The following is an 84727-nucleotide window of genomic DNA, read 5'->3' as shown; positions in this document are numbered from 1 at the left end:
GGCGCGCTGTCCAACAACGTGGGCGCGCTGGCGGGCTGGATCGCCGGCGGCCAGCACATCAAGCCCGGCAACCGCATGCCGGCCTTCGACCATTTGAGCGGGCCGGAACTGCGCGCCGTGGCCGGCTACCTGGACGGCCTGAAATGAGGCCGCCGCCCAATCCGCTGCCGCGCCCGGACGGCGAACTGCAGGGGCTGGAGCGCGCCTGGCGGCGTCCGACCGGCTGGCGCGCGCTGACGGTGGTGAACAACACTTCCATCGGCCTGTTGTATATCGCCACGGCGCTGCTGTTCTTCCTGCTGGCCGGCGTGCTGGCCTTGCTGATGCGCACCCAGCTCGCCGTGCCGGATAACGCGCTGATCGGACACGCGCTCTACAACCAGCTGTTCACCATGCACGGCACCGTGATGATGTTTCTGTTCGCGGTGCCGGCGGTCGAGGCCGTGGCGGTGCTGCTGCTGCCCAACATGCTGGGCGCGCGCGACCTGCCGTTCCCGCGCCTGTCGGCCTACGCGTACTGGGCCTACGCCATCGGCGGCCTGGTGTTCTTTTGCAGCATATTCGTGGGGCTGGCCCCGGACGGCGGCTGGTTCATGTATCCGCCCTTGACCAGCACGGCGTATTCGCCGGCGCTCAACGCCGACCTGTGGCTGCTGGGCATAGGCTTCATCGAGATCTCGGCGATCGCCGGCGCCATCGAGCTGGCGGTGGGCATTCTGCGCACCCGCGCGCCCGGCATGACGCTGGACAAGATGCCGGTGTACGCCTGGGTGATGCTGGTGTTCTGCGGCATGGTGATCGTCGCGTTCCCGGCCGTGATCGTGGCCACCGCGCTGCTGGAGCTGGAGCGCGCGTTCGACCTGCCGTTCTTCATCGCGCAGCGCGGCGGCGAGCCGTTGCTGTGGCAGCACCTGTTCTGGTTCTTCGGCCATCCCGAGGTCTACATCATTTTCCTGCCGGCTTCCGGCATGGTGTCGATGATCGTGCCCGCCATGACCGGCGCGCGGCTGGTGGGCTATCCGCTGGTGGTGGCGGCCGTGCTGGGCACGGGATTCCTCAGCTTCGGGCTGTGGGTGCACCATATGTACGCCACCGGCATTCCCGAGCTGCTGCTCGACGTCGCGTCGGCGGCCAGCATGGCGGTGTCGGTGCCGACCGCCATACAGGTGTTCGCCTGGATCGCCACCATAGCCGCCGCGGTGCACCTGCGCCCGCTCAGGACGCCCATGCTGTTCATCCTGGGCTTTTTCTTCACCTTCGTGCTGGGCGGGCTGACCGGAGTGATGGTGGCCGTGATCCCGTTCGACCTGCAGGTGCACGACACCTATTTCGTCGTCGCCCATCTGCACTACGTGCTGTTCGGCGGCATGGTGTTCCCGCTGTTCGCGGCGTTCTATTACTGGATGCCTTTCGTCAGCGTCCGGCCGTTGTCGGAACGCCTGGGGCGCTGGGCCTTCTGGCTCATGTTCGTCGGCTTCAACCTGGCGTTTTTCCCCATGCACTTCACCGGCCTGGCGGGCATGCCGCGGCGCGTCTACACCTATGCCCAGAGTCAGGGATGGGAGTTGCTGAACCTGGCCTCGACCGTGGGCGCCTACCTGATCGCCGCCGGCGTGCTGGTGTTCCTGGTCGACGTGGCGCGCAACTGCCGGCCCTCGCTGGGGGCGGCCGCCGGCAACGTATGGGGCGCGGGCACGCTGGAATGGCTGCCCAGCGCGGCCTACGGCATGCGCAGCGTGCCGCTGGTCAGCAGCCGCGAACCCTTGTGGGACCAGCCCGGCCTGGCGCGCGAGGTCGAAGCCGGCCACCACTTCCTGCCCAACGCGCCGGCCGGCCTGCGCTCGACCCTGGTGACCACCGCGCTGGACGCGCGGCCCGACTATGTGCTGGCGCTGCCCGGGCCAGCCTGGTCGCCGCTGCTGGCCGCGCTGGGCACGGCCGGTTTCTTCCTGTTGCTGACATTCAAGCTGTCGCTGCTGGCCACGGCCTTCGGCGTGCTGGCCGTGGCCGCGCTATGGCGCTGGCTGTGGGACGCCGACACCGGCGCGCCGCTGGAGGTGGACGTGGGCGCCGGCCTGCGGCTGCCGCTGGGCTGCCCCGGCAGCGCCTCGCATTCCTGGTGGGCCATGGTCATGCTGGTCATGGTCAGCGCCAGCATCTTCGCTTCACTGGTCTTCGCCTACCTGTTCCTGTGGGCGGCCGACCGCGAAGCGTGGGGGCCGGCAGGCAGGCCGCCCGAGGCCGCTTCGGCATGGCTGGCGGCCATGCTGCTGGCGGGCTCCGGCGCATTCGTGGCGCTGGCCCGGCGCGGACTGCGCAAGGGAAGGCTGGCGCAACTGGGCTGGAGCCTGCCGCTGGCCGGCCTCCTGCTGGCGGCCTCGGCCGGGCTGGACCTGTACGCGCATTGGGGCGCCGGCCAGCGGCCGCAGGCCTCGGCCTACGCCGCGTCGGTCTACGCGGTGGCCGGCCTGCAGGCGGCGTTCGCGATCGTTTCGCTGGCGATGGGCGCGTTTACGCTGGCGCGCGCGCGGGCCGGCCGGCTGAGCGCCGAACGGCCCGCCTGCCTGGACAACACGGCCATCATGTGGCTGTACACCGTGGCCCAGGGTTTGCTGGCCCTGGCGCTGGTGCATGCCTTTCCCCGGCTGGGAGGCTAGCGTCCAGGCGGCGTTGCGCAACCTCGCGACGACGGTCGCGCACGCGGGCACGCGGTTTGCTGGATGGGGCAGTCCGCAACCCGATCGCATCGCAAGGAGGACGTAATGACCAGTACCGATGTAGACATGGAGCAGTGCATCAGCCGCTGCCTGGAGTGCTATCGAAGTTGTCTGCAGACGGCCTCGCAGCACTGCCTGGAGGCCGGCGGCGCCCATGTCGAGCCGGATCACTTCCGGCTGATGATGGCCTGCGCGGAAATCTGCCGCGCGGCCGCCCACACCATGCTGATCGGCGTCGAGCAGCACGGCCGCGTCTGCGCGGCCTGCGCGCAGCTGTGCAAGGCCTGCGCCGAGAGCTGCGCCGGCCTGGACGGCATGGACGAATGCGAGCAGGCCTGCCGCCAGTGCGCGCAGGCCTGCGAAAAGATGACGTAGTGCAACCTGGGGATAGGCCCCGCATAGGAGAAAGGCAATGGAGCAACAAACCAATATCGTCGGCGGTCCCAAGCAATCGGCCACCGGACCCGGGCCGGAAATCATGGCGGCCGACACGCTGGAAGGCAATGACGTGTACAACGCCGCCGGCGAAGAGCTGGGCTCGATCAAGGACATCATGATCGACGTGCCGCGCGGCCGCGTCGCCTACGCGGTGCTGTCGCGCGGCGGGGTGCTGGGCATGGGCGACAAGCTGTACGCCATTCCATGGTCCGCCTTGACGCTGGATACGGACCGCAAGTGCTTCATCCTCAATGTCGACAAGGAAGTGCTGAAGAACGCGCCGGGTTTCGACAAGGACAACTGGCCCAGGATGGCCGACGAAAGCTGGGCGCGCGACCTGCACCAGTACTACAAGCAGGACCCCTATTGGTAGGCAGGCGGTTGCGGCGGGGCGGCGGGGCCGCCCTGCCTCGTTATGTGTACCAGGCGCTCGGGCAGCGCCAGCGCGATGTCCGCGGCCTCCAGCTCGCGCATGATGCCCAGGTTGATCTCCTGCTGGATATCCATGTAGCGGTTGTAGTCGGCCGTCATCACGTAATAGACGGCTTCGTACTCCAGCGCGTTGTCGCCGAAGCGCGCCAGGTGCGCGCGGTCGAAGCGGGTGTCCGGCTGGCGCTCGATCTGCGCGCGTATCAGGCCGGGCACCGCGGCCGCGCGCTCCACGTCCGTCTGGTAGGTGACGCGCACGGTAAAGACGATGCGCCGTTGCTGCATGCGTTTGTAATTCTGGATCGTCTGCTTGAGCAGCTCGGTGTTGGAGCAGACGATCTGCTCGCCGCCCAGGCTGCGGATGCGGGTGGTCTTCAGGCCGACGTGCTCGATGCTGCCGGCGACCTGGCCGAACACGATGAAGTCGCCCGCCTCGAAGGGCTTGTCCAGCCCGATCGAAATCGACGCGAACAGGTCGCTCAGTATGGTCTGCACGGCCAGTGCGACCGCCACGCCGCCTATGCCCAGGCTGGCCACCAGCGCCGTGATGTTGACCCCGAGGTTGTCCAGCATGGCCAGCAGGGCGACGATCCACACCAGCGTGCGCAGCAGAAAGCGGAACAGCGTGGCCGTGACGGTATTGACCTGTCCGCGCGAGGCCAGCGCCTGCTCCAGCCCCACGTCCACCGCCCGGTCCAGCCACAGCGCGAGCTGCAGGGCCAGCACCACGAACCACAGGTGCTGGGCGTTGCGGCCGCTCCAGGGCATGGGCGCGGCGGCGATTTCGGCGCTGATCAGTATCGCCATCACCAGCAGCACGAAATGGCTGGTGCGCTGCAGAACCTGGGCCACGGCGCGCATCAGCGGCCTGGCGGCGGGCCGCTGCAGGCGGGCGCGCAGCAGGCGCAGCGCCGCGCCGATCGCGAAGAACAGCGCCGCGCCCAGCGTGAGAGCGAAGGCCCAGCGCAACAGCGGATGATCGGAAAATGCCGGGATGCCGGAAAGCCAGTCTGCGTACATGCCCGTCGGCGCAGCAAGCGCCGTGCCGCCGGGGCGGGGCGCGGGCGGGCATGCGGCTTGCTGTTGCGCACGAAAGCGGCATTCCCGCCGTTCGGAGCATGGCCATGAACCCACTCGAGCACAATGCGACGGCCCCGCCCGCCGCCGACGCCGTCGACCTGAGCGAGGGCGAACGCAGGGCGCAGCGCACGCTCAAAGCCGCCCGCCGCCTGCTGGTCCCGGAGGAGCAGGCGGCTGAAGCGTCCTCGACCGAGGCGGAGCTGAGGCAATATGTGCAGCAGGCCTACCGCCGCAGGTTCTAGGCCGCGGTCAGCCGGGCGGTTCATCCCATACGGAGGTGCGCCGGTATTGTTCGGCGCGGGCCAGCGTGCGATAGAAGTCCGCGCCGGCCTGCACCAGGCTGTCCAGCTCCTCGGGCCGCAGCCTGGGGGCGAGCTGCGCCAGGCACTGGGCGTAATTGGCCAGCACCTCGGGCCATTCATGAAAGCTCCGATCGGCCGCTGGGGTGGCGATCATCTGTGCCAGTAGTTCCTCACGATCCATATACGTGTCCCGCGGCTAGCCCGTTGTCATTCACGCCCGCTGTCCGCGCGCCGGCGCTTCCCCATGGAAGCGGTCCGGCCGGACCGGCGCTTACTTCTTGGCGGCGTTGAAGCGCTGCTGCAGGGCTTGCGCGGCTTCGAGGTGCTGCTGGAGGACCGGCAGGGTCTGCGTGGCGAACTGCTTGACGTCCGGGTCCTTCGCCTCGTTGGAGGCCTCCTCGAACTCCTTGACCGCGTCCTGGTGCGCGGAGACGCCGATTTCATCGACGTAAGCCTTGTCGAAGCTGTCGTCGCGCAGGCCCAGCGCCTTGAGCTTGGCCTGCTGCACCAGCGAGGGATCGGTCGGGGCGTCGTAGCCCTTGCTCTTGGCCAGCGTGGCCAGTTCCTGGCCGGCCTTGCCATGCTCGTCGATCATCTTCTGGGCGAACGCCTTGACGTCCGGGTCCTGGGCTTTTTCGAGGGCAAGCTTGCTGCCGGCGATTTCCAGGTTGCCGGCCTGGGCCGCGTTTTCCAGGAAATCGCGGTCGGCGCTGTCCAGCCTGGCTTCCGGCGCCGTCGGCGGGGCCGTGGGCGCGGTCTGCGCCTGCGCCGCGTGGGCCGCGGCCAGCGTCAGCGAGGCGAGAAGGGTGGCTGTCAGGTGGCGGGTTTTCATGTGAACCTCCATATGAGGGCGCAGTGCGCCGTTGGGACAGGAGTGCCGCCGAAAGGCCAGCAATCGCTGTGCCTGGAGGCGTCCGCGCTTCAGCGCGGCGGGGCGGCTCCAACCAGTTCGGCGTAGTGCTCGGCCAGCCGGACCAGGGCGTAGCGGGCGCTGGCCTCGCGGATGGCGTTGCGGCTGCCGTCGAAGCGCCGGGTTTCGGTGCGCACGGCCGGCGCCGCATCGGCCCCGCCAGCCTTGAATACCCACGCGAAGCACTGCGTGCCGGCGGGGATCTCGCCATCTATGCCGTCGGTGACGCCGGTGTTCGAGATGGCCACCCGCGCCGGGCTGCGCTGCGCGGCGCCCAGCGCCATTTCCCTGGCCACCGCCTCGCTGGTCAGGTTGTGCCGCGCCAGCGTGCGCGCCGATACGCCCAGGCAGCGCATCTTGGCCTCGGGCGTATAGACCACGAACGCGCAATCGAGCAGCGAGCCGGCCCCGGGCACGTCGGCCAGCGTGGCCGCGATCAGCCCGGCGGTGCACGACTCGGCGGTAACCAGCGTCAGCGCGTGCTCGCGCATGAAGACGGCGACGCGTTCGATCGTATCCATGGCGGCCGCGCTAGCCGCCGTTGCGCACCGGATCGGGCGGGCGGCGCGACACGCCGGCGCGCTCCGCGTCGGTGACGTGGTCGGTCTCGATGTCCGCGCCTTCATGGCCGCGGTCGCGCGGATTGGCGCTTTCGCGATCGCCCGTGCCTTGCGCGTCGCTGTCGGTATGGACCAGCTCGCGCGGCAGGTCGCTGGCCGAGTCCGACGAATCGCTGGGCCCCAGGTCGGGCCGGCCGGATTCTTCGATCTCGGGGTCTGGCAGGGAGGGGGCGGGCGTTCGGGGCATGGCGGGTCTCCGGATAGGCTGGGTCCATCGCGCAGGCAGCAAGCGCCGTGCCGCGCTATTGGGGATTGCGTATCTGGATGTTGTTGCGGATCTCCTTCACGCCCGCCACGCCGCGCGCCGCGCCCACGGCGGAGGCCGCGCTGTCTTCGTTGTCGGCGAAGCCGCTGAGCTGGACCACGCCGCGGTAGGTTTCCACCTGGATGGTGTTCGACCTCAGGTTGGGCGTTTTCACCAGCGCCTCGCGCACGCGCGCGGTGGTGGCGACGTCGTCGGTGTACTGGCCGGTACTGCGCTGCCCGTCCTGGGCCGCGCAGCCGCCCAGCGCCAGGGCCAGCATTGCCGCGCCCAGGCCTTGGAGTAGGGATGGTCTGACCATGAGTGACGCTCCTTAGTGCAGGGACGGCCGTATTGCCGTCGCCCGCCTGGCGAGCAACTCGCATACCCGCAGCCGGGCGCCGCCTGGGAAAAACCCGGATTCCTCTGGTTTTGATATCGTATTACGATCTTTTCAGCTTGATTTAAGCGAATGAAGGAGCGGGGATGGAATTGCTAGAACACCTCATGCAGGGGTTCTCCGTGGCGTTCACGCCGGAGAACCTGCTGTATGCGCTGCTGGGCTGCGTGCTGGGCACGCTGGTGGGCGTGCTGCCCGGGCTGGGGCCGGTGCCCACGATCGCCATGCTGCTGCCGATCACTTACGTGCTGCCGCCGGTCGCCGGCCTGATCATGCTGGCCGGCATCTACTACGGCACGCAGTATGGCGGGTCCACCACCGCCATCCTGGTCAACCTGCCAGGCGAGACATCGGCCGTGGTCACCGTGCTGGACGGCCACCAGATGGCGCGCAACGGGCGTGGCGGGGCGGCGCTGTCGCTGGCCGCCGTCGGCTCCTTCTTCGCCGGCACCGTGGCCACCATGCTGATCGCGGCGTTCGCGCCGCCGCTGGCCGAGGTCGCGTTCAAGTTCGGCCCGGCCGAGTACTTCTCGCTGATGTGCCTGGGCCTGGTCGGCGCCGTGGTGCTGGCCTCCGGCGCGCTGATCAAGGCGATCTGCATGATCCTGCTGGGCCTGCTGCTGGGCCTGGTGGGCACGGACGTGAACTCCGGCGTCGCCCGCTACGATTTCGGCATCCCGGAACTGCAGGACGGCATCAACTTCGCCATCGTCGCCATGGGGGTGTTCGGTTTCGCCGAAATCATGAACAACCTGGAGCTCAAGGACAAGCGCGTCGAGATCACCGACAAGGTCGGCTCGCTGTATCCGAACAAGCAGGAAATGCGCGAAGCCGCGCCGGCCATCGTGCGCGGCACGGCGGTCGGCTCGATGCTGGGCATCCTGCCGGGCGGCGGCTCGGTGCTGTCGGCCTTCGCGTCCTACACGCTGGAGAAAAAGCTCTCGCGCGAGCCGGAACGCTTCGGCAAGGGCCATCCGGCCGGCCTGGCGGGACCGGAGTCGGCCAATAACGCGGGCGCCCAGACGTCCTTCATTCCGCTGCTGACGCTGGGCATTCCCGGCAATGCGGTCATGGCGCTGATGGTCGGGGCCATGACCATCCACAACATCCAGCCCGGTCCGCAGGTCATGACCAGCCATCCGGACCTGTTCTGGGGGCTGATCGCCTCGATGTGGATCGGCAACCTGATGCTGGTGGTGCTGAACCTGCCGCTGGTGGGGCTGTGGGTCAAGCTGCTGAAAGTGCCTTACCGCATTCTGTTTCCGGCCATCCTGGTGTTCTGCACCATCGGCGTGTATTCGCTGAACTACAACACCTTCGATCTCTACATGACGGCGGTCTTCGGCGTGGTGGGCTATGTCTGGAGCAAGCTGAAGTGCGAAGGCGCGCCGCTGCTGCTGGGCCTGGTGCTGGGGCCCATGATGGAAGAGAACTTCCGCCGCGCGCTGCTGCTGTCGCGCGGGGATTTCCTGACCTTCGTGGAACGGCCGCTTTCGGCCTCGCTGCTGGGAGCGGCGGTGGTGCTGGTGGTGCTGGTGGCGCTGCCCAACATCCGCAAGAAGCGCCAAGAGGCCTTCGTCGAAGAGGATTGACGCGCCGGCGGCGGGTCAGGGCGCGTCGTGGAACAACAGTTCCAGCCCGGCGCGCTCGCCGCTGCGAACGCGGCTGATGGCGTGCTTGAGGCTGACCCGGTAGTCGCCGCGCGCGCCGCTGACCGGCCGCTGCGCCGTGGCGATCAGCGCCGCGTCGCCCAGGCGCAGCGGCAGCACCATGGGCCGCGTCTGCATGCGCGGGCGCTGCTCCGTCATCACGAACTCGCCGCCGGTGAATTCCTCGTCCGGTTCGGACAGCAGCGCGATGCATTGCAGCGGAAACACGTGCGCGCCGGCGTCGTGCCGCTGCAGCGCCATGTAGCCGTCCGTGCGCAGCAGGTTCAGGCAGGACTGCGCGCGGCTCTGCCCCGCCCGCCGCCCGCGATGCAGGAATTGCGCCAGCTCGTCCGGGTAGCGCTGCGCGCAATCCATGCGCGCGTTCCAGCGGTTGGCGATGGGGACCAGGTGGCGGTACAGCGCCTCGCGCCACGCCGCCAGCGGCGCCGGCGGCTCCGCCGCGAATACGTAGCGTTCGCCCAGGCCCAGGTCCTCGCGGGCCAAGTCCGTGCGCCGCAGGCCGGCCGTCGCCGCGCGCAGTGCGCGCGCCTGCGGGGCCGCCAGCCATCCCGGCAGCAGGGCATAGCCTTGCGCGTCGAGCTGCGCGGCGATGGCGTCCCAGTCCAGCGCGTCGATGGCCGGCGCTGCGCCGGCCAGTTCGATCCGCGGGGCGGGGCCGTCCGCCGCATGCAGCGGCAGTTCGGCCTGCACGGCGTCAGCGCGCGTCATGGAAGATCACTCCCAGCGTATGCCGGCGTCCGTCCAGCAGCTGGCTGACGCCGTGGCGCATGGCGGCGCGGCGGGCGCCGCCGCGCCGGCCGGGCACGGGCCGCTGGTTGACCGTGAACACCAGCGCGTCGCCCTGGCGCAGCGGCACCACCTGCGCCACCTGGCGGCCGGCGCAGGTTTCCGTCATCACGAATTCGCCGCCGTTGAAGTCTGCGCCCGGCTCGGACAGCAGGATGGCGGCCTGCAGCGGAAACACGTGTTCGCCATACAGGTCCTGGTGCAGGCAGTTGTAGTCGCCGGCGCGGTACTGCAGGATCAGCGGCGTGGGCAGGCGCTGGCCGGCGTCGTGGCAGCGCGCCAGGAATTCATCGAGCGTGGGCGGATACTGCACGCCGATGCCCAGCTCGCGGTTCCAGCGGTTGGCGACGGGCGCCAGCCGCGCATAAAGCGCATGGCGCAAGGCCTCGACCAGCGGCGGCAGCGGATAGGAAAAGTATTTGTATTCGCCGCGGCCGAAGCCGTGGCGGGCCATGACGACGCGCGACCGGTAGCCGTCGGCGCGCGGATACAGCGCCGCCAGCGCCCGGCATTGTTCCGGGTCCAGCAGCCGCGGCAGCACCGCGTTGCCGTGGCGGTCGAGCGAGCAGGTGGCGGCCTGCCAATCCTGTTGCGCAAGCGCGCCGTGGAGGGCTTCCAGGCTGCCGGTCATGGTCTGTCGCGGGATGTCGGATACATGCGGCCAGTGTAGATCCGGCGCGCGCGCCTGGGACTCCGGATCTTGCCATGGGCGGCTACGCGGCGCCGGCGGGCGGCGCCATCACGATGCTGAAGCCTATGGTGGTGAGCCGCTGCGACGAGCTGGCGTAGCTGCGTCCGCCGTGCATGCGGGCGATGGCCGCGACGATGGCCAGGCCCAGGCCATGATGGTTGGCGTCGAACTCGCGCGCCGAGTCGCTGCGGTAGAAGCGGTAGAACAGCCGCGGCAGATGTTCCTGCGCGATGGGCTCGCCGGTGTTGCGCACGGCGATCAGCACTTCGCCGGGAGCGCCGTCGGCGGGCGCGCCGCGCGAGATCTCGACTTCGATGACGCTGCCGCGGTCGGCGTAGCGCACCGCGTTGGACACCAGGTTGGACACCGCCCGCTGGAACAGCTTGCGGTCGACCAGGGCCGAGGCGTCGCCCGTGACGGACAGCTCGACGCCGGCGTCCAGCGCCTCGGCTTCGTGGTACTGGGTCACTTCGCGCACGATCTCGGCCAGGCTGCGCTGCCACGCGCCCCGCGCCTGCGCGCCGCGGTCGGCCTGCGACAGGAACAGCATGTCGTTGACGATGCTGGCGATGCGCTGCAGTTCTTCGAGGTTGGACCCCAGCGTCTCGCGCAGGGCCTGCACGGAAGGCCGGGTGCTGAGCGCCAGCTCGGTCTCGCCGATCAGCGTCGCCAGCGGCGTGCGCATCTCGTGGGCGACGTCCGCGTTGAAGCCTTCCATCTGCACGTAGGCGCGCTCCAGGCGCTGCAGCACGGCGTTGAACTGGCGCACCAGCGGCTGGATCTCGCGGGGCTGCCCGCTTTCGTCCAGGCGCTCGCCGATGCGGTCGGGCGACAGTTGCGCGGCCTGCCGCGCCAGTTCGTCCAGCGGCGCCAGGCCCTTGCGCACCAGCAGCGTGCCCACCGCCGCCACCACGATCGCGCCGGCCAGCGCGCAGGCGAACAGCGTCCAGGCCAGGGCGTGGCGCAGGCGCAGGTCGGAACTGATGTCCAGCACCAGCTCCGCGTTCAGGGCGTCGCCGGGCGCGCCCGGGTGGGGCAGCGAGAACGCGATGCGGCGCTCGTGCGTGCCGTCGCCGTTGCCGGCTACCGGACTGCCGTAGTAGACCTTTTCGCCTTCGATCTCCAGCACCAGGGAAAAGTCCGGCCGGCCGTAGAAGAAGTCGCTCAGCTTGTGCCGCAGGCGGGTGGTGTCCTGGCTGGCGGCGTTTTCCTCGACCAGATGGCGCACGACCGCCACCTTCTGCTGGAGCAGCGCGTCCTGCCGGTTGATCAGATTGACGTTGGTCGCGTAGTAGACCGCCGCGCATACCAGCCCGAGCGCGACGAAGGTCTGGACCGCCAGCCAGCGCGACAGCCAGCGGCGCAGCGACTTGGGACGCCACCCGGGCATCAATCGCTCCGCGGTTCCAGCACGTACCCCATGCCGCGCACGGTATGGAGCAGCTTCTTGTCGAAGGGTTCGTCGACCTTGCCGCGCAGCCGCCGGATCGCGACTTCGACCACGTTGGTGTTGCTGTTGAAATTGATGTCCCACACCTGCTCGGCCAGTTCCAGGCGCGACAGGACTTCGCCCTGCTTGCGCATCAGCAGCGCCAGCAGCGTGAACTCTTTTGCGGTCAGGTCCAGCCGCACGCCGTCGCGCGTGGCGCGCCGGCGTAGCAGATCCAGCTCCAGGCCCTCGATGCGCAGCACGTTCTGGCCGACGGTCTCGGCCTGAGCGTGGCCGCTGCGCCGGCCCAGGGCCAGCACGCGGGCCAGCAGTTCCGACAGGGCGAAGGGCTTGGCCAGGTAGTCGTCGGCGCCGTCGCGCAGGCCCTTGACGCGGTCTTCGAGCTTGTCGCGGGCGGTCAGCATCAGGACCGGCACGCGGCAGGTCTTGCGGATCTCGGCGAGCACGGTGAAGCCGTCCATCGCCGGCAGCATCACGTCCAGCAACACCAGGTCGTATTGGCCTTCGCGGACCAGGTGCAGCCCGGTGACCCCGTCCTGGGCCACGTCGACCACATAGTTATGTTCGCTCAGCGCGCGCCGCAGGTACTCGGCGAGTTTTTTTTCGTCTTCGATTACGAGTACTTTCATATCGGCTGGAAAAAAGGTGCGTGGAAGTCCCCGAATGCTCTGCCCTTATTCTAGGGCCTGTCGACACTGAAAAGCGCGCCGCGCCCGCATCGGGCGCGGCGGCCGGAAAAAAGCGGGCGGCCATGCCGCCCGTCCCCGGGGATCAGCCGGGGGTGTAGATCTCGGCCAGGCGCGCGCGCTCGGCCGGCGTGACGGCGCGCAGTTCGGCCAATGCGTCCTCGCGGGTGCGGGAGGTGCCTTGCCTGGCCCAGCCCGGCTTGGCGGCGTTCAGGTTGGCCAGATACCACTGCGCCTTGTCGGCCTTGGCCGCGGCCAGTTCGCTCTGCACCTGCGCGCGGGTCTTGTCGCCCGCGGCGTGCTCGGGGGCGATGGCGTAGCCGATTTCGGTATCGGTCTGATGCCAGACGCCGGACGCGTTGGCGGCCAGCGGCAGGGCAAGCGCCGCACCCAGGGCGGCGATGGCGGACAGGGCGTGGATTCTCATGAGTAGCTCCTTGGTTGAGGCGGTGGCCTGCCCGGGTTCTGCCCGGCCGGCCTATACACGCGATTTGTTAATCGACGGTGACACTCTACGGAGTCCAGCCTGTCAATTGGCAGACGCCCTGATTACGTTTTCGTAAGGCGCGCGAAGCTGACAGAAATGTCATTTTTCTGTCGGTCGATTGACGAGGACGCTTGGATACATTGCCGGATCGTAATTTCCTCGTTCCGAAAGCTCTCTTCCTTGAATCCATGCGCTTATCCGTATTGCCGCTGACGTTGGCGGCGCTGATGATCACCGCCCCGGCGTCGGGGCAGGAAACGGGCGGCGCCCGAAACGCCATTGCTGCAACCGCGGCCGACGAAGGCGCCGCGCTGACGCTGGAGCGCGCCCTGGCCTATGCGCTGGAGCGCAATCCCGGCCTGTCCGCGGCCCGCAACGAGGCCGCCGCCAGCAGCGGCCTGCTGACCCAGGCCGGCGTGCTGCCCAACCCGTCCATCGACGTGAGCGTGGACGACACGCAAAAGGCCACGCGCACCACCACCGCCATGCTCAACCTGCCGGTCGAGACCGGCGGCAAGCGCGCCGCCCGGATCAAGGCGGCCGGCCTGTCCCGGGATATCGCGGAGCAGGACCTGGCGGACTCGCGCGCAAGCCTGCGGGCCGCGGTGATCGCGGCCTTCTTCGACGTGGCGGTGGCGCAGGAGTCCGTACGCGTCACGCGCGGCAGCGTGGACATCGCCAGCGACGCGCTGCGCCTGGCCGAAAGGCGCGTGGCGGCGGGCAAGGCGCCGCCGCTGGAGGGCTCCAAGGCGCAGGTGGCGCTGGCCAGCGCGCGGATCGAAGCGCGCGAGGCGCAGGCCGCCCTGCTGGGCGCGCGTCGCAAGCTGGCCCTGCTGTGGGGCGAAGCCGAACCGGCATTCGCCAGTGTGGGCGGGAACCTGGACACGCTGCCCGAGCGCGCGTCGCTGGACGAATTGCGCGCCGCGCTCGCGGCCTCGCCCAAGCTGGCCGGCGGCAAGCTGGCCGTGGACCTGGGCCGCGCCCAGCTCGAAGTCGAAAAAAGCAAGCGCTATCCCGACATCACGCTGAGCGCGGGCGTGGCGCGCGACAACGAGGCCGGCCGCAACAAGGCCCAGCTGGGCGTCTCCATTCCGCTGCCGCTGTTCGACCGCAACCAGGGCAACGTCTACGCCGCCACCATGCAGTCGTACAAGGCGCAGGACCTGTACCGCGAGCTGCAGGCCTCGCTGACCGCCGAACTGCTGCAGGCCGTGACGCGCTTCGACCTGGCGGTCGGCGCCGCGCGCGATTACCGCTCGGCGGTGCTGCCGGGCGCGGCGCAGGCGTATGACGCCGCGCGCAAAGGATTCGAGGCGGGCAAGTTCGGCTTTCTGGAGGTGCTGGACGCGCAGCGGACCTTGTCGGACGGAAACATCGCCTACCTGACGGTGCTGGCCTCCGTATATCAGGCCTCCGCGGACATCGACCGCATTCTGGGACGTTGAAACGAGTACTAAAGAGATGGCACAGCAGAAAAACAAACGAATCTTCCCGATGCGGGCCGCGGCGGCGGCGGCTAGCCTGTATGCGGCCCTGCTGCTGGCCCCGCTGGCGCAGGCCGCGGCGGAAGACGGCGAGGCCGGCCACGGACACGAAAAGGCCGAAGCCGGGCCGCAGGGCGGCGAGCTGACCCGCGACGGCGAGCGCAGCGTCGAGCTACTGCTGGAGGAACGGGGCGGGCGCGCGCGCCTGAAGCTGCGCGGCTACCAGAAGGACAATCCGGTTGCCGCGGCCGACCTCGCCGTCACGGCGGAACTGCGCCGTCCGTACGCCGCGCCCGAGCGGCTGAGCTTCACCCGGGAGGCGGACGCGCTGGTGAGCGAGCAGCCTATCGGGGAGCCGCATTTCTTTGAAATCGAAGCCACGGTGTCCTGGGCGGGCGGCGGCGCGGTGCGCGCGGTGCTCGACAAGGAAGAAGGAAAAATCCCGCTGTCGGCCGAGCAGATCGCGATCGCCGGCATCGGGACGGCGGTCGCCGAGCCGGCGGCCCTGGCCTCGTCGGTGCAGTTCCCGGGCGAGATCAAGTTCAACGCGGACCGCACCGCCCACGTCGTGCCGCGCATGGCCGGCGTGGTGCAAAGCGTGTCGGCCGACCTGGGCGAGCAGGTCGCCAAGGGCCAGCTGCTGGCGGTGCTGTCCAGCACGGCCCTGTCGGAGCTGCGCAGCGAATGGCTGGCGGCGGTCAAGCGCCGCGACCTGGCCGCGCAGACCCACAGGCGCGAGCAGCGCCTGTGGCAGGAGAAGGTGTCCGCCGAGCAGGACTACCAGGCCGCGCGCACCGCGCTGCAGGAGGCCGAGATCGCGGTGCAGAACGCCGAGCAGAAGCTGCGCACGGTGGGCGCGGCGACGCGCTCGAAGGACCTGGGCAGCCTGGAGATCCGTGCGCCGTTCGACGGCGTGGTGGTGGAAAAGCACATCGCGCTGGGCGAGGCCCTGCCGGAGAACGCCAATATCTTCACCTTGTCGGACCTGCGCACCGTGTGGGCCGAATTCGTGATCGCGCCCAAGGACCTGCACGACGTGCGCGTGGGAGAAGCGGCCACGGTATCGTCGGCCGCCTTCGACGGCAAGGCGGCCGGCACGGTGTCGTACATCGGCTCGCTGCTGGGACAGCAGACCCGCACCGCCACGGCGCGGGTCACGCTGGAAAACCCCGACATGGCCTGGCGGCCGGGGCTGTTCGTGTCCGTCGACGTGGTGACCAGGACCGCGGACGCCGCCGTCACGGTGGACGTCGACGCGGTGCAGACGGTAGACAACGATCCGGTCGTGTTCGTCGAAGTGCCGGGCGGCTTCCTGGTCCAGCCCGTGGCGCTGGGCAAGGCTTCCGACAAGCGCGTCGAGGTGCTGTCGGGCCTTGCGCCGGGCGCGCGCTACGCCGCCAGGAACACCTTCGTCCTCAAGTCGGAGCTGGGCAAGGCCAGCGCCGAGCACGCGCACTGAGGCGGGGGCGGAACATGTTCGAACGCCTGATCCGCTTCGCCATCGAACAGCGATGGCTGGTGCTCTTCGTCACCCTGGGCATGGCCGCCATCGGGGTGTACAACTACTCGCGGCTGGCCATCGACGCCGTGCCCGACATCACCAACGTGCAGGTGCAGATCAACGCCGGCGCGCCGGGCTACTCGCCGCTGGAGACCGAGCAGCGCGTGACCTATCCGATCGAGACCGTCATGGCGGGCCTGCCGGGCCTGCAGCAGACGCGCTCGCTGTCGCGCTACGGGCTGTCCCAGGTGACCGTCATTTTCGAGGACGGCACCGACATCTATTTCGCCCGCCAGCTGGTCAACCAGCGTCTGCAGGAGGCCAGGGAAAACCTGCCCGCAGGCATCACGCCCACCATGGGGCCGATCTCCTCCGGGCTGGGCGAGATCTACCTGTGGACGGTGGAGGCGGCCGACGACGCGCGCAAGCCCGACGGCACGCCCTACACCCCCATGGACCTGCGCGAGATCCAGGATTGGGTCATCAAGCCGCAGCTGCGCAACATTGCCGGCGTCACCGAGATCAACGCCATCGGCGGCTTCGCCAAGGAATACCAGGTCGCGCCCAGCACCGAAAAGCTCGCCTCCTACGGCCTGGCGCTGACCGACATCATGACCGCGCTGGACCGCAACAACGCCAACATCGGCGCCGGCTACATCGAACGCAAGGGCGAGCAGTACCTGATCCGCGCGCCGGGCCAGGTGCGCTCGATGCAGGACATCGAAGACGTGGTGCTCGCGACCGTGCAGGGCCAGGCCATCCGCATCCGCGACGTGGCCGAGGTATCCATCGGGCGCGAACTGCGCACCGGGGCGGCCACGAGCAACGGCGAGGAAGTGGTGCTGGGCACGGTCTTCATGCTGATCGGGGAGAACAGCCGCGCCGTGTCGCAGGCCGTCGCCGCCAAGCTCGAAGCCATCAACAAGTCGCTGCCGGCCGGCGTGCAGGCGGTGACGGTCTACGACCGCACCAACCTGATCGACAAGGCCATCGCCACGGTCAAGAAGAACCTGCTGGAAGGCGCGGCGCTGGTCATCGTCATCCTGTTCCTGTTCCTGGGCAACATCCGCGCGGCGCTGATCACGGCCATGATCATCCCGCTGTCCATGCTGTTCACCTTCACCGGCATGGTGAGCTACAAGGTCAGCGCCAACCTGATGAGCCTGGGCGCGCTGGACTTCGGCATCATCGTCGACGGCGCGGTGGTCATCGTGGAGAACTGCGTGCGGCGCCTGAGCCACGCGCAGGCGCACCACGGCAGGCCGCTGACGCGCGGCGAACGCTTCCACGAGGTCTTCGCCGCCGCGCGCGAGGCGCGCCGTCCGCTGCTTTTCGGCCAGCTGATCATCATGGTCGTGTATCTGCCGATCTTCGCCCTGAGCGGAGTGGAAGGGCGCATGTTCCATCCCATGGCGCTGACCGTGGTGCTGGCGCTGCTGGGCGCGATGATCCTGTCGGTCACCTTCGTGCCGGCGGCGGTGGCGCTGTTCATGGGCAGGCACGTCGCGGAAAAGGAAAACCGCCTGATGGCCTGGGCCAGGCGGCGCTACGAGCCGCTGCTCGAAGCCGCGCTGCGCCGCACCCCGGCCGTGCTGGCCGGCGCGACCGTGTTCGTGGCGCTTTGCGGCGTGCTGGCGGCCCGCATGGGCAGCGAGTTCGTGCCCAGCCTGAACGAGGGCGACATGGCCATCCAGGCGCTGCGCATCCCGGGCACCAGCCTGACGCAGTCGGTCGAAATGCAGAAGCAGCTGGAAAAGCGGCTCAAGGACCAGTTTCCCGAGATAGAACGCGTGTTCGCGCGCACCGGCACGGCCGAGATCGCCTCCGACGCCATGCCGCCCAACATCTCGGACGGCTACATCATGCTCAAGCCCATGGACCAGTGGCCCAGTCCCAAGAAGACCCGGGCCGAGCTGCTGGCGGCCATCCAGGAGGCGGCGGCCCAGGTGCCGGGCAACAACTACGAATTCTCCCAGCCCATCCAGCTGCGCTTCAACGAACTGATCTCGGGCGTGCGCAGCGACGTGGCGGTCAAGGTGTTCGGCGACGACAACGAGGTGCTGAACGCGACCGCCGCCGAGATCGCGGAAGTGCTGCAAGGCATTCCGGGCGCGTCCGAGGTCAAGGTCGAGCAGACCACCGGCCTGCCCATGCTGACGGTCAACATCGACCGCGCCCGCGCGGCGCGCTACGGGCTGAGCCTGGCTGACGTGCAGGACACCCTGGCCATCGCCGTGGGCGGGCGCGAGGCGGGCACCTACTTCCAGGGCGACCGGCGCTTCGACATCGTGGTGCGCCTGCCCGAATCGGTGCGCGAAAACCTGGCGGCGCTGCGCAAGCTGCCGGTGGCGCTGCCCAGGCAGGAAGGGCAGGCCCAGGCGAGCTACATCCCGCTGAGCGAGGTGGCCAGCTTCGATCTGGCGCCGGGGCCCAACCAGATCTCGCGCGAGGACGGCAAGCGCCGCATCGTGGTCAGCGCCAACGTGCGTGGCCGCGACCTGGGCTCGTTCGTGTCCGAGGCCACCGCGGCCATCGGCGAGCGGGTCAAGATCCCGGCCGGCTACTGGACCTCGTGGGGCGGCACCTTCGAGCAGCTGCAGTCCGCGGCCGAGCGCCTGCAGATCGTGGTGCCGGCGGCGCTGCTGCTGGTGTTCGCGCTGCTGTTCGCCATGTTCGGCAACGTCAAGGACGGCCTGCTGGTCTTCACCGGCATTCCGTTCGCCCTGACCGGCGGCGTGATCGCGCTGTGGCTGCGCGGCATCCCCCTGTCCATCACCGCGGCGGTGGGCTTCATCGCGCTGTGCGGCGTGGCGGTGCTCAATGGCCTGGTCATGCTGTCGTTCATCAGCGGCCTGCGCGAAGAAGGCAAATCCGTCGGCCAGGCCGTGCGCATCGGCGCCCTGACGCGTTTGCGCCCGGTGCTGATGACGGCGCTGGTGGCCTCGCTGGGCTTCGTGCCCATGGCCATCGCCACCGGCACCGGCGCCGAAGTCCAGCGCCCGCTGGCCACGGTGGTGATCGGCGGCATCATCTCCTCGACCATTCTGACGCTGCTGGTGCTGCCGGCGCTGTACCGCCTGGCGCACAGGAACGACGCCGAGGAGCTGGAACTGGCGGACGCGGCCCGCCGGGAATAGGCGCGGCCGGTCACCGGACAGCTTTTCCAGCCCCCGCGCCACCGGCGCATATCTCCGGGAGTAATATGACGCGGGCCGGCATCCGCCGGCCCAAGCCGCCTTGCGCGGGCGGCCATAAGAAGATGACGAGGAGACACACGTGGACAAGCAACAGCCGCGCGGCTGGTATTTTGGCTGGAACATCGTCGGCGCCGCTGCGGTACTCACCCTGCTGACCGTCGGGCTGCGCATGGCGATCGGGCCGTTCTTCCTGCCCATGGCCGAGAGCCTGGGATTCACGCGCAGCATGCTGTCCGGCATCGTGGCCGTCGGCATGCTCTGTTATGGACTGGGCATGCCGCTGGCCGGCTACCTGGTCAGCACGCGCGGCACGCGCTTCGTGCTGCTGACCGGAACCGCGATCGTGGTGGCCTCGTGCATCTGGACGGTGTTCGCCGGCGGGCCCATCGAATTCCTGCTGTCCTTCGGCGTGGCCCTGTCCATCGGCCTGGCCTTCACCAGCCCGGTGGCGCTGACGCCGGTGATCAGCCGCTGGTTCACGCGCCAGCGCGGCATGGCCCTGTTCTTCCTGTCCACCGGTTCGATGGCCGGCATCGCGCTGATGACGCCGGCCCTGACTTTCGCCATCTCCGCCGTGGGCTGGAAGGAAACCATGCTGGGCTTCGCGGTCCTGTTCGCGCTGATGACGGTGCCGATGACGCTTTTCATCATGCGCGATGAGGCGCCCGAGCACGCCGACCTGCTGCCTCACCAGATCGTCGACAAGGCGGCTGCCGCCAAGCCCGCGCCCGCACGCGCCGCGCCCGACGTGCGCGGCGCGCTGCGCACGCTGCCTTTCTGGCAGGTGGCGCTGGGCCTGTTCGCCTGTGGTTTCAGCATGAACCTGCTGGGCACGCACGGCGTGCCCATGCTGATGGACCACGGCTTCGACGCCACCACCAGCTCCCTGGGCATCGGCCTGATCGGCCTGGTGGCGATCTTCAGCACGCTGGTGCTGGGCCGGCTGTCGGACCAGGTGGAACGGCGCAACATTCTGGCCACCATCTACCTGGTGCGCGGGCTGGGCTTCTTCGCGCTGGTCATGGTGGGCGCGGACTGGGAACTGTACGGGGCGGCCACCATCGGCGGCATCGCGTGGGCCGGCAGCATCGCGCTGTCCTCGGCCATCCTGGCCGACGTCTACGGCATCCGCCTGGTGGGCGTGCTGTACGGGCTGACCTACCTGGGCCACCAGGTCGGCGGCATGATCAGTTCATGGCTGGGCGGCTGGGCCTATGAAACCTTCGGCACGCACTGGGTGGCCTTCGGCTCGGCCGGCGCGCTGCTGCTGGCGGCGGCGCTGATCTCGCTGCGCCTGCCCGCCCGCGGCCTGCTGGCCGGGCAGGCTGCCGCGGCCGGCGGGCGCTGAAGCGCGTCTAGCGGTCTTTCAGCAGCGAAACCAGTTCGGGCACGTAGCGCTCGCCGCCGCCTTGCGTCACGGCCTGGTCGAAGGTGTGCTGCACGGCCGCGCCGATCTCGCGCACCGCGCCCGTCTCGGCGGCCATGGTGTTGTAGTAGGACAGGTCTTTCTGCGCGTTCGACATGAAAAAGCGCAGCGAGGACGGGTCCTGCTCCAGCAGGTAGGGCTTGATGCGCTCCAGCGCCACGCCGCCGCCGCCGCCCTTGGCCAGCACGTCGGCGAACACGGCCGGATCGATGTCGGCGCGCAGCGCGCAGGCGGCCGCTTCCGACAGCAGCGCCACCACGCCCAGCGACACATAGTTGTGCAGCAGCTTCATGCGGTGGCCGGCCCCGACCGGGCCGGCGTGCGTGATGTTCTCGGCGAAGCAGGCCAGCAGCGGCCTGCACTCCTCGAACAGCGCGGCGTCGCCGCCCACCAGCAGGTTGAGCCGGCCTTCGGCGGCTTCCTTGGGGGTGCGGGTCATGGGCGCGTCCAGGAAGCGGCCGCCGGCCTGGACCACGGCCTGCGCCACTTTTTCGGTGGAGGAGGGGATGGCGGTGGAGCAGTCGATGATCACCGTGCCGGGCCGCAGGCCTTCGAGCACGCCGCCGGGCGACAGCAGCACGGCCTCGACCTGCGGGCTGCCGGTGACGCACAGGATGATCACGTCGGACTGCGCCGCCAGCGTGGCGCCGTCGGTGACGCTGGCGGCGCCGGCGGCCTTGAGCGCGTCCAGCGGCTGGTTGCCCGGGTGCTCCAGCACCGTCAGCGCATGACCGTGCTTGACCAGATTGCTCGCGATGCCATGGCCCATGAGGCCGATTCCAACCATGCCGACTTTCGCCATCTTTACTGCTCCTGCCTTGTTAGGGTGTTGGTTATCGTGTAAATCTTACTCCGACTCCCACTCAGACCCGGCCTTCACATGACAGCCCAAGTTCCTTCCGGTTTCGAGCCCTGGCGCCCGAGCAGTCCCTTCATGACCCACCTGGCCGAGCTCGGCGCGCTGTACAAGCGCGACGCCGACTGCGTGCTGGCCCTGCGGCTGGACGAGGCGCACACCAACATGCACAGCATCGCCCACGGCGGGCTGCTGGCCACCCTGGCCGACAGCGCGCTGGGCTACACCATCGCGCAGCAGGGGCAGGTGTCGGTGGTCACGGTGCAGATGTCGGTCGAGTACCTGAATCCGGTCAGGCCCGGCGATTGGCTCGAGGCCCACGTGCAGATCGACAAGCAGGGCAAGCGCCTGATCTACGCCACCTGCCGGCTGCAGGTCGAAGGCCGCGTCATGCTCAAGGCCAACGCGGTGTTCGCGGTGCGCGCCGCCAAGACGCCGGCCTCGGACGGCTGAGACGCCATACGAAAGATTCGAAGCCGGCGTTCGCGCCGGACCAAGGCGGCGCGCCGTCCCATAGGGCTAAACGCGCCGTTTGAACGCCGACGAACGCAGCGTTCGAAACATTCGACTCCTCGCCGCGCGAGCGGGCCAGCATAATTTTCCGGATCGTTTCAATCACGGAGACACTATGCTGCACACGGCCTTGCGGGGCGTGAAAGTCGTGGACCTCTCCCGCATACTCGCGGGCCCCTGGTGCACGCAGAACCTGGCGGATATGGGCGCCGAGGTCATCAAGGTGGAACACCCGGAGCGCGGCGACGATACCCGCGGCTGGGGCCCGCCCGACCTGCGCTCGGCCGACGGCCAGGCGTCGATGTCGGCCTATTTCATGGCCTGCAACCGCGGCAAGCAATCGGTGGCCATCGACTTCGCCACCGAAGCGGGCGCGGCCCGCGTGCGCGAACTGGCCGCCGGCGCCGACGTGCTGGTCGAGAACTACAAGGCGGGCGGGCTGCGCAAGTACGGCCTGGACTACGACTCGCTGGCGCGCATCAATCCGCGTCTCATCTACCTGTCCATCACCGGCTACGGCCAGTCCGGTCCGCTGGCCGGCAAGCCCGGCTACGACTACGTGTTCCAGGGCATGGGCGGCCTCATGAGCTACACCGGACAGCCCGACGGAACGCCGGGCGCCGGGCCGTTGCGCACCGGCGTGGCGGTGGTGGACCTGATGACCGGCATGTACGCCACCTCCGCCGTGCTGGCGGCGCTGCGCCAGCGCGACCGGACCGGCCGCGGCATGCCGCTGGACATCTGCCTGCTGGACGTGGCGGTGGCGCTCAACGCCAACCAGGGCGCCAACTACCTGGTGTCCGGCGTGGCCCCGCAGCGCAGCGGCAACGCCCATCCCAACTGCGCCCCGTACGAGGTGTTCGCCTGCGCCGACGGCCACCTCATCCTGGCCATCGGCAACGACGGCCAGTTCGCGCGCTTTTGCGGCGTGGCCGGCCATCCCGAATGGGCGGCCGATGCGCGCTACGCCACCAACAGCGCGCGCCTGGCGCACATGGACGGCCTGCGCCCGCTGATCGCGCAGACCCTGGCCGCCGCCCCGCGCAAGCGCTGGACCGACGCCTTCGACGCGGCCGGCGTGCCCTGGGGGCCGATCCACACGCTGGACGAAGTGTTCGCGCATCCGCAGGTGCAGCACCGCGGCCTGGTGCAGACCGCCGTGCATCCCAGGCTGGGCGAGCTGCGCCTGGTGCGCAATCCGCTGCTGGCCGGCTCCCCGCCCGAGGCCCTGGGCGCGGCGCCGCCGCTGCTGGGCGAGCACACCGCAAGCGTGCTGCCGGATTCCCCCAACAGATGATTCAACCGAGGAGACAACCATGAAATCCATAAAACTCCACGTGGCGGCGCTGTGCGCCTGCCTGGCCGCGCCCGCAATGGCCGCCGCCGAATACCCCGACCGGCCGATCCGGCTGGTCGTGCCCTACGCGGTGGGCGGCACCACCGACATCATCGCGCGGGTGGTCGGCAACAAGCTGGGCGAGCGGCTCGGCCAGTCCGTCATCATCGAGAACCGTCCGGGCGCCGGCGGCAACATCGGCTCGGCCTACGCGGCCAAGCAGCCGGCCGACGGCTACACCCTGGTGATGGCGGTGGAAAGCTCGCACGCCGTCAATCCCAACGTCTACGCCAGGAGTTCCTACGACCCCGTCAAGGATTTCGCCCCGATCAGCAACCTGGCCGACGTGCCCAACGTGCTGGTCGTGAACCCGACGCTGCCGGCCCGGGACCTGGCTTCCTTCCTGCAGCTGCTCAAGGCCAATCCGGACAAGTACGCCTTCGGCTCCTCGGGCAACGGCGGCCTGAGCCACATGAACGGCGAGCTTTTCCTCAAGACCACCGGCACCCGCATGCTGCACGTGCCCTACAAGGGCCTGGGTCCGGCGCTCAACGACCTGGTGGCTGGACAAGTGCAGGTCGTGTTCGACAATATTCCGTCGTCCTACCCGCTGATCCAGGGCGAGCGCCTGCGCCCGCTGGCCGTGGCCGCCAGGCAGCGGCTCAAGGTGCTGCCGGACGTGCCGACCTACGCCGAGGCCGGTTTGCCTGCCATGAACAACCCGTCCTGGTTCGGCCTGGCCGCGCCGGCGGGCGTGCCCGAGCCCGTGCTGGACAAGCTGAACCAGGCCGTGCGCGCGGCGCTGGCCGACCCCGACACGGTCGCCGCCATCGAACGCCAGGGCGCCGTGCCCAGCCCCATGTCGCGCGAGGAGTTCGGCGCGCTGATCGCCAAGTCCAACCAGCATTGGCAAAGCGTGGTGGCCGACATCAAATTCGAGAAAATGCAGTAAGAGGAGATCCCATGAACACCAGAACCTTTGAAGTCGCCCATGCCCGCGCCGAGATCGAGGCCGGCGGCATCGCCACCCTGACCATGCAGGACGCCGGCGTCCTGAACATCCTGAGCACCCCGGTCATCGACGGCCTGCGCGAAGCGCTGGCGCGGCTGCGCGAAGACGACTCGGTGCGCGTGCTGGTGCTGCGCGGCGCCAGCGACCGCGCCTTCGTGGCCGGCGCCGACATCGCCGAAATGGCGGCGCTGGACGAGGCGAAGGCGCGGCGCTTCATCTCGAACCTGCGCGACCTGTGCAACGCCGTGCGCCATTTCCCGGTTCCCGTCATCGCCCGCATTCCGGGCTGGTGCCTGGGCGGCGGCCTGGAATTCGCGCTGGCCTGCGACCTGCGCATCTGCGCCGACCACGCGCAGTTCGGCATGCCCGAAGTCAAGGTGGGCATCCCGTCCGTGATCCACGCCGCGCTCATGCCGCCGTTGATCGGCGCGGCCAACAGCGCCTGGATGCTGCTGACCGGCGAACTGATCGACGCCCGCCGCGCGCTCGACTGGGGCCTGGTCAACGCCGCCGTGCCGGAGGCCGAACTGGACGGCGCCGTGCGCAAGCTGGCCGAAGGCTTCGCCGCGCTCGGGCCGGCCGCGCTGCGCCAGCAGAAAAAGCTGCTGCGCCGCTGGGAGACGATGTCGGTGGACGAAGCGATCGAGGACAGCGTCGCGGAATTCGGCGCCGCCTTCAACACCGGCGAGCCCCAGAAATTCATGAACGAGTTCCTGGCAAGCAAGCGCCGCGCGAAATCCTGAGCTGGCGCGCGCCGGGCGCCGTCAGTCCTGCTCGCGCGTGGCCGCCACGATGGGATCGTCGAGCAGGTAGCCGGCCACCTGCTCGACGAAAGGCGAGGGCGGCGAGCCGGCCGCAGTGACCAGCGTCAGCTCGCGCCGCGCCCAGGGTTCGCGCAGCCCCACGGCCGCGATCCGGCCTTCGCGCAGCGCGCCGGCCGCGACGCTGCGCGGCACCAGCGACACCCCCACGCCGGCCTCCACCATGGACAGCGCCGCGTCGAAGGTATGCACGTGGATGCGCACCTTGGGCGTCTTGCCGGCCAGCTTGGCCATGTCGCGCAGGAACATGAAATTGCTGGTGCTGCGGTTCATGCACACGAAATCCAGGTCCAGCACCGCCGGAAAACGCACCGGCGAACTGTCCACCACCGGATGGTTCAGCGGCGCTGCGATGATCAGCTCGTCGACCGCATAGCGCGTGGCGTTGACGCCGGCCGACTGCGCGCGGCCGGCGAAGATGCCGATATCGGCCTCCTGGCCTGCGATCGCGGCCTCGATGGTGGTGCTGGAGCGCTCTTCGAGCAGGATATTGACGTTGGGATTGGCCGACAGGAAGCGGCCCAGGCTGGGCACGATGAAACCGTTGAGCGAGCTGCTGTTGGCGAACAGCTTGACGCTGCCCTTCAGGCCGCTGGCGAAGCCGCTGACCTCTCCGTGCATGCGCTCGACCCCCGCCAGCAGCGAGCGCACGTGCTTGAGCACGAACGCGCCCTCGACGGTCAGCTCCATGCCGCGCGCCTCGCGCTTGAATAGCGGCACGCCCATCGCGAACTCCAGGTTCTTCAGGCGGTAGCTGGCGGAAGAGGCGGTCAGGTGCACCGCGTTGGCGCCGCCGGACAGGCTTCCGGCCTCGGCGATCGCAAGAAACAGGCGGAGATCGGTCAGTTCATAGCGCATCGCGCAAGATTACCCCAGCCCGCGCGGCGGCGTCACAGATAAGGCGTCGCCAGCCAGATCACCTTGTTGCGCAGCCGCTTGGCGAACGGCGCCTGGTGCAGGCTCTCCAGCGTCTCGCGCTTGGCCTGGCCGATCAGCGCATCGACCCGGGCCGCGATCCAGCGCGCCACCTCGGGATCGTAGATCTCCGTATCCAGCTCGAAATTCAGCCGCAGGCTGCGCGGGTCCAGATTGGACGAGCCCACATAGGCCCAGGCGTCGTCCACCGTCATCAGCTTGGAATGGTCGAACGCCCCGCGCGAGCGCCACACCCGGCAGCCGGTGCGCACCACCTGGTCCAGCTGCGCCGTCATCGCGTAGTCCACCAGCCGCAGATTGTTCTTGCCGGGAATCACGATGTCTACCGTCACCCCGCGGCGCGCGGCCGTGGCCAGCGCGCCGATCAGCGTCTGGTCGGGCAGGAAGTAGGGCGACTGGATGCGCACGTGGCGCTGCGCCACCGCCAGCGCGCCCAGCAGCATATTGTGCGAACTGCCCAGCGCGCGGTCCGGGCCGGACGGCACGCAGCGCATCGGCACCCGGCCGCTGCGCGGCTGCGCGCTGGGATCGAACCACGGCCTGGCCGGCAGCGACTCGTGCGTCGTGAAATTCCAATCATGCGCGAACACCGACATCAGCTGCGTCACGATCGGCCCCTCGACCCGGAAATGCGTGTCGCGGTTGGTCGCCGGCCCGGCCAGCGCGCTGACGAAGGCCGCGCGCACGTTCATCCCGCCGGTGAAACCCACCCGCCCGTCGATCACCAGCACCTTGCGGTGGCTGCGCAGATTGGCGTAGGGCATGCGCAGCACCCCCAGCGGATTGGTCATGAAGCGCGCCACCGGCACGCCGCCGCGCGCCAGCATGCGCACGATGGGCGGGCGCGAATACTTGGACCCGATGGCGTCGATCAGCACCCGCACCTCGACCCCGCGCGCCCGCGCCTCGATCAGCGCCTGCGCCATCTCGCGCCCGATCGGATCGTTGTCGAAGATATAACTCTGCATCGCCACCGCATGGCGCGCTTCGCGGATCGCCTGCAGCATGGCCGGATACGCCTCGTCGCCGCCGGCCAGCGGCTGCACCGCGTTGCCGCCCAACAGCCGGAAACGGCTGACGCGGTCGCCCAGCACCTTCAGCGACGCGAACTGCGGCCCCGAGACCTGCACCACGTCCACCGGCGCCGTCTCCACCTGCTCGGCGTCCACCACCATCGCCTCGTCGCGCTGCTGCGACAGCCGCGTCTTGCGGATCCGGTTGATCCCCGCCACGAAATAGAACAGCGCCCCGAACAGCGGCGAAAACAGCGCCACCCCCACCCAGCCGATGGCCGCCCGCACGTCCTGCTTCGTCATCGCGGCATGCACCGCCGCGCCCGTTCCGGCCACGACGCTGATGGCAAATACCAGATGAGGCCAGTAATCGATCAAAATAGCGTGTATGCGGTCCATGACGAGGGGGTAAACCACGGTCTCCGGGGGCGGTCAATGCGCAAGCATATCAAGGCCCCACGCCCAGGCAAGTCCATTTTCGCCACGGCCTCGTACACCATTCAAAAAAACGTGCTAGAATTCGGCCTCTTCGTTGATGAGCACCTTTTTTCAAGGCCGCGCAGCGAAGCAAGCAGTACCAGTGGTGGCTGTAGCTCAGTTGGTAGAGTCCCGGATTGTGATTCCGGTTGTCGTGGGTTCGAGTCCCATCAGCCACCCCAAAAAATTCCCATACATTACAGGCACTTAGGTGCCTGTTTTGTTTTCTCGGGGAACATTCGGGGTAATTGCGGACTCTAGCCTGGCCATTTCAAGGTCGTCGTGGGCGCCGTCCAGCCACTTTGCATAGGTGGTCAGAAACACCTGGATGCTGTGCCCCATCTGCTTGGCGCAGAACGCCGGGCGCATGCCAGCCATCAGCATCATCGTCGCGTAGGTGTGACGGATGTTGTATGGGCGCCTGTATCGGATTCCCAAGATTTTCAAGGCCGGTGACCAATAGCTGCGGCGAAACGCCCGCTCATCCTCCCAGGCCGTCCCATACCTGGGGTCCAGCCAAACCTGCTCACCACGCATCCGCGAGTGTTTCTCCTGCCGATGGAAGGCGGCGAAGCTGCGGCTGTTGAGCTTGACCAGACGACCGGTATTGGTCTTTGTTCGGGACTTTCGTTCGCCGCGGACAATGGCCTCCACGATTTGAGCGGTCTTGTCCCTAAGATCGACATTAGGCCATCGGGTGCCGAACACTTCGGACGTACGCAGGCCGGTGAAAAACCAAGCTTCGATCATGTTGTAGACCGGCTCTGGATACTTCTCGGCCGCATAGGCGATGATGGCCTCGGCTTCTTCAAGACTGAAAGGATCGGGCGGCTCCTTCTGGTGCTTGGCCCGCGGCACACCCTCGGCCGGGTTGTCGGTCAGAACCTTGTCCTGTACTGCCAACTCAAGGGCCTGCCGCAGGACGGATACATAGTTGTTGACGGTTTTCCCGGTCAGGTCCGGCCGGCTGGCTATGACGGTCAGGATGTGGCTGAGCTTCAGGCGGCGCAGGGGAATTTGCCCAAGGCGCAGCCCGTGCTTATCGGCAACGCCGTTCTTCCAGAACTTGATGGCGCTAGAATACCCGTCCTTGGTGGAGTTCTCGATGCGCTGCGATGCGACCCAGACGTCCAGCTGACCGCCAACCGTACCGTCTACTTCGGCGACCGACTCCGGGAAGTACTCCGCCATGCTAAAAGCGCCGTGACGGATCTTCTCCCGGATCTCGATTGCCAGCCGCTCTGCGTACTTGATGTTGGCTGGCGTCGGCAGCATGGGCGTGCCATTCACCTTGAGGGTTTCCCGTTTCTTGGCGCCATCGAGGGTAAAGGAAATCCGGATGGACTTCTCGCGGATCTCTACGCCTGTCCCTTTTCTACCCATTGTCGGTACCCTGCCATTGAAATGAAAATTCCGCCGTCGCAGGAGCGGATCCATTCGCGCCCTTCGATCCATTTGCCGGCTTCGATCTTACGGCGGATCGCCTTCTCCGTAAGGCCCGTGATGGTAGCGGCGAGCGCTATCGTCACATAGGGTGCCGGCGCGACCTGCACTGCAGGCTCTACCGCACGTTGCAACATATCGCCTCCAAAACGAAGCCCGCGCTAGGCGGGCTGTGTAATCCATGCGTGTTTCGTGGTGTCCAGCAGGCGCTGGATTGCATCATTCATCTTCATCCTTCGCCGCGGGGTTTGCTGCAACCCAAGCACGGGCCCATCGCTCCATCAGGACGCCGGCATGTGCCCAGTTCTCTGCGTGTCGGTCGATTAGGTGGAAGGCAGTGGCGGGGTCAGTTTGACCCCAGGGTTGGTTGTCGTCTGAGTCGATTGCGGGGAGAGATCCAATGGCCTGCCTCGCCATCACCACCAGCTCATCGCGCTCGCCAACACTGAGCGTCACGCTGGCCCCGAAGGGCTTGCAGCAGCTAGGACGCTGGGCTATCTGTTCCAGTTCTTCTATATTCATGATTGATCCATTAATAAAGCATTAGTGCAGTTTATGACTCATTAATTAGTCATAAACAGCGCCTCCGTCGTTGTGCTGCTTGGGGTGGGACGGCGGATCCTCAGCAATCAACTCCAGCCAGCGGCAGACATGTTCCGCGTCCGCCCGCGTGAATGGGTCGGGAAGGATCAGGAACGCCTTGCCGCCGGATGGGAGGCGGATCGGGTAGGTGTCACTCATCGCTCTTCCCCTTCTGCGCTCCCGGTTGCGCGGACAGGGCGGCGCACAATTTCACATATTCCGGCACCGCTGTCGGATCGCTCATGGCTTCCTGCCAAAGCAAATCAAGCTTGGAGCCTACTTTGTCCGGGATGGGGAACGCATCGCGGCACTGCCCCAAGGCGTCTATCAGGCCATCCGCCTCGCTGGCCTGGGGCGCGGCACGATGAGCAATATGCTTGCGCCAGATTGTGGCCGCCGCGTACAGATCACTTTGCACCTGTGACCCCGGCGGCTGGTCGTCGGCCATTTTGTCCAGCCGCTCGGCCACGTTGTCGCCTGGGTAGTTCTTCGCCTCCCCGGCTACAGGGGCGCTTGCCAGGGCGGCGCGGGCACGCCTGCCACCGTCTTTGTCCAGCGCTTGGCGGGCGGCATCGCCGTCTGCGCCAATCTTTCGGCAGCCAGCGACCTGCTCCGCGTACCAGGCCAGGGCCGCCCGCCAAGCCTCCCAACGTGCCTGATCGGGACCATACGGGTAGCGCGCAGCGTTGGCGTCCCACGGCTCGGCCAAGCCGCCGAATCGCTTTTGGACATACGCCTCAAAAGCTGCCCGCTCATCGCTCGCCTGCGCGTCTTCCGCGCGCAGCTTGGACAGCAGGGCGGATTCGACGGCGCGGGCGAAGGGGACCGGCCCCTGGGCGAACGTGCCGCCGGCCTCGATTTCGAGGGCCAGGATTTCTTCGTCTGTCAGCAGTGGGGGAGTGTGATTGTTGATGGTCATTTGGTCTTTTCCTGAGAAAACAGTGGGCCATCGTCGGGAAGCGCAAACTTCCCTTGCCATGAAGTCCAGGCGCGGGTCACTGCCCCAGTGCCAGGAAATAGATCAACAAGTTCGTCTTCCGGTCTAGCCGCCACGACTTCGAAAGCCCAATGACATACGGCTTCTGGCTTTGCACCAGTGAGACCGCGCTTCAGCGTGATGCTTTCCTGTATCCAGTCGCGCATGGTTAGCCGCTTGCTTACCACCGGCTTTCGTGCGGGTTTGACGATTACTGGTTCCCACGCGTACGCCACCGGGACATTTCGCTTGAACGCCGCGAAGCCTTTGACCCAAGTCATCCACCTGGCGCCTGTCTTTTCAACGAGGGGTGCTAGGACGGCGATGCTATGTGGGGTTGCAGACGCATGCAGAACCCACCCATCAAAATCGCGTTCGAGGCGCGCTACAAGTTCGGCATGGTCCACTTCACCTGCATAATCGGGGTGGTCTTTGTATAAGTGGGCGCATCCGATGTACGGCGGGTCAGCATATCCAATGCGGGCCATGTCTACCCCTCCTGCTGCTGAGAGGCTGCCATCCGCTGGTACTGCATGCCCGTAGCGTGCTGCCAAAGCTTTCCATGCGCTATCTTGGATGCCAGATCTACACTGATTCCCAGTTCTGCGGCGATAGCGGCGCGGCCCCATTCTTTCCCCCCTGCCATGCGTCGTTCGACAATCAAACGTGCTTGTTCGGCGGTGATTTTGGCCGCTCCATTTTTTTCACCTTTGGCTATCGTCCCAAGGCGAGCGTTGTCCTTCTGGTTCTCCGATTGGCTTGCCCACCGAAGATTGCTCAGCCTGTTGTTCGACTTGTCCCCGTCGAAATGGCAGGCTTGCATCCCCGTTGGACGCGGTCCAACAAATACTTCCAGCACCAGTGCGTGTACGCTGCTGTACCGCTTTTTCCCGTCTTGATGAAAACAAACTCGTAGATACCCTTTCCAGTTCTTGCATGGACGCATGGGAAGTCCGTTCTTTCCATAGACGATGCCATCAGAATCAACGCTGTAACTCTCAAATCCAGGGACGGGCATTTTCATGACTTGGTCTCCGCATCGCCAGCAGCGGGAGCGCTGACCTTGGCGGCGATGGCCTCTTCCAACGACACCAGATCGCGGCGGAAATGCACCTGGTCATGGCCGTATCCGAAGCGTGCGCACAGGCTGCGGTGGAAGTTGCGGTATTCGCCCCATAGCTGCATGTGCCGGTATTTCTCGCCAGACAGAGCGGCCGCAAGATACTTGGCGGCGTCCGTCGCTGCCCGCGACCCCTGGCAGTGGTCGCAGCAGAAAATCACGTCATGCGCGTCCGGGCTGTTGTCACTCATCACGGTTATCTCGCCGCTACCGTCGCAACGCGGGCAAGCGTCCGCCTGGCGCTCGTCCTTCGCATCGTCCTGTGCGCTGGCGGGAGGGGTGCATTCAGGGCACGGCGCGGCGGTCAGGATATTGCCGACCGCGCCCTGGTCATTGCAGGTCGGGCAGGGAGGCACGGGCATGGGTTGCCAGTGCGAGGGACTGACCGACCAGCAGTTCGGCGCGTCATCGGCCTCGACTGCGGTTTCGAACCATCCTTCCTCTGCTTCGTCCGGGTCTTCCCAGTGCTCAGCTATGTATTCGAGAGACATCCACCGTCCACGAACTGTGCGCCAGTTACCGTGGGAATTCCAGTATCCAAGCAGCAGAGTGCGCCCTGTCTTCGGCGCGCTGTCGATGGTCTTCCATTCGTTGTTCATGCTCAGCTCCAAATCTCGCTGCGGAATATCCAGATGGCAGCCAGGGCAACGTAGACGGCAAAAGCAGCCAAGGCGTAAGCGACAGGGTTAATCTCGCCTGAAGCGTCATCGTCCTCGTCGGGGAACCATTTATCTGTGTGGCGCATAACATCTCCAGGCAAAGAAGGGCAGCCCCGCCAGCTTTGCGGGGGCTCGGGGGATGCAGGGACAGGGGAGGAAGCCGTGGGTTAGATATGCGCCCAGAGTTCGCGGTGGACGATGCGCCAGACGGTATCGCCGGAGACGCCGTACTTTCTTCCAAGGGCTGCTGCGCTTCGCCCGGGCGTGCGCTTGGCATGCATTGCGCGAATTTCCAAAACCTCGGTTTCGGTCAGCTTGCTACGCGGATGGTTTGAGCCAACGGGCGCGGTGCCGTGACTGCGCTTATCGAGTTCGTTCTCCGAGGAGGTCGATATGCGAAGGTTGGATACTGCGTTGTCGGTTTTATCGCCGTTGATATGGCATACAACTAGGCCGTCCGGGATATTGCCAAGATGGGCCAGGGCAACAAGCCGGTGAACAAGGCGTCCGACACGCCGTCCGTCGCCCTGCGCCACCTTGACCTTCAGATAACCCTTGCGGTCGGGGAAAGTTGAAACAGGCCGTTTTTCGCTGCGCACCAAGCCTGTGTTGCTAGCTGAGTACCGAGGGAACCCAGGTATAGGTTTCCATACGACGTCCATGAAAATCCTCCTAGGCCCAGTGTGCAGGGCCATGGCATCGGCGGGCTACGCCCGCAAAGGGATGAAGGGATTAAGCGATGATGCTGCGGACGGGACGAACCCGGAACTCGCTGCGGCGGAGCCAGAAGTAGACGCGGCCGCCCTCGAAATCCACCGCCCAGGCGTAGAAGGAGCCGTAGGGCTTGTTCGTCCAGTACCAGTCGTCCTTGTCGAAGAGGTCCGGGGTGTTGATGTAGGCCAGCATCATGTCTTCCTGGTCCGGCGCCTGCCAGTCGGAATGGCCGTTGACCTCGCCGCGTTCAGCTATTGCGTCGGCCAGGTCATCGAACTCGACATCTACCAGATCGAACTCAACGCCGCCCGGGATGATGCGGTGGTGGACTACGCCGTCAATCAGACGGGATCCGATGAAGAGTCCGCCCTGTTCGGGCCATTCTTGCCCGATGGCGGGCGTAGTCGTTGCGGTAGCGGTCATGCGAGTCTCCTGCGGGCCTCGCCCGCTCAAGGGATAAAGGGATCAATAGGTAAATCTGCGGACGGGACGAACTCGGAACTCGCCGTCGCGGAGCCAGTAGTAGACGGCGCCGTCCTCGAAGTACACCGCCCAGGCGCCGTTGGAGCCGTAGGGCGTCGAAGTCCAGTAGGGCTCAGGTTGGAACAGGTGCGGCACGTTGGCGGCGATGATTTGCATCTCGCGCTTGGCCGGCAGATAGAAATCGGCATGGCCATCTGCGCTGTAGGCCTTAGCCGCGCGGGCAGCGGGGTGGCTACTGGACTGACGGAGCAGGGTATTCGTGTTGACCAGTCCGTCCCAACTGCTGGCTTTGATCTCGCCGTCGGCTGGGCTCCACTGGTAGGTGCCTTGCAGGTCATCTTCGGCCACTACAAGCCCGTAGACTGTTCCGTCATCGCCGAGAATGTCGCCGGCGTAGATCCCGCCTTGGCCGGGTAGCGTGGCACCGATCAGGGCCGGCCTGGACAGTCGGGAAGGAGCGGAGCTCAAGCGCTCAAGAAGTGCGTCAAGCGCAATGCGTGCAGGGACCTCCAGGCGCGAACCGCCGCCCAGATCCAACTGGATCGTGTCGTTCATGGTTTTCCTTGGGAGTTTGCCGCGGCGCGGCGTAGAGTCTAGAACGGCACGTCGTCCGACATGTCGGCCAGAGTTGATGCTTGAGAGGGTTGCGACGCGGTGCGCTGCTCCGCTTGCTGGCGGGACGACGCCGAGGCGGGCTGTTGCTGCTGTGGTGCGCCACCGAATTCGATGTTGGACACGCGGCCCACGAGCTTGGCGCCGCGCTCACCGCTCTGGCGCTCGTAGTTTTCGATGTGCACTTCATCGATGGTGACGCTGACCTTGACGCCGGTCGTTAGGTACTGCGAGAGGGTCTCAGCGCGCTGGCCCCAAAGCGAGGCGTCCACCCACTGAGTGGGGCGCCTGCCGTCGGCGTCTTTCTTGCCATAGGTGAATGCCAGAGCTAAGTTAGCTACGGACTCGCCGTTCTGCGTGCGGCGTACGACGACGTCTCGGCCGATGCGGGCGAGGCCAAATAGTTGGGCCATGATTAAGCTGCCTCCTTTTTGAGCAGGTTTTCGTAATTGGTTACCATGCGCTCGAACGCCATCAAGTCAGCCTCCAAATCTTCGATGGCGTTGTCGTCTCGTTCTATCCGGATGATCGTAAGCTGCCGCCCGATGGGCTCCAGATCGGGCGCCCACAGAACGAGGTCAACCCATTTGCGGCCCAGAAGCCACATGGCGCCATTGCACTGGTCGGTGTATGCGCTGATATCACCGTCTACCACGGCCGTGAAGAGGGTGCCGGACGAAACCATCGTCTTGATCTCGATGATTCCGTCGTCGTCAACGAGGCCGTCCACGCTCACGCCGAATAGGCGGTCCTCGGTCGTGATGAATCCGGCCTCTTCCACGAAATTTCCAGTCTTTGCCTCGTAGGCGGCACGTGCGAATGGCTCTTGTTCGGTGCCGGTTCGCATCGCGGCATTGGCGAATATCTCCGGCGCGCGGCCGCCAACACGTTCGCGCGCGACGTCCATTGCATAGTCTTGACACTTCTTGGATGGAGAGCCGCCTTTCAGCTTGTCACGACAATCCTTGAATCGGCTGCCAGTGATGGCGCCACGGCGGGCGTCCAGCCATTCGGGCGTTCCCTGAGGGGCCTTATGGAAAATCAGGTCCATTATGTGATCTCCTGCTTGAGCATGTTGCGTTTGTCGCCGTATGCCTTCTTGAAGGCGGCGAAAGCGGCGAGATTGTTAGTCGGCTCGATTGCCTTGCAGCCTTCCTGCCAGACCGTGGCAGCGTCATCGAGCGTTTCCGCCTGGGCCAGCTTGCTGATCCATTCGTCGCGCAGGTCATAAGCCGCGTCGTCCGCGCCCGCGCCGTCGTTGTCGTCGCCCTTTTCGGAGATTCCGCAAACCGCCTTCAGGGTGTGGCGCTCCAGGTAGGTGGTGGTGGAGACGATGGCTTGAATGGTGTTCTTGCCGCCGCTGTCGTCAGCGGGGGCATCCATCGTTGCCGACTTCTCATGGCCGAGCCGGTGCTGCAGGGTGCATGTGATGTAGATGCGGCCGTTCTTCTGCTCGGGCGTCCAGCTCCAGGAGAATCCGTGGCGAGCCAGTGCCGGGCCCACAGCGTCGGTCAGGTCGGAAAGTTCGGCATGCTTGTACTGCGTGCGACCCTTCGAGGTGGCGAAGTCGACCTGCTTGCGCTTGATGACGTCCACCTTCTCGGCCTTGAACGCGGCGAAGGCGTCGTTGAAGGCCTTGCGTGCCTCGTCGGCCTCCCATTCGCGCTGGATTGCCATCATTTCCTTGATCTGATCCAGGGGAATGCCTTGCTTGACGGCAGCCATCATCATGCCCATGGGCGAGTTGGCGGCGAGTACGGCGACTTGGCCGGCGGTCGGCTCGGGCTGCGTGGCCACTGCTCGGGCCGGGGCGTCGATAACTTCAGTCATGGCGTTCTCAGTAAGTGATTCGGATGTTGGGGATCTGTCCCTTGGCGATCAGCGTGACCGCCTGTTTGGCACAGTCCTCGGGCATGCCAGCCCGGACGAACGCATCCAGGGCGGCGCGATTGATGCTGGCCTTGTGCGCCTTGTCGGCCTCGCGGCGCCGGGCCTCGGATTCTTCTGCTGCCTTGGCGTCAGCCTGGCGCTTGATCTCTGCTTGTCGGGCTGCCTCGGCGGCTTGCTTCTCACGCTCGATGGCGGCTAGACGCTCCTGCTCAGCGCGGTGTTCTGCGGCGATTTGGTCTGCCTTGGCCTGTGCTGCCGCCTTTTCAGCCTGCTCGGCTTGCAGCTTCAATTCCAGTTCCCGGCGCTCGGCCGCTGCCTTGGCTTCCTGCGCGCGCCTGATCGCGGCTTCGCGTTCCGCTTGGGCGCGGGCCTCGGCTTCACGTTGGGCCTTTTCGGCAGCTTCCCGGGCGATGCGTTCTTCTCGCTCCTTCTGCTCACGTTCGGCTTGAGCGGCGCGCAAGCGGGCTAGTTCCGCCTGCTCCGCTTCATACTTTGTGCGGGCGGCCAGGCGATCGCGCAGACCGGTCAGCGCCTTGTCTTTCGCTCTGGCGGCTTCCGGTTCGAACTCTTCCCATTCTGGACCGATGGCAACGGTTTCCACCGCTGCGACGGCTGCGCGGATGGATTCCACCGATTCGCCACAGTTGACGGTCAGAGATACGATGCCTTCAATCGCGTCCTTGTGGCGCTGGATTCGGTCTTCCTCAGCCTGCTCCCACTCAGTCAAGGGCCTACGCACCTCATCTGCCAGGGCATCCAGCGTGTCCCGCATGCGCTTGCGCTCGGCATCGATCCGCTTCGGGACGTCCTTCAAGTTGTCCACGAGCTGCTTACCCAGGGCGTCGAGCGCGGTCTTGGACTTGCGTACCTTGAACGCCAGGCTGGCGGTCGCCTCGCGGCCCTTCTTCGTCGACATGTCCGGCACATGGCCGGCCACCTCGGCGCGGATCTTGTCCAGCCAGGGTTCCAGGCCCGAGGGCTTCGAATACACCTCCAGCGCGGTTTCCTGGGGCGGCAGTTCGGCGAGTTCGGTCGTTTGGGCCATGTCATTCCTTAGCCGCATAAGCGGTCGGGCGCCCGTCCTGGGCGATGATGGTTTCGTCGCGCTGCTGGACTTCGCCGTAGCCGAAGATCAGGGCAGTCAGCACGCCGGCGACGACCAGCGAGGCGACGGCGTTGTCGCGGTCTTTCAGGAGGCGGCGGATCATTGGGCGCCTCGGGCGGCCAGCATGGCGTCGGCCATTTTGTAGGCCCAGGCAGCACAATCGGCGACGTCCGGCCTTTTGTCGGCGCCGGCGGCGATATCTCCCTGCATGGCCTTGGCCGCGAAGTAGTCGCGAAGGGTCATCCCCATATCCCACGTGCCCCACCTATCGCCAGCGCCATCGGGCACGTTGAGGAAGGCCGGGCCACCGTCGTTGATCGTGTTCATGCTCACCCCTCAAGTTCGGTAGCGATTGCGTGCTTGATATCCCGCTGCAGGGCCAAGCACCATTGGCTATTGCTGTTCATCACCGCGTACAGGATCGACATGTAGTCGGCGTGGCTCAGGTTGGCGAAGAAATCCGCATCGTCCAGCCGCTTGACCCAGTACAGCGCGTCATGCCCATCTGCATCCCAGCTGGCTGGATTGCCCAGCGTCTGGCATACGTCCTGCACCGTGGCAGTGAGGACCTCGTACTGTTCATCACCGTGGTATATGTCCATCGCCTTTCTCCGGGATGAGGGCGAGGGGGACATAGATCGATTGATAGATGCCCGCCGGATTCCCCCAACAGAACTGTGGGTCGCTTAGTTCTTTGCGTGCATGAATTACCCAGGCCACCGGCACCTGCGCCGCCAGAGCCTGGCGTACAGCTTCCTCGGCGTAGGCGCGTACCTCATGCGCACGAAACCAGACTTGGCTCATTTCCTTGCCGCCGATGCGCTCAGTAGGAAGCGGCGGCAGATTGGGCTTGCTCATGGGCGTTCCTTGTCCTGTTTTTGGTCGGCGCGTTCAAATTCGTGGCGATAACCTGCGGCCATCCGCTTGAATGCCTGTGTTGTTGTGACGCGTAGCTTTGCTTTGCCGAAGGTTCGCCCGTTTGGGTCTACAAAGCTCCGGAGGAAAAACGTGCGTTCTGGGAACTTTCCAGGCTTATGGCGGCTGACGACCTCCAGCACCATCTGGCCCATCCCATCGGCAATCGCCACCTGGTCCGGGTCATACAGATAGCCGCTATCCCTCACCTCGAAGCGGACGCCGGGCCGCCAGGTCTTCCCGTCGTAAAATTCGCCATCCTTCGGACCGCTGTACTCTTCCAGCGCGAACGGGTACGCAACGCGGAAAGTCTCCATTACGCCGCCGCCTTCACGTCTTCCGCATACATCGTGCGGTAGTGCTTGAACTCAGGCTCAAACGCCTGCTCCAAACGCTGGCGCTTCTCAGAATCCAGAGCAAGCCAGCAAGCGGCAAGCTTCTGGACACCGTTTCCGCCATACTTCTGCATCGTGGCGACTGCTTGGGAAGTCGTGATTTCCATGGTTTGCTCCGTGTGGGATAAGGTCGATTGCTCAGGGCGGCGCACACCAATCGCCCATACCGGAGGGCTTGGCTTTTTCGCGTGTTGGAACGTTGAAGGATGGCAAGGGGCCCGAGGCCTTGCCTTGGAATGCGCCGGCCTGAGCAGCCAGAGGGAGAGCGCCCCGGCAAAGCCGGGGCAAAGGGATTAATCGATCAAGCGATGATGCTGCGGACGGGACGAACTCGGAACTCGTCGCCGCGGCCCCAGAGGTAGACGTCGCCGTCCTCGAAGTCCACCGCCCAGGCGCCGAAGGAGCCGTAGGGCGTCGAGGTCCACACGTCGCCGGCGTCCTCGCTGAAGCCTTCCAGCGCCACCACCTGCAGCAGCTCACGATGGGACGGCAGGTAGAAGTCAGCCAGGCCGTCGGCGGTGTATTCGGATGCGGCTTCGGCGGCGGGATGAGCGCCGCGCACCAGCAGCTTGCGGGTGTTCGCGGTGCCGTCCAGATCCGAGTAGCCGTCCAGCTTGTCGCCGTAGCCGCCGAATTCGAACGTGCCGTCCAGCAGCGCCGCGGCCGCGAACAGGTGACGCCCTTGCGCCGTCTTGCCGATGTAGATGCCGCCTTGGCCCTCTGCGTACTGGCCAACTACGAATGCATTGCTCATGGTTTCTCCAGGTTCTTGGAAATGCCAGAACCCGGATGGGTTGGCATAGGAGTGCCGGTCTTTCCCGGCTGTCACCGCTCATTTCTTCAGCGGCCCGTCAGTCGCATTACGTGCTCCACGCGCCCACTGCGCTTCATGCGCTGTTGCTTGCCTGTCGACTTAACGACTCGGCTCACGCTGGGGACAGTGGGTTCCCCGCTGCTCGGTGCCGTCTCTCCGGCTGTCACGCCTACTTCCCCGCGCGGCTTACTGGCGTACGGGCGTTCACGACCTGATATGTGCGCGGCATCCAGTCAACAGGGGGCCGTGACTGGCATCCTCGATCTGCTACACCCCCAGGAAATTCTTCATCGGTCTACGCCCTGTCACGGCGCAGGCGTTAGGCTTCAGCTTCGACAGCCTCCAGAGATCGGACGCGAAATCCTTCGATCGCTTCCAAAACCTCTTCTCGTAAAGACCCTGGCGGAACAATCAACTCCGCCGTCTCGCCCATGGTCCGTCCGTCAAATCTGGTAAGCCTCCACGGATTGCGGCTGGCATCGATCACAACAAGCATCGGTTGTTCGCTCATGTCAGGCTCCGGTGCGGAGTTGCTGGATGCGGTTCATGCGTTCCCAGTAGGAGGCGTTTCGCGTCTTGGCGTTGAAGTCGAGGCCGGTAAAGATGCAGTGCCACGCCGGCATGTTGATTTCACGGCGCGCCTGGCGGGCGTCTTCGAGGTATTTGCGGTACAGAACCTTGGTGAGGTACGCCATGCTGTTCTCCCATGTTGCTCACCGGGTGGTGAGGATTCATTCGTCAGCCAGCGCTCATAGAACGGGCTGACGGATGAAGTCCGGGGCAACGCACAGCCTGGCTGTTCCCGCTAACGCGGCTCCAGTCCATGCGCTGCCTCTTCAATCCACCGCAGGCCCAGCAATACAACTCGCCGGTCAAGGGAATGGATAGCCTCTGATCTTTCGTCCGGGGTGGAGGGTTGCGCCCGGGGCCTAGCCGTCCTTACGGACCATCGGCCTGTTCTATCGCTTGGCTGGTTGTTAAGGAGCGGTACTGCTGGTGCTGCTTCCCATGCCCACCCGACTTTGTGGCGGTAACGTCCTCTCGCTGGGATACGAGGCCGAGGGCTTGTTGCCTGCGCCGTGTTTGCAGCGCATGGATGTAATGTGCCACAAGAAAAACTAGCATGCAAGAAAAACTAGTAAATAAAGTTGTAACGGCTGTGCCGAGACACAAAAAAGCCCGCTCGAGGCGGGCCGGGTTGGGGGGGCTTAGTAGGCCGGGGTGGCCCAGAGGGCCACTAGCACTACTAAGAGCCAGATCATGATGCGGATCATGGAGTGCTCCTGTACCTAGGCGCCTTTTCACCTAGTACATGTGTAGTCATGATCAATTGGAGCTATTCGCAGACCGTTTTCGGATATCGGCTACCATTGCCGAATTACTTTGTTACTTGGAGGGAATAGACATGTTTCGAGTCGGAGTTGCGATCGTTTCTGCTCTTTTTGTGGGGTCAGCTTTGGCCGCTGGCCCAACGGATATCAACGAGATTCGGCGACAGAGTATGGCTAAGGATTTCGTTTTGGCGACCCTTAAGGATCCAGACTCCGCCAAGTTCCGCAACCAAAAGAGCTTTTGCGGCGAGGTGAACTCTAAGAACTCGTTTGGCGGCTACACCGGGTTCAAGAGGTTTATCGCCGCTGGCAAAGATCTGGTCGTGTTTGAGGGAGACAAGAGTCTCGCGCGCGGAGCTTTCCAAGAGGCCTGGGGAGAATTCTGCAAGTAGGCTAGGCGGCGTCAAGCACAAAAAAGCCACCCGGTGGTAGCTAGGTGAATTTCGGCTAGGAGGAAAGATCGCTGATGTGAAGCCGTACGATTTCGCCCTCAGCGTCGATTTCTGCCTTGGCCAAGAATGCAACTGGAGAAATCCGCGCCATCGCCGCTACATAAGCGTTGTCCGCGCGCTGTACGACCGGATCCGTAATAACTGCGTTTATCCGTTCATCCGGCGGGAAGCCGTCCAGCGAAACTTTGCAATTCCCGGATAGCATGTCTAGTTCAGAAATCACGCCAACGTAGGGGCGCGTCTCGGTTATTGAAGTGTCTTTTGGAGCATTCGCAAGCTCCTTCGATGCTCGGTCAAGTACCGTGGCTGGAGCCGGGGCCCCCTGCTGATAGACAGAGATCGTTTGAACCGAACGACCAATAGGGACGTGAGCTTGCTTTACCGCGGGTTGCAGCGCGTCGACCATCTTGTCGACAGTTTGGAGCAGGCGCAACTGCATGGCCTCATTCTGGGCCAGAGACTTTTGTAGAGCCTCATTCAGCAGTTTCATTTCTTCGCTCTTGCGCCTATTTAGAACAACCGCTACGACCGCGGTAAACACCGCCGCCGCAAAGCCAGACCACAGCTCTTTGGCGGTCAAAAACTCCTTGATTACCACCGAGATTTCGTAGCATCTATGCTCCCCTACCGGCTCAGCCACCACCTGGACTGATAGAGCATCGTATTGCTTATTGTACTTCCCGGTCTGAGCAAAGTGGGCGCAAACCGCCAGAACGCGCGCGAACCCCTGTAGCGATACGCCAAGTTGGTTCAAGTCGATTTCATGGGCGTCTGCATCGCCGCCTTCGTATCGGATGTTGTACGAGAGCGCTTCGATAGGGGTAGCGCTTGTGTCTGTCGGGGCTAGGATGCTCATGAGGTGTGATAGTTGAGAATTTCAAGTGGCCATACTGCATCGGTCCGCAGACTTCTACGTGCGCGGGGAACAGTTGTACGTGGCAACACCCTAGGGTCGCACCCACTGCCCCGCCTCGTCATCCCGCAGCCGGGCGCCACCCCAGCAACAACCGCTCGTCCACGCCATTGCGCAGATCGCGTATCCGCAGTCACTGCGACCATTCATAGCCTCTGGCGGCCATCTTCTTGTAGGTCTCTCTGGCGCGGTCCAGCAATTGCGGCATGATCGGCTTCCCAAGATCATCAACCAGAACCACCACGACGCCGCACTTACACCCCTCAATGTTTGAGGGGTCAGACCAAAACTCTCTTACTTGTTTGGCTGTGAAGAGCCTCCCATGGCGTTCTGCGTGACTCTTCCTGGTCGTGGGAGAAAGCGCAGACAGGTGCATATACAACTGCTTTGACCCAAATTTCTTGGCAGAAAGTTCGTCTTGGTCCAGGCGCCGCATACGCGACTCGTGCAGCGCATAGCTGGCTTCTGATGGGGTCACAGCTTGAACCCAACCCAAAACGCACGGCCAATGATCTCGATATCCGGGTCATCGAAGCTCAAGTGCAAGTCCTCATAAGCGGCAGCATTTTCGGACCGGGCGATGAATCCGCCGTTTCCCTTATATAGACGCTTTACCTTCACTTCATCGTGCTGACGGAAGGCGTAGACCTTTCCGTTGACGATCGACGTCGCGCCACGGTTAACCAGGATTGTCGCGCCGTCCGGGATGAGGGTCTCCATACTGTCCCCTTTCACCGACACAGACACTGTCTGTTCCGGGGCTGCTCCCGCGGATCGCAGGAAGTCTGCTCGGAACGATAGCCGAGTCATTTCGTCTTCGGTCAAAACGATCTCGCCATGACCGGCGGACAGGCGTACGTCCAGGCGCCTGATGGAGACAAATTCTTCGGTATCGGGGTCTGCAGTTGGCCCCACTGCCAAGTATTCGGGCGTTGTATTAAGCGCTTTTGCAACGGCCTCTAAGCGAGCACGTTTAGGTGCCGTTTTGCCGTTCTCCCACTGCTGGACGGTCTGCCAGGAAACGCGTACGCGATCAGCAAGCTGCTCCATCGACAGCCCGAGCTTTTCCCTAAGGTCTTTGATTCGTTTGTGGATCGTCGACATGCGCGCGAGATTACCCACAAGAAAGGCTTGTGTCATTGCAGGAATTTCTTGCATTGCTAGTTTTTCTTGTATAGAGTGGATGTCATGGACAAGAACCCCCACATCGCTCAAGCCATCGCCAACGCCGGCGGCCCGGTGGCAACAGCCAGGAAGACCGGCGCCAACAACTACCAGACGGTCCAGCAATGGGAGCGGTCAGGGAACGTACCTGCTGAGTATGCGCATGCCTTGGAATCTGCCTCCGGGATCTCCAAGCGCCTTTTGTGCAAGCAGTGGGCGAAGGTTTGGCCCGAACTGGCCGAAGAGGCGAGGGCGGCATGACCACGCGCACCTGCGTTTTCCGCCTGGACACAGCCTTCCTTGATAGCCAAGTAAGCGATTTTTCGTCGGCTCTCGATCAAGCCGTATCCAGGGGGTCATCTCTTCAAAGCCTTTTGGATCGCTTCTCTGGCGACATCGATAGCGCGTTGGCGAATGTCATTCTCGGTGATGGTGTGTCCACATCCCTGGCAGATGGCTCCATCGAAGTCTTGTATCGACCGAGGCTGGGCGGCAACTTTGAATTGTTGATTTCCGCACTTCGGACAGCCGAACGAAACGATGTTCTCGGGCATGAGAGTTCCCCCAACGTAGAAGAGGGTGAATAAGAAATGGTTGAACTGCACACCATAACCCCGTTTCTTTCCTACAGCCCCGACACCGGCCTTTTCCGTTGGTTGAAATCGCCAAACCGGCGCATAGCGGTCGGTTGCGTTGCCGGTCGGACAAACAAGCACGGCTATGTAGAAATCGGTATTCATAAGCGCATTCTTTCGGCGCACCGTCTCGCGTGGCTGCTTTCGCACGGCGAGTGGCCAGATGGCGACATCGACCATGTCAATGGAGATCGACAGGACAACCGACTGTCCAATCTTCGTGTCGTGTCTCGTCGAGAGAACGTTCACAACATTCATGGCGCGATGGTCACCAATCGACTTGGTGTTCTTGGTGTCGTCCAGGTTGGAAGTCGGTATCGGGCGTCCATTCGACATGAGGGTCGCACGGTGTCCCTTGGCAACTATTCGAAGATCGAAGACGCGCAGAAAGTCTATGCGGCTGTGAAGTCTGCGTTGCACCCTACATTCTCGAATGACACCGATTCTACGTTGCGCGGGAACCACGGCGGGGAGGGGGCATGACATCAATGCACCGTCGCCGATTCGCGCCCCTCGGTCGCCCACGCCATGCGATCGCGCTCGGCGCACAGCTCCTTAAAGATTTCCAGCACCGCGTCTTCGGACGGATCGATAAAGGTCCGCTTCGCAATGGAGGCGGCCTCCTTCAACAGCTTTTCCGTTTCGTTCACGAAACACCCCTCGTTCTTTGTTCATAAGGAAGTACTCGATGAGCACCCCAGCAGTATCACCAGAGCAGGTTGAAAGCACACGCAAGATTGCCGAAAGACTTCGGAGCGAAGTTGGGTCGGCGATTGCAATGTTCACCCAGGCTCGTGCAGCGGATTTCATGGGCACTTCAGCAAGTACCGTGAATCGCATCGTCGCGGATGACCTAGACAAGGTTTGCCATCTGATGGCGGCCATCGGTCTTCAGTTCGCGCCCGTCGATGCGATGGTCTACAGCAAAGCCCGAATTGAGGCGCTTGAGTTGTTCACCTACGAATACTTGCGGACCAAAGTGGAAAGCCGGGCGAAGTAATGGACAAACAGGTCTTCGTCCTCTCCAGCAGCCAAGTGAGGCGTAATGCCGTCCTGGCCGTAATGGAGGCTGGCGACAACATGCGTGTCGAAATCAAGCCCAAGGGACGCACGCCTGCGCAGAACGCCTTTTCGCACGCTTGGTATGAAGAGATTTCGGAAGCCTTCCCTGAAGACGATGAACTCGGCTGGAAGTGCTACTGCAAGCTCCACCACGGCGTGCCTATCTTGCGAGCTGAGGACGAAGAATTCCGGCTTGCCTACGACGGAACCATCAAGGGACTGGCATACGAGCAGAAATTGCTCGCCATGCGCGTCTTCCCAGTGACCTCTCGCATGAACGTGGGGCAGCTGACGAAGTACGCCAACGCCGTCCGCGATGACTTCGCGGCCCGCGGGCTGCTTCTTGAAGTGAAGGGAGCCTGAATGCGCACATCCACGCTCCAGCGAAAAACGCCCATGCGCCGCTCCAAGCCGAAGCGTGAGAAGGGCCTTGGCCACAAGGTCGAGGTCGTCATGGGCTTCTATCGGCCGCTTGGCCACAAGCTGCCGACCTTGTTGCGTAGTGAGCAGCACCGCCGCAATGTCGTGGCGCTCGGCTGTCTGGTGACGGGTGCGCCGGCTCAGGCCTGCCACGTGAACATCACGAAGGGAACCGGCCTGAAGGCATGCGACAGCCTGTGTTTCCCGCTTTCCCCTGAATTGCATCGCCAGCACGACCAGGGTGGAATGCCGCGGGCCGAGCGCTGGAAGCGCGAATGGGAGTACGTCGACGCCACACGGGCGGCGTTGATGCAGAAGGGCCTGTGGCCCGCGGAAGTTGAATTGCACTACCAGCGCGCTATCGAACCCTTGCGCCGCCTGGTCAAAGGGGATGAGTGATGGCCGGCGACTGGATCAAGATGCGTAGCAACCTGTGGGATGACCCGCGAGTGGCTCGTTTGGTCGACCTGACCGACAGCAGCGAAGCCGCAGTCATTGGTGGCCTGTACTGGCTCTGGGCCACCGCTGACCAGCATACCGCTGATGGATTCATGCCTGGGCTGTCCTGCCGTCAGATCGACCGCAAGACCGGTGTGGCTGGCCTGGGTCAGGCCCTGGTCGACATTGGATGGATTGAGAACCACGAAGAGGGAATCTTCATCGTGAACTTTGAGGATCACAACGGCGCGTCGGCTAAGAAACGCGCTCAGACGGCGAAACGGGTTGCCAACCACCGCAGCGGTAACGCTGATGAAACGCCTAATGACGAATCGAGTAACTCACCGAGCGTTACGGGTGCGTTAGCTAGAGAAAGAGAAGAGAAAGATAAAGAAGAAATACCCCCCAACCCCCCTTTGCAGGGGGGTGACGAGTCCCACCAGCCTTCGGCTGCCAAACCCAAGCGGGAACGCAAAGTGCGCTGCACGCTGAAAACCTTCATCGACCGTTGCCGACAGGCTGGCGAGACGGCCATCAGCGGCTACGAGCCCTTGCGCAAGTACGTGGACGGTGTGGGCCTGCCGATGGAGTTCGTCCAACTGGCCTGGGACGTGTTCAAGGCTGAGCATGGGTCGGATGGCATCCACGAGCGCCGGATGCAGGCCGACTGGCGCCGGCATTTCCTGAACTACGTCACGAAGGGGTACTACCGCCTCTGGTACGCGAACGCCGAGGGTCAATTCGCCCTGACCACGCAAGGAGTCCAGGCACAGCGGATCCATGCCCACAAGGAGGCAGCATGAATGCCGCAACCGTGCGTGTCCCGCCGCATTCCGTAGACGCCGAGCAGTCCATCCTGGGTGGCCTTCTGCTGGATAACGGCGCCTGGGAACGGTTGGATGGAAGCGTGTCAGTTGACGACTTCTACCGTCACGACCATCGCCTGATCTTCGATTCGGTGTCGACGTTGCTTGACCGCGGCATGCCGGCTGACGTGCTGACCGTGCATGACGCTTTGCAGGCGGCTGGCGATGCGGAGCAGACCGGTGGTATTGCTTACCTGAACGCTATCGCGCAGAACACGCCGAGCAGCGCCAATATCCGCCGCTATGCCGAGATTGTTCGGTCGCATCGGATCCGCCGCGATTTGCAGGTCTTGGGGCAGGAAATTGCAGAACTGGCGAATGAACCGGGCGAAGCTTCGGCCCTGATTGAACGCGCCACAAGCCTCACTATGGCATTGGCGGACACTCGCGAAGCCGGGGAAGACCCGAAAGCAATCGGCGAATTGCTGCCCGGTGTCCTGGAGGCGCTTGAGGCGCGGATGGAACACGGAGGGGAAGTCTCCGGGCTTTCGACCGGCTTCGAAGACCTGGACCGCCAGACGTGCGGATTGCAGCCCGGGGATTTGATCATTGTTGCTGGCCGGCCGTCGATGGGCAAGACGACCTTGGCCGTGAACGTTGCTGAGAACGTGGCGATCGACGGGAAGGTGGCTTTCGTCATCAGCCTGGAGATGGCTTCGCGTCAACTCGCCGAGCGCAGCGTGTCGCGCTTCGGAGAAATTGACAGCCAACGGATGCGCACTGGCCGGCTCAGCCAGGGCGACTTCACACGATTGACGTCAGCTTTGGGACGCTTGGAGAACCAGAAGCTAGTCATCGCTGATGACCCGCGCCTAGCGAGTGCTTCCCGCATTCGGATTGCGGCCCGGAAGGTGCGCCAGCGCCATAAGCGCTTGGACCTGATTGTCATCGACTACCTGCAACTCATGCAGGGGGAGGGCGGCAACCGAAACGAAGAGCTGGGCGGAATCACCCGCGCGCTGAAGCTTCTGGCCCGTGAGTTGGGCTGCCCAATCATCTTGCTTTCCCAGCTTTCTCGCGAGGTTGAGAAGCGCGTCGACAAGCGTCCGCTCATGAGCGACCTGCGCGAGTCTGGCGCTATCGAGCAGGACGCCGACGTCATTCTGATGGCCTACCGCGACGACTACTACACGCCTGACAGCCCACTCAAGGGCTTGGCCGAGGTCCTGATCCGCAAGCAGCGCATGGGGCCGCTGGGGGAAGTCTTCCTGACCTTCCAGGGGCAGCACTCCCGATTCCTGGATGCGGATCAGCAGGCCGTGGCCGAAGCGCGCAACGCCGTGCAGTTCAAGCCGAAACCGAAATACAGCCAATTGAGGGACTGACGATGACAACATTTCCCGGAGCAAGTACGAACCGCGCATTCGCCTTGGGCCGCCTCAAGACAGGCCAGCTCAACAAGACCGAGCAAGCATATGCCGATTACCTGGGCCAGTTGCAGGCCGTGGGCGGCATTCTCTGGCACAAGTTCGAAGGCATGAAGTTCCGTCTGGCAGACAACACCTTCTACACGCCCGATTTCGCGGTCATGGCACCAGATGGCCAGATCGAGCTGCACGAGGTGAAGGGCTTCTGGCAGGACGACGCCCGCGCCAAGATCAAGATCGCCGCGGACATGTATCCGTTCAAGTTTATCGCGGTGAAGGCTCGGGCCAAGAAGGACGGCGGCGGCTGGTCCGTGGAGGCATTCTGATGGTCGACCTATGCAAATGGCAGTTCCGGGACCCGATGCTGGTCCTGATGAGCAAACAGCAGGCGGCGATCAATCGATCCTGTGAGGGGTGCGCCCATGCCAAGAACATCGAGACCCCCTTTGGTGACACGCTCACGCGCTGCTTGAAGGGCAAGCCTTATGGGAAGAAATGCAACAGGTACGAGGTGGCCGATGAATAGGCTGACAGGCGACGACATCCTGTGGAACTGGGCGCGGTGGACGTGGTCTGGCGCGACAGTGGGGAACATGGAGGCCTATGTGTCCTGGGAGGACGACCATCGCCCAATCCTGACGGACCATGCCCTGGCGGTTGAGAGCATGCATGCGGCGCTTCCCTGGCATGAGCGCATGGTGATCATTGCCGAATACCCACAGAAGCGCCCCATGTTCGGCCACCTTGACGCCCGGGGCCGGGTCAAGGCTGCGCGGGAATGGATCGCCAAGACGACGGGCGTCGCACTCACTGAAACTGAATACAAGATTTACCTAGGTATGTTCCGCAATGAAGTGGAGAGGAAGATTCGATGAAATACGCTACGGAGGTTCTTGACCTACTGGGGACATATCCCAAGCGCGACTTCAGGATGATGGAGATCGTCAATTACATCCTTGGCGACAACAAGAATCGACAGGTTCGAGAGGCGGCCAGGAAGGCGGTCACGCGCGTTCTGCAGGCAATGGAGAGCGGCGGCAGCCTTGTCCGAATCGCACCCATCCATGAGCGGGGCGGATATGCGACCTACAGGCTGAAAAGCTATGCAATCCCGGATGATGCGCCCGGCGAAGATCGTATCGCCAGCGTGCTCGGCGACCTGAGTCCTGAAGCCCTTGCGAGAATTCGCGCCCATGCCAAGAGCCAGAAGCTTCCTGATCCTTACCACGCATTCATGAAGCAGAAGACCCGATCCGCTGGCCGCGGCATAGGCTTCGAACTCACGTTCGCCGAATGGTGGGAGTTCTGGCAAGACCACTATCACCTGCGTGGCAGCGGCCCTAACGATCTCTGCATGGGCCGTTACGGAGACACGGGTCCGTATGCCGTCGGCAATATCTACCTGACAACGATCCGGGGCAACATGGCCGACTACGTGGGGTCGGCTAAAAAGGAAGCGGACGTTGCCAACCTGACGTCACGGCGTCGGGCGGAATTGATTGCTATGGCTGAAGCGGTAGCGAATCGCCCACCGCCTCAATACACATATGAGCAGGTGCAAGCCATGCTCAAGCTTGGAATCCCCTTCGAGCTGAGGGCAACGTGAGGAAAAGTGGGACACGGACATTCCGGAAAGTACCCCGCATTGTGGGATACTAGCGCCGGGCTCTTGCGCCCTGAAGAAATGAAGCCCCGGGTAAGCACCGGGGCAAGAGTTATACGTTCACGATATCTGCAATATGCATCATATCGATGTGAATATCCTCGCCGGTATCGGTGTCTGCTAGGACCAACTCGCCAGAGTATGTAATGCCATCCCCGGCATTATTCAGCGTCTGTTGACGAATTTGGCCCCGAACCTTGGTTCCGTTAAGCAACGTCACTTCAACGTTCCATGGGCCCTCCATTGCTTCGCGAAGCTTGTCGCAAACCTTGGCGAATTGAAGCGCTTCGCTGTAGTTCCTCGTTTGTTGCAGCATCTTCTGATCCTCTTCTGTTGCAGCCGAGAGCGGCAGGCTAAATATACGAGGGCTGCTACTCAACTTACCCAGCGAAAATGCCCCTGTTCTGGCCGCTACTCGGTTATTTGCGGCGCTGAGGGGGCATTCATCAGGGCGCAAGCGATTGCCGCCATTAAGGCACTTGAAAACACTATGTGGGATTTCGAATGGCGCTGACAGACAAACAGCGCCGCTTCGTGGATGAGTACCTCGTTGACCTCAACGCCACGCAAGCGGCGATAAGGGCCGGGTACAGCCAGAAGACTGCTGGCCAGATTGGCGAGCAGAACTTGAAGAAACTTGAAATCTCAAGGGCGGTTCAGGAAGCTCAGGCGGCGCGGTCGAAGAGGACAGAAATCACCCAGGACATGGTCCTGCGGGAGCTGGCCAAGATCGGCTTCAGCGACATCCGCAAGATCGTGCGGTGGGGCAAAACAGAGCTGCGGGTCACGGACGCAGGCGACGACGATGGCGAAGTGACTGAGGCGTACCACGGCCTAGCTCTGGTAGGCGCGGACGACATTGATGACGACACCGCTGCGGCCATCTCCGAAATCTCCGAGGGCCGAGAAGGGCTGAAGGTCAAGTTGCACGACAAGAAGGGCGCTCTGGTCGATATCGGGCGCCACCTCGGCATGTTCAAGGACCGCATCGAGCATTCCGGCCCGAATGGTGGCCCCATACGCATAGCAGACATGACGGATGAGCAACTCGCAGCTATCGCCGCAGGAGGCCGCGCGTGAGCTGTTGATCCGTAGGCGCGCGCGTTCCAGCATTCTGGATTACGCGAATGCCATTGAAGTGCCCGGTAAGCCCGTAGATTCGGAAGACCCGGATGCCGAATTCTTTCAGCCTATCGAGACGACGATGGCTGACCACCATCGGTTGCTGCTGACCAAGCTTAAGGAAACGAGCGAGCGCAGGCATGGCCGAATGATGGTGTTCATGCCGCCCGGATCGGCGAAAAGCACCTATGCATCCGTTGTCTTTCCTTCGGCGTTCTTGGGAGAGAAAGGCAACCGGCGGTTGATCCTGGCGAGCTATGGCGATGACCTAGCCCGCAAGATGGGGCGCCGCACCCGAGCGATCATCAAGCAGGCGAGGTATAGGGGGATCTGGGGGGCCGGGTTGACGAGCGAATCGTCTGCCGCCCAGGAATTCGCCCTGTCGAACGGAAGCGAGTACATCGCCTGCGGCATCCTCGGTGGCGTCACTGGCAACCGTGCCCACGGGATCATTATCGACGACCCGATCAAGGGCCGCGAGCAGGCCAACTCGGAGACGGTCAGGAAAAAGACCTGGGACGCCTACGAGGACGACTTGAAGACACGCCTGATTCCGGGCGGCTGGATCGTGGTCATCCAAACTCGCTGGCACGAGGACGACCTTTCGGGCCGGATTCTGCCGGACACCTGGAAGGGTGAAAGCGGCTTGATCCGCTGCAAGGACGGCAACGACTGGGAGGTGCTTTGCATCCAGGCGCGCTGCGAGGTCGACGGCGACCCGCTGGGTCGTGCCCGGGGTGAATACCTCTGGCCGGAGTGGTTCGATCGCCAGCACTGGGCGCAGTTCGAAAGCAACTCGCGCACCTGGTCGTCGCTGTACCAGCAGTTGCCGACGCCGCTGGATGGCGACCTGTTCAAGCCCGACCAGATCCAGATCATCGACGCACTGCCAGCCGGCCGTATCGACTGGGTGCGCGGCTGGGACTTCGCAAGCACGGACGGTGCGGGCGACTACACGGCTGGCCCGAAGCTGGGACGCCTACCGACCGGTCAGTACGTGATTGGCGACATGGCGCGCGGCCAGTGGGGGCCGGACCGGCGCGACAAGGCGCTCGAGAACACCGCGGCGCTGGACGGTAGGCAGGTCCGGATCAGCATCCCGCAGGATCCCGGCCAGGCAGGCAAGACGCAGGTGCTGTATCTGACGCGCGGCATGCCTGGCTATCGCATCGTCAGCAGCCCGGAGAGCGGCGACAAGATCGTGCGAGCCGAGCCCTTCGCCGCGCAGGTCAACGTCGGCAACGTGCTGATGCTGCGCGGCGATTGGAACAAGGCGCTGATCGATGAACTGCGGTCTTTCCCGAACGGCAAGCATGACGACCAGGTCGACGGGCTCTCGCGGGCCTTCGCCGAGCTGATCACCAAGCGGCCTATGACAATCAACCCCGACGCGTTGAGGCGTGCATGAAGCTTTTGAACTGGATCCTGGCTAGGTTCGCCCCAGCGGCACCTGCCGCGGAGCCGGCTGTGCGCCGCGAACCCGGAATGCGTGTATCGGCTGTGGCTGTGGGCTTGGCCGGGGTGGCGCCCTCGGAACCTGTGCAACATGCGGCCGGCGAGTTCAAGCGGCCAGAGGTCATGCCGGGCGTGATCCCGGCGGCCAAGAAGGCGTCCGTCCTGGCCATGGACGAGGCCATGAGCCCCGTCTATGCCTACGTCAGCGAAGCGTACGCTGGGATGGGCTTCCTCGGGTATCCGTACCTGGCCGAGCTGTCGCAGCGCCCCGAGTACCGCAAAATGTCCGACGTCATCTCGAAGGAGATGACCCGGAAGTGGATCAAGCTCGAGGTGAAGGGCGACGATGATAAGGGCGACAAGCTCGAGGTCATCGAGAAGGCCATGCGCAAGCACCGCCTGCGCGCCAAGTTCCGCTTGGCTGCCTTGCAGGATGGTCTGTTCGGCCGGTCGCAGATCTACATCGATGTCAAGACGCCCAGCGGCACGCTGGCATGGGCCGACCCGGACGAGTTGCAATCCATCCTGGTCAAGAGCCCCGCAAAGGTCACCAAGGGGTCGCTGGTAGGCTTCAAGGTCATCGACCCGGTTTGGACGACCCCCTATCTGTACAACAGCGACAACCCGATGCGGGCGGACTTCTACAAGCCCACTTCCTGGTTTGTGCTCGGGCGCCAGGTGCACAGCAGCCGGCTGCTGAACATCGTATCTCGTGACGTGCCGGATCTGCTGAAACCGTCGTACAACTTCGGCGGCATGTCGATGACGCAGTTGGCGATTCCGTACGTCAACAACTGGCTCAAAACGCGCCAGGCCGTGGCCAACCTGATCGACGGGTTTTCCGTGCCATTGTTCATGACGAACATGGCGTCCATCCTGGGCGGCAGCCCTGGTGACGACGTGTTCGGCCGCGTCGACATCTTCAATCGCATGCGGAGCAACCGCGGCGCCTGGGCGATCGACAAGGAAAGCGAGGACTTCCGGTTCGAAAACGTGCCGCTGTCGGGCTTGGATGCACTGCAGAACCAGTCGCTGGAACAGCTCTCCGTTGTCTCTGGGATCCCGCTGGTCAAGCTGATGGGTATCTCGCCCAGTGGCCTGAACGCCACCGCAGACGGCGAAATCCGGGTCTTCTACGACGACATGCATTCGGCGCAGGAGGCGGTATTCCGCGACCCGCTGCAGACGTGCCTGGAGATGATCCAGCTGAGTGAGTTCGGCGAGATCGACCCCGACATCACTTTCAGCTTTGTGCCGCTTTGGCAGATGAGCGAGAAGGAGTTGGCCGAGGTGCGCAAGTTGGACGCCGACACCGACGCGGTACTGGTTGACATCGGCGTCGTCAGCCCACAAGAGGCCCGAGAACGCGTCGCCGCAGACGAGACTAATGGCTACCACTCGCTGGATCTGAGCGACCTGGACGAGGACGGCGCGCCGGATGCGGTGCCGGTCGAGCCGCCGCCGCTGGACGACCAACCGCAGGAAGACGCCGATGCCTGACCTCGTTTCCCCTACCGGCCGCGAGGTGCCGGTGCGCCCCGTGCATGCCAACCAAGGGGTAGAGGCGGCCTACCGCCAGCGCCTGGACCGCATGATCGACGAGATGCAGCGGTCCTTGGTGTACTGGTTGACGGCCGCCTACCGCCGGAATGTGCCAGAGATCGCCCAGGACGAAAGCCCGGCGATGGCGCTGACCAAGATGATGCGACGGCTGGCCAAGCAATGGCAACGACGTTTCGACGAGGCGGCGCAGCCAATGGCCAGCGAGTTCGCCGAAACGTCGATGAGCGCGGCGGACGTCTCGCTGCGCAATGCCCTGCGGCAGAAGGGATTCAGCGTGCATTTCCAGCTGACCCGCGCAGCAAACGATGTATTCCAGGCCACCGTGCAGGAAAACGTTGGGCTGATCAAGTCCATCGCCGCCGAGCATCTGCAGGAGGTACAGGGCATGGTCATGAGGTCGGTGACCCAGGGGCGCGACCTGGAAGGGATGGTCGAGGACCTTCGCAAGCGGTACGGCGTCACCAAGAGGCGCGCGGCGTTCATCGCTCGCGATCAATCAAATAAAGCAACCGCCACTATTACAAGGGTCAGGCAAAAAGGACTCGGCATAACAAAAGCGCGTTGGCTTCATAGCTCGGGCGGGAAGCATCCAAGGCCATCGCATGTCGCTGCCAGTGGGAAAACTTATGACATCGAAAAGGGAATGTATCTCGATGGGAAGTGGGTGTTCCCAGGAACCGAGCCAAATTGCCGATGCGTGTCGATCAGCATCATCCCCGGATTCGAGGGCTGAGCAGAAGAGATGCTTCAAGTGCAGAGAATCCAAGCCGCTTGAAAGCTTCAGCATAGATCGGTCAAGGAAAGACGGCCGGCATGCCCGGTGCAAAACATGCAGGAAGGCGCATTACGAAGCCGACAAAGGCCGCGTAGCTGCGGCGTCCCGCGCGCACTACTTGGCCAACAAAGAGCGGCACGGCGAACTATCGCGGGCGCACTATCGTGCAAACCGGGAGCATCGCGCTGCGAAGATGGCTGAATGGTATGTAGCCAACAAAGATGCGGTTTCAGCCTCCCAAAAGACGTGGCGCAGCGCCAATCTGCACAAAATTGCAGCCAAGCAGGCAAGGCGTAGGGCCGCAGAGACCAGAGCAACCCCGGCATGGGCAAACCAGGCCTTGATCAGCAGTTTCTACGAACTTGCGCGCGAGGCCACTCGCCGCACCGGCGTCCAGCACCATGTAGACCACATCGTGCCTTTGCGCGGAAAGATAGTGTGCGGTCTACACGTCGAATCAAACCTCCAAGTCCTGCCCGGCGCGGAGAACCTGTCGAAATCGAACCGGCAATGGCCGGATATGCCATGACACAGCAGAACCACCACGGCCTGGCTTTCGACCGCGCCACCGTCCGCACGATCGATGTCGACGGCCGGATGCACGTCGAGATCAGCAACATCAGCAAGGCCGCGGTCAACCCCTACCGCGGCAGCGAAATACCGGACTGGGAGGCCCTGGGGCTCGACGCCAACCGCATCTACTTCCTGCTGCGTGACCCGCAGGAACTGGAGAAGGCGGCACCGACCTTCAACAACATCCCGCTGCTGTCCAAGCACATCCCCGTCTCGGCCGCTGAGCCGCAGAAAGAGTTCGTGGTCGGGGCCACGGGTTCGAACGCCTCCTACCAGGCGCCGTTCCTGAAAAATTCCCTCGTCGTATGGGACGCTGTAGCAATTGCCCTCATTGAATCGGACGAGCAAAAGGAGCTCTCCAGCGCATACCGCTATCGTGCCGACATGACGCCTGGCAACTACGAGGGCGTGGCATACGACGGGGTTATGCGAGACATCCGCGGCAACCACGTTGCGCTTGTCGAAGTGGGCCGCGCTGGCCCTGACGTCGTCGTAGGCGACAGCAGTACCCTCAACCCTTCGGAGATCCCGAAAATGAAACAGAGCAAAACCGCCATCGCTGTCGCCGGGGCGCTTGGGGCGTATATCAGTCCCAAGCTGGCCCAGGATGCAGCAGTCGGCAACCTGAGCGTCCTCGTCAAGGGCGTTACCCAAAAGAACCTGAAGAGCGAGACGCCGCGTATCGTGCGCGCCATTGAGAACCGCTACAAAGGGAAGCTCGCGCAGGACGCGGACCTTTCCGACCTGGCGGAGATCATCGAAGTGTTCTCGGACAAGGATTCCCCCATCGGCGAAGACGAAGATACGGACGACGTTGATGACGAAGAGGATGTCAAGGATATCGCCAAAGACGAGCCTTCCGACACCAAGGACACCCCTGAGCCGCCCGTAACGCAGCAAGCCATGGACGCCGCGTTGTCCAAGGCCCAGAAGGCCGGTGAAGAAGCTGCTGTAGCCCGCATGACGGCAATTCGTACGGCAGAGCAGGAATGCCGGCCCATCCTCGGCGAGATCGTCGCCCAGGACTCGGCCGAGGCGGTCTACAAGATGGCCCTGGACGCCAAGGGAATCGACCTGACCGATACGCCGCCTGCGGCCTATCGAGCCATGGTGAAAATGGCCCTGGCGCAAGAGCAGGCTCCCCAAACCCCGCGCGTGGCGATGGACTCGGCAGCTCAAAAGAGCTTCCGCGAGCGCTTCCCGCACATCCCGAAGGTGATCTAAATGGGTTTCCAGAAACAGGTCTATATCGAACCCGCATCTGCGGTTGCTGGCGACTTCGCCAGTTCCAACCCGCGCTCGACCGTGCTGGCTGGCCCTGGCGGCCTGGTCGCTGACACGGACGGCGTAATGGTCGGCCGCTTTGCCTGGGCGGACGCCGACGGCCAGGTGAGTAACGCGGGGGCAGGCGTCCCCACTGGATTCGTGCACCGCGAGCAGCAAGGCGTCATCACCATCTGGCTCGCCGAGTCCACCATGGTCATCCCGGCCGGCCTGGGTGTGACCCTCCACAATCTGGGCGACTTCTGGGCGGCCACCAATACGGCAGCCACGGTCGGCCAGAAGGTGTTCGCCTCGAACACGGACGGCACGATCTCGACTGGAGCCGCGGGCGCCACGATCGCCGGCAGCACCGAAACCGACTGGTTCGTCGCCAGTGCTGGTGCGGTCGGCTCGCTGATCAAGATCACCTCCACCAACCTGGGGTAAAAACATGAAACGAAACCAAGACCTCGCGCTGCTGGAGAAGCACTTCGGCATCGTGTTTCCGGGCGCGATGGATTACCTGCCCGACGAGTTCCGCGCAGACTATGGCCTGGCCATGGACGCGGCCGGCCCGCTCGTGACCGTCAGCAACTCGGGCATCCCGGGCTACCTGCTGAACTACATCGACCCCGAGCTGACGCGCGTTCTGACGACGCCCATGCAGGGCGCCGTGATCCTGGGCGAGTCGAAGAAAGGCGACTGGACCACCCTGACCGCCACCTTCCCGGTGGTGGAATCCACGGGTGAAGTGTCGTCCTATGGCGACTTCAACAACAACGGCCGCGCGGGTGCGAACACCAACTTCCCGCAGCGCCAGTCCTACCACTACCAGACCATGACGGAATGGGGTGAGCGCGAGCTGGACATGGCCGGTCAGGCGAAGATCAACTGGGCGTCCGAGCTGAACATCGCGTCCGCTCTGGTGCTGAACAAGTTCCAGGACAACAGCTACTTCTTCGGCATCGCCGGCCTGCAGAACTATGGCCTGCTGAACGATCCGAACCTTTCGGCTCCCGTGGCTCCGATCTCGGTAGGCGGCGTCACGCTGTGGTCGGGCAAGGACGGCCAGGGGGTCTATGACGACATCGTCAAGATCTACGGCCAGTTGGTTGCGCAAACGCGTGGCCTGGTCACCCGGCGCGACAAGCTGAAGCTTTGCATGTCGCCCGAGGTCGAAGTCAACCTGACGAAGACGAACCAGTACAACGTCAACGTCAGCGACATGCTGGCCAAGAACTTCCCCAATCTGACCATCGAGACGGCCGTGCAGTACGCGACCGGCTCGGGCCAGCTGGTGCAGCTCATCGCCGATTCGATCGAAGGCCAAAACGTGGGCACCGCCGCCTTTACCGAGAAGATGCGCGCCCATGCCATTGTCCGCGACACCTCCAGCTTCAAGCAAAAGAAGTCGCAGGGCACCTGGGGCGCCGTCATCAAGGTCCCGATGGCCATTGCCAGCATGATCGGCGTGTAACGCAGCCTGCAGCATCGACCAGGGGCACCAATCCGGTGCCCCTTTTTTATTCGAGGAAGAAACATGCCGACCGTGACCGTCGCGTGCAAATTGCCCAATGGGCTGATCCTGGACATCCCGGGCACCAAAGAGCCGGTGGTTCTCAACGGTTCCAACCACCCCGATGCCATCGCAGGCCACGGCCTTACCGAGGTGGACGCCGGCTTCTGGGAGGCCTGGACGAAGCTGTACCCCGATTTCCAGCCGCTGAAGAAAGAACTGATTTTCGCCCAGGGCGGCGAACGTAGTGCCGTCTCGAAAGCCAAAGAGCGCAAGGGCGAGAAGAGCGGCCTGGAGGGCCTGGACCCCGACAAGCCCGGCAAGGGCCTCGAGCGCGTGCCCGATCAGCAAAACTAGGAGCGGCCCATGGCTGTCGTCGTCTTTGACCCCGCCGAATTCCGATTGATCTATCCGTCCTTCGCGGCGCTCTCGGACGAGCAGCTCAGCCACGCCTTCAGCATGGCCACGCTGTACCTGAGCAACAAGGACAGTAGCGTGGTCTGCGATGTCGACGAACGCAAGGTGCTCTTGTATCTGCTGACTGCGCACGTGGCGGCGCTGACCTATGGAGAGAACGGCCAGGGTCCCCGTCCGCTGGTGGGCCGAATCAGTAGCGCAACTGAGGGCTCGGTTTCCGTTTCGGCCGAGTACAACGTCGCCCCTGGTTCAGCGCAGTGGTACGCGCAGACCGGCTACGGCGCCCAGTACTGGGAAGCTACGGCCAAGTACCGAGTGGGACGCTACCGCGCCGCGCCGACCGGGTACGCCGTTCCGGTGGTGGTGCCATGGCGACCGTGACGTTTAAGGGCGGCCAGGCTCTGGCCCGGCGGCTAGAAGAAATGGCCAAAAAGCTGGGCGATGGGGGCTCGCTGCGGGTTGGGTTCCTCGAAGGGGCAACCTATCCGGACGGCACGCCGGTGGCTCTGGTGGCCGCCGTCAACGAGTTTGGCCGTCCCGACCGTAATCAGCCGCCTCGTCCCTTCTTCCGATCAATGATTGCGGAGAAGCAAAAAGGCTGGCCACGAGCCCTAGGCGCCGTGGCCAAGAACAATGATTACGACATCGACAAGGCGCTCGGGCAGATGGGCGAGGGCATCAAGGGCCAACTGCAGGAGTCCATACGCGAGCTGGACAGCCCAGCCTTGTCGCCGGTGACTGTAGCCCGAAAAGGCTTCGAGAAGCCGCTGGTCGACACCGGCCACATGATGAACAGCGTGGATTATGAGGTAGACACATGAATCTGCACGGAATCGCTGGCCCGATCATCGCCGCGGTGAACCCCATGGTCGACGGCACGCTGCGCGCCAGTGACGGCTACGGCATCGGTGCTGGCCGAAAGCAGGAACCGAAGTACAAGCCGGACGCGCCGATGCGCCTCCAGGTGCAGCCTCTGAGTGGCAAGGATCTCGCCCACCTCGAGGCACAGAACATCCAAGGCGTGCAGCGAAGCGTCTACATGTACGGCGATACCCAGGGCGTCGCGCGGCCGCTGGCCAAGGGCGGCGATCTGCTGCTCTTCGGCGGTCAGACCTGGCTGGTGACGGTAGTGTTCGAGACGTGGCCCGATTGGTGCAAGGTCGGCGTCACGCTGCAATTGGACGGTGCCCCATGACCGCGCAGATCAGCATCACCGAAGATCAGCTCGTCGATGACCTGGGCGCATTTGCTGACACGCTTGTGGACTGCGAGGTAGTGCGCGGCCAGGTGAACAGGGTGCCTACGCCCATTGGCAGCGAGTACGTGATCGTTACCCCCATGGGATTGGTCGGTCTTTCGACCCCGCGCACCAATTACGACGATCCGACGCCAACCACCGGGACACGCACGTTTACGCGGCCGACGCAGTGGGCGGCCCAGATCGATTGTTATGGCGAGCGCGCCCAAGACGCTGCGCTGGTACTGTCGATTGCTCTGCGCAGCCAGTATGGATGCGAGTTCCTCGCGGAGCTGGGCCGCGCGCAGCCCCTGTACTGCGGTGAGCCGAAGCAGCTCCCGTTCATCACCGGCGAGAACCAATACACCGAGCGGTGGTCGTTTGACGCCGTTCTTCAGTTCAACCCCACCGTGACGCTACCGCAGCAGTTCGCGGCCCAACTCCACGTCGACCTGATCGAAGTCGACACGACTTTCCCACCCGGAGCTTAATGCTATGTCCATTCCCGCCAGTGAAATCGTCCAGGTTGTACCTGGCGTGATCGGCGCCGGCGGATCGGCGCTCGACCTGAACGGCCTGATCCTGACCGCCAACACCTCGGTACCCGTCGGTGCAGTCCAGAGCTTCGCCACCGCCGACGACGTCGCACGCTACTTCGGCCCTACGTCGCCCGAAGCATCCGTGGCCGCCTCCTACTTCCTGGGGTTCGACAACTCTACAAAAAAGCCCGGCAACCTGCTGTTCGCCCAGTACCCGAGCGCGCCGGTGGCCGCCTACCTGCGCGGCGGGTCGCTGGCGTCCATGACCTTGACGGAGCTGAAGGCGTTGACGGGCGTACTGACGGTGTCGATCGATGGCACCGCCAAAACGTCCAGCTCCATCACGCTGACTGCGGCGACGAGCTTTTCGAACGCAGCCACGATCATTCAAGCGGCCTTCACGTCGCTGGGCGGTACGGTCACGTATGACGCGCAGCTGGCCGCATTTAAGTTCACGTCGTCCACGACTGGCGCGGCGTCGACCATCAGCTTTGCATCTGGCACGCTGTCGGCCGCGCTCAAGTTGACCCAGGCGACGGGCGCGGTCACGTCGCAAGGGGCGATTGCCGGTGTGCCGGCCACGAACATGACCGCCATCGTAGACATTACCCAGAACTGGGCATCGTTCATGACCATGTGGGAGCCGGTGACGGCCGACAAGGTGGCGTTTTCGGCTTGGACGAACAGCCGCGGCAACCGCTTCGCGTACGTGGGCTGGGATACCGATGTCCAAGCCACCACGCAAGGCAGCACTACCAGCTGGGCAGCCATTGTAGCGGCGAACGAATATTCTGGTTCCATCCCTGTATACAAGGACATTCTGCACGCGGCCTTCGTGGTGGGCGCGATCGCCAGCATCGACTTTGAGCGCACGAATGGGCGAATCACGCTGGCGTTCAAGAGTCAGTCTGGCCTTCAGTTCAGCGTGACGGACGCGACGACGGCCAACACCCTGATCACGAACGGGTACAACTTCTACGGCGATTACGCCACGGCCAATGACCAGTTCCGGTTCCTTTACCCGGGCCAGATCAGCGGCGACTGGAAGTGGATCGACACGTACGTGAACCAGATCTGGCTGAACGCCGCCCTTCAGCAGGCCATGATGACCCTGCTGACGCAGGTGAACTCGGTGCCGTACAACGCCGACGGTTACGCGTTGATTGACGCGTCCTGCATGGACCCGGTGAACGCAGCAGTGAACTTCGGCGCCATCCGCGCCGGCGTGCCCCTGTCCTCCTTGCAGAAGGCCCAAGTGAACAACCAGGCCGGCATCGCAATCGCAGGCACGTTGGAAACTCGTGGCTGGTATCTCCAAATCCTTCCGGCGACCGCTCAGGTGCGCGAAGCACGTGGCACGCCGCCCATGACCTTCTGGTACATGGACGGCGGATCCGTGCAGAAGCTCACCCTGGCATCCCTGGCCATCCTGTAAGGGCAAACGAACATGTCCACTCTCACCAGCGCAAATTCCGTCCTGTACCTGGGCGTAGCCGGCATTTTCCCGACCCCCCAGAAGATCGAGGGCTACGCGACCGATGACGCCTTCGCCTTCGAGGCTGTGCAACCCACGCAGGCCGTCATGGGCGTCGATGGCCGCATGTCGGCCGGTTACACGCCGTTCATGAGTGTCCAGACGATCACCATCCAGGCTGATTCGCCTTCGATGGTGGTGTTCGAGGCTTACATGGCGGCGATGAAGACGGCCCGCGAGGTCTTCTACTGCAACGGTACGCTGAACATCCCGTCCATCAGCCGCAAGTTCGTCATGACTCGCGGGGTGTTGACGCAGATCCCATCGGCGCCGACTGCGCGCACCATCCTGCAACCTATGACTTTCCAGATCACCTGGGAAGACGTCTCCCCGGCATTGGTGTGATATGGCCCGCAAACAGGTAACCGTGACCATCAGCGCCGAGGGGCGCGACAAGGGGAAGGTGTTCGTCCTGACTGAACTACCGGCCTATGAGGCGGAAGATTGGGCGGGGCGCGCGCTATTCGCGCTGATGAATGCCGGCGTGGAGATCCCCGACAACATAGCCGAAGCGGGCTTGGCTGGCGTGGCTGCGATGGGGATGAAGGCGATCGCCAAACTTCCCTTTGACAGCGCGAAGCCGTTGCTGGACAGCATGATGAAATGCATTCAGATCCAACCCAGCCCGAGCGTGGTGCGCGCGCTCGTCAGTGACGACATCGAAGAAGTGGCCACGCTCCTGACGCTGCGCAAGCAGATTCTGGGTCTGCACATGGATTTTTCTATGGCCGCCGCTCAATCGACTTCGGGCTCCAAGCCTGGCAAGGCGGCGGCCCGAGACTAATCCAGTACGCCAACGTGCCCCGCAACATCGCGGCGGTGATATCTCGGTACCCGAGCCTGCTGCATGACCTGCAAACGGTCTACGGGGCCGAAGATCTTTACAACCTGCTGGAGGTGTTCGCAGTCGACGCACACAACCAGCAGGCGATAGCCAAACGCGAGGAAAGAGCATGGCGACGGTAATCGATGCGCTGGTTGTCACGCTGGGCCTGAACGCGAAAGGGTTCAAGCAGGGTGCCGCCGAGGTCGACGAATCGCTGACGCATACGCGGGAAGAGTCCGCGAAGACGGCTCGCGAGATGGAAGCCCGTGGCAAGCAGGCGGCCATGTTTTTCAGCAAGGTTCGCAACGAAGCTCTGGCGCTGCTGGCGGTGTTCACCGCTGGCATGGGCATCAAGGGCTTCGTGTCCAGCACCATTCAGTCGACGGCAAGCCTATCGCGCCTGTCCGAAAACCTGAATATGAGCGCGCAGGATCTGGCCGAATGGCAGCTAGCCGCCAAGAACGCGGGCGGATCGGTGGAAGGCATCACCGAGCAGTTGAAGGAATCGGCCGACCAGGTAGCCAAGTTCAAACGGGGCATGGCGGCCGAGACGCTTCCGGCATTCTTCCAGTTCGGCGGAAGAGTCGAGGATTTGAAGGACGGCAATACCTACCTGCAAGCCCGGGCGCGCATTGTCGCTGAAATCTACAAGACCGACCGAGCTCGTGCCGCGCTGGCGGCGAACATGATGGGTTTGGATGCCCAGCAGTTCAACCTCTACAAAGAGGGGCCGGAAGGCATCGCGCGCCGGCGTCAGGAACAGTCGGGCCCGGCTGCCGAGCAAGCAGCCGCGGCACAGCGCGCGGAACAGCTGCGGCAGAAGTACGACACGGCCATGAACAAGCTTTCGAGCGTGGGCGTGAACGTGCTGACTGCGCTGATGCCGGCGTTCGAATTTGCCGTGGATAAGCTGATCGAGTTCGGGAATTGGATTATCCAGAACCGCGCCGTGATCAACGAGACGGTGAAAAGCTGGGTCAGGGGGGCAGAGCAGTTCTTCGGCGGCCTGTCCAAGTTCGGTGACAAGGTCAACGAATTCATGGATACCCCGGTGGGGCGGGTCGTGAAGCGAGCACTCGATATTGGCGTTGAGGCGACCGTGCCAAAGGCTGCGCGAGAAGCCGAACGAGCGGCCAATTCGCCGAGGCCGGCGGCCAGCCTGACACCAGATGCAAGCGATGCCATCGCCAAGTTTGAAAAGATGGGCTGGTCTCGCGCCCAAGCTATCGGCATTGTGAATAATTTGCAGGCTGAAAGCGGCGCCAAGCTGGACCACCGCGCCGTTGGCGACAGCGGTACAGCCTTCGGTGTAGCTCAGTGGCGCAACGAGCGCGTCGACATGTTCAAGCAGGTCATGGGCGTGGCGCTTTCGGAAGCTACGAGGGATCAGCAATATGCCTTCGTTGATTGGGAGCTGCGAAACACCCACAAGGCGGCTGGAGACAAGCTGAAAGCGGCCAAGTCAGTAGAGGACGCTAGCCGTGTGGTTACGACCGACTTCGAAATTCCTGCGCAGAAGGAGAAGAAGGCTGAAGAGCGCGCTGCCGTAGCAACTGAGTTGGCGAGGCTTGCGCAAGCCGAGGCGTTAAAGAATGGCGCGTTGGCGTCGGTAGGGACAGCGCAGGCCGCTCAGCCGACCGCGCAGCCCGTGAGCAACACTACGACGTCAACGACGAACAACTCGAGCGAAACGCACATCAGCGGCCCGATCACGATTGTATCGGCGGCTACCGATGGCCATGGCATTGCGCGCGACCTAGCGGGCATGGGCAAAAACCAAAACCTGGTTCAACAGGGCAACACAGGGCTTTTCTGATGGCGCTGATTCCTTTCCCTAATGTCCCGCAGGTGCCCGGCGTCCCGGCGATCTTTCGGGAGACGACCATCCCGTCGTTGCCCGAGCTGGTGAACATCGGCTTGGGCGGCCTCACGGAACTGCTCTTTGGTACACCCCTCTGGGGGCTGTATACCCAGGAAGGGCAACAGGCGGTGGTCTTCGACTCGTTCCTGGGCGTGCGCTTCCGAAACGGCGGCCGGATCTCCAGTTTCCCTGTGGAGCAAGGCGGGTTTTCGTCGTTCAATAAGGTGGACACACCCTACGACGCGGCGATTCGGCTGGCACACAGCGGCGATTTGGCATCGCGCAATGTCATGCTTGCGGTGTTGGAGCGGATCGTGCGCAGCACTGACTTGTACTCCGTCGTCACCCCCGAGATTGTCTATGCCTCGGCCAACCTGGTGAACTACGCGTACACCCGAGACTCTCGCGGCGGGTCTAGCCAGCTGATTGTCGAGCTGTACCTGGAGGAGGTGCGCCAGACCGCGATTGCGCAGTTTGCTGAAACTGAAGAGCCTAGTGGCGCCGACCCGCAGAGCAATGGCCAGGTCCAGACTTTTCCGCTTGGCACGGAGCCGGGCGAGCCATTGACTCTAAGCACGGAGTTCCAATGAGGAAGATCCCCCTTCGCGCTGTGCCGTCGCAGTCGTTGAGCGTTGTTCTGGCTGGTCAAAGCTGCCAGGTCAACGTCTACGAGAAGTCAACGGGCATATACCTGGATCTGTTCGTCAACCATCAGCCGATTGTGACCACAGTGTTGTGCCACGACCGCGTGCGGCTGGTGCGCGAGGTTTATCGCGGTTTCGTCGGCGACTTGGCATTCATCGACCGGCGCGGCCATGCAGACCCGGAGTACACCGGCTTGGGCGACCGGTTCATTCTGGTGTACCTGGAAGAGGGCGACCTATGACGTTTATCAAGCGCCGGATCGACGTCACCATTAGCCTGGGCGAAGGGAAGTTCGGGGATACCAAAGGACCCGACGTCACGCTGAGCGGTTACCGCGTATCGGCCGCTGTCGTCGCTTACACGGCAGACGTTCAGAGCCAGCTCCAGCTTCGAATCTTCGGTTTGAGCCAGGACATGATGAACAAGCTGACGTCTATCGGCCCGGTGATGACCGAGCGGCGCGGAAGAAATCGAATTCGGGTCGAGGCCGGGGATGAGCGGAATACCCTCAGCACGCTTTACGAAGGGGATATTGACCAGGCTTGGGCCGACTACAACCAAGCGCCCGAGGTGGCCTTCAACGTGGTGGCGCTGTCTGCGGCGGGGAAGGCGATCAAGCCCGTGCCGCCGCGGTCATACCGCGGGGCGACATCAGTATCTGTGGTGATGCGAGATATAGCAGCCTCGATGGAGTTGGCATTCCAGAACAACGGGGTCGATGTGATGTTGTCGAATCCCTATTTCCCCGGGACCGATGTGGATCAGCTTCGCGCATGCGCACGCGCAGCGCGCGTCAGCTACACGATTGAGCGCGGCATTCTCGCGATCTGGCCCGCCGATGGGAAGCGGGTAGATCCGCCGATCGAAGTGTCGCCGGAGGTGAACCTCATCGGCTACCCAACGTTCACTGGTGGGGGCATCGCATGTAACTTGCTCTACACGCCGGACGTTGGGATGGGCCGATCCGTGCAGGTGACGTCCTCAATCGAAGCGGCGCACGGCGAGTGGGCAATTGTGGGCGTCGTGCACCAACTGGAGTCCGAGGTGCCGGGAGGCGTCTGGACGTCTCAAATTCTCTGTCGACGGATAGTAAATGGCTGAACAATACGGATATGCCGGGCAGGCTCAAGCCGGAGAGGGTGTTGGAGATTACGGCGCGCTCATGTTCGTGATCGGACAGGCCCTCGCCCGTCTGAATACCGCCACGCTGGTTCGAGTGGTGTCGGTGACGAACAACGGTGACCTGTCGCCCGTTGGGTTCGTAGACGTGCAGCCTCTGGTGAACCAACTGGACGGCGCAGGCAATGCCGTTCCGCACGCGGTGCTGCACCAGTTGCCGTATTTCCGGCTGCAAGGAGGTACCGACGCCGTGATCCTGGACCCGAAGGTGGGCGATATCGGGATGGCGGCGTTTGGCAGCCGCGACCTGTCGGCTGTTAAGGAAAGCAAGCAGCAAGCCAATCCCGGATCCTGGCGCACCCATGATATGGCTGACGGGCTTTACTTTGGCGGGCTGCTGAACGGGACGCCTGTGCAGTACGTGCAGTTCACCGCTGACGGCATCAACGTGGTGTCGCCGTCCAAGGTGACAGTCCAGGCGCCGGCCATTGAGTTGAATGCGGAGACGCGGTGCGCGCTGAACTCGCCCGTGATCGTACTGAACGGCACGGTGCAGCAGGGCGCTGGCTCCTACGGCGGCACTTCGACCTGGCAGGGCGACATGGACACGCTGGGAACTCTGCGCAACAACGGCAAGGACGTGGGTAGCACGCACACCCACTCAGGCGTGCAGAGCGGCTCGTCTAACACTGGGACACCGAATCCATGAACACCCTGCTCCTAGACCGCACCGTGTGGGATCTCGTCCTGGATGCCGCTGGCAATATTGCGATGGCTTCCAATCCCTACGCGGTCGCCCAAGATGTCGCAAGTGCCATCAAGTTGTTCAAAGGCGAGTTGTTCTACAACAAGGCTCCAGGTGTGCCGTATTGGCAGGATATCCTGGGCTACAGGCCGCCGCTGGCGCTGGTCCGCGAGTATGTTCAGAAGGCAGCAATGACCGTCCCAGAAGTGGCCGGTGCCGTCTGTACGATTACCGATTTCACCGACCGCACGCTGACCGGATACGTGGAAATCACTCTGACCGACGGCACATCGCAGTCCGTCAGCTTCTGAGACAACTATGGCTATTAGCTCCCAAGTTCCCGGCTTGAAATTCACGCCGGAAGGGCTGGTGTTGCCCGAAGAATCGGACATCCTGGCTGGCGTGTTGACCGACATGGACACCGCGTTCGGTGGTGGGCTGAACAAGTCGCTTGAGACGCCGCAAGGGCAATTGGCGTCAAGCACCACGGCCATCATCGGCGACAAGAACAATGAGTTCGCCAGCTACGTAAATCAGGTTGATCCGGCGTTCGCGGCTGGTCGCATGCAGGATGCCATCGGGCGGATCTACTTCATCGACCGCAAGCCTGGAACGCCGACGACGGTTATGGCGACCTGTGTGGGCCTGGCAGGCGTTGTCATTCCAGTAGGTGCGACAGCGCAGGCGGTTGATGGAAACCGCTACCTTTGCACCCAAGCCGGTACGATTCCGCCGACGGGTAGCATTGATCTTCCCTTCGCTTGCGCGGTGGATGGCCCGATCCCGTGTGCACCCGGCGCGCTCAATCAGATTTATCAGGCCATTCCCGGCTGGGACTCGATCAGCAACGCTGCCGATGGGACGGTCGGAAGCCTGGTGGAGAATCGAGCCGAGTTCGAAGAGCGCCGGCGCCAGTCGGTGGCTCTAAATGCAGTCGGTTCTTTGCCCGCCATCTATGCCAACGTGCTGAACGTTGCAGACGTCATTGACGTCTACGTGACGGAGAACAACACCAGCTCGAACGTCACGGTAGGTGGCGTGACGTTGATCCCCCATTCCATCTATGTGGCAGTTGTGGGCGGCGCTGCGGCTTCTATCGCGGATGCAATCTGGCGCAAGAAGTCCAACGGTGCGGACTACAACGGCAATACCAGCTACACCGTCCAGGACACGGCCGGCTATGAATTTCCTTACCCATCCTATGTGGTGAAGTGGCAGACGCCGAGCGCGCTTCCGGTCCTGTTCTCAGTGCAGATCGCCAACAACCCAAACCTGCCGTCCAACATCGTTGCGCTGACCAAGCAGGCGATCATCGCGGCATTTACCGGTGCAGATGGTGGCCTGCGCGCGCGAATCGGCTCTACCTTGTTCGCCAGCCGCTATTACGCCCCGATTGTGGCGATTGACCAGAGCATTTCGATTATCTCGCTGCTCCTTGGCACGACCGCGCCGACGCTTCCCAGCGTCACCATCCCCATCAACCGGACGCCTACCATCTCGGAGGCGAACATCACGGTGTCCTTGGTATGACAACGAATATCGTCAACGTATTCGAGCCTGCGCAATTTGGAGTTGGTGACGGCGCGACGACGGAATTCCAGATCGGCGGACCACGCGAGGTTGTGACGTCCATAACGCCCACGGGGGTATGGCGTCAGGATTGGCAGGGCAACCAGAGGTTGTATCCGACGCCGAGGACGAATCATCTCAGATACTCGGAGGATGTATCTGGCCCCGGGTGGAACCGGGTAGGCGCTACGGTCGAACTCAATGCGGCACTCGCGCCTGACGGGACGATGACTGCAGCCAAGGTTGTGACGACCACGGTATTGGAGTCGCACTCTGCACGAAACTCCGTGAGCAGCCCAGCTGGATCGGAGGGGTTTCAGAGCATTTACGTAAAGGCGGCCGGATACAACTTTGCACGCCTGGAGTCATTGAATTATGCGGCGCAAGCCGAAAGGACTACCGCCAACGTCAATTTGTTGACGGGCGAATTGAGCGTCAATGGCACCAGCCCGGTGGGAGGCGTTGATGCGCTTCCGGATGGATGGTTTAGGATTTGGGTTAGAACTCTCCGTAACAGCGATATCGTCGGCACTACGGGTTTCGCCGTTTACCCCAACAATACATTGACCGGGACTGCGTCTTTCGTCGGGGATGGTGTCGGCGGAATTTATGTATGGGGAGCTCAGATCGAGTATGACCAAGGTTATACCTCTTACATCGCCACGTCGGGGGCCGCGCAAACCGTAACGGACTTCGCACTATCTGATGCGGGGCTATTCACAATGGGCCAGGCGCCGGCCATCGGCGCTTCCCTGACCTGGACCGGCAGCTATACCTACGAATACCAGGACGACGCGCCGACGCTGGCGGATCGTACGGTCATCAGCCAGTACGCGAACAGCCCTACGTTACGCCAGCTCATTCGCAACATGGATGAGTACATCAATCCGGACACGGATTTCGATGCGTTCTACGACTATGTCTGGAACGTGGAGACGGCGCAGGGCTTCGGATTGGATATCTGGGGCAGGATTGTTGGTGTTGGCCGGATGCTGACCATTCCTGGGGACGAGACCTTCCTTGGCTACAACGAGGCGTTGAACTGGCAGCCTTTCAACCAGGCGCCCATGTACACCGGCGTACAAACGTCGCAGACCTACCGTTTGGCCGACGACGCGTATCGCAAGCTGATCCTTGTAAAGGCGCTGGCCAATATCTCGGATTGCACTTCACCAAGTCTCAATCGGCTCCTGACGAACCTGTTTGCAGGGCGCGGGCGCTGCTATGTGTCCGACACGGGAAAGATGGAGTTTCGGTATATGTTTGAGTTCGCCTTGGAGCCGTATGAGATTGCAATCCTTACACGGTCGGGCGCGATTCCAAAGCCTGCAGGTGTGCTATCGAGTCTGCTGCAGGTCGACGTTCCAACAACTTTCGGGTTCAACGAGGCTGTAATGCAGCCGTTCGGTTCCGGCGTTTTCTTCACATCTTCGGGGCTTATCCATGCAAGCCAGTAATGCACCTACCAAGTCGGCCGTCCCATTCGCCAACAGCGGGACTAAGAACACCATCCCAGTACCGTCGCAGATCGGCGTAACGCCAGGCTTGGCGTCATTTACGGACGGATTCCCGCCGTTGACGATGACGCCGTTGGCCGCCGGAGGGGTGCCTCCCTATGGGGCAGACTTCAACGGTATTTTGAACTTTTTGAGCGCCGCAGTGAGGTGGTCTCAGGCCGGAGGCGGCTATGGTTACGACGCTGCCTTTTCCACGGCGGTGGGTGGATATCCGAAAGGTGCGGTGTTGTCCGCTGCCTCTGGGAACGGAAAATGGCTGAACCTCGTAGACAACAACACTACGAATCCGGATTCTGGTGGTGCGAACTGGGTCGCGATGGGCGCAGGTATTGCGTCGACGGCCCAGGCTCAAGCACAGACGGACGACACGACGCTGCTTACTCCGCTGAAGCTCGCGGATGCTTTCCTGGGCGCGAACCGATCGATCACGATTGGCTCGATTTTTCTCGGGGCGCAGAAGCTCCCTGGCGGGCTGATTCTCAATTTTGGATCGGTCAGCAGCGCGAACGGCGCGCCGGTATCGGTCACATTCCCTCTCGCGTTCCCCAACAATCTTCTTGCCAGACTCGCTTGCGCCAATTCCCCGCCCGTCACTGAAGTCGGCTACTTCTCGACTGTGATTTCCCCTCCCGGCTTAGATCCAAAAGTCGGGATGGCAGTGTCTTCGTGGTCGGCTACCACCACACGGGCGCCGGATGGAAGCACGTCCTGGTGGTTCGCGTTGGGTTATTAAGGAGAAACCATGACCTTCTACTATTCAAAGTCTATGAACGGCTTCTACGACGACGACACCAAGGGCAATCTTTACTGTGTCGCTTTGACTGACGAGCAATACAGTGCCCTGCTGGAAGGCCTCGCTAGCGGGAAGGTGCTTTCCTCAGATGCGGATGGGAACCCGGCGCTGCAAGCCCCCCCACCGCTCACTCCTGAGCAGATTCAGATTTTCAATGCGCAACAACGGGACGCGCTGCTGGCCGTGGCGGCCGTCCGCATTGCACCGCTGCAAGACGCAGTGGACCTTGATCAAGCGACATCGGACGAAATAGCTTTGCTAAAAGCCTGGAAACAATACCGGGTGGCCGTCAATCGCACGGATCTCACCCTGGCGCAACCGGCATGGCCTGAGGTTCCCGCATCACAGGCACCCTACGCAGGTTTGGTCGCGACGAAATAAAGGTTGCTACGACTGAACGCGGGGCTCAGGCCAGGTGCGTGATGGTGAAAGGCGATGCGTAGCAGCGCATCATCGATAGTGTCCGGGCAGATATCCAGAATGGCCGGCTCGTACCCATCAAGCAAAATATACTCGTGGATCTCGCGGCCCAAAGCGATCTCGAAGTCATGATATGAGATGCCTGCACCCCAGCGAGTCAAGCGCTCGGCCACGTCGGCGGGGGCCGTATTCTCCATCGAGACGCGGAGGTCGCGGCGTGGGGCGTTCTTGGCGTACTCCGCCTGAATGTCTTGCGGCAGTGCGGAATAGAACGGCAACAGGCTGGTGTGCCGGTCGAGGGCTGCAAATCGATTCGGTGTGTCCGCGACAACAAGCAGTCCGCCCGGGCGCAGGCATCGCCACGCGGCGCGCAATGTCGCGGTCCGCTCCTGCAACGTCATGTGTTCCAGGACGGCACAGAGCACGACCAAGTCGACTTGGTGGCCAGCTTGACAAAACTCGCTTGTCTCATCGAACTGCCGTTCGTGAAATTCCACGTTCGATTGCCCGAAGTATGCCAATCGCGCGCGCGCCGCAACCATTGCCTGCGCATCGATTTCGAAGCTGACCACATGGCGGACTCGACGCGCAAACGCTAGCGTGCTTGAACCGGTGCCCGGGCCAATCTCCAGGGCGGTCATTGATGAAAGCGCCGGCACAGCTGGTGCTAGCCACGTGTCAATCCACGTTTCAAAACTGCGAAAACGGTGCTCGGCATGCGCCGCAACGTCGGCGTTCAAGACTTCGGTGTCAGTGATATCGATGTAAGGGTTGTCTCGATAGAAGGAGTCCAGCATCACTTGCCTGAACGCGGCATGGAATTCCTCGGAGATCGGCAGCCGTGAGACCTCGGGCGATTCCCGTTGCCGTACCGGAAGCGCAGCAGCGGATAAGTCGTGCCCGAGGGGGGCCGGCGACGGAGCGACGTTCACATCCGCGTCCTGCGGCCGGGCCCGTCTCACTGCGTTCTGAATCCTACGGAACATGCACCTCTCCTTCAATTTTTCCGGATATTAACACCCGCCTCGGCGGGATTTTTTTCGTCTATAGGGGACGCGATTGAACATCCAAGATTTCGATGCCCTCGCGGCAAAGTTTGCCGGGGTGCTGGGCGCGGCCGTGTCCATGCGCTATCTGCAAGGCTCCTGGCCGGCGCGCCTGAGCATGGCGGCCAGCGGCTCGCTGGTGGCCTATTACGCCTCGCCGTACTTGTCGCTGCTGCTGGGCATTCCGGAGGGCCTGGTCGGCTTCCTGACGGGCATGTTCGGCATGGCCATCGTGTCGCGAGCCTGGGAGGCTGTCCAGGCGGCTCCGATTGGCGCGCTGTGGCAGGCAGTGATTGACCGCGTGCGCGGAAAAGGAGCGTGACATGGACAGCACCATCTACCTGACGCTGTGGGCGGTTCTGGCGTTTATCTGCTGGCTGGTGGTGGCCGGCGGGGCGGCGCTGGCCGTGTTCGCGCGATCCATCGAGGACACAACGCTTGAGCGAATCGGGCTGTCTGCCGTCTGCCTCACCGCGACCGGCGCCGCCTGCCGCACTTTCGTCGCGGGCTGGGCCAGCGTCGGCGATGCGGCGCTCGCGGCTTCCGCCGCCCTCTATGTGGCCGCCGTGACGGTCAAGCACATCAGGACGCCCAAGCCATGACCCTATCCGAGATCATAAAAACGGGTATCGACCCGGCGCTGGCCCTGCTGTCCGCCCGGATGGATACGCCGGAGGCGCGCGTGATGCTACTGGCCATCGGGTTGCAAGAAAGCCGGTTCGAGCATCGCCGACAACTCGTTGGCAACCCGCCGCGCCCGACCGGCCCGGCCAAGAGTTTCTGGCAGGCAGAGCAGGGCGGGGGCATGGTGCATGGCGTGCGCCTGCACACCGCTACCAGCGCGGCCGCCGCAGCTCTGTATCAGGCGCGCGGCGTTCCGGCCCGTGATGCGGCTATCTGGGATGCCATCGAAAACGACGACGTGCTGGCCGCTGGCCTGGCGCGTCTGCTTCTTTGGAGCGATCCCGGCCGCCTGCCGGCTGTGGGTGACGCGGATGCAGCCTGGGCGCTGTACCTGCGCACGTGGCGACCGGGCAAGCCGCACCCGCAGACCTGGCCGGACTTCTACCGCCAGGCGGTCGCCGAGGTGGTGCCATGAACCCGATGCTGCGCGCCGCGCTGCCCTACCTGATCGGCGCTGCCCTGGTGGTGGGCGCCGTGCTGGGCGTGGGCTGGTACGGCGCGCATCGGGAGGCGGCCGGCGTTGCCCGCACGCAACTGGAGGCCGCGGCCAACGCCCGCCAGATCGAGGCGCAGTATCGGCGCCAGGAAGAGGAAATGGTGGCCGACTACACGAGCCGCCTGGAGAAAGCCAATGAAGCAACCCGCCTATCGAATGCTGAGCGTGACCTTGCTGCTGGTGCTGCTGTCAGCTTGCGGGACGCCATCGCCGCCCAGCGTGCCCGCGCCGCCCAAGCTGCCGCCCGCGCCGGCCTCTCTGAGCAAGCCGCTACCCGAGCCTGGGACGTTCTCAAAGCGTGCACGGACGAATATGCAGCACTGGCAGCAGATGCTGACGCAGCCGTCGACGGATTGAGGGCGGGGGACGCCTGGGCAAAGGCCGCGGCTAGGACGAAGCCTTAGGCACGGTCGGCGATTTGAGATGCCGTCCGATCACGGCCGGCTCGTCGTCCAGCAGGGCCCGCATTCGGTGGATTGCCACGAAGCGACTGCCGACCTCTTCGGCCCATGCAGTCTCAATGGTGTCTGTAAGGTCACGGGCCTCAGTTATCACCCGGTGCAGCCTGGCGATCTCTGACAGCAGCTCGCGCTCGATGCTGACGGGAAGGGAAATCTTCCAGAGCGCGATTAGGCGGTCTAGAGGGATTGGAGGGGTGCGGACGGGCTTACCCATGATGCGGCTTGGGTGAAAATACTGTGTGGATGAACAGTATATTCCGCCTTAAATGGGGTCAGGGTTCGGCCTTTTCCACGGGCTCGGCGACCAGTCGGTCTGCAGGGTAGGGCACCAGGAATTCGCGGGTGTCGGCGACCGGCGCCGTCAGCCAGTCCTCGTAGGCACCCTCGGGCAGGATGACGACCATGCGCTTTTCCTTGCCGGCCTGGTGGTAGTGCTTGAACAGCGGGTCCTGGTCGGCGTTGATGGTGAGCATGGTGTAGCTCTCTTGCCACTGGCCGGCGGCGTCTCGATAACGGTCCCACAGGCCGGCGATGCCCAGCGGCGCGCCGTCGGCTCGGCTGAAGCGGGTGGGCACTGGGTTCTTTGTCTTGCCCTCGTAGACCGGGCGCCAGTCCGGCTCGAAGATTGCCTCTGCCGGGATGATGCAGCGCCGCCCGTGCTGCCAGGCCAGGCGGAAAGTCCAGAGCTTGCTGGCCGTTTCGCTCTTCGCGTTGAAGGTCGGCAGCTTTTCGGCATCCTTCAATTTTTCTGGCGCGGTGCCCGGGGCAACCATGCCCCAGCGGCCGACGACGGTTTCGCGCTCCGGCACCGCCTCGTCGCCGGCGTCATGCTCCAGTGGCCGGCGGATGAACGGGCCGGCGTACCGGGGCCACATGTCCGACTTCGGCGGCAGCGGAATGCCGCGCGCCCGGAAGTACTTTTCCAGCTGTGCCTGCTTCTTGAGCGCGGTGTAGTGGCTGCACATGGTGCCCTCCCGGTCGGAAGGGCCAGTATAGGGCCATCGAAGATGCCAGCAATCTCGGGGAACAATCCAGGGAACAATCGGGGGAGTTGTGGGGAAAGCATATTGGCTTGGCTCTTGATAAATAAGGGATTTAATACCCATGATGCCCCTCGATTCCCCGCCTAAATGGGTTCGAGTCCCATCAGCCACCCCAAAATTTCCTTAGAAAACAGCCGCTTACAGCGGCTGTTTTCTTTTGGGTTCGAGGCGCGATAGCCTGGCTGGTAGGAATACGTTGTTCCGACTCATGCCCAGGAGCGGGTCTCGCTCGATCCGTTCCCATCTGACGAACCGGCGGCGGATGATGGAAAGGAAAGCCGTTCCCTCATTGGCGCGGGCTGAGCGAAACCGCGGGTCGTCGGACGGAGCTGCGAAATCCGCTCTGAAACGAAATCATTCAGGTCCCGCGGCGGTGGCGGCCGCGGGACCCGTTGAATCACCAGCGGTTTACCAGTGAAAACCGACTCCCACCGCGGCGCCGACATTGCCCCGGGTGTTCGTGGTCGCGTTTGCCTTGACTACCCACTTGCCGCTTTCGGACATGCTGGATATTCCGACAGCCAGGCTGCTCTGGCCGCCGTAAGTGCCGCCGCCAAGCGCGAACATACCCTTGCCGGGAAGCGTCGCCTGCGGCAGCGCAGCCATGGCCATGGCCGACGCCGTTCCGGCGTTGGCATCGTTGCGCAGGTTGCGCAGTTTCCCGTTCGTGTAGTTCACGATGTCGTTCTTGGTGTCATTCAACTGGGACACGTTGACGCCGTCGGTCGGAGCGGTACCCGCAGCCATGTTCGTGATTTGCCGCTCGCCACCGGCATAGCCCACCGAAACCGAGTTGTCGCGGTCGGTCGCCGAATCCGCGCCCAGCGCCACGCTATTGGTATTCGAGGCCTTGGCGCCGGCGCCCACCGCGACGGAGTTGTTGCCGCTGGCGCTTGCCTTCTGGCCGACCGCGGAGCTTCTCTTGCCGGACGCTCGCGCGCCGCTGCCGGTGGCGGTCGCGCCGGAAGCCGATGCCGTGGCGCCGGCGCCGACTGCCACGGTCTCTTCCGCGGCAGAAACCGCGTTGCTCCCGATGGCCACGCCGTTCTTCCCGGAGACGGCCGCATTGGACCCCGATGCGACACCGCTGGTGCCGGTTTGCACGGTCGCCTTGTCGGCGTCCGTGTTCGTGCCGTCGGCCTTGAAGTAGCGTGAGCCGTTGTCCAGGCTGCTGAACGTTTCGACGAACTTGTTCTCGACGTTGCTTACGCGGACATCGATATTCTCGACGCGCTGGTTGGTCTCATACAGTTGGCTGCCATTGACGGCGTCCGTGCTGGTCTTGGAGACCTCGCCCTGCTTGACGTTGGTGATGATCGTGCCGCCGGTCTTGCCGCCGTCGGTCGATGGCGTGCCTTGCAGGGTCACCTTGTCCTTGGGGGCGCCGGCCGCGCCATCGTAGGTCACCGCTCGGTCGTTGCCCGGCGGGTTGGCGGAGATTGCGCTGACCGCCGACTTCAATTGGCTGACGTTCACGGCGTCGGTGTCGGCGGCGCCGGCCGCGACATTGGTGATGCGGCGTTCCTTGCCGGCCGAGCCTACCGAGACCTCACCGATCGGGGTCAGGCCCGCCAGGGTGTAGAGCGCGGTGGGGTTGTAGGCGCTCGCGGTCAGGCTGGCGTTCGCGATGCTGTTGGCGCCCAGCGCCACGCTTTGCGCAGAATAGGCCTTCGCGTTGTAGCCGAGAGCGACGCTTTGCGTGGCGCTGCTTTGCGCGGCGACGCCGGCGGCCAGTGAGTTGCCGCCGGTGGCGCCATCGTTTGCATAGTTGGCGCCGATCACGCCACCGTCATTGACGCTGTAGTAGCGGGTTTTCGCCGCCTCCAGTTGGTCGAGATTGACGGCGTCGCCGCCATCGACGCCCGCTGCGACGTTGGTGATCCGCGTGCCGCCGGTTTTGGTGACCGAACTGTACGTGTTGCCGGTCAGCGTGATGGTGCTATGCGTGCTGTTGTCGTACTTGACGACATCGGCCGTGGAGTCGGCGGCTGCCTGCTTCAACTGCGCGACGTTGACGGCGTCGGAATCATCGGCGCCGGCCGACAGGCCGGTGATGCGGCGATTGCCCACGTTGACCTCGCCGCTGGCGGTGCCGCCCACCAGATAGGCCTGGTTGCCCAGGGTGGCGCCGGAAGCATTGGAACCCGCGCCCAGGGCGACACTGCCGTCATGGCTGGCGACCGCGCCCATGCCGATGGCGACCGAATCCTGGCCGATGGCCTGGGAGTCGGCGCCGGTGGAATTGGCGTGGAAATACTTGGTGCCGGTGTTGTAGACGTTCTCGATGCGGTCGCCGATGGTAGTCACATCGCCTTCCACCGCGGTGACGCGATTGTCCACGTTCGAGATCTGGGTGTTGGTCTCGTTCAGTTGCGACATGTTGACGGCGTCGCTGTCGCCCACGCCGCGCGCGACGTTGCGGATGCGGGTGCCGCCGGTCTTGGCGCTCGAGTCGTAGGCGTCGCCGGTCAGCGTCACGGTGTTATGCGTGCTGTTGTCGTACTTGACGACATCGGCCGTGGAGTCGGCGGCTGCCTGCTTCAACTGCGCGACGTTGACGGCGTCGGAATCATCGGCGCCGGCCGACAGGCCGGTGATGCGGCGATTGCCCACGTTGACCTCGCCGCTGGCGGTGCCGCCCACCAGATAGGCCTGGTTGCCCAGGGTGGCGCCGGAAGCATTGGAACCCGCGCCCAGGGCGACACTGCCGTCATGGCTGGCGACCGCGCCCATGCCGATGGCGACCGAATCCTGGCCGATGGCCTGGGAGTCGATGCCGGTGGAGTTGGCGTGGAAGTACTTGGTGCCGGTGTTGTAGACGTTCTCGATGCGGTCGCCGATGGTGGTCACGTCGCCTTCCACCGTGGTGACGCGGTTGTCGATAGAGGCCACCTGCTCGTTGGTGGCCTTCAACTGGCTACCGTTGACGGCGTCGGTGCTGGCGTCCGTGAGCTCGGCGGCGGCGACGTTGGTGATCTTGCTGGGGCCGACGCCGCCGTGGTTGGCGCTATAGGCGCCCGCGCCGCCATTGACCGCCGGGTCCCACAGCAGGGCGTCATTCTCCAGCCCGATGACGCGGTTGTCGACGTTGGTGACGCGGTTGTCCACGTTCGAGATCTGAGTGTTGGCCTCGTTCAGTTGCGACATGTTGACGGCGTCGCTGTCGCCCACGCCGCGCGCGACGTTGCGGATGCGGGTGCCGCCAGTCTTGGCGCTCGAGTCGTAGGCATCGCCGGTCAGCGTCACGGTGTTGTGCGTGCTGCCGTCGTACATTACCGCGTCGGCCGTCGACGCTTTCAACTGTGCGACGTTGACGGCGTCGGTGTCCTGCGTGCCGCCGGCCAGGCCATTGATCTGGCGGGTCTTGCCAGTGGCGGCATTGCCGACGCTCACGGCGCCCAGCGTGCTTTTCCAGGCGGCGCCCGCGTCGGTCGAGGCCATTCCGGTGCGAGGATTGTAGGCCTGGACGGAAGCGCCCGTGGTCGCCAGCGAGCCTGAGCCCAATGCGACGCCGTCGCCGACCGAGGCTACGGCGGCGCTACCTAGCGCAAGCGAATTGACGGCGGAGGCGGAAGCGATCGCACCGCTGCCGATGGCAATGGCGTTCGCTGCCCCTGTCTGCGCTTTCGCTCCCTGGCCCATCGCGATGGTGCCGACGGCCGAGGTCGCCGCTTGGTAGCCGATCGCCGTGGAGTTGTCGGCGGCCGCGTTGGCGGAGTTGCCCAACGCTACCGCGCTGCCCTTTGACGCGCTGGCGCCCAGACCCAAAGCCGTGCTCGACGAGCCGCTAGCCGTGGCATTGTGGCCGAATGCCGAAGCGGCGTCGCCGCTTGCCGTGGCGTTGGCGCCAACCGCCGCGGAATTGGCGCTCTTCGCTACGGAAGCAAATCCGATGGCCAGCGCATGATCGTTGGAAGCGTTGGCATTCAATCCAATGGCGATCATGTCGGTATGGGCGGCGTTGGCGCTCGCAGCGGTCGCGTTATGACCGATGGCCACCGTGTCGTTGTTCGAAGCCTTCGACGACTCGCCCATCGCCAGCCCGCTTCGCCCGCCCGCGGTCGCACCGACTCCGCCGGCCAGCGCGTTGATGCCCGTCGCGCCGTCGTTGTTGTAGTTTCCGCCGGCCACGCCCGCGTCGTTCACACTGTAGTAATGCGTCTGCGAGCTGGCGAAAGCGCCTTTCAATTGGGCGACGTTCACCGCGTCGCTGTCCGCCGTGCCCCCGGCTACGCCGGTGATCTGGCGATACAGGCCGTTTGTGGAATCGCCTACCGAAACGGCGCCGCTCGTGCTCGTCGTCGCGGCGATGGCACTGGCTTGAGCTGCGGTCGTGCGAGGCGGAATAAATGGCGCGACTCCAGCCGCCGTACTCGATACGGAGTTGCTGCCCAGGGCGACGCCGCCAGCCACCGTGGCGCTGGCTTCAGGCCCAGCCGCGAGGGACCTGTAGCCCGAGGCGGTGGCATGGGAACCGATGGCGGTACTCCAGAATCCAGAACCGAGCGAACTGTCGCCTATCGCCACGGAGGACGCGTTGGTGGCCTGCGCCGCGGAGCCGATGGCGGTCGAACTCGTACCGGAAGCATAGGCGCTTGGGCCGAATGCGGAGGATTGGCCTCCGACAGCGCGTGCGCCATTCCCGACGGCGACGTCATAGGCGAGTTCGGCGACGCTCTTGAATCCCAATGCCGTGCTGCCGTAACCCGAAGCCCGCGTCTCGGTTCCGATGGCGGTGCTGCCCTCGCCGGATGCGGTCGCGCCGATGCCTGCGGCCAGCGCGTCGGCGCCGGTGGCGCCGTCGTTCGCATAGTTGGCCGCCGGCGTTCCGCCGTCATTGACGCTGTAGTAATGCGTTTCGGCAGACGTCGCCGAGGCGACCAGCGCGCCCGCGATGGCGATCAAGGCACGCGACGAGCGTTTCTTTTTTCCCTTCGCCAATTCGGACGCCACGACCCATTTTCCGGTGGCCTCGTTAAGTATGCACTTGTAGACCTTGTTCATGATCAACTCTCAGTACAGTGAACCAGCAAAACAAACATGCGTGCTCTCGTCTCGCTTGGGGCGCTAATGCACGGCCTTTCGCGCCTTGATACAAGGATGGAGCGGTCCAGGATTTCTGAGGTTGGGAAACCGATGAATGGGGCTGCGGAAAATTCCGAACGTACCCGATTCCGCTATTGCGGCGAAACGCCTATTCGCCTTTACAGCGATATGCGGCGGCAAGCATCTCCGCCTTCAGCAGCAGGTCTGGATCCACGCGCAGCGCCTTGGCCAGGAGATCGACCGTCCATTCGCACAAGGCCACGTCGCCGCTGTCCAATGCCAGCAAGGTGGGAAGGCACAGATTGGTGCGCGCCTGAGTCGAGGCCATGGACAGACCACGATGGGTACGCCAGGCGCGCATTGCGCTGAAGCCTCGGGCTTCTATCAGCACCTGTACCGGCCCTGGAAGGCCCTCTCGGTGTCGCGGCCAGGGGTGGGGCGTCTCGGATGTCAGGACGTTGAGCTGACGCGTGGGTTGCGGCGCGACATAGGTGCTCTGGGCGCGTCGGATCGGCCGGACTGGCGTGAATTGCTTCATGGTCTCGGAAGAGGCATCGGGCACGGCCACAAGAGACGCCCGGCGGAGGGAGCCGCCGATCATGGCTGTTGTGTCTTCATGTCCGCGCAAGAATGCATGGGTCGCAGCACTTCCGGACCGGGAAAATTCCGCAATCCGCCGGGGAAATTTCCGAACATGGTTCTCGTCTCGCCGGCAACGGGGCGGCGACTAAGAACTTTCCGCAAAACATGAGGAAATTTCCACAGCAGGGGACGCCGGGAACTGTTGCAGACTTTAGCGGGGCCGGTTGCGCTGTGGCAGCCAGGCAGGCGGTGGTGGGAGGAGCTGATCAGATGATGGCGCGTGCATTGATAATCTCGGACAGGCTGTCCACTTATGAGGACTTTCGGCGGACGTTGAACCAGTATCCCGAGCTTTCGGTATGGGTGCTGGATGCATCGGACCTGCGTTTTTTCGAGCTGGAAGACAACGCGGAAACGCCCGAGTTGGTCATTCTGGATGTATTGGCCAGTCCCACCAAGTGCCTGGCCGCGACGGCCAGGGTGCGAGCCTTGTTCCCCAAGGCGAAGATCGCCGTCAGGGCGCTCGCGCTATGGGAGCGGTACCTGCCGCTAATTCTGCAGGCGGGCGCCCATGGCATCATCGACGGCTATACCTATCACAGCAGACACGCGATGTCTATGCTGATAGATTCGATGATGGCGGGAAACATCATCTACCGCATCCAAGGTTCAGACTGACCCCGTCGCGGCGTTCAATCCTTCGCCGGCAAGAGGGCATCGTTGGCCGCGTCGATCCCGCGGAAGGGTCATCAGCGCCTCCAGGGCCATGGGGCGGCCGAGCAGGTAGCCCTGCCCATGGCGACAGCCGAGCTGGTAGAGCGCCCGAAGTTCCGCAACCGTCGAAATGCCCTCCGCGACGACCCGCCAACCCATTTCCTTGGCGAGGCCCAGCGCGAATCTGACCGACTGCCGGGCAATCGGACTGTCGCCGACCTGAGCGGCGAACACGCGATCGAGCTTGAGTTCGTCTATGGGCAGGTCCAGAAGCCGGTCCAGATTTGCATAACCGACGCCGAAGTCGTCAATGCTGACTTGGAACCCGTATTGCCGCAGGCGGGTCAGCGCAGCCTTAAGCGCCTTGGCGTCGGCGGCGGGGGTGTCTTCGGTCAGCTCCACCCTGATAAGGGCGGGATCCACGCGTCTGCGCAATGCGGTCGACCTCAGAAAGTCGACATTGTCGTGCGTAGACAAGGTGGCGGCGCAGGCATTGACGGCCAGCGGCAATGGCCTGGACGCGAGGTTCAATGCGGCGCTGGCCGCCAGCGCAAGCTCTGTCACGCGTCTGAATAGCGGGGCTTGCATATTCATGCCCTGAATCGCGCCGATGAAGCGGCCCGCGGGCAACACGCCCCAGACGGGGTGATTCCAGCGCGCGAGCGCTTCGGCGGACTCGATGCGTCCGGTCTTCAGATTTACCTGGGGCTGGAACACGAGTTGGAGCTGCGAAGGATCCCGCAGCATTTCGATGACTTCGTGCTCATGGAACTGAATGAGTCGAGCCGAATTTTCCTGGCACCACATGGCGTGCTTCCCGGTTATGGTCGAGACAACATGCCTACAAGGCTAGCAACTCCGCCTTGCGGCAGGGGTAGGAAATTTCACATTCGGAGCCAGCCGCTGCTGTAGGAAATTTCCGCAGAAGGTTCCGAAATTTCGTCAGCCCGGGATACTGAGGAACACGTAGATTGCATCCGTGCGACAGTCATTCTTTGGTGTCCTGTCATGGATCCGGCCTCACTTCTTCGTCCCTGTCATCCCCCTTCCTGCGTACGATCGCGCTTGAGCCGTTCCACGACGTCGCGCGCCGCCATGGCGTTCGGCGGCGCGGTCGCCGCGTTTCCCGGTTTCACCGAACCCATGACCGCGCTCTGGCTGGAGCTGACATCGCTGGTCTGCGTCACAGGGTTCGTCGCCGCGCTGGTGGTCTTGATTCTGCTGGTCCGCAAGAGCCGGCAGCATCTGCGCTCCGAAACGCGTCTGAAGGATCTGCTGGCGTTCCAGACCGCGGTTCTGGACGCCATTCCGGATCCCATCGTGCTGCGGGACAAGGACCTGAATCTGCTGGCGTGCAACAGCGCATACGAGAAGCTGCTGCAGCGGTCGCGGGGGGCGCTGAGAAACACGTCGGTCGACCGGGCCTTGCAGATGTTGGTCTGTGACGTGGAGCTGGCCCAGATAGAAAAGGATTACCGCGAAGTCATGGCGACGGGCGTCGCACTGAGCAAAGACCGCGAATTTCACGTGCACGGCCGGGAGATGACGGTCCGGCACTGGATGGAGCCCTTGCGCAATGCCCGCGGCGCGGTGACGGGCGTGGTCGGTGGCTGGATGGACATCACGCACCGCCAGCGCGTTCTGAAGGAACTGGCGGTTGCCAAGGACCGCGCGGAGGGCGCGGACAGGGCCAAGACCACCTTCCTGGCGTCTGTGAGCCATGAAATTCGCACGCCCATGAACGCGATCATGGGCGTGCTGGAACTGACGTTGTCGCATCCGGGCTTGCCAAGTCAGGACCGGAGACAGCTGAGCACCGCATACGACGCGTCCAAGTCGCTGTTGTCGCTGATAGACGATCTGCTCGACCTTTCCAAGATGGAGGCCGGGAAATTCCAGTTGTCGCCTCGGCCTACGGCGCTTGTAGAGCTGGTCGAGGAGGTGGTGAACGTGTTCCGTCCCATTGCCGAAGGCAAGGGTTTGGAGCTGGTCCTGGAGGTCGATATGCCCGAGGGCGGCGCTGGCGCCTACCACGTGGATCCCTTGCGGCTGAAACAGGTCTTGAACAATTTCGTGTCCAATGCGATCCGCTTCACGCGGCGCGGCACGGTGCGGGTATTCGTGGGCGCCGATGTCCGGGAGGGAGACCTTCAATGGATCTCATTGAAGGTCGTCGACACCGGCGTGGGCATTCCCGCGCAGGCGATTGAATCCTTGCTGCAACCCTTCGTGCAGGTTGCAGAAACGCTGCCCGCATCGGACCGGGGCACCGGCCTCGGGCTATCCATTTGCGACAGGCTGGTGCGGAAGATGGGGGGCGCGATCGCGATAGAAAGCGAACTGGGCGTCGGCACGAGCATCTCCGCCCGCCTGCCGCTGCGTGAGGCGCCGGCGCAGCCTGCTTCGCCCGCGCGCATTGCAGCGTTCGAGCCGGTCGCGCCGGCGTGCGTGCCGCTGAATGTGCTGGTCGTCGACGACCAGCCGTCCAATGTCCTGCTATTGCAGCGCCAGTTGCAGAAGCTGGGCCATCGCGTTTGCTGCGCCCGCAACGGAGCGCAGGCGCTCGAGATGTTGGGCGAACAGCGGTTCGACGTCGTGGTGTGCGACTGCGCGATGCCCGTGATGGACGGCTACACCTTCGCGCGCATCCTGCGGCAACGTGGCGACGCGAGCGCCGCCTTGCCCATCCTGGGCTATACCGCGGGCGCGCACGAAGCGGAAGTCGAGCGCGCCAGGGCAGCGGGCATGGACCGGATTCTGATCAAGCCCGTGAACCTGAGTTCGCTGGGAAGAGCCATCGATGAGGTGGCGCATCGGAGCGCGCGGGGCCAGGCCGATAGCGTTGGCGCCGGCGTATGCAGTAACGCCGGGTTAGGGGACTGAGCGAAGCCATGCCGCACCTGGCTTGCCATCCGCAGGGCTGGCGACGCCGGCCCGGGCCCTGGCGAGAAGTCAGCGCCCCTGCCGCAGGCGATGCAGCTCGGCGCAGAGTCGTTCCAGCGCAGGCACGAACAAGGTGTTCAGCCGTTCGACCTCGGCGCCGTCGCCGCTGCGGGTGACGGCCTCGATGTGTTCGCATAGCCGCGTCAGCGATGCGCATCCGGCCAGCCGCGCCGTGCCTTTGATGCGATGCGCCAGCGCGCCGGCCCCATGCCAGTCCCGACTTGCGCAGCAGGCCCGATAGCCCGCCAGGTCATTGAGCCCGGTGTCGGCCAGGCTGTCGACGAGTTCGGCCACGACGGCGGCGTCCCCGTCGACCAGGCCGTGGAGCACCGCGGGGATGGCGGCGCATTCGCGGTCGTCCGGCAGACAGTAGCCGGCGCTCAATAGGGCTGGCAGCAGCTCCGAATCGGCGATGGGCCGGGCGCGATACGCCTCATCGTCAGCAATGGCGCTGCCCGAGGGCGCGATCCACAGGCGTATCGGCGCCTCCCCGACCGCGGCGGGCGGCAACGCCGCTGAAGCCTGCGGCGATTTTCCGTCCCACACGACAACTCGGGGGGTGGCCGAATAGCCCGACATGGCGGCGACATCCGGGCAGCTTTCCACCACGAGACCGAGGTTCTCCAGGCGGGCGCACAATTCGCGCATCCGCCCAGGATCGGATCCGATGACGAGCGCGAGATTCATCTGGTTCTCCGAGAGGCGGGCATGACGACTACCGGGCG

At 64.0% G+C, this 84727-nt stretch carries 109 protein-coding genes and 1 tRNA gene (1 of these 110 cut by a window edge); 58 read left to right on the top strand and 52 right to left on the bottom strand.

What is annotated here, in order from left to right; genetic code table 11:
- Positions 1-143: 143 nt before the first annotated feature.
- The 3 genes from C1I89_RS10450 to C1I89_RS10440 all read left to right on the top strand — a co-directional run bounded on the left by C1I89_RS10450 (position 144) and on the right by C1I89_RS10440 (position 3528).
- On the top strand, positions 144-2657 hold the full coding sequence (locus C1I89_RS10450) for a cbb3-type cytochrome c oxidase subunit I (protein WP_102772662.1): 2514 nt from the start codon (positions 144-146) through the stop codon (positions 2655-2657).
- 105 nt (positions 2658-2762) lie between these two features.
- The gene (locus C1I89_RS10445) at positions 2763-3092 is read left to right on the top strand and encodes a four-helix bundle copper-binding protein (RefSeq protein WP_102772661.1); all 330 of its coding nucleotides are present in this window, start codon (positions 2763-2765) and stop codon (positions 3090-3092) included.
- Between the two features lie 37 nt (positions 3093-3129).
- On the top strand, positions 3130-3528 hold the full coding sequence (locus C1I89_RS10440; RefSeq protein WP_102772660.1) for a PRC-barrel domain-containing protein: 399 nt from the start codon (positions 3130-3132) through the stop codon (positions 3526-3528).
- Here C1I89_RS10440 and C1I89_RS10435 read toward each other — a convergent pair.
- Positions 3519-4604, bottom strand: a complete 1086-nt coding sequence (locus C1I89_RS10435) for a mechanosensitive ion channel family protein (RefSeq protein WP_102772659.1) — start codon at positions 4602-4604, stop codon at positions 3519-3521. The genes C1I89_RS10440 and C1I89_RS10435 overlap by 10 nt on opposite strands.
- 104 nt (positions 4605-4708) lie before the next feature.
- On the opposite strand from C1I89_RS10435, the gene C1I89_RS10430 reads away from it, so the two are divergent.
- A complete protein-coding gene (locus tag C1I89_RS10430; RefSeq protein ID WP_102772658.1) occupies positions 4709-4906 on the top strand; it encodes a hypothetical protein in 198 nt (65 codons plus the stop codon).
- 7 nt (positions 4907-4913) lie between these two features.
- Here C1I89_RS10430 and C1I89_RS10425 read toward each other — a convergent pair whose 3' ends face one another.
- From C1I89_RS10425 to C1I89_RS10405, 5 genes are all read right to left on the bottom strand, one after another.
- Positions 4914-5120, bottom strand: coding sequence for a DNA-3-methyladenine glycosylase (locus tag C1I89_RS10425; RefSeq protein ID WP_308810270.1), 207 nt, complete (start codon positions 5118-5120; stop codon positions 4914-4916).
- Between the two features lie 117 nt (positions 5121-5237).
- Complete coding sequence (locus tag C1I89_RS10420; RefSeq protein WP_102772656.1) at positions 5238-5798, bottom strand: DUF4142 domain-containing protein; 561 nt, start codon at positions 5796-5798, stop codon at positions 5238-5240.
- Positions 5799-5887: 89 nt separating this feature from the next.
- The gene (locus tag C1I89_RS10415; RefSeq protein WP_102772655.1) at positions 5888-6397 is read right to left on the bottom strand and encodes a CinA family protein; all 510 of its coding nucleotides are present in this window, start codon (positions 6395-6397) and stop codon (positions 5888-5890) included.
- 10 nt (positions 6398-6407) lie between these two features.
- On the bottom strand, positions 6408-6683 hold the full coding sequence (locus tag C1I89_RS10410; protein ID WP_102772654.1) for a hypothetical protein: 276 nt from the start codon (positions 6681-6683) through the stop codon (positions 6408-6410).
- 55 nt (positions 6684-6738) lie between these two features.
- Entirely contained in the window at positions 6739-7059 is a 321-nt protein-coding gene (locus C1I89_RS10405) for a BON domain-containing protein (RefSeq protein ID WP_102772653.1), read from the bottom strand.
- Positions 7060-7223: 164 nt separating this feature from the next.
- On the opposite strand from C1I89_RS10405, the gene C1I89_RS10400 reads away from it, so the two are divergent.
- Positions 7224-8729, top strand: coding sequence for a tripartite tricarboxylate transporter permease (locus tag C1I89_RS10400; RefSeq protein ID WP_102772652.1), 1506 nt, complete (start codon positions 7224-7226; stop codon positions 8727-8729).
- 15 nt (positions 8730-8744) lie between these two features.
- On the opposite strand, the gene C1I89_RS10395 is transcribed toward C1I89_RS10400, so the two are convergent.
- The 5 genes from C1I89_RS10395 to C1I89_RS10375 form a co-directional block, all read right to left on the bottom strand.
- A complete protein-coding gene (locus C1I89_RS10395) occupies positions 8745-9515 on the bottom strand; it encodes a 2OG-Fe(II) oxygenase (RefSeq protein ID WP_102772651.1) in 771 nt (256 codons plus the stop codon).
- On the bottom strand, positions 9502-10224 hold the full coding sequence (locus C1I89_RS10390; RefSeq protein WP_102772650.1) for a 2OG-Fe(II) oxygenase: 723 nt from the start codon (positions 10222-10224) through the stop codon (positions 9502-9504). Before C1I89_RS10390 ends, C1I89_RS10395 begins: the two co-directional genes overlap by 14 nt.
- An 82-nt stretch (positions 10225-10306) precedes the next feature.
- Complete coding sequence (locus C1I89_RS10385) at positions 10307-11674, bottom strand: heavy metal sensor histidine kinase (protein ID WP_102772649.1); 1368 nt, start codon at positions 11672-11674, stop codon at positions 10307-10309.
- Positions 11674-12363, bottom strand: coding sequence for a heavy metal response regulator transcription factor (locus C1I89_RS10380; protein WP_102772648.1), 690 nt, complete (start codon positions 12361-12363; stop codon positions 11674-11676). The genes C1I89_RS10385 and C1I89_RS10380 overlap by 1 nt, the downstream gene beginning before the upstream one ends.
- A 142-nt stretch (positions 12364-12505) precedes the next feature.
- Positions 12506-12847, bottom strand: coding sequence for a DUF4148 domain-containing protein (locus C1I89_RS10375; RefSeq protein ID WP_102772647.1), 342 nt, complete (start codon positions 12845-12847; stop codon positions 12506-12508).
- A gap of 248 nt (positions 12848-13095) precedes the next feature.
- On the opposite strand from C1I89_RS10375, the gene C1I89_RS10370 reads away from it, so the two are divergent.
- The 4 genes from C1I89_RS10370 (at position 13096) to C1I89_RS10355 (ending at position 20437) form a co-directional block, all read left to right on the top strand.
- Complete coding sequence (locus tag C1I89_RS10370) at positions 13096-14352, top strand: TolC family protein (protein ID WP_102772646.1); 1257 nt, start codon at positions 13096-13098, stop codon at positions 14350-14352.
- A 16-nt stretch (positions 14353-14368) separates the two neighbouring features.
- Complete coding sequence (locus C1I89_RS10365; RefSeq protein WP_258231381.1) at positions 14369-15850, top strand: efflux RND transporter periplasmic adaptor subunit; 1482 nt, start codon at positions 14369-14371, stop codon at positions 15848-15850.
- Between the two features lie 14 nt (positions 15851-15864).
- Positions 15865-19029, top strand: a complete 3165-nt coding sequence (locus C1I89_RS10360) for a CusA/CzcA family heavy metal efflux RND transporter (protein ID WP_102772645.1) — start codon at positions 15865-15867, stop codon at positions 19027-19029.
- Between the two features lie 139 nt (positions 19030-19168).
- Positions 19169-20437, top strand: a complete 1269-nt coding sequence (locus tag C1I89_RS10355; protein ID WP_102772644.1) for an MFS transporter — start codon at positions 19169-19171, stop codon at positions 20435-20437.
- Between the two features lie 7 nt (positions 20438-20444).
- On the opposite strand, the gene C1I89_RS10350 is transcribed toward C1I89_RS10355, so the two are convergent.
- On the bottom strand, positions 20445-21317 hold the full coding sequence (locus C1I89_RS10350) for an NAD(P)-dependent oxidoreductase (RefSeq protein ID WP_102772643.1): 873 nt from the start codon (positions 21315-21317) through the stop codon (positions 20445-20447).
- 78 nt (positions 21318-21395) lie between these two features.
- Between C1I89_RS10350 and C1I89_RS10345 the strand changes: the two genes are divergently transcribed.
- The 4 genes from C1I89_RS10345 to C1I89_RS10330 all read left to right on the top strand — a co-directional run bounded on the left by C1I89_RS10345 (position 21396) and on the right by C1I89_RS10330 (position 24975).
- Positions 21396-21824, top strand: a complete 429-nt coding sequence (locus C1I89_RS10345; protein ID WP_102772642.1) for a PaaI family thioesterase — start codon at positions 21396-21398, stop codon at positions 21822-21824.
- Positions 21825-21999: 175 nt separating this feature from the next.
- Positions 22000-23181, top strand: a complete 1182-nt coding sequence (locus C1I89_RS10340) for a CaiB/BaiF CoA transferase family protein (protein WP_102772641.1) — start codon at positions 22000-22002, stop codon at positions 23179-23181.
- Positions 23182-23200: 19 nt separating this feature from the next.
- On the top strand, positions 23201-24172 hold the full coding sequence (locus C1I89_RS10335; RefSeq protein WP_102772640.1) for a Bug family tripartite tricarboxylate transporter substrate binding protein: 972 nt from the start codon (positions 23201-23203) through the stop codon (positions 24170-24172).
- Positions 24173-24183: 11 nt separating this feature from the next.
- Positions 24184-24975, top strand: a complete 792-nt coding sequence (locus tag C1I89_RS10330) for an enoyl-CoA hydratase (RefSeq protein WP_102772639.1) — start codon at positions 24184-24186, stop codon at positions 24973-24975.
- A 21-nt stretch (positions 24976-24996) separates the two neighbouring features.
- Here C1I89_RS10330 and C1I89_RS10325 read toward each other — a convergent pair whose 3' ends face one another.
- A complete protein-coding gene (locus tag C1I89_RS10325) occupies positions 24997-25911 on the bottom strand; it encodes a LysR family transcriptional regulator (protein ID WP_102772638.1) in 915 nt (304 codons plus the stop codon).
- A gap of 32 nt (positions 25912-25943) precedes the next feature.
- Positions 25944-27401, bottom strand: a complete 1458-nt coding sequence (gene cls / locus C1I89_RS10320; RefSeq protein ID WP_102772637.1) for a cardiolipin synthase — start codon at positions 27399-27401, stop codon at positions 25944-25946.
- Positions 27402-27585: 184 nt separating this feature from the next.
- Between cls and C1I89_RS10315 the strand changes: the two genes are divergently transcribed.
- A tRNA-His gene (locus C1I89_RS10315) sits at positions 27586-27661 on the top strand.
- Positions 27662-27686: 25 nt separating this feature from the next.
- On the opposite strand, the gene C1I89_RS10310 is transcribed toward C1I89_RS10315, so the two are convergent.
- The 25 genes from C1I89_RS10310 to C1I89_RS10220 all read right to left on the bottom strand — a co-directional run bounded on the left by C1I89_RS10310 (position 27687) and on the right by C1I89_RS10220 (position 39882).
- On the bottom strand, positions 27687-28862 hold the full coding sequence (locus C1I89_RS10310) for a site-specific integrase (protein WP_102772636.1): 1176 nt from the start codon (positions 28860-28862) through the stop codon (positions 27687-27689).
- Positions 28838-29059: a hypothetical protein gene (locus C1I89_RS10305; RefSeq protein WP_043207549.1), complete on the bottom strand. Its 222-nt coding sequence runs from the start codon at positions 29057-29059 to the stop codon at positions 28838-28840. Before C1I89_RS10305 ends, C1I89_RS10310 begins: the two co-directional genes overlap by 25 nt.
- 82 nt (positions 29060-29141) lie before the next feature.
- A complete protein-coding gene (locus C1I89_RS34075; protein ID WP_102772635.1) occupies positions 29142-29444 on the bottom strand; it encodes a hypothetical protein in 303 nt (100 codons plus the stop codon).
- Positions 29445-29489: 45 nt separating this feature from the next.
- The gene (locus C1I89_RS34465) at positions 29490-29663 is read right to left on the bottom strand and encodes a hypothetical protein (RefSeq protein WP_181390921.1); all 174 of its coding nucleotides are present in this window, start codon (positions 29661-29663) and stop codon (positions 29490-29492) included.
- Positions 29656-30423 (bottom strand): hypothetical protein, encoded by a 768-nt coding sequence (locus C1I89_RS10300; protein WP_102772634.1) that lies wholly within the window; start codon positions 30421-30423, stop codon positions 29656-29658. The genes C1I89_RS34465 and C1I89_RS10300 overlap by 8 nt, the downstream gene beginning before the upstream one ends.
- Positions 30420-30968 carry a hypothetical protein gene (locus C1I89_RS10295; protein ID WP_102772633.1) on the bottom strand — a complete coding sequence of 183 codons (549 nt, stop codon included), beginning with the start codon at positions 30966-30968 and terminating at the stop codon, positions 30420-30422. Before C1I89_RS10295 ends, C1I89_RS10300 begins: the two co-directional genes overlap by 4 nt.
- A gap of 2 nt (positions 30969-30970) precedes the next feature.
- Entirely contained in the window at positions 30971-31504 is a 534-nt protein-coding gene (locus tag C1I89_RS10290) for an HNH endonuclease signature motif containing protein (RefSeq protein WP_102772632.1), read from the bottom strand.
- The gene (locus C1I89_RS35175) at positions 31501-32199 is read right to left on the bottom strand and encodes a hypothetical protein (protein ID WP_258231380.1); all 699 of its coding nucleotides are present in this window, start codon (positions 32197-32199) and stop codon (positions 31501-31503) included. The genes C1I89_RS10290 and C1I89_RS35175 overlap by 4 nt, the downstream gene beginning before the upstream one ends.
- 2 nt (positions 32200-32201) lie before the next feature.
- The gene (locus C1I89_RS34460) at positions 32202-32345 is read right to left on the bottom strand and encodes a hypothetical protein (protein ID WP_181390920.1); all 144 of its coding nucleotides are present in this window, start codon (positions 32343-32345) and stop codon (positions 32202-32204) included.
- 81 nt (positions 32346-32426) lie between these two features.
- Positions 32427-32921 (bottom strand): HNH endonuclease, encoded by a 495-nt coding sequence (locus C1I89_RS10280; RefSeq protein WP_181390919.1) that lies wholly within the window; start codon positions 32919-32921, stop codon positions 32427-32429.
- A 70-nt stretch (positions 32922-32991) separates the two neighbouring features.
- The gene (locus C1I89_RS10275; protein ID WP_102772630.1) at positions 32992-33396 is read right to left on the bottom strand and encodes an Lcl domain-containing protein; all 405 of its coding nucleotides are present in this window, start codon (positions 33394-33396) and stop codon (positions 32992-32994) included.
- 42 nt (positions 33397-33438) lie between these two features.
- On the bottom strand, positions 33439-34011 hold the full coding sequence (locus tag C1I89_RS10270) for a DUF1566 domain-containing protein (protein WP_102772629.1): 573 nt from the start codon (positions 34009-34011) through the stop codon (positions 33439-33441).
- 38 nt (positions 34012-34049) lie between these two features.
- A complete protein-coding gene (locus C1I89_RS10265; protein WP_102772628.1) occupies positions 34050-34481 on the bottom strand; it encodes a single-stranded DNA-binding protein in 432 nt (143 codons plus the stop codon).
- 2 nt (positions 34482-34483) lie between these two features.
- The gene (locus tag C1I89_RS10260; protein WP_102772627.1) at positions 34484-35119 is read right to left on the bottom strand and encodes a lambda exonuclease family protein; all 636 of its coding nucleotides are present in this window, start codon (positions 35117-35119) and stop codon (positions 34484-34486) included.
- Positions 35119-35898, bottom strand: a complete 780-nt coding sequence (locus C1I89_RS10255) for an ERF family protein (protein ID WP_102772626.1) — start codon at positions 35896-35898, stop codon at positions 35119-35121. The genes C1I89_RS10260 and C1I89_RS10255 overlap by 1 nt, the downstream gene beginning before the upstream one ends.
- A gap of 7 nt (positions 35899-35905) precedes the next feature.
- A complete protein-coding gene (locus C1I89_RS10250) occupies positions 35906-37003 on the bottom strand; it encodes a hypothetical protein (protein WP_102772625.1) in 1098 nt (365 codons plus the stop codon).
- 1 nt (position 37004) lies between these two features.
- Positions 37005-37166 carry a hypothetical protein gene (locus C1I89_RS34455; RefSeq protein ID WP_181390918.1) on the bottom strand — a complete coding sequence of 54 codons (162 nt, stop codon included), beginning with the start codon at positions 37164-37166 and terminating at the stop codon, positions 37005-37007.
- Positions 37163-37390, bottom strand: a complete 228-nt coding sequence (locus tag C1I89_RS10245; protein ID WP_102772624.1) for a hypothetical protein — start codon at positions 37388-37390, stop codon at positions 37163-37165. The genes C1I89_RS34455 and C1I89_RS10245 overlap by 4 nt, the downstream gene beginning before the upstream one ends.
- A gap of 2 nt (positions 37391-37392) precedes the next feature.
- A complete protein-coding gene (locus C1I89_RS10240) occupies positions 37393-37665 on the bottom strand; it encodes a hypothetical protein (protein ID WP_102772623.1) in 273 nt (90 codons plus the stop codon).
- Positions 37646-37921, bottom strand: coding sequence for a hypothetical protein (locus C1I89_RS34070; RefSeq protein WP_146196889.1), 276 nt, complete (start codon positions 37919-37921; stop codon positions 37646-37648). Before C1I89_RS34070 ends, C1I89_RS10240 begins: the two co-directional genes overlap by 20 nt.
- Positions 37918-38295 carry a hypothetical protein gene (locus C1I89_RS10235; protein ID WP_219929572.1) on the bottom strand — a complete coding sequence of 126 codons (378 nt, stop codon included), beginning with the start codon at positions 38293-38295 and terminating at the stop codon, positions 37918-37920. The genes C1I89_RS34070 and C1I89_RS10235 overlap by 4 nt, the downstream gene beginning before the upstream one ends.
- A complete protein-coding gene (locus C1I89_RS10230) occupies positions 38295-38480 on the bottom strand; it encodes a hypothetical protein (protein WP_063639616.1) in 186 nt (61 codons plus the stop codon). Before C1I89_RS10230 ends, C1I89_RS10235 begins: the two co-directional genes overlap by 1 nt.
- 194 nt (positions 38481-38674) lie before the next feature.
- Entirely contained in the window at positions 38675-39127 is a 453-nt protein-coding gene (locus C1I89_RS10225) for a DUF1566 domain-containing protein (protein WP_102772622.1), read from the bottom strand.
- Between the two features lie 379 nt (positions 39128-39506).
- Complete coding sequence (locus C1I89_RS34065) at positions 39507-39698, bottom strand: hypothetical protein (RefSeq protein ID WP_146196888.1); 192 nt, start codon at positions 39696-39698, stop codon at positions 39507-39509.
- A gap of 1 nt (position 39699) precedes the next feature.
- Positions 39700-39882, bottom strand: a complete 183-nt coding sequence (locus C1I89_RS10220) for a hypothetical protein (protein WP_102772621.1) — start codon at positions 39880-39882, stop codon at positions 39700-39702.
- A gap of 806 nt (positions 39883-40688) precedes the next feature.
- On the opposite strand from C1I89_RS10220, the gene C1I89_RS10215 reads away from it, so the two are divergent.
- The gene (locus C1I89_RS10215) at positions 40689-40910 is read left to right on the top strand and encodes a hypothetical protein (protein ID WP_219929571.1); all 222 of its coding nucleotides are present in this window, start codon (positions 40689-40691) and stop codon (positions 40908-40910) included.
- Positions 40911-40965: 55 nt separating this feature from the next.
- Here the strand turns inward: C1I89_RS10215 and C1I89_RS34450 are convergent, their stop codons facing one another.
- From C1I89_RS34450 to C1I89_RS10200, 3 genes are all read right to left on the bottom strand, one after another.
- On the bottom strand, positions 40966-41826 hold the full coding sequence (locus C1I89_RS34450; protein WP_181390917.1) for a hypothetical protein: 861 nt from the start codon (positions 41824-41826) through the stop codon (positions 40966-40968).
- Positions 41827-42016: 190 nt separating this feature from the next.
- Complete coding sequence (locus C1I89_RS10205; RefSeq protein ID WP_102772620.1) at positions 42017-42319, bottom strand: hypothetical protein; 303 nt, start codon at positions 42317-42319, stop codon at positions 42017-42019.
- Positions 42320-42357: 38 nt separating this feature from the next.
- Entirely contained in the window at positions 42358-43041 is a 684-nt protein-coding gene (locus tag C1I89_RS10200; protein ID WP_102772619.1) for a LexA family transcriptional regulator, read from the bottom strand.
- A gap of 30 nt (positions 43042-43071) precedes the next feature.
- On the opposite strand from C1I89_RS10200, the gene C1I89_RS10195 reads away from it, so the two are divergent.
- Complete coding sequence (locus tag C1I89_RS10195; protein ID WP_146196887.1) at positions 43072-43308, top strand: helix-turn-helix domain-containing protein; 237 nt, start codon at positions 43072-43074, stop codon at positions 43306-43308.
- A gap of 95 nt (positions 43309-43403) precedes the next feature.
- Here C1I89_RS10195 and C1I89_RS35860 read toward each other — a convergent pair whose 3' ends face one another.
- Positions 43404-43601 (bottom strand): ECs_2282 family putative zinc-binding protein, encoded by a 198-nt coding sequence (locus C1I89_RS35860; RefSeq protein ID WP_440130627.1) that lies wholly within the window; start codon positions 43599-43601, stop codon positions 43404-43406.
- 36 nt (positions 43602-43637) lie between these two features.
- Here C1I89_RS35860 and C1I89_RS35730 point away from each other — a divergent pair, with 36 nt between their 5' ends.
- The gene (locus tag C1I89_RS35730; protein ID WP_102772617.1) at positions 43638-44165 is read left to right on the top strand and encodes an HNH endonuclease signature motif containing protein; all 528 of its coding nucleotides are present in this window, start codon (positions 43638-43640) and stop codon (positions 44163-44165) included.
- A gap of 2 nt (positions 44166-44167) precedes the next feature.
- Here C1I89_RS35730 and C1I89_RS34445 read toward each other — a convergent pair whose 3' ends face one another.
- Positions 44168-44332: a hypothetical protein gene (locus C1I89_RS34445; protein ID WP_181390916.1), complete on the bottom strand. Its 165-nt coding sequence runs from the start codon at positions 44330-44332 to the stop codon at positions 44168-44170.
- 38 nt (positions 44333-44370) lie between these two features.
- On the opposite strand from C1I89_RS34445, the gene C1I89_RS10185 reads away from it, so the two are divergent.
- The 9 genes from C1I89_RS10185 to C1I89_RS10145 are packed head-to-tail and all read left to right on the top strand — an operon-like array spanning position 44371 to position 49441.
- Positions 44371-44682 carry a CII family transcriptional regulator gene (locus tag C1I89_RS10185; protein ID WP_102772616.1) on the top strand — a complete coding sequence of 104 codons (312 nt, stop codon included), beginning with the start codon at positions 44371-44373 and terminating at the stop codon, positions 44680-44682.
- Positions 44682-45107: a recombination protein NinB gene (locus C1I89_RS10180; RefSeq protein WP_102772615.1), complete on the top strand. Its 426-nt coding sequence runs from the start codon at positions 44682-44684 to the stop codon at positions 45105-45107. Before C1I89_RS10185 ends, C1I89_RS10180 begins: the two co-directional genes overlap by 1 nt.
- Positions 45108-45563, top strand: a complete 456-nt coding sequence (locus C1I89_RS10175; protein WP_258231378.1) for a hypothetical protein — start codon at positions 45108-45110, stop codon at positions 45561-45563.
- Positions 45563-46405 carry a hypothetical protein gene (locus C1I89_RS10170; protein WP_102772613.1) on the top strand — a complete coding sequence of 281 codons (843 nt, stop codon included), beginning with the start codon at positions 45563-45565 and terminating at the stop codon, positions 46403-46405. Before C1I89_RS10175 ends, C1I89_RS10170 begins: the two co-directional genes overlap by 1 nt.
- Entirely contained in the window at positions 46402-47793 is a 1392-nt protein-coding gene (gene dnaB, locus C1I89_RS10165) for a replicative DNA helicase (protein ID WP_102772612.1), read from the top strand. The genes C1I89_RS10170 and dnaB overlap by 4 nt, the downstream gene beginning before the upstream one ends.
- A 44-nt stretch (positions 47794-47837) precedes the next feature.
- Positions 47838-48161, top strand: coding sequence for a DUF1064 domain-containing protein (locus C1I89_RS10160; RefSeq protein WP_258231377.1), 324 nt, complete (start codon positions 47838-47840; stop codon positions 48159-48161).
- Entirely contained in the window at positions 48161-48361 is a 201-nt protein-coding gene (locus C1I89_RS10155) for a hypothetical protein (protein ID WP_258231376.1), read from the top strand. Before C1I89_RS10160 ends, C1I89_RS10155 begins: the two co-directional genes overlap by 1 nt.
- Entirely contained in the window at positions 48354-48710 is a 357-nt protein-coding gene (locus tag C1I89_RS10150; protein ID WP_102772609.1) for a hypothetical protein, read from the top strand. Before C1I89_RS10155 ends, C1I89_RS10150 begins: the two co-directional genes overlap by 8 nt.
- Complete coding sequence (locus tag C1I89_RS10145; RefSeq protein WP_102772608.1) at positions 48707-49441, top strand: hypothetical protein; 735 nt, start codon at positions 48707-48709, stop codon at positions 49439-49441. The genes C1I89_RS10150 and C1I89_RS10145 overlap by 4 nt, the downstream gene beginning before the upstream one ends.
- A 109-nt stretch (positions 49442-49550) precedes the next feature.
- Here C1I89_RS10145 and C1I89_RS10140 read toward each other — a convergent pair whose 3' ends face one another.
- The gene (locus tag C1I89_RS10140; protein ID WP_102772607.1) at positions 49551-49814 is read right to left on the bottom strand and encodes a hypothetical protein; all 264 of its coding nucleotides are present in this window, start codon (positions 49812-49814) and stop codon (positions 49551-49553) included.
- Between the two features lie 188 nt (positions 49815-50002).
- Here C1I89_RS10140 and C1I89_RS10135 point away from each other — a divergent pair, with 188 nt between their 5' ends.
- From C1I89_RS10135 to C1I89_RS10015, 26 genes are all read left to right on the top strand, one after another.
- The gene (locus tag C1I89_RS10135; RefSeq protein WP_102772606.1) at positions 50003-50578 is read left to right on the top strand and encodes a terminase small subunit; all 576 of its coding nucleotides are present in this window, start codon (positions 50003-50005) and stop codon (positions 50576-50578) included.
- Positions 50538-52028 (top strand): phage terminase large subunit, encoded by a 1491-nt coding sequence (terL, locus tag C1I89_RS10130; protein WP_102772605.1) that lies wholly within the window; start codon positions 50538-50540, stop codon positions 52026-52028. The genes C1I89_RS10135 and terL overlap by 41 nt, the downstream gene beginning before the upstream one ends.
- Complete coding sequence (locus C1I89_RS10125; RefSeq protein ID WP_102772604.1) at positions 52025-53575, top strand: DUF1073 domain-containing protein; 1551 nt, start codon at positions 52025-52027, stop codon at positions 53573-53575. Before terL ends, C1I89_RS10125 begins: the two co-directional genes overlap by 4 nt.
- The gene (locus C1I89_RS10120; protein ID WP_219929570.1) at positions 53568-54371 is read left to right on the top strand and encodes a phage head morphogenesis protein; all 804 of its coding nucleotides are present in this window, start codon (positions 53568-53570) and stop codon (positions 54369-54371) included. Before C1I89_RS10125 ends, C1I89_RS10120 begins: the two co-directional genes overlap by 8 nt.
- A 160-nt stretch (positions 54372-54531) precedes the next feature.
- On the top strand, positions 54532-54942 hold the full coding sequence (locus tag C1I89_RS34055) for a hypothetical protein (protein WP_146196885.1): 411 nt from the start codon (positions 54532-54534) through the stop codon (positions 54940-54942).
- The gene (locus C1I89_RS10115; RefSeq protein WP_102772865.1) at positions 54939-56210 is read left to right on the top strand and encodes a DUF2213 domain-containing protein; all 1272 of its coding nucleotides are present in this window, start codon (positions 54939-54941) and stop codon (positions 56208-56210) included. Before C1I89_RS34055 ends, C1I89_RS10115 begins: the two co-directional genes overlap by 4 nt.
- Positions 56211-56696, top strand: coding sequence for a structural cement protein Gp24 (locus C1I89_RS10110; RefSeq protein ID WP_102772603.1), 486 nt, complete (start codon positions 56211-56213; stop codon positions 56694-56696).
- Between the two features lie 4 nt (positions 56697-56700).
- Positions 56701-57726 carry a DUF2184 domain-containing protein gene (locus tag C1I89_RS10105; protein ID WP_102772602.1) on the top strand — a complete coding sequence of 342 codons (1026 nt, stop codon included), beginning with the start codon at positions 56701-56703 and terminating at the stop codon, positions 57724-57726.
- A gap of 63 nt (positions 57727-57789) precedes the next feature.
- Complete coding sequence (locus C1I89_RS10100) at positions 57790-58122, top strand: hypothetical protein (RefSeq protein ID WP_102772601.1); 333 nt, start codon at positions 57790-57792, stop codon at positions 58120-58122.
- 9 nt (positions 58123-58131) lie between these two features.
- Entirely contained in the window at positions 58132-58563 is a 432-nt protein-coding gene (locus C1I89_RS10095; RefSeq protein WP_102772600.1) for a DUF4054 domain-containing protein, read from the top strand.
- Positions 58551-59003 carry a hypothetical protein gene (locus tag C1I89_RS10090; RefSeq protein ID WP_102772599.1) on the top strand — a complete coding sequence of 151 codons (453 nt, stop codon included), beginning with the start codon at positions 58551-58553 and terminating at the stop codon, positions 59001-59003. Before C1I89_RS10095 ends, C1I89_RS10090 begins: the two co-directional genes overlap by 13 nt.
- Positions 59000-59377 (top strand): hypothetical protein, encoded by a 378-nt coding sequence (locus tag C1I89_RS10085; RefSeq protein ID WP_102772598.1) that lies wholly within the window; start codon positions 59000-59002, stop codon positions 59375-59377. The genes C1I89_RS10090 and C1I89_RS10085 overlap by 4 nt, the downstream gene beginning before the upstream one ends.
- Positions 59374-59910 (top strand): phage neck terminator protein, encoded by a 537-nt coding sequence (locus C1I89_RS10080; RefSeq protein ID WP_102772597.1) that lies wholly within the window; start codon positions 59374-59376, stop codon positions 59908-59910. The genes C1I89_RS10085 and C1I89_RS10080 overlap by 4 nt, the downstream gene beginning before the upstream one ends.
- A gap of 4 nt (positions 59911-59914) precedes the next feature.
- Positions 59915-61393 (top strand): DUF3383 domain-containing protein, encoded by a 1479-nt coding sequence (locus tag C1I89_RS10075; protein ID WP_102772596.1) that lies wholly within the window; start codon positions 59915-59917, stop codon positions 61391-61393.
- A gap of 12 nt (positions 61394-61405) precedes the next feature.
- A complete protein-coding gene (locus C1I89_RS10070; RefSeq protein ID WP_102772595.1) occupies positions 61406-61837 on the top strand; it encodes a phage tail fiber protein in 432 nt (143 codons plus the stop codon).
- A gap of 1 nt (position 61838) precedes the next feature.
- Positions 61839-62276, top strand: coding sequence for a hypothetical protein (locus C1I89_RS10065; protein ID WP_102772594.1), 438 nt, complete (start codon positions 61839-61841; stop codon positions 62274-62276).
- A gap of 169 nt (positions 62277-62445) precedes the next feature.
- On the top strand, positions 62446-64134 hold the full coding sequence (locus tag C1I89_RS10055) for a phage tail tip lysozyme (RefSeq protein WP_102772592.1): 1689 nt from the start codon (positions 62446-62448) through the stop codon (positions 64132-64134).
- A complete protein-coding gene (locus C1I89_RS10050) occupies positions 64134-64769 on the top strand; it encodes a hypothetical protein (RefSeq protein WP_102772591.1) in 636 nt (211 codons plus the stop codon). The genes C1I89_RS10055 and C1I89_RS10050 overlap by 1 nt, the downstream gene beginning before the upstream one ends.
- The gene (locus C1I89_RS10045; RefSeq protein WP_102772590.1) at positions 64766-65065 is read left to right on the top strand and encodes a phage baseplate plug family protein; all 300 of its coding nucleotides are present in this window, start codon (positions 64766-64768) and stop codon (positions 65063-65065) included. Before C1I89_RS10050 ends, C1I89_RS10045 begins: the two co-directional genes overlap by 4 nt.
- A complete protein-coding gene (locus tag C1I89_RS10040) occupies positions 65062-65925 on the top strand; it encodes a baseplate hub protein (RefSeq protein ID WP_102772589.1) in 864 nt (287 codons plus the stop codon). The genes C1I89_RS10045 and C1I89_RS10040 overlap by 4 nt, the downstream gene beginning before the upstream one ends.
- Positions 65918-66652 (top strand): Gp138 family membrane-puncturing spike protein, encoded by a 735-nt coding sequence (locus C1I89_RS10035; protein WP_102772588.1) that lies wholly within the window; start codon positions 65918-65920, stop codon positions 66650-66652. The genes C1I89_RS10040 and C1I89_RS10035 overlap by 8 nt, the downstream gene beginning before the upstream one ends.
- Positions 66649-66999, top strand: a complete 351-nt coding sequence (locus tag C1I89_RS10030) for a hypothetical protein (protein ID WP_102772587.1) — start codon at positions 66649-66651, stop codon at positions 66997-66999. Before C1I89_RS10035 ends, C1I89_RS10030 begins: the two co-directional genes overlap by 4 nt.
- A gap of 7 nt (positions 67000-67006) precedes the next feature.
- A complete protein-coding gene (locus C1I89_RS10025; protein ID WP_102772586.1) occupies positions 67007-68218 on the top strand; it encodes a baseplate J/gp47 family protein in 1212 nt (403 codons plus the stop codon).
- Positions 68215-69714 (top strand): DUF2612 domain-containing protein, encoded by a 1500-nt coding sequence (locus C1I89_RS35165; RefSeq protein WP_258231375.1) that lies wholly within the window; start codon positions 68215-68217, stop codon positions 69712-69714. The genes C1I89_RS10025 and C1I89_RS35165 overlap by 4 nt, the downstream gene beginning before the upstream one ends.
- The gene (locus tag C1I89_RS34050) at positions 69701-70507 is read left to right on the top strand and encodes a gp53-like domain-containing protein (protein WP_146196884.1); all 807 of its coding nucleotides are present in this window, start codon (positions 69701-69703) and stop codon (positions 70505-70507) included. Before C1I89_RS35165 ends, C1I89_RS34050 begins: the two co-directional genes overlap by 14 nt.
- Before the next feature lie 9 nt (positions 70508-70516).
- Positions 70517-70948 carry a tail fiber assembly protein gene (locus C1I89_RS10015; RefSeq protein WP_102772585.1) on the top strand — a complete coding sequence of 144 codons (432 nt, stop codon included), beginning with the start codon at positions 70517-70519 and terminating at the stop codon, positions 70946-70948.
- Here the strand turns inward: C1I89_RS10015 and C1I89_RS10010 are convergent.
- Entirely contained in the window at positions 70921-71919 is a 999-nt protein-coding gene (locus C1I89_RS10010; protein ID WP_219929569.1) for a class I SAM-dependent methyltransferase, read from the bottom strand. The two genes, C1I89_RS10015 and C1I89_RS10010, sit on opposite strands and share 28 nt — an antisense overlap.
- 127 nt (positions 71920-72046) lie before the next feature.
- On the opposite strand from C1I89_RS10010, the gene C1I89_RS10005 reads away from it, so the two are divergent.
- From C1I89_RS10005 to C1I89_RS09990, 4 genes are read left to right on the top strand one after another with little or no spacing between them, the layout of a single operon-like run.
- Complete coding sequence (locus C1I89_RS10005; RefSeq protein ID WP_102772583.1) at positions 72047-72355, top strand: hypothetical protein; 309 nt, start codon at positions 72047-72049, stop codon at positions 72353-72355.
- Between the two features lies 1 nt (position 72356).
- Positions 72357-72635, top strand: a complete 279-nt coding sequence (locus tag C1I89_RS10000; protein WP_102772582.1) for a hypothetical protein — start codon at positions 72357-72359, stop codon at positions 72633-72635.
- On the top strand, positions 72632-73132 hold the full coding sequence (locus tag C1I89_RS09995; RefSeq protein WP_102772581.1) for a hypothetical protein: 501 nt from the start codon (positions 72632-72634) through the stop codon (positions 73130-73132). Before C1I89_RS10000 ends, C1I89_RS09995 begins: the two co-directional genes overlap by 4 nt.
- Positions 73129-73617 carry a hypothetical protein gene (locus C1I89_RS09990; RefSeq protein ID WP_146196883.1) on the top strand — a complete coding sequence of 163 codons (489 nt, stop codon included), beginning with the start codon at positions 73129-73131 and terminating at the stop codon, positions 73615-73617. Before C1I89_RS09995 ends, C1I89_RS09990 begins: the two co-directional genes overlap by 4 nt.
- A 329-nt stretch (positions 73618-73946) precedes the next feature.
- Here C1I89_RS09990 and C1I89_RS09980 read toward each other — a convergent pair whose 3' ends face one another.
- From C1I89_RS09980 to C1I89_RS34045, 3 genes are all read right to left on the bottom strand, one after another.
- Positions 73947-74639, bottom strand: a complete 693-nt coding sequence (locus C1I89_RS09980; protein ID WP_102772578.1) for an SOS response-associated peptidase — start codon at positions 74637-74639, stop codon at positions 73947-73949.
- A 486-nt stretch (positions 74640-75125) separates the two neighbouring features.
- Positions 75126-79721: a YadA-like family protein gene (locus C1I89_RS09975; RefSeq protein ID WP_108627528.1), complete on the bottom strand. Its 4596-nt coding sequence runs from the start codon at positions 79719-79721 to the stop codon at positions 75126-75128.
- Between the two features lie 190 nt (positions 79722-79911).
- Positions 79912-80301: a hypothetical protein gene (locus C1I89_RS34045; protein WP_146196882.1), complete on the bottom strand. Its 390-nt coding sequence runs from the start codon at positions 80299-80301 to the stop codon at positions 79912-79914.
- A 314-nt stretch (positions 80302-80615) separates the two neighbouring features.
- Between C1I89_RS34045 and C1I89_RS09965 the strand changes: the two genes are divergently transcribed.
- On the top strand, positions 80616-81023 hold the full coding sequence (locus C1I89_RS09965) for a hypothetical protein (protein ID WP_102772576.1): 408 nt from the start codon (positions 80616-80618) through the stop codon (positions 81021-81023).
- On the opposite strand, the gene C1I89_RS09960 is transcribed toward C1I89_RS09965, so the two are convergent.
- A complete protein-coding gene (locus C1I89_RS09960) occupies positions 81015-81866 on the bottom strand; it encodes an EAL domain-containing protein (RefSeq protein ID WP_102772575.1) in 852 nt (283 codons plus the stop codon). The two genes, C1I89_RS09965 and C1I89_RS09960, sit on opposite strands and share 9 nt — an antisense overlap.
- 258 nt (positions 81867-82124) lie before the next feature.
- On the opposite strand from C1I89_RS09960, the gene C1I89_RS09955 reads away from it, so the two are divergent.
- Entirely contained in the window at positions 82125-83942 is a 1818-nt protein-coding gene (locus C1I89_RS09955; RefSeq protein ID WP_181390915.1) for an ATP-binding protein, read from the top strand.
- 69 nt (positions 83943-84011) lie between these two features.
- Here the strand turns inward: C1I89_RS09955 and C1I89_RS09950 are convergent, their stop codons facing one another.
- Both C1I89_RS09950 and C1I89_RS09945 read right to left on the bottom strand, forming a co-directional pair.
- The gene (locus C1I89_RS09950) at positions 84012-84689 is read right to left on the bottom strand and encodes an Hpt domain-containing protein (RefSeq protein WP_102772573.1); all 678 of its coding nucleotides are present in this window, start codon (positions 84687-84689) and stop codon (positions 84012-84014) included.
- A gap of 28 nt (positions 84690-84717) precedes the next feature.
- Positions 84718-84727 carry the end of a response regulator transcription factor gene (locus C1I89_RS09945; protein WP_102772572.1) on the bottom strand. It continues 623 nt past the right edge of the window, so 10 of the gene's 633 nt are visible here — the last part of the coding sequence; the start codon falls outside the window, past its right edge — the gene reads right to left on this strand; its stop codon occupies positions 84718-84720.

The sequence above is a fragment of the Achromobacter pulmonis genome (assembly GCF_002885955.2).
In the GTDB taxonomy this organism is placed as follows: Bacteria; Pseudomonadota; Gammaproteobacteria; order Burkholderiales; family Burkholderiaceae_B; genus Achromobacter; species Achromobacter pulmonis_A.
This window is presented reverse-complemented; position numbering and strand designations above follow the sequence as displayed.

Bases quoted from the DNA above. Each gene is read 5' to 3' on its own strand.
- C1I89_RS10405 (WP_102772653.1), bottom strand. From the start codon at position 7,059: ATGGTCAGACCATCCCTACTCCAAGGCCTGGGCGCGGCAATGCTGGCC.
- C1I89_RS10270 (WP_102772629.1), bottom strand. From the start codon at position 34,011: ATGAACGACACGATCCAGTTGGATCTGGGCGGCGGTTCGCGCCTGGAG.
- C1I89_RS10350 (WP_102772643.1), bottom strand. From the start codon at position 21,317: ATGGCGAAAGTCGGCATGGTTGGAATCGGCCTCATGGGCCATGGCATC.
- C1I89_RS34075 (WP_102772635.1), bottom strand. From the start codon at position 29,444: ATGAATATAGAAGAACTGGAACAGATAGCCCAGCGTCCTAGCTGCTGC.
- C1I89_RS10385 (WP_102772649.1), bottom strand. From the start codon at position 11,674: ATGCCCGGGTGGCGTCCCAAGTCGCTGCGCCGCTGGCTGTCGCGCTGG.
- C1I89_RS10110 (WP_102772603.1), top strand. From the start codon at position 56,211: ATGGGTTTCCAGAAACAGGTCTATATCGAACCCGCATCTGCGGTTGCT.
- C1I89_RS34070 (WP_146196889.1), bottom strand. From the start codon at position 37,921: ATGAGCAAGCCCAATCTGCCGCCGCTTCCTACTGAGCGCATCGGCGGC.
- C1I89_RS35860 (WP_440130627.1), bottom strand. From the start codon at position 43,601: ATGCCCGAGAACATCGTTTCGTTCGGCTGTCCGAAGTGCGGAAATCAA.
- C1I89_RS10235 (WP_219929572.1), bottom strand. From the start codon at position 38,295: ATGGAGACTTTCCGCGTTGCGTACCCGTTCGCGCTGGAAGAGTACAGC.
- C1I89_RS10105 (WP_102772602.1), top strand. From the start codon at position 56,701: ATGAAACGAAACCAAGACCTCGCGCTGCTGGAGAAGCACTTCGGCATC.
- C1I89_RS35165 (WP_258231375.1), top strand. From the start codon at position 68,215: ATGACAACGAATATCGTCAACGTATTCGAGCCTGCGCAATTTGGAGTT.
- cls (WP_102772637.1), bottom strand. From the start codon at position 27,401: ATGGACCGCATACACGCTATTTTGATCGATTACTGGCCTCATCTGGTA.
- C1I89_RS10065 (WP_102772594.1), top strand. From the start codon at position 61,839: ATGGCCCGCAAACAGGTAACCGTGACCATCAGCGCCGAGGGGCGCGAC.
- C1I89_RS10185 (WP_102772616.1), top strand. From the start codon at position 44,371: ATGAGCACCCCAGCAGTATCACCAGAGCAGGTTGAAAGCACACGCAAG.
- C1I89_RS10180 (WP_102772615.1), top strand. From the start codon at position 44,682: ATGGACAAACAGGTCTTCGTCCTCTCCAGCAGCCAAGTGAGGCGTAAT.
- C1I89_RS10340 (WP_102772641.1), top strand. From the start codon at position 22,000: ATGCTGCACACGGCCTTGCGGGGCGTGAAAGTCGTGGACCTCTCCCGC.
- C1I89_RS10400 (WP_102772652.1), top strand. From the start codon at position 7,224: ATGGAATTGCTAGAACACCTCATGCAGGGGTTCTCCGTGGCGTTCACG.
- C1I89_RS10255 (WP_102772626.1), bottom strand. From the start codon at position 35,898: ATGACTGAAGTTATCGACGCCCCGGCCCGAGCAGTGGCCACGCAGCCC.
- C1I89_RS10310 (WP_102772636.1), bottom strand. From the start codon at position 28,862: ATGGGTAGAAAAGGGACAGGCGTAGAGATCCGCGAGAAGTCCATCCGG.
- C1I89_RS10365 (WP_258231381.1), top strand. From the start codon at position 14,369: ATGGCACAGCAGAAAAACAAACGAATCTTCCCGATGCGGGCCGCGGCG.
- C1I89_RS10200 (WP_102772619.1), bottom strand. From the start codon at position 43,041: ATGCAAGAAATTCCTGCAATGACACAAGCCTTTCTTGTGGGTAATCTC.
- C1I89_RS34465 (WP_181390921.1), bottom strand. From the start codon at position 29,663: ATGAGTGACACCTACCCGATCCGCCTCCCATCCGGCGGCAAGGCGTTC.
- C1I89_RS10375 (WP_102772647.1), bottom strand. From the start codon at position 12,847: ATGAGAATCCACGCCCTGTCCGCCATCGCCGCCCTGGGTGCGGCGCTT.
- C1I89_RS10335 (WP_102772640.1), top strand. From the start codon at position 23,201: ATGAAATCCATAAAACTCCACGTGGCGGCGCTGTGCGCCTGCCTGGCC.
- C1I89_RS10370 (WP_102772646.1), top strand. From the start codon at position 13,096: ATGCGCTTATCCGTATTGCCGCTGACGTTGGCGGCGCTGATGATCACC.
- C1I89_RS10280 (WP_181390919.1), bottom strand. From the start codon at position 32,921: ATGGACGTCGTATGGAAACCTATACCTGGGTTCCCTCGGTACTCAGCT.
- C1I89_RS10415 (WP_102772655.1), bottom strand. From the start codon at position 6,397: ATGGATACGATCGAACGCGTCGCCGTCTTCATGCGCGAGCACGCGCTG.
- C1I89_RS10345 (WP_102772642.1), top strand. From the start codon at position 21,396: ATGACAGCCCAAGTTCCTTCCGGTTTCGAGCCCTGGCGCCCGAGCAGT.
- C1I89_RS10245 (WP_102772624.1), bottom strand. From the start codon at position 37,390: ATGAACACGATCAACGACGGTGGCCCGGCCTTCCTCAACGTGCCCGAT.
- C1I89_RS10120 (WP_219929570.1), top strand. From the start codon at position 53,568: ATGCCTGACCTCGTTTCCCCTACCGGCCGCGAGGTGCCGGTGCGCCCC.
- C1I89_RS10145 (WP_102772608.1), top strand. From the start codon at position 48,707: ATGAAATACGCTACGGAGGTTCTTGACCTACTGGGGACATATCCCAAG.
- C1I89_RS10430 (WP_102772658.1), top strand. From the start codon at position 4,709: ATGAACCCACTCGAGCACAATGCGACGGCCCCGCCCGCCGCCGACGCC.
- C1I89_RS34045 (WP_146196882.1), bottom strand. From the start codon at position 80,301: ATGAAGCAATTCACGCCAGTCCGGCCGATCCGACGCGCCCAGAGCACC.
- C1I89_RS10360 (WP_102772645.1), top strand. From the start codon at position 15,865: ATGTTCGAACGCCTGATCCGCTTCGCCATCGAACAGCGATGGCTGGTG.
- C1I89_RS10045 (WP_102772590.1), top strand. From the start codon at position 64,766: ATGAGGAAGATCCCCCTTCGCGCTGTGCCGTCGCAGTCGTTGAGCGTT.
- C1I89_RS10025 (WP_102772586.1), top strand. From the start codon at position 67,007: ATGGCTATTAGCTCCCAAGTTCCCGGCTTGAAATTCACGCCGGAAGGG.
- C1I89_RS35730 (WP_102772617.1), top strand. From the start codon at position 43,638: ATGGTTGAACTGCACACCATAACCCCGTTTCTTTCCTACAGCCCCGAC.
- C1I89_RS10240 (WP_102772623.1), bottom strand. From the start codon at position 37,665: ATGGACATATACCACGGTGATGAACAGTACGAGGTCCTCACTGCCACG.
- C1I89_RS34455 (WP_181390918.1), bottom strand. From the start codon at position 37,166: ATGATCCGCCGCCTCCTGAAAGACCGCGACAACGCCGTCGCCTCGCTG.
- C1I89_RS10275 (WP_102772630.1), bottom strand. From the start codon at position 33,396: ATGACCGCTACCGCAACGACTACGCCCGCCATCGGGCAAGAATGGCCC.
- C1I89_RS10420 (WP_102772656.1), bottom strand. From the start codon at position 5,798: ATGAAAACCCGCCACCTGACAGCCACCCTTCTCGCCTCGCTGACGCTG.
- C1I89_RS10195 (WP_146196887.1), top strand. From the start codon at position 43,072: ATGGACAAGAACCCCCACATCGCTCAAGCCATCGCCAACGCCGGCGGC.
- C1I89_RS10305 (WP_043207549.1), bottom strand. From the start codon at position 29,059: ATGTTGCAACGTGCGGTAGAGCCTGCAGTGCAGGTCGCGCCGGCACCC.
- C1I89_RS10125 (WP_102772604.1), top strand. From the start codon at position 52,025: ATGAAGCTTTTGAACTGGATCCTGGCTAGGTTCGCCCCAGCGGCACCT.
- C1I89_RS34450 (WP_181390917.1), bottom strand. From the start codon at position 41,826: ATGAGCATCCTAGCCCCGACAGACACAAGCGCTACCCCTATCGAAGCG.
- terL (WP_102772605.1), top strand. From the start codon at position 50,538: ATGAGCAACTCGCAGCTATCGCCGCAGGAGGCCGCGCGTGAGCTGTTG.
- C1I89_RS10380 (WP_102772648.1), bottom strand. From the start codon at position 12,363: ATGAAAGTACTCGTAATCGAAGACGAAAAAAAACTCGCCGAGTACCTG.
- C1I89_RS10250 (WP_102772625.1), bottom strand. From the start codon at position 37,003: ATGGCCCAAACGACCGAACTCGCCGAACTGCCGCCCCAGGAAACCGCG.
- C1I89_RS10390 (WP_102772650.1), bottom strand. From the start codon at position 10,224: ATGACCGGCAGCCTGGAAGCCCTCCACGGCGCGCTTGCGCAACAGGAT.
- C1I89_RS10115 (WP_102772865.1), top strand. From the start codon at position 54,939: ATGACACAGCAGAACCACCACGGCCTGGCTTTCGACCGCGCCACCGTC.
- C1I89_RS10225 (WP_102772622.1), bottom strand. From the start codon at position 39,127: ATGAGCAATGCATTCGTAGTTGGCCAGTACGCAGAGGGCCAAGGCGGC.
- C1I89_RS10070 (WP_102772595.1), top strand. From the start codon at position 61,406: ATGTCCACTCTCACCAGCGCAAATTCCGTCCTGTACCTGGGCGTAGCC.
- C1I89_RS10450 (WP_102772662.1), top strand. From the start codon at position 144: ATGAGGCCGCCGCCCAATCCGCTGCCGCGCCCGGACGGCGAACTGCAG.
- C1I89_RS10260 (WP_102772627.1), bottom strand. From the start codon at position 35,119: ATGGACCTGATTTTCCATAAGGCCCCTCAGGGAACGCCCGAATGGCTG.
- C1I89_RS10090 (WP_102772599.1), top strand. From the start codon at position 58,551: ATGGCGACCGTGACGTTTAAGGGCGGCCAGGCTCTGGCCCGGCGGCTA.
- C1I89_RS10075 (WP_102772596.1), top strand. From the start codon at position 59,915: ATGTCCATTCCCGCCAGTGAAATCGTCCAGGTTGTACCTGGCGTGATC.
- C1I89_RS09980 (WP_102772578.1), bottom strand. From the start codon at position 74,639: ATGTGCAGCCACTACACCGCGCTCAAGAAGCAGGCACAGCTGGAAAAG.
- C1I89_RS10085 (WP_102772598.1), top strand. From the start codon at position 59,000: ATGAATCTGCACGGAATCGCTGGCCCGATCATCGCCGCGGTGAACCCC.
- C1I89_RS09950 (WP_102772573.1), bottom strand. From the start codon at position 84,689: ATGAATCTCGCGCTCGTCATCGGATCCGATCCTGGGCGGATGCGCGAA.
- C1I89_RS10055 (WP_102772592.1), top strand. From the start codon at position 62,446: ATGGCGACGGTAATCGATGCGCTGGTTGTCACGCTGGGCCTGAACGCG.
- C1I89_RS35175 (WP_258231380.1), bottom strand. From the start codon at position 32,199: ATGAACAACGAATGGAAGACCATCGACAGCGCGCCGAAGACAGGGCGC.
- C1I89_RS10330 (WP_102772639.1), top strand. From the start codon at position 24,184: ATGAACACCAGAACCTTTGAAGTCGCCCATGCCCGCGCCGAGATCGAG.
- C1I89_RS10135 (WP_102772606.1), top strand. From the start codon at position 50,003: ATGGCGCTGACAGACAAACAGCGCCGCTTCGTGGATGAGTACCTCGTT.
- C1I89_RS10230 (WP_063639616.1), bottom strand. From the start codon at position 38,480: ATGGAAATCACGACTTCCCAAGCAGTCGCCACGATGCAGAAGTATGGC.
- C1I89_RS10395 (WP_102772651.1), bottom strand. From the start codon at position 9,515: ATGACGCGCGCTGACGCCGTGCAGGCCGAACTGCCGCTGCATGCGGCG.
- C1I89_RS10000 (WP_102772582.1), top strand. From the start codon at position 72,357: ATGGACAGCACCATCTACCTGACGCTGTGGGCGGTTCTGGCGTTTATC.
- C1I89_RS10410 (WP_102772654.1), bottom strand. From the start codon at position 6,683: ATGCCCCGAACGCCCGCCCCCTCCCTGCCAGACCCCGAGATCGAAGAA.
- C1I89_RS10220 (WP_102772621.1), bottom strand. From the start codon at position 39,882: ATGGCGTACCTCACCAAGGTTCTGTACCGCAAATACCTCGAAGACGCC.
- dnaB (WP_102772612.1), top strand. From the start codon at position 46,402: ATGAATGCCGCAACCGTGCGTGTCCCGCCGCATTCCGTAGACGCCGAG.
- C1I89_RS10265 (WP_102772628.1), bottom strand. From the start codon at position 34,481: ATGGCCCAACTATTTGGCCTCGCCCGCATCGGCCGAGACGTCGTCGTA.
- C1I89_RS10150 (WP_102772609.1), top strand. From the start codon at position 48,354: ATGAATAGGCTGACAGGCGACGACATCCTGTGGAACTGGGCGCGGTGG.
- C1I89_RS34460 (WP_181390920.1), bottom strand. From the start codon at position 32,345: ATGCGCCACACAGATAAATGGTTCCCCGACGAGGACGATGACGCTTCA.
- C1I89_RS10015 (WP_102772585.1), top strand. From the start codon at position 70,517: ATGACCTTCTACTATTCAAAGTCTATGAACGGCTTCTACGACGACGAC.
- C1I89_RS10040 (WP_102772589.1), top strand. From the start codon at position 65,062: ATGACGTTTATCAAGCGCCGGATCGACGTCACCATTAGCCTGGGCGAA.
- C1I89_RS10435 (WP_102772659.1), bottom strand. From the start codon at position 4,604: ATGTACGCAGACTGGCTTTCCGGCATCCCGGCATTTTCCGATCATCCG.
- C1I89_RS10050 (WP_102772591.1), top strand. From the start codon at position 64,134: ATGGCGCTGATTCCTTTCCCTAATGTCCCGCAGGTGCCCGGCGTCCCG.
- C1I89_RS10170 (WP_102772613.1), top strand. From the start codon at position 45,563: ATGGCCGGCGACTGGATCAAGATGCGTAGCAACCTGTGGGATGACCCG.
- C1I89_RS10325 (WP_102772638.1), bottom strand. From the start codon at position 25,911: ATGCGCTATGAACTGACCGATCTCCGCCTGTTTCTTGCGATCGCCGAG.
- C1I89_RS09990 (WP_146196883.1), top strand. From the start codon at position 73,129: ATGAACCCGATGCTGCGCGCCGCGCTGCCCTACCTGATCGGCGCTGCC.
- C1I89_RS10440 (WP_102772660.1), top strand. From the start codon at position 3,130: ATGGAGCAACAAACCAATATCGTCGGCGGTCCCAAGCAATCGGCCACC.
- C1I89_RS10300 (WP_102772634.1), bottom strand. From the start codon at position 30,423: ATGACCATCAACAATCACACTCCCCCACTGCTGACAGACGAAGAAATC.
- C1I89_RS34050 (WP_146196884.1), top strand. From the start codon at position 69,701: ATGCAAGCCAGTAATGCACCTACCAAGTCGGCCGTCCCATTCGCCAAC.
- C1I89_RS10030 (WP_102772587.1), top strand. From the start codon at position 66,649: ATGAACACCCTGCTCCTAGACCGCACCGTGTGGGATCTCGTCCTGGAT.
- C1I89_RS10175 (WP_258231378.1), top strand. From the start codon at position 45,108: ATGCGCACATCCACGCTCCAGCGAAAAACGCCCATGCGCCGCTCCAAG.
- C1I89_RS34065 (WP_146196888.1), bottom strand. From the start codon at position 39,698: ATGAGCGAACAACCGATGCTTGTTGTGATCGATGCCAGCCGCAATCCG.
- C1I89_RS10205 (WP_102772620.1), bottom strand. From the start codon at position 42,319: ATGCGGCGCCTGGACCAAGACGAACTTTCTGCCAAGAAATTTGGGTCA.
- C1I89_RS10295 (WP_102772633.1), bottom strand. From the start codon at position 30,968: ATGGCCCGCATTGGATATGCTGACCCGCCGTACATCGGATGCGCCCAC.
- C1I89_RS09965 (WP_102772576.1), top strand. From the start codon at position 80,616: ATGATGGCGCGTGCATTGATAATCTCGGACAGGCTGTCCACTTATGAG.
- C1I89_RS10425 (WP_308810270.1), bottom strand. From the start codon at position 5,120: ATGATCGCCACCCCAGCGGCCGATCGGAGCTTTCATGAATGGCCCGAG.
- C1I89_RS10215 (WP_219929571.1), top strand. From the start codon at position 40,689: ATGGCTAAGGATTTCGTTTTGGCGACCCTTAAGGATCCAGACTCCGCC.
- C1I89_RS10155 (WP_258231376.1), top strand. From the start codon at position 48,161: ATGGTCGACCTATGCAAATGGCAGTTCCGGGACCCGATGCTGGTCCTG.
- C1I89_RS10290 (WP_102772632.1), bottom strand. From the start codon at position 31,504: ATGAAAATGCCCGTCCCTGGATTTGAGAGTTACAGCGTTGATTCTGAT.
- C1I89_RS09960 (WP_102772575.1), bottom strand. From the start codon at position 81,866: ATGTGGTGCCAGGAAAATTCGGCTCGACTCATTCAGTTCCATGAGCAC.
- C1I89_RS10095 (WP_102772600.1), top strand. From the start codon at position 58,132: ATGGCTGTCGTCGTCTTTGACCCCGCCGAATTCCGATTGATCTATCCG.
- C1I89_RS10035 (WP_102772588.1), top strand. From the start codon at position 65,918: ATGGCTGAACAATACGGATATGCCGGGCAGGCTCAAGCCGGAGAGGGT.
- C1I89_RS09995 (WP_102772581.1), top strand. From the start codon at position 72,632: ATGACCCTATCCGAGATCATAAAAACGGGTATCGACCCGGCGCTGGCC.
- C1I89_RS10140 (WP_102772607.1), bottom strand. From the start codon at position 49,814: ATGCTGCAACAAACGAGGAACTACAGCGAAGCGCTTCAATTCGCCAAG.
- C1I89_RS10080 (WP_102772597.1), top strand. From the start codon at position 59,374: ATGACCGCGCAGATCAGCATCACCGAAGATCAGCTCGTCGATGACCTG.
- C1I89_RS09975 (WP_108627528.1), bottom strand. From the start codon at position 79,721: ATGAACAAGGTCTACAAGTGCATACTTAACGAGGCCACCGGAAAATGG.
- C1I89_RS10445 (WP_102772661.1), top strand. From the start codon at position 2,763: ATGACCAGTACCGATGTAGACATGGAGCAGTGCATCAGCCGCTGCCTG.
- C1I89_RS10100 (WP_102772601.1), top strand. From the start codon at position 57,790: ATGCCGACCGTGACCGTCGCGTGCAAATTGCCCAATGGGCTGATCCTG.